Source organism: Phenylobacterium zucineum HLK1 (genome assembly GCF_000017265.1).
In the GTDB taxonomy this organism is placed as follows: domain Bacteria; phylum Pseudomonadota; class Alphaproteobacteria; order Caulobacterales; family Caulobacteraceae; genus Phenylobacterium; species Phenylobacterium zucineum.
In genome coordinates, this window is record NC_011144.1 from 430,604 (window position 1) to 542,143 (window position 111,540).

Annotated in this window: 98 protein-coding genes and 1 tRNA gene (2 of these 99 only partly in view); 65 read left to right on the plus strand and 34 right to left on the minus strand. The window is 72.9% G+C overall.

Annotated elements, in window-relative coordinates; translation table 11 throughout:
- Nucleotides 1-1,895 carry the 3' portion of a threonine--tRNA ligase gene (thrS, locus tag PHZ_RS02290; RefSeq protein ID WP_012520985.1) on the plus strand. It extends 82 nt beyond the left edge of the window, so the window shows 1,895 of its 1,977 coding nt (coding positions 83-1,977); its start codon lies beyond the left edge, outside the window; it ends in the stop codon at nt 1,893-1,895.
- Nucleotides 1,892-2,824, plus strand: coding sequence for a glycosyltransferase family 2 protein (locus PHZ_RS02295; protein ID WP_012520986.1), 933 nt, complete (start codon nt 1,892-1,894; stop codon nt 2,822-2,824). The genes thrS and PHZ_RS02295 overlap by 4 nt, the downstream gene beginning before the upstream one ends.
- Before the next feature lie 132 nt (nt 2,825-2,956).
- On the opposite strand, the gene PHZ_RS02300 is transcribed toward PHZ_RS02295, so the two are convergent.
- Nucleotides 2,957-3,886: a hydroxymethylglutaryl-CoA lyase gene (locus tag PHZ_RS02300; RefSeq protein ID WP_012520987.1), complete on the minus strand. Its 930-nt coding sequence runs from the start codon at nt 3,884-3,886 to the stop codon at nt 2,957-2,959.
- The gene (locus PHZ_RS02305) at nt 3,883-5,565 is read right to left on the minus strand and encodes an ArnT family glycosyltransferase (protein WP_012520988.1); all 1,683 of its coding nucleotides are present in this window, start codon (nt 5,563-5,565) and stop codon (nt 3,883-3,885) included. The genes PHZ_RS02300 and PHZ_RS02305 overlap by 4 nt, the downstream gene beginning before the upstream one ends.
- A gap of 100 nt (nt 5,566-5,665) precedes the next feature.
- Between PHZ_RS02305 and PHZ_RS02310 the strand changes: the two genes are divergently transcribed.
- The gene (locus tag PHZ_RS02310) at nt 5,666-6,391 is read left to right on the plus strand and encodes a glycosyltransferase family 2 protein (RefSeq protein WP_012520989.1); all 726 of its coding nucleotides are present in this window, start codon (nt 5,666-5,668) and stop codon (nt 6,389-6,391) included.
- Nucleotides 6,392-6,513: 122 nt separating this feature from the next.
- Nucleotides 6,514-6,834 carry a helix-turn-helix domain-containing protein gene (locus PHZ_RS02315; protein ID WP_041373024.1) on the plus strand — a complete coding sequence of 107 codons (321 nt, stop codon included), beginning with the start codon at nt 6,514-6,516 and terminating at the stop codon, nt 6,832-6,834.
- Here PHZ_RS02315 and PHZ_RS02320 read toward each other — a convergent pair.
- On the minus strand, nt 6,831-7,154 hold the full coding sequence (locus PHZ_RS02320) for a hypothetical protein (protein ID WP_041373026.1): 324 nt from the start codon (nt 7,152-7,154) through the stop codon (nt 6,831-6,833). The two genes, PHZ_RS02315 and PHZ_RS02320, sit on opposite strands and share 4 nt — an antisense overlap.
- Nucleotides 7,155-7,199: 45 nt before the next feature.
- Nucleotides 7,200-7,856, minus strand: a complete 657-nt coding sequence (gene phaR, locus PHZ_RS02325) for a polyhydroxyalkanoate synthesis repressor PhaR (protein WP_012520992.1) — start codon at nt 7,854-7,856, stop codon at nt 7,200-7,202.
- A gap of 183 nt (nt 7,857-8,039) precedes the next feature.
- On the opposite strand from phaR, the gene PHZ_RS02330 reads away from it, so the two are divergent.
- The 3 genes from PHZ_RS02330 to PHZ_RS02340 are packed head-to-tail and all read left to right on the plus strand — an operon-like array spanning nt 8,040 to nt 10,813.
- Nucleotides 8,040-9,215, plus strand: coding sequence for an acetyl-CoA C-acetyltransferase (locus PHZ_RS02330; RefSeq protein ID WP_012520993.1), 1,176 nt, complete (start codon nt 8,040-8,042; stop codon nt 9,213-9,215).
- A 52-nt stretch (nt 9,216-9,267) separates the two neighbouring features.
- Complete coding sequence (gene phbB, locus PHZ_RS02335; RefSeq protein WP_012520994.1) at nt 9,268-9,993, plus strand: acetoacetyl-CoA reductase; 726 nt, start codon at nt 9,268-9,270, stop codon at nt 9,991-9,993.
- A 55-nt stretch (nt 9,994-10,048) separates the two neighbouring features.
- The gene (locus PHZ_RS02340) at nt 10,049-10,813 is read left to right on the plus strand and encodes a DUF4908 domain-containing protein (RefSeq protein ID WP_012520995.1); all 765 of its coding nucleotides are present in this window, start codon (nt 10,049-10,051) and stop codon (nt 10,811-10,813) included.
- A 249-nt stretch (nt 10,814-11,062) separates the two neighbouring features.
- Here PHZ_RS02340 and gloB read toward each other — a convergent pair whose 3' ends face one another.
- A complete protein-coding gene (gloB, locus tag PHZ_RS02345) occupies nt 11,063-11,788 on the minus strand; it encodes a hydroxyacylglutathione hydrolase (protein WP_012520996.1) in 726 nt (241 codons plus the stop codon).
- Nucleotides 11,789-11,863: 75 nt separating this feature from the next.
- Here gloB and PHZ_RS02350 point away from each other — a divergent pair, with 75 nt between their 5' ends.
- Genes PHZ_RS02350 through PHZ_RS02360 form a run of 3 tightly spaced genes read left to right on the plus strand, consistent with a single transcriptional unit; the run spans nt 11,864 to nt 13,446 of the window.
- Nucleotides 11,864-12,664, plus strand: a complete 801-nt coding sequence (locus PHZ_RS02350) for a class I SAM-dependent methyltransferase (protein WP_012520997.1) — start codon at nt 11,864-11,866, stop codon at nt 12,662-12,664.
- Nucleotides 12,661-13,005 (plus strand): P-II family nitrogen regulator, encoded by a 345-nt coding sequence (locus tag PHZ_RS02355; protein ID WP_012520998.1) that lies wholly within the window; start codon nt 12,661-12,663, stop codon nt 13,003-13,005. Before PHZ_RS02350 ends, PHZ_RS02355 begins: the two co-directional genes overlap by 4 nt.
- A 9-nt stretch (nt 13,006-13,014) precedes the next feature.
- Entirely contained in the window at nt 13,015-13,446 is a 432-nt protein-coding gene (locus tag PHZ_RS02360) for an ester cyclase (RefSeq protein WP_012520999.1), read from the plus strand.
- A 28-nt stretch (nt 13,447-13,474) separates the two neighbouring features.
- On the opposite strand, the gene metW is transcribed toward PHZ_RS02360, so the two are convergent.
- Complete coding sequence (gene metW, locus PHZ_RS02365; protein ID WP_012521000.1) at nt 13,475-14,188, minus strand: methionine biosynthesis protein MetW; 714 nt, start codon at nt 14,186-14,188, stop codon at nt 13,475-13,477.
- Nucleotides 14,185-15,354 carry a homoserine O-acetyltransferase MetX gene (gene metX, locus PHZ_RS02370; RefSeq protein WP_012521001.1) on the minus strand — a complete coding sequence of 390 codons (1,170 nt, stop codon included), beginning with the start codon at nt 15,352-15,354 and terminating at the stop codon, nt 14,185-14,187. Before metX ends, metW begins: the two co-directional genes overlap by 4 nt.
- 93 nt (nt 15,355-15,447) lie before the next feature.
- On the opposite strand from metX, the gene PHZ_RS02375 reads away from it, so the two are divergent.
- The 6 genes from PHZ_RS02375 to PHZ_RS02400 all read left to right on the plus strand — a co-directional run bounded on the left by PHZ_RS02375 (nt 15,448) and on the right by PHZ_RS02400 (nt 20,755).
- Complete coding sequence (locus PHZ_RS02375; RefSeq protein ID WP_012521002.1) at nt 15,448-15,942, plus strand: SixA phosphatase family protein; 495 nt, start codon at nt 15,448-15,450, stop codon at nt 15,940-15,942.
- Entirely contained in the window at nt 15,939-16,280 is a 342-nt protein-coding gene (locus PHZ_RS02380; RefSeq protein WP_012521003.1) for a DUF952 domain-containing protein, read from the plus strand. The genes PHZ_RS02375 and PHZ_RS02380 overlap by 4 nt, the downstream gene beginning before the upstream one ends.
- The gene (locus PHZ_RS02385) at nt 16,277-17,326 is read left to right on the plus strand and encodes a quinone-dependent dihydroorotate dehydrogenase (RefSeq protein ID WP_012521004.1); all 1,050 of its coding nucleotides are present in this window, start codon (nt 16,277-16,279) and stop codon (nt 17,324-17,326) included. The genes PHZ_RS02380 and PHZ_RS02385 overlap by 4 nt, the downstream gene beginning before the upstream one ends.
- A 59-nt stretch (nt 17,327-17,385) precedes the next feature.
- On the plus strand, nt 17,386-18,873 hold the full coding sequence (locus tag PHZ_RS02390; RefSeq protein ID WP_041373803.1) for a sensor histidine kinase: 1,488 nt from the start codon (nt 17,386-17,388) through the stop codon (nt 18,871-18,873).
- A gap of 234 nt (nt 18,874-19,107) precedes the next feature.
- Nucleotides 19,108-19,626 (plus strand): PAS domain-containing protein, encoded by a 519-nt coding sequence (locus PHZ_RS02395; protein ID WP_012521006.1) that lies wholly within the window; start codon nt 19,108-19,110, stop codon nt 19,624-19,626.
- Complete coding sequence (locus tag PHZ_RS02400; protein ID WP_012521007.1) at nt 19,601-20,755, plus strand: methyl-accepting chemotaxis protein; 1,155 nt, start codon at nt 19,601-19,603, stop codon at nt 20,753-20,755. Before PHZ_RS02395 ends, PHZ_RS02400 begins: the two co-directional genes overlap by 26 nt.
- Here PHZ_RS02400 and PHZ_RS02405 read toward each other — a convergent pair.
- Nucleotides 20,752-22,509, minus strand: a complete 1,758-nt coding sequence (locus tag PHZ_RS02405; RefSeq protein ID WP_012521008.1) for a gamma-glutamyltransferase family protein — start codon at nt 22,507-22,509, stop codon at nt 20,752-20,754. The two genes, PHZ_RS02400 and PHZ_RS02405, sit on opposite strands and share 4 nt — an antisense overlap.
- 89 nt (nt 22,510-22,598) lie before the next feature.
- Between PHZ_RS02405 and PHZ_RS02410 the strand changes: the two genes are divergently transcribed.
- A complete protein-coding gene (locus PHZ_RS02410) occupies nt 22,599-23,621 on the plus strand; it encodes a P1 family peptidase (protein ID WP_012521009.1) in 1,023 nt (340 codons plus the stop codon).
- Between the two features lie 46 nt (nt 23,622-23,667).
- The gene (locus PHZ_RS02415) at nt 23,668-24,918 is read left to right on the plus strand and encodes a hypothetical protein (RefSeq protein ID WP_012521010.1); all 1,251 of its coding nucleotides are present in this window, start codon (nt 23,668-23,670) and stop codon (nt 24,916-24,918) included.
- Nucleotides 24,919-24,940: 22 nt separating this feature from the next.
- On the opposite strand, the gene PHZ_RS02420 is transcribed toward PHZ_RS02415, so the two are convergent.
- The gene (locus PHZ_RS02420; protein WP_012521011.1) at nt 24,941-25,669 is read right to left on the minus strand and encodes an FkbM family methyltransferase; all 729 of its coding nucleotides are present in this window, start codon (nt 25,667-25,669) and stop codon (nt 24,941-24,943) included.
- A gap of 153 nt (nt 25,670-25,822) precedes the next feature.
- On the opposite strand from PHZ_RS02420, the gene PHZ_RS02425 reads away from it, so the two are divergent.
- Nucleotides 25,823-25,899: transfer RNA gene (locus PHZ_RS02425), tRNA-Arg, on the plus strand.
- Between the two features lie 96 nt (nt 25,900-25,995).
- On the plus strand, nt 25,996-27,630 hold the full coding sequence (locus tag PHZ_RS02430) for an amidohydrolase family protein (protein WP_236611861.1): 1,635 nt from the start codon (nt 25,996-25,998) through the stop codon (nt 27,628-27,630).
- On the opposite strand, the gene PHZ_RS02435 is transcribed toward PHZ_RS02430, so the two are convergent.
- Together PHZ_RS02435 and PHZ_RS02440 are read right to left on the minus strand one after the other, a co-directional pair.
- Nucleotides 27,627-28,559 carry a glycosyltransferase family 61 protein gene (locus PHZ_RS02435; RefSeq protein WP_236611862.1) on the minus strand — a complete coding sequence of 311 codons (933 nt, stop codon included), beginning with the start codon at nt 28,557-28,559 and terminating at the stop codon, nt 27,627-27,629. The two genes, PHZ_RS02430 and PHZ_RS02435, sit on opposite strands and share 4 nt — an antisense overlap.
- A gap of 146 nt (nt 28,560-28,705) precedes the next feature.
- Nucleotides 28,706-29,668 (minus strand): 1-phosphofructokinase family hexose kinase, encoded by a 963-nt coding sequence (locus PHZ_RS02440; protein WP_012521013.1) that lies wholly within the window; start codon nt 29,666-29,668, stop codon nt 28,706-28,708.
- 147 nt (nt 29,669-29,815) lie between these two features.
- On the opposite strand from PHZ_RS02440, the gene PHZ_RS02445 reads away from it, so the two are divergent.
- The 4 genes from PHZ_RS02445 to PHZ_RS02460 are packed head-to-tail and all read left to right on the plus strand — an operon-like array spanning nt 29,816 to nt 34,594.
- On the plus strand, nt 29,816-30,238 hold the full coding sequence (locus PHZ_RS02445) for a PAS domain-containing protein (protein WP_041373032.1): 423 nt from the start codon (nt 29,816-29,818) through the stop codon (nt 30,236-30,238).
- Between the two features lie 31 nt (nt 30,239-30,269).
- Nucleotides 30,270-31,019: an ABC transporter ATP-binding protein gene (locus PHZ_RS02450; RefSeq protein WP_012521014.1), complete on the plus strand. Its 750-nt coding sequence runs from the start codon at nt 30,270-30,272 to the stop codon at nt 31,017-31,019.
- Complete coding sequence (locus tag PHZ_RS02455; protein ID WP_012521015.1) at nt 31,016-33,385, plus strand: ABC transporter permease; 2,370 nt, start codon at nt 31,016-31,018, stop codon at nt 33,383-33,385. The genes PHZ_RS02450 and PHZ_RS02455 overlap by 4 nt, the downstream gene beginning before the upstream one ends.
- Before the next feature lie 3 nt (nt 33,386-33,388).
- Complete coding sequence (locus PHZ_RS02460) at nt 33,389-34,594, plus strand: efflux RND transporter periplasmic adaptor subunit (protein ID WP_012521016.1); 1,206 nt, start codon at nt 33,389-33,391, stop codon at nt 34,592-34,594.
- Between the two features lie 3 nt (nt 34,595-34,597).
- Here PHZ_RS02460 and PHZ_RS02465 read toward each other — a convergent pair whose 3' ends face one another.
- The gene (locus PHZ_RS02465; protein ID WP_012521017.1) at nt 34,598-35,494 is read right to left on the minus strand and encodes a universal stress protein; all 897 of its coding nucleotides are present in this window, start codon (nt 35,492-35,494) and stop codon (nt 34,598-34,600) included.
- Between the two features lie 109 nt (nt 35,495-35,603).
- On the opposite strand from PHZ_RS02465, the gene PHZ_RS02470 reads away from it, so the two are divergent.
- The 4 genes from PHZ_RS02470 (at nt 35,604) to PHZ_RS02485 (ending at nt 42,230) form a co-directional block, all read left to right on the plus strand.
- Nucleotides 35,604-36,608 carry a sodium:calcium antiporter gene (locus PHZ_RS02470; protein ID WP_012521018.1) on the plus strand — a complete coding sequence of 335 codons (1,005 nt, stop codon included), beginning with the start codon at nt 35,604-35,606 and terminating at the stop codon, nt 36,606-36,608.
- A 76-nt stretch (nt 36,609-36,684) separates the two neighbouring features.
- Complete coding sequence (ppsA, locus tag PHZ_RS02475; RefSeq protein WP_012521019.1) at nt 36,685-39,126, plus strand: phosphoenolpyruvate synthase; 2,442 nt, start codon at nt 36,685-36,687, stop codon at nt 39,124-39,126.
- 239 nt (nt 39,127-39,365) lie between these two features.
- A complete protein-coding gene (locus PHZ_RS02480) occupies nt 39,366-41,912 on the plus strand; it encodes a cation-translocating P-type ATPase (protein WP_148216768.1) in 2,547 nt (848 codons plus the stop codon).
- A 75-nt stretch (nt 41,913-41,987) separates the two neighbouring features.
- Nucleotides 41,988-42,230 carry a hypothetical protein gene (locus tag PHZ_RS02485; RefSeq protein ID WP_041373035.1) on the plus strand — a complete coding sequence of 81 codons (243 nt, stop codon included), beginning with the start codon at nt 41,988-41,990 and terminating at the stop codon, nt 42,228-42,230.
- 6 nt (nt 42,231-42,236) lie between these two features.
- Here the strand turns inward: PHZ_RS02485 and PHZ_RS02490 are convergent, their stop codons facing one another.
- The gene (locus PHZ_RS02490) at nt 42,237-44,906 is read right to left on the minus strand and encodes a bifunctional acetate--CoA ligase family protein/GNAT family N-acetyltransferase (RefSeq protein WP_012521021.1); all 2,670 of its coding nucleotides are present in this window, start codon (nt 44,904-44,906) and stop codon (nt 42,237-42,239) included.
- Between the two features lie 196 nt (nt 44,907-45,102).
- Between PHZ_RS02490 and PHZ_RS02495 the strand changes: the two genes are divergently transcribed.
- From PHZ_RS02495 to PHZ_RS02505, 3 genes are all read left to right on the plus strand, one after another.
- Nucleotides 45,103-45,555 (plus strand): Hsp20/alpha crystallin family protein, encoded by a 453-nt coding sequence (locus tag PHZ_RS02495; RefSeq protein ID WP_012521022.1) that lies wholly within the window; start codon nt 45,103-45,105, stop codon nt 45,553-45,555.
- Nucleotides 45,556-45,628: 73 nt separating this feature from the next.
- Nucleotides 45,629-47,182, plus strand: coding sequence for a thymidine phosphorylase family protein (locus PHZ_RS02500; protein ID WP_083770793.1), 1,554 nt, complete (start codon nt 45,629-45,631; stop codon nt 47,180-47,182).
- Complete coding sequence (locus PHZ_RS02505; protein WP_012521024.1) at nt 47,179-48,093, plus strand: ribose-phosphate diphosphokinase; 915 nt, start codon at nt 47,179-47,181, stop codon at nt 48,091-48,093. The genes PHZ_RS02500 and PHZ_RS02505 overlap by 4 nt, the downstream gene beginning before the upstream one ends.
- Here the strand turns inward: PHZ_RS02505 and hutC are convergent.
- Nucleotides 48,054-48,773: a histidine utilization repressor gene (gene hutC, locus PHZ_RS02510; RefSeq protein ID WP_012521025.1), complete on the minus strand. Its 720-nt coding sequence runs from the start codon at nt 48,771-48,773 to the stop codon at nt 48,054-48,056. The two genes, PHZ_RS02505 and hutC, sit on opposite strands and share 40 nt — an antisense overlap.
- Complete coding sequence (locus PHZ_RS02515) at nt 48,770-50,134, minus strand: formimidoylglutamate deiminase (RefSeq protein ID WP_012521026.1); 1,365 nt, start codon at nt 50,132-50,134, stop codon at nt 48,770-48,772. The genes hutC and PHZ_RS02515 overlap by 4 nt, the downstream gene beginning before the upstream one ends.
- Before the next feature lie 67 nt (nt 50,135-50,201).
- Between PHZ_RS02515 and hutI the strand changes: the two genes are divergently transcribed.
- From hutI to hutU, 4 genes are read left to right on the plus strand one after another with little or no spacing between them, the layout of a single operon-like run.
- Nucleotides 50,202-51,383, plus strand: a complete 1,182-nt coding sequence (hutI, locus tag PHZ_RS02520) for an imidazolonepropionase (RefSeq protein ID WP_012521027.1) — start codon at nt 50,202-50,204, stop codon at nt 51,381-51,383.
- Nucleotides 51,368-52,915, plus strand: coding sequence for a histidine ammonia-lyase (gene hutH / locus PHZ_RS02525; protein ID WP_086004022.1), 1,548 nt, complete (start codon nt 51,368-51,370; stop codon nt 52,913-52,915). The genes hutI and hutH overlap by 16 nt, the downstream gene beginning before the upstream one ends.
- Entirely contained in the window at nt 52,912-53,727 is an 816-nt protein-coding gene (gene hutG, locus PHZ_RS02530; RefSeq protein ID WP_083770795.1) for an N-formylglutamate deformylase, read from the plus strand. The genes hutH and hutG overlap by 4 nt, the downstream gene beginning before the upstream one ends.
- The gene (gene hutU, locus PHZ_RS02535; RefSeq protein ID WP_012521030.1) at nt 53,724-55,391 is read left to right on the plus strand and encodes a urocanate hydratase; all 1,668 of its coding nucleotides are present in this window, start codon (nt 53,724-53,726) and stop codon (nt 55,389-55,391) included. Before hutG ends, hutU begins: the two co-directional genes overlap by 4 nt.
- Before the next feature lie 6 nt (nt 55,392-55,397).
- Here hutU and PHZ_RS02540 read toward each other — a convergent pair whose 3' ends face one another.
- Nucleotides 55,398-57,038, minus strand: coding sequence for a glycosyltransferase family 4 protein (locus PHZ_RS02540; RefSeq protein WP_012521031.1), 1,641 nt, complete (start codon nt 57,036-57,038; stop codon nt 55,398-55,400).
- Between the two features lie 83 nt (nt 57,039-57,121).
- Between PHZ_RS02540 and PHZ_RS02545 the strand changes: the two genes are divergently transcribed.
- The gene (locus tag PHZ_RS02545; RefSeq protein WP_012521032.1) at nt 57,122-57,925 is read left to right on the plus strand and encodes a sialate O-acetylesterase; all 804 of its coding nucleotides are present in this window, start codon (nt 57,122-57,124) and stop codon (nt 57,923-57,925) included.
- A 1-nt stretch (nt 57,926) separates the two neighbouring features.
- Here the strand turns inward: PHZ_RS02545 and PHZ_RS02550 are convergent, their stop codons facing one another.
- A complete protein-coding gene (locus PHZ_RS02550) occupies nt 57,927-59,765 on the minus strand; it encodes a hypothetical protein (RefSeq protein WP_041373037.1) in 1,839 nt (612 codons plus the stop codon).
- A 111-nt stretch (nt 59,766-59,876) separates the two neighbouring features.
- Here PHZ_RS02550 and PHZ_RS02555 point away from each other — a divergent pair, with 111 nt between their 5' ends.
- The 4 genes from PHZ_RS02555 (at nt 59,877) to PHZ_RS02570 (ending at nt 63,763) form a co-directional block, all read left to right on the plus strand.
- Nucleotides 59,877-61,133: a tetratricopeptide repeat protein gene (locus PHZ_RS02555; protein ID WP_012521034.1), complete on the plus strand. Its 1,257-nt coding sequence runs from the start codon at nt 59,877-59,879 to the stop codon at nt 61,131-61,133.
- Entirely contained in the window at nt 61,130-62,794 is a 1,665-nt protein-coding gene (locus tag PHZ_RS02560; RefSeq protein ID WP_148216769.1) for a glycosyltransferase family 4 protein, read from the plus strand. The genes PHZ_RS02555 and PHZ_RS02560 overlap by 4 nt, the downstream gene beginning before the upstream one ends.
- A gap of 78 nt (nt 62,795-62,872) precedes the next feature.
- A complete protein-coding gene (locus PHZ_RS02565; protein WP_012521036.1) occupies nt 62,873-63,244 on the plus strand; it encodes a glycine zipper 2TM domain-containing protein in 372 nt (123 codons plus the stop codon).
- Nucleotides 63,245-63,247: 3 nt separating this feature from the next.
- Nucleotides 63,248-63,763 (plus strand): hypothetical protein, encoded by a 516-nt coding sequence (locus tag PHZ_RS02570; RefSeq protein ID WP_049758108.1) that lies wholly within the window; start codon nt 63,248-63,250, stop codon nt 63,761-63,763.
- 9 nt (nt 63,764-63,772) lie between these two features.
- On the opposite strand, the gene PHZ_RS02575 is transcribed toward PHZ_RS02570, so the two are convergent.
- The 4 genes from PHZ_RS02575 to PHZ_RS02590 are packed head-to-tail and all read right to left on the minus strand — an operon-like array spanning nt 63,773 to nt 68,243.
- A complete protein-coding gene (locus PHZ_RS02575) occupies nt 63,773-64,978 on the minus strand; it encodes a glycosyltransferase family 4 protein (protein WP_012521037.1) in 1,206 nt (401 codons plus the stop codon).
- On the minus strand, nt 64,975-66,624 hold the full coding sequence (locus tag PHZ_RS21435; RefSeq protein WP_049758109.1) for a hypothetical protein: 1,650 nt from the start codon (nt 66,622-66,624) through the stop codon (nt 64,975-64,977). The genes PHZ_RS02575 and PHZ_RS21435 overlap by 4 nt, the downstream gene beginning before the upstream one ends.
- 36 nt (nt 66,625-66,660) lie before the next feature.
- Complete coding sequence (locus PHZ_RS02585; protein WP_012521039.1) at nt 66,661-67,410, minus strand: ABC transporter ATP-binding protein; 750 nt, start codon at nt 67,408-67,410, stop codon at nt 66,661-66,663.
- Entirely contained in the window at nt 67,407-68,243 is an 837-nt protein-coding gene (locus PHZ_RS02590; RefSeq protein WP_012521040.1) for an ABC transporter permease, read from the minus strand. The genes PHZ_RS02585 and PHZ_RS02590 overlap by 4 nt, the downstream gene beginning before the upstream one ends.
- Nucleotides 68,244-68,384: 141 nt before the next feature.
- Between PHZ_RS02590 and PHZ_RS02595 the strand changes: the two genes are divergently transcribed.
- From PHZ_RS02595 to PHZ_RS02605, 3 genes are read left to right on the plus strand one after another with little or no spacing between them, the layout of a single operon-like run.
- A complete protein-coding gene (locus tag PHZ_RS02595) occupies nt 68,385-69,467 on the plus strand; it encodes a glycosyltransferase family 2 protein (protein WP_148216770.1) in 1,083 nt (360 codons plus the stop codon).
- Nucleotides 69,464-69,823 (plus strand): DMT family transporter, encoded by a 360-nt coding sequence (locus PHZ_RS02600; protein WP_049758111.1) that lies wholly within the window; start codon nt 69,464-69,466, stop codon nt 69,821-69,823. Before PHZ_RS02595 ends, PHZ_RS02600 begins: the two co-directional genes overlap by 4 nt.
- A 52-nt stretch (nt 69,824-69,875) precedes the next feature.
- Complete coding sequence (locus tag PHZ_RS02605) at nt 69,876-71,222, plus strand: hypothetical protein (RefSeq protein ID WP_012521042.1); 1,347 nt, start codon at nt 69,876-69,878, stop codon at nt 71,220-71,222.
- On the opposite strand, the gene PHZ_RS02610 is transcribed toward PHZ_RS02605, so the two are convergent.
- Together PHZ_RS02610 and PHZ_RS02615 are read right to left on the minus strand one after the other, a co-directional pair.
- Entirely contained in the window at nt 71,203-71,958 is a 756-nt protein-coding gene (locus tag PHZ_RS02610) for a class I SAM-dependent methyltransferase (protein ID WP_012521043.1), read from the minus strand. The genes PHZ_RS02605 and PHZ_RS02610 overlap by 20 nt on opposite strands.
- Nucleotides 71,955-73,019 carry a sulfotransferase family protein gene (locus PHZ_RS02615; RefSeq protein WP_012521044.1) on the minus strand — a complete coding sequence of 355 codons (1,065 nt, stop codon included), beginning with the start codon at nt 73,017-73,019 and terminating at the stop codon, nt 71,955-71,957. The genes PHZ_RS02610 and PHZ_RS02615 overlap by 4 nt, the downstream gene beginning before the upstream one ends.
- A gap of 114 nt (nt 73,020-73,133) precedes the next feature.
- Between PHZ_RS02615 and PHZ_RS02620 the strand changes: the two genes are divergently transcribed.
- From PHZ_RS02620 to PHZ_RS02635, 4 genes are read left to right on the plus strand one after another with little or no spacing between them, the layout of a single operon-like run.
- Nucleotides 73,134-75,080: a hypothetical protein gene (locus tag PHZ_RS02620; RefSeq protein WP_041373040.1), complete on the plus strand. Its 1,947-nt coding sequence runs from the start codon at nt 73,134-73,136 to the stop codon at nt 75,078-75,080.
- Nucleotides 75,077-76,681, plus strand: coding sequence for a glycosyltransferase family protein (locus PHZ_RS21440; RefSeq protein WP_012521046.1), 1,605 nt, complete (start codon nt 75,077-75,079; stop codon nt 76,679-76,681). Before PHZ_RS02620 ends, PHZ_RS21440 begins: the two co-directional genes overlap by 4 nt.
- A complete protein-coding gene (locus tag PHZ_RS02630; protein WP_012521047.1) occupies nt 76,678-77,703 on the plus strand; it encodes a hypothetical protein in 1,026 nt (341 codons plus the stop codon). Before PHZ_RS21440 ends, PHZ_RS02630 begins: the two co-directional genes overlap by 4 nt.
- Nucleotides 77,700-78,974 (plus strand): hypothetical protein, encoded by a 1,275-nt coding sequence (locus PHZ_RS02635; RefSeq protein ID WP_012521048.1) that lies wholly within the window; start codon nt 77,700-77,702, stop codon nt 78,972-78,974. Before PHZ_RS02630 ends, PHZ_RS02635 begins: the two co-directional genes overlap by 4 nt.
- Here the strand turns inward: PHZ_RS02635 and PHZ_RS02640 are convergent.
- Complete coding sequence (locus PHZ_RS02640) at nt 78,934-79,740, minus strand: DUF6270 domain-containing protein (RefSeq protein ID WP_012521049.1); 807 nt, start codon at nt 79,738-79,740, stop codon at nt 78,934-78,936. The two genes, PHZ_RS02635 and PHZ_RS02640, sit on opposite strands and share 41 nt — an antisense overlap.
- Nucleotides 79,741-79,935: 195 nt before the next feature.
- Here PHZ_RS02640 and PHZ_RS02645 point away from each other — a divergent pair, with 195 nt between their 5' ends.
- The 3 genes from PHZ_RS02645 to PHZ_RS02655 all read left to right on the plus strand — a co-directional run bounded on the left by PHZ_RS02645 (nt 79,936) and on the right by PHZ_RS02655 (nt 85,162).
- Nucleotides 79,936-81,666: a type I secretion system permease/ATPase gene (locus PHZ_RS02645; protein ID WP_012521050.1), complete on the plus strand. Its 1,731-nt coding sequence runs from the start codon at nt 79,936-79,938 to the stop codon at nt 81,664-81,666.
- Complete coding sequence (locus PHZ_RS02650) at nt 81,663-83,039, plus strand: HlyD family type I secretion periplasmic adaptor subunit (RefSeq protein WP_148216771.1); 1,377 nt, start codon at nt 81,663-81,665, stop codon at nt 83,037-83,039. Before PHZ_RS02645 ends, PHZ_RS02650 begins: the two co-directional genes overlap by 4 nt.
- 236 nt (nt 83,040-83,275) lie before the next feature.
- Nucleotides 83,276-85,162, plus strand: a complete 1,887-nt coding sequence (locus PHZ_RS02655) for a calcium-binding protein (protein ID WP_049758112.1) — start codon at nt 83,276-83,278, stop codon at nt 85,160-85,162.
- Between the two features lie 288 nt (nt 85,163-85,450).
- Here the strand turns inward: PHZ_RS02655 and PHZ_RS02660 are convergent, their stop codons facing one another.
- Entirely contained in the window at nt 85,451-86,545 is a 1,095-nt protein-coding gene (locus PHZ_RS02660; RefSeq protein ID WP_012521053.1) for a M23 family metallopeptidase, read from the minus strand.
- Between the two features lie 233 nt (nt 86,546-86,778).
- On the opposite strand from PHZ_RS02660, the gene PHZ_RS02665 reads away from it, so the two are divergent.
- The 7 genes from PHZ_RS02665 (at nt 86,779) to PHZ_RS02695 (ending at nt 93,062) form a co-directional block, all read left to right on the plus strand.
- A complete protein-coding gene (locus tag PHZ_RS02665) occupies nt 86,779-87,414 on the plus strand; it encodes a sulfotransferase family 2 domain-containing protein (RefSeq protein ID WP_012521054.1) in 636 nt (211 codons plus the stop codon).
- Entirely contained in the window at nt 87,404-88,438 is a 1,035-nt protein-coding gene (locus PHZ_RS02670; protein WP_012521055.1) for a radical SAM protein, read from the plus strand. Before PHZ_RS02665 ends, PHZ_RS02670 begins: the two co-directional genes overlap by 11 nt.
- A gap of 89 nt (nt 88,439-88,527) precedes the next feature.
- The gene (rfbF, locus tag PHZ_RS02675) at nt 88,528-89,295 is read left to right on the plus strand and encodes a glucose-1-phosphate cytidylyltransferase (protein WP_012521056.1); all 768 of its coding nucleotides are present in this window, start codon (nt 88,528-88,530) and stop codon (nt 89,293-89,295) included.
- A complete protein-coding gene (rfbG, locus tag PHZ_RS02680) occupies nt 89,283-90,344 on the plus strand; it encodes a CDP-glucose 4,6-dehydratase (RefSeq protein ID WP_012521057.1) in 1,062 nt (353 codons plus the stop codon). The genes rfbF and rfbG overlap by 13 nt, the downstream gene beginning before the upstream one ends.
- Entirely contained in the window at nt 90,341-91,582 is a 1,242-nt protein-coding gene (locus tag PHZ_RS02685) for a class I SAM-dependent methyltransferase (protein ID WP_012521058.1), read from the plus strand. The genes rfbG and PHZ_RS02685 overlap by 4 nt, the downstream gene beginning before the upstream one ends.
- Nucleotides 91,582-92,112 carry a dTDP-4-dehydrorhamnose 3,5-epimerase family protein gene (locus tag PHZ_RS02690; protein WP_012521059.1) on the plus strand — a complete coding sequence of 177 codons (531 nt, stop codon included), beginning with the start codon at nt 91,582-91,584 and terminating at the stop codon, nt 92,110-92,112. The genes PHZ_RS02685 and PHZ_RS02690 overlap by 1 nt, the downstream gene beginning before the upstream one ends.
- Nucleotides 92,109-93,062, plus strand: coding sequence for an NAD-dependent epimerase/dehydratase family protein (locus PHZ_RS02695; protein WP_012521060.1), 954 nt, complete (start codon nt 92,109-92,111; stop codon nt 93,060-93,062). Before PHZ_RS02690 ends, PHZ_RS02695 begins: the two co-directional genes overlap by 4 nt.
- 10 nt (nt 93,063-93,072) lie before the next feature.
- Here PHZ_RS02695 and PHZ_RS02700 read toward each other — a convergent pair whose 3' ends face one another.
- From PHZ_RS02700 to PHZ_RS02710, 3 genes are all read right to left on the minus strand, one after another.
- Entirely contained in the window at nt 93,073-95,358 is a 2,286-nt protein-coding gene (locus PHZ_RS02700; RefSeq protein ID WP_012521061.1) for a tetratricopeptide repeat protein, read from the minus strand.
- 70 nt (nt 95,359-95,428) lie between these two features.
- On the minus strand, nt 95,429-95,713 hold the full coding sequence (locus tag PHZ_RS02705) for a SemiSWEET family sugar transporter (RefSeq protein ID WP_012521062.1): 285 nt from the start codon (nt 95,711-95,713) through the stop codon (nt 95,429-95,431).
- 6 nt (nt 95,714-95,719) lie between these two features.
- On the minus strand, nt 95,720-96,361 hold the full coding sequence (locus tag PHZ_RS02710) for a sensor histidine kinase (protein ID WP_049758113.1): 642 nt from the start codon (nt 96,359-96,361) through the stop codon (nt 95,720-95,722).
- Nucleotides 96,362-96,478: 117 nt separating this feature from the next.
- On the opposite strand from PHZ_RS02710, the gene PHZ_RS02715 reads away from it, so the two are divergent.
- From PHZ_RS02715 to purD, 7 genes are all read left to right on the plus strand, one after another.
- Complete coding sequence (locus tag PHZ_RS02715; RefSeq protein WP_012521064.1) at nt 96,479-97,912, plus strand: sensor histidine kinase; 1,434 nt, start codon at nt 96,479-96,481, stop codon at nt 97,910-97,912.
- 79 nt (nt 97,913-97,991) lie between these two features.
- Nucleotides 97,992-99,440, plus strand: coding sequence for a phosphate ABC transporter permease subunit PstC (pstC, locus tag PHZ_RS02720; RefSeq protein ID WP_012521065.1), 1,449 nt, complete (start codon nt 97,992-97,994; stop codon nt 99,438-99,440).
- Nucleotides 99,433-100,734, plus strand: a complete 1,302-nt coding sequence (gene pstA, locus PHZ_RS02725; protein ID WP_012521066.1) for a phosphate ABC transporter permease PstA — start codon at nt 99,433-99,435, stop codon at nt 100,732-100,734. The genes pstC and pstA overlap by 8 nt, the downstream gene beginning before the upstream one ends.
- 34 nt (nt 100,735-100,768) lie before the next feature.
- The gene (pstB, locus tag PHZ_RS02730) at nt 100,769-101,614 is read left to right on the plus strand and encodes a phosphate ABC transporter ATP-binding protein PstB (protein ID WP_041373825.1); all 846 of its coding nucleotides are present in this window, start codon (nt 100,769-100,771) and stop codon (nt 101,612-101,614) included.
- Between the two features lie 10 nt (nt 101,615-101,624).
- Nucleotides 101,625-102,320: a phosphate signaling complex protein PhoU gene (phoU, locus tag PHZ_RS02735; protein WP_012521068.1), complete on the plus strand. Its 696-nt coding sequence runs from the start codon at nt 101,625-101,627 to the stop codon at nt 102,318-102,320.
- 13 nt (nt 102,321-102,333) lie between these two features.
- Nucleotides 102,334-103,026: a phosphate regulon transcriptional regulator PhoB gene (gene phoB, locus PHZ_RS02740; protein WP_012521069.1), complete on the plus strand. Its 693-nt coding sequence runs from the start codon at nt 102,334-102,336 to the stop codon at nt 103,024-103,026.
- 41 nt (nt 103,027-103,067) lie between these two features.
- Entirely contained in the window at nt 103,068-104,339 is a 1,272-nt protein-coding gene (gene purD / locus PHZ_RS02745) for a phosphoribosylamine--glycine ligase (protein WP_012521070.1), read from the plus strand.
- Here the strand turns inward: purD and PHZ_RS02750 are convergent.
- Entirely contained in the window at nt 104,336-104,782 is a 447-nt protein-coding gene (locus PHZ_RS02750) for an SRPBCC family protein (RefSeq protein ID WP_012521071.1), read from the minus strand. The genes purD and PHZ_RS02750 overlap by 4 nt on opposite strands.
- Nucleotides 104,783-104,898: 116 nt before the next feature.
- Here PHZ_RS02750 and PHZ_RS02755 point away from each other — a divergent pair, with 116 nt between their 5' ends.
- Nucleotides 104,899-105,981 carry a phosphotransferase family protein gene (locus PHZ_RS02755; protein WP_012521072.1) on the plus strand — a complete coding sequence of 361 codons (1,083 nt, stop codon included), beginning with the start codon at nt 104,899-104,901 and terminating at the stop codon, nt 105,979-105,981.
- Here the strand turns inward: PHZ_RS02755 and lpxK are convergent.
- The 5 genes in view from lpxK to PHZ_RS02780 are tightly spaced (at most 32 nt apart) and all read right to left on the minus strand, a layout consistent with a single transcriptional unit that may run on beyond the window.
- The gene (lpxK, locus tag PHZ_RS02760; protein WP_012521073.1) at nt 105,978-106,964 is read right to left on the minus strand and encodes a tetraacyldisaccharide 4'-kinase; all 987 of its coding nucleotides are present in this window, start codon (nt 106,962-106,964) and stop codon (nt 105,978-105,980) included. The genes PHZ_RS02755 and lpxK overlap by 4 nt on opposite strands.
- Nucleotides 106,961-108,223 carry a 3-deoxy-D-manno-octulosonic acid transferase gene (locus PHZ_RS02765; RefSeq protein ID WP_012521074.1) on the minus strand — a complete coding sequence of 421 codons (1,263 nt, stop codon included), beginning with the start codon at nt 108,221-108,223 and terminating at the stop codon, nt 106,961-106,963. The genes lpxK and PHZ_RS02765 overlap by 4 nt, the downstream gene beginning before the upstream one ends.
- Nucleotides 108,220-109,200 (minus strand): cation diffusion facilitator family transporter, encoded by a 981-nt coding sequence (locus PHZ_RS02770; RefSeq protein ID WP_012521075.1) that lies wholly within the window; start codon nt 109,198-109,200, stop codon nt 108,220-108,222. The genes PHZ_RS02765 and PHZ_RS02770 overlap by 4 nt, the downstream gene beginning before the upstream one ends.
- A 32-nt stretch (nt 109,201-109,232) precedes the next feature.
- Nucleotides 109,233-109,949, minus strand: coding sequence for a lysophospholipid acyltransferase family protein (locus PHZ_RS02775; RefSeq protein ID WP_012521076.1), 717 nt, complete (start codon nt 109,947-109,949; stop codon nt 109,233-109,235).
- Nucleotides 109,946-111,540, minus strand: the 3' portion of a protein-coding gene (locus PHZ_RS02780) for an ABC transporter ATP-binding protein (protein WP_041373047.1). Its footprint extends 181 nt past the window's final position; only the last 1,595 of its 1,776 coding nucleotides appear in the window; its start codon lies off the right edge, out of view; the stop codon is at nt 109,946-109,948. Before PHZ_RS02780 ends, PHZ_RS02775 begins: the two co-directional genes overlap by 4 nt.

Consider the following 111,540-nt stretch of genomic DNA (forward strand, 5'->3'; position numbering starts at 1 on the left):
CGAAGAGCCTGGAGAAGAAGGCCATCCTGGTGGAGGTCGACGGCGAACTGCTGGACCTGGAGCGCCCGCTCGAGAAGGGCGGGGCGTTCAAGATCCTGACGCGCGAGGCGCCCGAGGCCCTCGAGACGATCCGCCACGACGTCAGCCACATCCTGGCCGAGGCGGTGCAGGAGCTGTTCCCCGGCACGCAGGTGACGATCGGGCCCGCGATCGAGGACGGCTTCTACTACGACTTCGCCCGCGAGGAGCCGTTCAGCCTGGACGACCTTGCGAAGATCGAGCAGCGGATGAAGGAGATCGTCGACCGCGACGAGCCCATCCGCCGCGAGGAGTGGGACCGTGACGAGGCGATCCGGCACTTCCGCGAGATCGGCGAGGAGTACAAGGCCCAGATCATCGAGGCCATTCCGGCCGGCGAGAAGATCACGGTCTACCGCCAGGGCCAGTGGAAGGACCTGTGCCGCGGCCCGCACCTGCCGTCCACGAGGCACGCCGGCAAGGCGTTCAAGCTGACGAAGCTGGCCGGCGCCTACTGGCGCGGCGACCACCGCAACGCCCAGCTGCAGCGCATCTACGGCACGGCCTGGGCCTCGGAAGCCGACCTCGAGGCCTACATCCAGCGCCTTGAGGAGGCCGAGAAGCGCGACCACCGCAAGCTCGGCCGCCAGATGGACCTCTTCCATATGCAGGAAGAGGGCAAGGGCATGGTGTTCTGGCACGAGAAGGGCCTGACGCTGTGGCGCACGGTGGAAAGCTACGTCCGCCGCCGGCTCGACGAGGCCGGCTACCAGGAGGTGCGCACGCCGCAGGTCCTGGACCGGGTCTTCTGGGAGAAGTCCGGCCACTGGGACAAGTACCGGCCCAACATGTTCGTCTGCGAGACGGAGGAGGGCGAGGAGCTCTCCCTGAAGCCGATGAACTGCCCCGGCCACGTGCAGATCTTCAAGTTCGGCCAGAAGAGCTACCGCGACCTGCCGCTGCGGATGGCCGAGTTCGGCGCCTGCCACCGCTACGAGCCGTCGGGAGCCCTGCACGGGCTGATGCGGGTGCGCGCGTTCACGCAGGACGACGCGCACATCTTCTGCCGCGAGGACCAGATCGAGGAGGAGACGGCGCGGTTCATCGAGCTGGCCAACTCGATCCACGCCGACTTCGGCCTGGAGCGCGACCACATCGCGCTCGCCACGCGTCCGGAGGTGCGGGCCGGCTCGGACGAGTTCTGGGACAAGGCCGAGGCGCAGATGCTGGCGGCGGCCCGCAAGGCCGGCGTCGAGCCGGTGATCGCCGAGGGCGACGGGGCGTTCTACGCGCCGAAGCTGGACTGGGTGCTGAAGGATTCCATCGGCCGGACGTGGACGTGCGGCACGATCCAGCTGGACTACGTCCTGCCCGAGCGCCTGGGCGCGGAATATGTCGCCGAGGATGGATCAAAGCAGCGGCCTGTGATGTTGCACCGGGCGATCTGCGGCTCGCTCGAGCGCTTCATCGGCGTGCTGATCGAGAACTACGCCGGCGCCTTCCCGCTCTGGCTCGCGCCGGTGCAGGTGGTGGTGGCGACGATCACGTCCGACGCCGACGACTACGCCCGCGCGGCCGCGGCCGAGCTGAAGGCGAAGGGCCTGCGCGTGGAACTCGACCTGCGCAACGAGAAGATCAACTACAAGGTCCGCGAGCACAGCCTCGCGAAGGTCCCGGTGATCGCCGTCGTCGGCCGGCGTGAGGCCGAAGAGGGCAAGGTCGCCCTGAGGCGCCTCGGATCCGACGGCCAGCAGATCCTCGCCCTGGGCGAGGCGGCGGAAGCACTTGCCATGGAGGCGTTACCGCCTGATCTTGCGCGCAAGCGCCAGGACGGGGGTGTCCAGGCGGGGTTGGGCGGCGAGAGGGAGGCTGGATGAACGGCATCGCCGCGTCGGTCGTCGCCGCCGAATCCGTCCTGACGACCGAGGCCCTGCGGCCGCGCCGCAGCGTCTCGGTGGTGATGGTGGTCTACATGACCGGCGAGGCCCTGGAGCAGAGCCTGGGCCGCGTCCTGGCCGATCCGCTCGTGGACGAGTTCGTCATCGTGGACAACGGCTCCACCCCGGTGGAGGCCGAGCGGCTGCGCGCGCTGGCCGAGCGCGACGACCGGGTGGTGCTGATCTCGGGCCAGGGCAACGTGGGCTTCGCCCGCGGGGCGAACCTGGGCGCGCGCCGGGCCAGCGGCGACGTGCTGGTGTTCCTCAACCCCGACGCCTTCCTGCAGGCCGGCTGCATCGCCGAGCTGGTGCGCGAGGTCGAGGGCCGGCCCAGCCCCTGCATCGTCGGCGGGCGGGTGCTGAACGCCGACCGCACCGAGCAGCGGGGCGCGCGGCGGGGCGACATCACGCCGGTCAGCGCCTTGCTGTCCCTGTCGGGCCTGTCGCGGGCGATCCCGGCGCTGCGGCGCTTCGAGGTGCACTGGGAGGACGAGGCCGCGCCCGAGGGCGTGGCGGCGATCCCGACCATCTCGGGGGCCTGCTTCTGCATGCGCCGCGAGGATTTCGACGCCGTCGGCGGCTTCGACGAGGGCTATTTCCTGCACGTCGAGGACGTGGACCTGTGCTGGCGCGTGCGCCGGCAGGGCGGCGAGGTGCTGTTCCACCCCAAGGCCGAGGTCGTGCACCTGGGCCACACCAGCCTGGCCAGCCCGCTGAAGGTGGAGTTCCACAAGGGCGTGGGCCTGGCCCGCTATTTCCGCAAGCGCGCGGTGGGGCTGGGCCAGGGCCTGGCCGCCTGGCTGCTGGCGCCGGTGGTGGTGCTCGCGGCCGTGGCGCGGCCGATCATGTGGCGGATGAAGGCTCGGTAGCGCCCCGAAGGCCCTCGGCGGCGGTTCCCTCGCTGCGCTCGGGCCCTCACCCTTGCCCCATCCCTCGCTCCGCTCGGGCCCTCACCCTGCCCTCTCCCTCTCCGCTTCGCGGGGGGAGAGGAGACGGAGAAACTACGCCGCCGCCTCTTCGCGCTTGACCGGGAACGAGCCGGCGCGGGCGAGGGAGCTGGCGGGGGGCTTGCCGAGGAGGCCGGAGACCCAGCGGCCGATCTCGATGAGCTTGTCGAGGTCGTAGCCGGTCTCGAAGCCGCCGCGCTCCAGCATGTAGACGAGGTCTTCCGTGCCGATGTTGCCGGTGGCGTTTGGGGCGAACGGACAGCCGCCCAGGCCGCCGACGCTGGCGTCCAGGATGTCGACCCCGGCCTCGACGCCGGCGTAGGCGTTGGCCAGGCCCGTGTTGCGGGTGTCGTGGAAGTGCAGGCGCAGCGGGATGCGGCCGGCGGCCTTGCGCGCCGCTTCGACCCGGCGGCGGACGGTCCAGGGGTCGGCCACGCCGATGGTGTCGGCCAGGGCGATCTCGGCCACCCGCATGTCGGCGGCGGTCCTGACGATGTCGACGACCCGCTCCTCGGGCACCTCGCCGTCGAAGGGGCAGCCGAAGGCCACCGAGACGGTCACCGTGACCGGCGGATCCTCCAGGCGGCGGGCCTGCATGATCGCGCCCAGGGCGTCGATCTGCTCGGCCACCGAGGCGCCCTGGTTGCGGATGCCGAAGCCGTCCGAGGCGCAGACCACCACGTTGGCCTCGTCGCAGGCGGCGGCGACGCAGCGTTCCCAGCCCTTCTGGTTCAGCACGAGGCCGATGCGCGAGCGGCCGGCCGGCTTGGCGCCCGGCGTGTTCAGGGCGGCCATGATCTCCTCGGCGCCGGCCATCTGCGGCACGCGGCGCGGATTGACGAAGGAGACCACCTCCATGCGGCGGGCGCCGGCGTCCTCGAGCCGGCGGATCATCTCGAGCTTCTGGTCGACCTCGAGCAGGGTCTTCTCGTTCTGCAGCCCGTCGCGGGGCCCGACTTCCACGATCTCGATACGCCGGCTCATGGCCTGACCTCCCGCACCACGGTCTGGGGACTGACATAGACGCCGAGGGTCACCTCGTCGCCCTTGGAATAGTTGAGGCCGCGGATCCGGGCCACCTCGCGGGCGGTGACGCCGCGGGCGGCCAGCGCCTGGCGGAACGCCTCGGCCTCGCGCGCCTCGACGATCGCCGGGCGGTTCTCGGCGATGGCCTGGGCGGCCTCGTCGGCGCCGTGCAGCTCGGTGGGCGTGCCGAGCGCGAACACCAGGCTGGGCTCGGCGTAGCCGGCGACGGCCACCGGCGCCTCGGCTACGCCCTGGCGGGGCAGCAGCCGCTGTTCGGACATCACCCGCTCGAGCCGCGCCGAGACCCACAGCGGCCCCAGGCGGGGCACGAGCCCGGCGGCGAGGGCGGCGTGGCCGAGGACGCCGAGCACCAGGGCGGCCGCCACGCCTCCGCGCGGGGCGCCCTTGATCATCAGATAGCCGCCGACCAGGCCCGCGCCCGAGAGCAGGACCGCGGCGAGGGCCGCGGCCCAGGCGTCGGCGGCGCCGCCGTAGAGGCTGAGCAGGTAGATGACGCCGACGGCGAGGGCGAGGCCCACCACGACCCCGAGGGCCGCGCCCGCCCAGCGCAGCCGGGGACCGATCGGCTGGGCCAGGGCGGCGGCGGCCAGCCAGGCCAGGGCGCCGTAGGCCGGCAGCGGATAGTGCGGCAGCTTGGTGGGGGTCAGCTCGAAGAGCAGCCAGGCGGGGACCAGCCAGGCGATCGCGAACCGCACGCCCGGCTCGGCCCGCCGCGTCCAGGCGACGAAGATGGCGGCCGGCAGCAGCAGGGTGATCGGGAAGGCGAGGATCGGCGTCAGCAGGGCGTGGTAGCCGGGCGGGGCGCCGTGGGTCTCCTGGCCGCCCGCCAGCTTGGGGGCGAGGTCCGCGCCGATGGCCTCGGTCCAGAAGCCGCCGTCGGTGGCGACGGTGACGGCGCCGGCCCAGGGTCCGACGATGACGGCGAAGGCGATCAGGCCCCAGTACCAGCGCAGGCGCGCGATCCAGGCGGGCCGGCGGTCCCAGAGGGCCAGGACGATGAGGGTCAAGGCGACGACCAGCGGCCCCACCGGCCCCTTCACCAGGGCCGAGAGGGCCAGGCCCGCCCAGAACAGCGGCTCGGCGCTCTTCCCGGCCGGCGGCCCGTCGCGGGCGGCGGCGTAGAGCCGCCCGAGAGCGGCGAGCGCCAGGGTCACCGTGCCGGCCAGCATGGCGTCGGTCTTGGCGATGAAGGCCTCGGTCGAGAGCAGGAAGGTGGCGCCCAGCAGGGCGCCGGCGGCGAGCCCCGCCGGCCCGCCGAAGAACGCCGCCGCGCCCCAGGCGCAGGCCGCGGCCGCCAGCATGGCGCCCAGCAGCGAGGGCAGGCGGTAGGCCCAGATCTCGCGCGCCTCGGGGCTGGAGACCAGCTCGACCGAGGCCGCCTGCATCCAGTGGATCCCGACGGGCTTCTTGAAGCGTGGGTCCTCCTGGAAGCGGATGACGACGAAGTCGCCGCTCTCCAGCATCTGGGCGGTGGCCTGGGCGAAGCGCGATTCGTCCCGGTCCAGGGGCGGCACGGCCAGGAGGCCGGGCAGGCCGGCCACGAAGGCGATGAAGGCGGCCGCGGCCGGGCCGCGCCACCCGCGGCTCCAGTCGGCGATCAGGCGCTCGAGGGTCATGGGGCGGTGATAGCACAACCGTCCCGGCGGGGAGGCTTCCTCGCTTCGCTGGACAAGGGGCGATGGTGGCGCCCGGCCCGGGCTCGCGCTAAGGACGGCCATGGCTCCGCGCCCCGACATCTCCGTGGTGGTCCCGGTCTTCGACGAGGAGGGGGCGGCGCCGGCCCTGGCGCGGGAGATCGCCGCCGCCTTCCGGGGGCGCGACTTCGAGATCGTGTTCGTGGACGACGCCAGCCGCGACGGCACCCGCGCGGCCCTGCAGGCGCTGAAGGCCGAGATCCCGCAGCTGAGGCTGGTGGGCCACCGGAAGAACGCCGGCCAGAGCCGGGCCATCCGCACCGGCGTGCTGGCGGCCCGCGGCGAGGTGGTGGTCACCCTGGACGGCGACGGCCAGAACGATCCCGCCGACGGGCCCGCGCTGGTCGACGCCCTGCTGGCCGGACCGCCCGACCTCGCCATGGTCGGCGGCGAGCGGGTCAAGCGCCAGGACAGCCGGGCCAAGAAGATCGCCTCGAAGGTCGGCAACGGGGTGCGCAAGCGGCTGCTGAAGGACACCGCCAACGACACCGGCTGCGGGCTGAAGGCGTTCCGGCGCGAGGCCTTCCTGCGCCTGCCGTACTTCGACCACATGCACCGCTACCTGCCGGCGCTGATGATCCGCGAGGGCTTCCGCTCGGAGTTCCGGCCGGTGAACCACCGCCACCGGCAGACGGGGCGGTCGAAGTACACGAACCTCGGCCGGCTGTGGGCCTCGCTCTCGGACCTTGTGGGCGTGATGTGGCTGCAGTCGCGGGCGCGGATCCCCGGCGGCTTCGACGAGCTCTAGGTGAGGGCGCTGAAGATCAGCGTGACCACGGCCAGGTCGAGGAACTTGAAGGCGAATTGCAGCATGGCCGGGTCCGTGGTCGAAGGGTCCGCGAAGGCCCAAGCAAGACCGGCGCCACGCTGATGGCTCTCTTCTTCGACGCGCGATGGTTCGACGAGCGGCTCTCGGAGCGCGGGCTCTCGCGGGCGGTTCTGGCCGCCGCGGCGGGGATGAGCCCGGCCGAGGTGGACCTCGTCTTCAAGGACCAGAGGGAACTTTCCGCCCGTGAGGTGGCGGTCTTTGCCGAGCTGCTGGGGGAGACCCCGGCGACGGTGGCGGACCGGGCGGGGATCTCGACGCCGATCCCCCAGTCGGAAACCCGGCGCGGCGAGGAACGGCTGGCCGAGCTGGAGCGGCGGGTGGCCGAGCTGGAGGCGCAGGTCGCGCGGCTGCGCGGGGCCTAGACCTCGGTCTTGGCGTTGCGGCCGGCGCGGGCGCGGCGGTCCCTGGAGCCCGACCACTCGACCTTGTTGTAGGCGCCGCGGGCCTGGTCGATGTGCAGCGGGCCGGCGCGCAGGCCGCGCTTCTGGCCGTCCTGGCCCATCAGCTGGGCGGTGAAGACGGCCGCGCCGTCGCGTTCGCCGGAATCGGGCCGCGGCTGGGGCCCGACGACCATCGGCAGGGCGGGCGGGCGCGCCTCGGCGACCTCGTCCTGCGGGTCGTTGTCGGCCTTGATGGCCCGCCCCAGGAGGGTCGTGCGCCGGATGCGTTCAATTCGGGACATCATGCACCTTCGACAGCAAACCCCGCGCCAGACTCGGCCCCCAGTTCACTCCTTGGAGGCGAGCTTGTCGATCTGGGCCTGCATCTCCGCCATCTGCTTGCGAAGCTGTGTAAGCGCCTCGTCGGCCGCAGGTTCCGTCCGGGCGGCCGGGGACGGCTGCGGGGCGGCCGGCGCCGGCTCTTCCGGACGCTGTGCTCCGGGGGGCGCTCCGGTCGGCGTGGCCGCATAGGCGAAGGGCGAGAACATCTTCATCGCCCGGTCGAAGAGCTGCAGGTTCTGGCGGATCTGGTCCTCGTAGGCGACCATCCCCGACGGCGTCCCGAGCTGGGCGAACTGGCTGCGCAGCCGCTCCTGCTGCTGGGCGAAGCTGGCCAGCGACAGCTCGAGGTAGCTCGGCAGGAAGGCCTGCATAGAGTTGCCGTAGAAGCTGATGAGCTGGCGGAGGAACTGGATCGGCAGCAGGGACTGGCCCTGGCTCTTCTCCTCCTCCTCGAAGATGATCTGGGTGAGGACCGTGCGGGTGATGTCCTCGTTGGTCTTGGCGTCGTAGACGACGAAGTCGACGCCCTTCTTCACCATGTCCGCCAGGTGCTCGAGCGTGACGTAGCTGGAGGAGGCGGTGTTGTAGAGCCGCCGGTTGGCGTACTTCTTGATGACGACGCGCTCGCCTTCGGCGCCGCCCGTTTCCTGGGTCTCGGCCATTCCTCGCCCTTATGCGCAGGCCGCGGCGCGCGCGGCCTCGTTCTGCAGCGCAGTATCGCGGATGCGAGCGCATAAGCAAATGACCGAAAGGATTCACAAGCCCGGGGTTGCGGGCCGGCTTCGCCTTGCCGATAGAAGGAGCGGGCCGCACATCACCAGTCAGGAGCCCTCCGGGAGCCCCCCATGAGCGACATCGTCATCGTTTCCGCCGCCCGCACGCCCGTGGGCTCGTTCAACGGCGCCCTTTCGAGCCTGCCGGCCCATGAGCTGGGCAAGCTGGCGATCCAGGCGGCGGTGGAGCGGGCCGGCATCCAGGCCGCCGACGTGGACGAGGTGATCCTCGGCCAGGTGCTGCAGGCGGGCCAGGGCCAGGGCCCGGCGCGGCAGGCGGCGGTGGGCGCGGGCGTGCCGGTGGAGAGCCCGGCGTGGAGCCTGAACCAGCTCTGCGGCTCGGGCCTGCGCGCGGTGGCGCTGGCGGCCCAGCAGATCCAGGACGGCTCGTCGAAGATCGTCGTGGCCGGCGGCCAGGAGAGCATGAGCCAGTCGCCGCACGCGGCGAACCTGCGGGCCGGCCAGAAGATGGGCGAGCTGGCCCTCGTCGACACCATGCTGAAGGACGGCCTGTGGGACGCCTTCCACGGCTACCACATGGGCCAGACGGCCGAGAACATCGCCGGCCGCTGGCAGATCACCCGCGAGGACCAGGACCGGTTCGCGGTGGTCTCGCAGAACCGCGCCGAGGCGGCCCAGAAGGCCGGCAAGTTCAAGGACGAGATCGTCCCCGTGACCATCAAGGGCCGCAAGGGCGACACGGTCGTCAGCGAGGACGAATACATCCGCCACGGGGTGACGTTGGACAGCGTCTCGGGCCTGCGGCCGGCCTTCACCAAGGACGGCTCGGTGACCGCGGCCAACGCCTCGGGAATCAACGACGGCGCGGCGGCCCTGGTGCTGATGAGCGCCGACGAAGCCGCCCGACGCGGCCTGAAGCCCCTGGCGCGGATCGCCTCCTGGGCCCACGCGGGCGTCGATCCCGAGATCATGGGCACTGGCCCGATCCCGGCCAGCACCAAGGCGCTGGAGAAGGCCGGCTGGAAGGTGGCCGACCTCGACCTGGTGGAATCCAACGAGGCGTTCGCCGCCCAATCGCTGTGCGTCGTGCGCGAACTGGGCCTCGACCCGGAAAAGGTCAATGTGAACGGCGGGGCGATCGCTATCGGTCATCCCATCGGCGCCTCGGGCGCGCGGATCCTTACCACCCTGCTGCACGAGATGAAGCGGTCGGGGAAGGCGAAGGGCCTGGCGACCCTGTGCGTCGGCGGCGGCATGGGCGTGGCCATGTGCGTCGAGACGGTGTGAGCGGGAAAGGCCGGCGCCTGAGGCCGGCCGCCGCCGACTAGGGAGGTGTGGAATGGCCCGTGTGGCTCTCGTGACCGGCGGCACGCGCGGCATCGGCCGCGCCATCGTGGAGCGGCTGAAGGCCGACGGGATGAAGGTGGCGGCCGGCTATTCCGGCAACGACGAGGCGGCGGCCGCCTGCGCCCGGGACCTCGGCGTGATGGTCGTGAAGGGCAACGTCGGGGTGTTCGACGACTGCCGGCGAGCCGTCGGGCAGGTCGAGGCCGAGCTGGGCCCGGTGGACGTGCTGGTGAACAACGCCGGCATCACCCGCGACGGCTTCTTCCACAAGATGACCCCCGAGCAGTGGAGCGAGGTCATCCGCGTCAACATGGACTCGCTCTACAACATGACCCGCCAGGTCATCGAGGGGATGCGCGAGCGCGAGTGGGGCCGGATCGTCAACATCAGCTCGATCAACGGCCAGAAGGGCCAGCTGGGCCAGACCAACTACTCGGCGGCCAAGGCCGGCGTGATCGGCTTCACCAAGGCCCTGGCGCTGGAGAACGCCCGCAAGGGGGTGACGGTCAACTGCGTGGCCCCCGGTTACGTGGACACCGAGATGGTGCAGGCGGTGCCGCCCAAGGTGCTGGAGGGAATCATCGCCCAGATCCCGGCGGGCCGGCTCGGCCGGGGCGAGGAGATCGCCGATGCGGTCTCGTTCCTCGCGGGCGAGCGCGCCGGCTACGTCAACGGGTCGACGCTTTCGCTGAATGGCGGCCAGTACCTCGTCGGCTGAGCGCCTCGGGGGCGTCCAAAAAGCGCCCCGATCCCGGAGCATGTGCTGCGGGATCATGACGGGCGAGCCCACGGCGTCCAGGATTGCGGTTCTCGCGGCGCTGCTTGCGGCGCTTGCGGCGGGATTCGCAGGCCCCGCGGCGGCGCAGGAGTCCCTGCGCGAGGGCCTCTTCGGCCGCCACGCCGGCTCGGGCCGCCAGGCGCCGGCCCCGCCGGTGGCCCGCTACGTGGCCGAGGACGGGCGGATGTTCGTCCTGGACCGCACCCAGGGCCGGCCGCTGCTGAAGTTCGAGGACAGCCCCGAGGTCTGGGCGCTGCAGCCGATGCCGGCGCCGCGCGGCGACGTGATCTACAAGAACGACCTCGGCGAGCCCGTGCTGCGCGCCACGCGGCTGGGCGGCCTGACCGTGTTCACCGACGCCCGGCCCCAGGGCACGGCCGCGGCTCTGGCCGGCGACGGCCCGCCCCTGCGGCTGGCCCCCATCGGCCCCCAGGCGCTGCTGGAGCGGCTGGCGCAGGCGAGCCTGCGGGCCAGCCGCGCCGCGCGCCGGACCATCCTGTTCGAGGCCGAGGCGACCCCCGCCTCCTCGGCGCTGATCGCCGATGCGGCGACGGTCACCAGCGTGGCGGTGGTGCGGATGTCGCGCCGCAAGGACGGACGGGCGGTGCTGGCCCAGTTCCGCAAGGTGCTGCTGGTGGAAGGCCGGCGGCCCGCGGCCGAGATCGAGGACGAGGTGCTGACCATCACCGTCGCCCCGGCCCAGGGCCTCGCCGGGCGGCCGTCGTCCGAGCGGATCGTCAAGGTCGCGGCGGAGCGGTAGGGGGAGGCTCTTAATCCTCCCCCGCAGGGGGAGAATTCTTGGAGCCACGAACGAACACGAACGAACACGAACGGGCGGGACGCCCGAGACGGTGCGCGAGCGTCGGCTCTGCGTCGGGACACGAAGCGCACGAAGGACGACTTCGCCGTCGTTCGTGTGGGTTCGTGTTTGTTCGTGGCCGATCTTGCGGCGGGAAGCCCCCTCTGGCCCTTCGGGCCACCTCCCCCTGAGGGGGAGGACTAATGAGGCTCAGCCCTTGAAGCTGTCCTTGGCGGCGCGGACGTCGGCGAAGGCGGCCGCGTTCGCGGCGCGCAGGAAGGGGTTGGTGGCCTTCTCGAGGCCGATGGTGGTGGGCACGGTGGGCTCGCCTCGGGCGCGGGCGGCGAAGACCTCGGTGGCGCGGGCCTTCAGCACGGGATCGTCCCCCAGCGACAGGGCGAAGCGCGCGTTCGCCTCGGTGTATTCGTGGGCGCAGTAGACGCGGGTGTCGTCGGGCAGGGCGGCGAGGCGCGAGAGGCTGGCCCACATCTGTTCCGGCGTGCCCTCGAACAGCCGCCCGCAGCCCAGGGCGAAGAGGGTGTCGCCGACGAAGGCGATCCCGTCCTCGGCGTCGTAGTAGGCGACGTGGCCCAGGGTGTGGCCGCCGCTCTCGATCACCCGGAAGCGGGTCTCGCCCAGCAGCACTTCGTCGCCCCCCTGGACCTCGCGGTCGAGCGGGGCGATGCGGGTGACCTCCTTGGGCCCCACGACCTTGGCCCCGGTGCGGGCCTTGATCTCCTCGTTGCCGCCGGCGTGGTCGGGATGCCAGTGGGTGTTGAGGATCAGCGCCAGGGTCCAGCCCAGGCGGTCCAGCTCGCGCAGGATCGCGCCGGCCTCGGGCGTGTCGACGCAGGCGGCCAGGCCGCTGGCCTCGTCGCGCACGAGGAAGCCGTAGTTGTCGGACAGGCAGGGAAACTGGTGGACGGCGAGGGACATCGCGAGGCTCTCCTGAGAGGCTGCGAACCGGTTTAGGCTGGTCGTGATCCTTCGTCGAGGATAGCCGGGAGTCAGATGCGCAGGGACGTCCTCGAGCTTCGGCGGTTCTACGCCTCGGACCTTGGCGGGGCGGCCAGGACCATGGTCCAGCGCAAGCTGGTGGAGGCCTGGGGCGACGCCCGCGGGCTGGACGTGCTGGCCGTGGGCTACGGCACGCCCTTCGTCGGGACCTTCCGGCCGGCGGCGCGGCGGGTGGCGGCGGCCATGCCCGCCCAGCAGGGCGTGGAGGTCTGGCCCGCGGGCGGCCGGAACCTGGCGACCCTGACGCCCGAGGACGCCCTGCCCTTCGCCAACGCCCTGTTCGACCGGATCCTGGTGGTCCACGCCATCGAGGAGAGCGCCGACCCCGTCGCCCTGCTGCGCGAGGTCTGGCGGGTGCTGGCGCCGTCAGGGCGGGTGATCGTCACCGTCGCCTCGCGCAACGGGATGTGGGCCAACACCGAGAAGACGCCCTTCGGCCACGGCCGCCCCTACAGCCGCGCCCAGCTGGCCGAGCTGCTGCGCGAGGCCGAACTGGAGCCCTCGGGCTGGACCCGGGCGCTCTACGTGCCGCCGGTGGGCTGGATGGCCCGCTGGGCGGAAGGGTTCGAGCAGGCCGGCTCGCGCCTGTGGCCCGGCTTCGCGGGCCTCCTGCTGATGGAGGCGGTGAAACAGACCTTCGCCGTCAAGCCCAAGGGGGCGCGCGCCAAGGCCAAGGCGGTCCGTCCCGTGCTGGCCCCCAGCCCGGCCGGCGCCGGCGTCGCGGGACGGGGCCTTGGCGAAGCCGCCGTGAAGGCCCTAGGCTCGGGACCGGAGATCGGGGAGCCCGGCGCATGAAGCTGATCATCGCGGTCATCAAGCCCAGCCGCCTGGACGCGGTGCTGGACGCGGTCACCGAGGCGGGCGCCTCGGGGCTGACCGTCACCGAGGTGCGCGGCTATGGCCGCCAGCGGGGCAAGACCGAGGTCTACCGGGGCGCCGAGTACGAGGTGAAGCTGCTGCCCAAGGTGAAGCTGGAGATCGCCGTGCCTCAGGACGTCGCCGAGAAGGTGGTCGAGGCGATCAAGGCCTCGGCCAACACCGGGAAGATCGGCGACGGCAAGGTGTTCGTGCTGGACCTGGAGCAGGTGGTCCGGATCCGCACCGGAGAGACCGGCGCCTCGGCGATCGCGGGCTAGGAGGGCGGCATGGAAGACCTGGCCGCCGCCCGCATCCAGGCCGTGCGCGAGCACATGGCGCTGGAGGTCGTCCATGACTGGGACGGGGTGATCGCCACGTTCGAGCGCCCCAGGTACGAGCTGTACGGATCCGGCGCCGTGTTCGACGGCGAGGCGGCGGTCCGCGGCTACTTCGCCGCCTCGCGCGTCCCCTTCCCGGACCAGGGCAACGAGATCATCGCCATCGCCCACGACGGCGACACCGTGCTGGTGGAGTTCTGGCTCACCGGCACCCACCTCGGCCCGCTCCGCCACGCCGGCCGGACGATCGAGCCCACCGGCAAGGCGTTCCGCGTCCGCATGGCTGCGAGCTTCGAGTTCGCCCCGGGCGGGGCGAAGATCGTCTGCGAACGCCCCTACTTCGACCAGGGCGCCGTCGTCCGGGCGCTGGGGCTGGCCTGAAGCCTCCTCCCCTTTCGGGCGAAGGAGGCTACTTCGATTTCTTGCGCCGGGCCTTGGCCTTCGGCGCGGGGTCTGGCCTGGCCAGCTCGACGTCGCCGAACAGGTTCCGGGGGACGGCTTCGGGGGCGCCCTGGGCCCTGCGGCTGAGCAGGAAGAGGGCCGTCTCCGCGCGCCAGTTCTCCACCGGGCGGCGCGGGTCGATCTGGCGGGCGGGCTTGCCTTCGGCGAGGGCGGCGCAGGAATCGATGCGCAGCTCCAGCTCGTCGCACAGCGCGGTGAAGTCGCGCAGGGTGCACAGGTGGATGTTCGGCGTGGACCACCACGGCTCGGGCAGGGCGCCGGTCTCGGGCATCCGGCCGCGCGAGAGCAGCGCCCAGCGGACCTTCCAGTGGCCGAAGTTCGGCACCGAGACCACCGCCTGGTCGGCGATGCGCAGCAGTTCGGAGAGCACGTGCCGGGGCTCGCGCATCTGCTGCAGGGTCTTGGACAGGATCGCGTAGTCGAAGGCCCGCGCCGGGAAGTGGTCGAGGTCGCGGTCGCCGTCGCCCTGCACCACCGCCAGGCCCCGGGCGAGGCAGGCGGCGACGCCCTCGGGACTGATCTCCAGGCCCTGGCCGTCGACGCGCTTCTCGCGGGTCAGCATCTCGAGCAGCTCGCCCTCGCCGCAGCCCACGTCCAGCACCCGCGCGCCGGGACGCACGAGGCGGAGGATCTCGCGGAAGTCCTCGCGCGTGGCGGTCAAGCGAGCCCCCCGTTCAGCCCTCGGGCCTGGGCCTGGGCGGCCAGGAAGCCGCGCAGGGTCTGGTCGAGCTGGGGCTCGTCGAGGAAGAAGGCGTCGTGGCCCTTGTCGCTCTCGATCTCGACGAAGCTGGCGCGGCAGCCGGCGGCGTTCAGCGCGCGGACGACGTCGCGGCTCTCGGCGGTCGGATAGAGCCAGTCGGACGAGAACGACAGCACGCAGAAGCGCACGCCGCGCGCCTTGGCGAAGGCGTTCGCCAGCACCCCGCCGTGCTGGGCGGCGAGGTCGAAATAGTCCAGCGCGCGGGTGATGTAGAGGTAGCTGTTGGCGTCGAAGCGGTCGACGAAGCTGGCCCCCTGGTGGCGCAGGTAGCTTTCGACCTGGAAGTCGGCGTCGAAGCCCCAGGACAGGCCATCGCGCTGCAGCTCGCGGCCGAACTTCCGCTGCAGGGCGGCCTCGGACAGGTAGGTGATGTGCGCGGCCATGCGCGCGACGGCCAGGCCCTTCTCGGGCCGCACGCCGGCCTTCAGGTAGGCGCCGCCGCACCAGTTGGGATCGGCCATGACCGCCTGGCGGCCCACCTCGTGGAAGGCGATGTTCTGGGCCGAGTGGCGGGCCGCGGCGGCGATGCAGACGGCGCTGAACAGCTTCTCGGGATAGTCGGCGGCCCACTGGAGCACCTGCATCCCGCCCATCGAGCCGCCGACGACGGCGAACAGGGTGTCGATGCCGAGCGCCTCGATCAGCATCGCCTGGGCGCGGACCATGTCGGCGATGGTGATGACCGGGAAGGCCAGGCCGTAGGGTTCGTTCGTCTTGGGATCGAGGCTGGCCGGACCGGTGGTGCCCATGCAGCCGCCGACGACGTTGGAGCAGATGATGAAGTAGCGCTCGGGATCGAGCGGCAGGCCCGGGCCGACGACGCGGCTCCACCAGCCGGGCTTGCCGGTCACCGGATGGGTGGAGGCCAGGTGCTGGTCGCCGGTCAGGGCGTGGCAGACGAGGACGGCGTTGGACTTCGTCTCGTTGAGCCGGCCGTAGGTCTTGTAGGCGACCTCCAGCGGCGCCAGCACGGCCCCGCTGTCCAGGCGCAGCGGCTTGCTCGCGGGGAACCGCCAGGTCCCGCCGCCCGTCTCGAAGCCCCCGGTGATCTGGGCCGGCGCGGTCATGGCCGCCTTGGACCGCCCCCCGCTTTAAGTGTCAATGGCTTGCAGCGCCGGCCCGCTCGGCTATGCAGGGCGCCTGCGGGTTAAGGGAGCTCCATGCAGCGGCTGATCCTGTTCCGGCACGGCAAGGCCGAGCCGGACTCCGAGAGCGGCGACGACTTCGACCGCCGGCTGGCGCCGCGCGGCGTGCTGGAATCGGCCGCCATGGGCGCGAGCCTGGCCGACCTGGGGTTCCGGCCGGACGTGGCGCTGGTCTCCACCGCGGCGCGCACGCGCGAGACCTGGGCGGCGGCGCAAGGCAGCTTCCCGGCCTGCGAGGCGCGGTTCGAGGACGGCCTCTACCACGCCGATTCCGGCGCCTTGCGGGCGGCGGCCGAGCAGGCCGGGCGTTCGGCGGGCACGGTCATGCTGGTGGCGCACAATCCGGGGCTCCAGGAGCTGGCCGTCCAGCTCCTTATGGAGGGCTCGGCCCCGCGCGAGCTGGTCCACCAGGCCCAGCGCAAGTTCCCGCCGGGGGCCGCGGCGGTGTTCCTGATCGACATGAACGGCCGGCCCAGCTTCGACGGCCTCTTCTATCCGGACCGCGCGTGAGCCGGGTCTACAAGATCCTGACGCGGGCCGAGTGGGAGGCCGCCCGCGCGGCGGGGCGCTTCGAGGGCTCGGCGGTGGACCGGCAGGACGGCTTCATCCACTTCTCGACCGCCGCCCAGGCGCAGGAGACCGCCCGGCGCCACTTCGCCGGCCAGGCGGACCTCGTGGTGCTGGAGATCGAGGCGGACGACCTGGGCCCCGGCCTGAAGTTCGAGCCCTCGCGGGGCGGCGACCTCTTTCCGCACCTCTACGGGCCGCTCGACGTGGCGCACGTGCGGGCGGTGACGGACGCGCCGCCGGACGCGGACGGCGTTCCGCAGACGGGGCTTTCGGCATGAGCGCGCTGCACGGCCTGGCCACGCGGGCGCTGCGGGGGCTGGACCCGGAGGACGCCCACACCCTCGCCATCCGCGCGCTCCAGGCGGGGCTGGGGCCGGTCGGGGGGGCGGACGATCCGATCCTGGCGACGACGCTGGCCGGCATGGCGCTGCCGAACCCGGTGGGCCTGGCGCCCGGCTTCGACAAGAACGCCCAGGTGTTCGGGCCCATGCTGCGGGCGGGCTTCGGCTTCGTGGAGTGCGGCACGGTCACGCCGAAGCCGCAGGCGGGCAATCCGCGGCCGCGCCTATTCCGCCTGAGCGAGGACCGGGCGGTGATCAACCGCATGGGGTTCAACAACGAGGGCCTGGAGGCCTTCGCCGCCCGCCTGGCGCGGCGGGGCGCGGGCCAGGGCGTGGTGGGCGCCAACATCGGCGCCAACAAGGATTCCGAGGACCGCGCCGCCGACTACGTGGCCTGCCTGAAGCGGCTGTGGGGCCTGGCCTCGTACTTCACGGTGAACATCTCCTCGCCGAACACGCCCGGGCTGCGCGCCCTGCAGACGAAGGCCGCGCTGGAGGACCTGCTGGGCCGCCTGGCCGAGGCGCGCGATTCCCTGCCGCCGGCGGGGCGGGTCCCGATGTTCCTGAAGGTCGCGCCCGACCTGGAGGACGCCGAGGTGGAGGCGATCACCGAGGTGGTGGCCGCCCACGGCCTGTCCGGGATCATCGTCTCGAACACCACCATCGGCCGCCCGGCCCTGCGCTCGCGCTTCCGGGACGAGGCGGGCGGACTGTCCGGCGCGCCGCTGAAGGGGCTGGCCGCCGAGCGGCTGGAACGGTTCGCCGAGGCGGCGCAGGGGCGGCTGACGCTGATCGGGGCCGGGGGGATCGCCTCGGGCGCGGACGCCTATGCGCGGATCCGCGCCGGCGCCTCGGCCGTGCAGCTCTATTCGGCGCTGGTGTTCGAGGGGCCCGGGCTGGCGACCCGGATCAAGCGCGAGCTCGCCCAGCGTCTGCGCGCGGACGGTTTTGCTTCGCTCGGCGACGCGGTGGGCGCAAAATAGCAGAGCTGTCAGGGCCTTGCGTTGCCCTGGCCCTCCGCTCGCATTAACTCGGAAGGATGATGGCGGACGCCCCAGCGCCCAACGAGCCGCCCGCGCGGGACAGACGGCGCCGCCTGTTCTGGCCCGGCGGCCTCTCGGCGCGCCTGCTGGTCCTGACCGTGCTGTTCGCGGCCCTGGGCGGGCTTATCGCCATCCCGCCGGCCCTGGCCGCCTTCGAGCGCCAGTGGCTGCTGGACCGGGTGCGGGCCGCCGAGCTGGCCTCGCTGGCCCCCGAGGTGGCCCCGGACCGGGTGGTGAGCGAACAGCTCAAGACCGAGCTGCTGCGCGGCGCGGGCGTGGAGATCGTGGCCATATCGGTGGACGGGGTCCGCTCGCTGGTGTTCGCGGGGGCGAGGCCCGCCGAGGCGCCCTATCTCGTGGACCTGCGGCCCCGGGCGGCGGCGGGCCTGGGGGTGTTCGCGCCGTTCCGGACGCTGTTCGGGCCCGAGGGGCGGCGGGTGCGGGTGGTGGCCGAGCCGCGGTTCCGCGAGGCCGAGTTCATCGAGTTCGTCGCCACCGACACCGAGCTGAAGCGCGCGCTGGCGGGCTATCTGTGGCGGCTGATCGGCATCGTGGTCTTCGTCTCGACGCTGGCCGGGGTGCTGGTGTTCGTGGCGCTGAACCTGTTCCTCGTGCGGCCGATGCAGCGGATCACCCACGCCATGGAGCGGTTCCGGGCCGACCCCGACGATCCCGCCGCCCGGGTGGAGCTGTCGGGGCGGCGCGACGAGATCGGCCGCGCCGAGGCCGAGCTCGACCGCATGCAGGCCGACCTGCGCGTGGCGCTGAACTCGCGGGCGCGGCTGGCGGCCCTGGGCGAGGCGGTGGCCAAGATCAACCACGACCTGAAGAACATGCTCACCTCGGCCCAGATCGCCTCCGAGCGGCTGGCGGCGCTGCAGGACCCCAAGGTCTCCCAGGCCCTGCCGCGGCTGGAGCGGGCGCTGGACCGGGCGGTGAAACTCGCCTCGGACGTGCTGGCCTACGGCAAGACCCAGGAGGCCGCGCCCGAGCCGCGGAGGGTCGCCCTGGCCGAGGCGGTGGCCGAGGCGGCGCTGGAGGCGCGGCTGTCGGACGAGGGCGTGCGGCTGGTCTCGAAGGTGGAGCGCAGCGCGCAGGTCACGGCCGATCCCGACCAGCTGCACCGGATCCTCGCCAACCTGTTCCGCAACGCCCGCGAGGCGATCGAGCACCAGGAGGGCCGCACGGCGCCCGGCCGGGTGGAGGTTTCGCTGGCGGCGGCGAACGGCGGCTGCCTGGTGCGGGTGGCCGACAACGGGCCGGGGATTCCCGGCCGGGTGCGCGAGCGGCTGTTCCAGCCGTTCGCCGGCTCGGGGCGGCCCGACGGGGCGGGCCTGGGCCTGGCCATCGCCCGCGAGCTGGCGCTGGGCCACGGCGGCGACCTGTCTCTGGCGGCGACGGGCCCCGAGGGCTCGGTCTTCGAGCTGCGCCTGCCCGGCGCCCCGACCAAGGCTCCCGCCCGCCGGCGGACGAAGAGTCCGGCCTGACCCCTGAAGGGCAACGCCGTATGCTGTTCAAGTAATCGGTGTCATTGTATATGTAACGGGTCGCAAATTACGGCGATTCGAATCCCGCATATTCGGGAAACATCAAGTCCGTATAACTACTATATGGAATGAATGTTCTGGCGCGGCCTAGCTTTCGTCCCCATGGACATGGCAGGCCGCCGGGGGGCGTCCGAGAGATCGGGCGAAGGCGTCGAAGCCCCACTTCGCAAGTTCATGCAGACCGTCCAGCCGACGGGGCGTGAGCGTTCGTTCGGCCGCGACGAGATCATCGTCTCGAAAACCGACACCCGGGGCGTGATCACCTACGCCAATCCGGTGTTCCTCCGCCTGGCCGACCTGACCGAGGCCGAGGCGGTGGGGGCGCCGCATGCCGTGATCCGCCATCCGGACATGCCGCGCGGCGTCTTCAAGATGCTGTGGGACCGCGTGCAGGCCGGGCAGGAGGTGTTCGCCTACGTGGTCAACATGGCCCGCAACGGCGACCACTACTGGGTGCTGGCGCACGTGACGCCGACGTTCGACGAGAGCGGCCGGATCTGCGGATACCACTCGAACCGGCGGGCGCCCGACCGGCGCGCGGTCGAGGAGATCCAGGGCCTCTACGCCGAGATGCGGCGGGTGGAAGACGCGGCGGGCGGCAAGGCTTCGGCGGCGGAGAGCTCGGTGGCGGCGCTCACCAACCTGCTGGCGGAACGCGGGGTGACCTATGACGAGTACATCTTCAGCCGCTGACGCGCCCAGCTGCGCGGCCTGCTTCGAAGCCATCGGCCGGGTGCTGCAGCAGGCGGCGAGGGGCGACCTGGAGGGCCGGGTCTCACCCCTGCCCGAGGACGCGGAGGCGAGGGAGGTGGCCGAGGCGCTGAACGCGCTCCTCGACCTGACGGACGCCTATGTGCGCGAGAGCCGCGCGGCGCTCCAGCACGTGGCCGAGGGTGTGTATTACCGACGGGTGATGGAGCAGGGCCTGCTGGGCTCGTTCGGCCAGGCCGCCGGCGTGATCAACCAGGCGATGAAGGCGATGGGCGACAAGGTCGCCGGCGTCGAGGCCCTAAGGGGCAGCCTCCTGCAGATCGCCGACGAGGTGGCCTCGTCCGCGGGCGCGGTGGAGACGTCGGCCCAGGGGCTGGCCGAGCTGGTCGGCCGGGTGCGCCAGAGCGCGGCGGCGATCGACGGCAGCGCCCGCAACACCAACGAGAACGTCTCGGGCGTGGTGGCCGCGACCGAGCAGCTGAGCGCCTCGATCAGCGGCGTGGGCTCGCTGGCGGGCTCGACCTCGCAGGTCTCGCGCGACGTGGTGGACCGCGCCCGGACGACGGCCCAGGCGATGGTCGAGCTGCAGGACGCGTCCGAGCAGATCAACGCCGTGGTGGCGCTGATCCGGGAAGTGGCCAGCCAGACGAACCTACTGTCGCTGAACGCCATGATCGAGGCGACCCGCGCGGGCGACGCCGGACGCGGCTTCGCGGTGGTCGCCGGCGAGGTGAAGGCCCTGGCGCGGCAGACGGGCGAGGCGACGGTCGATATCACCCACCAGATCCAGTCGGTGCAGGAACTGACGCGGCAGGCCAGCGCCGCCATCTCGGGCGTGCAGCCCATCGTCGATCAGCTCGCCAGCATGGCCGAGCAGGTCTCGGTGGCCGTGGAGCAGCAGAGCGAGGCCACCCAGGAGATCTCGGGCCACATCCACCAGGCGGCGGAAGGGGCCCGGGAGGTGGCCGGCGAGATCGGCGAGATCACCGAGGCGATCGGCGGCGCCGATCAGGCCGCCCAGGAGATGTTCGCCGCCGCCCAGATGGTCGCCGGCCAGGCGACGCGGCTGCGCGCCGAACTCGACGGCTACCTGGGCGGATCCGCCCCCTAGGGCGCCCGGGCCACGCCCTCGCGGCGGGGATCGGCGCCGCCGCGCAGGCCCTGGGGCGTGACCTCGACGCCGTGCAGGCCCGAGCCCTCGGCGCCGGGGCTGGGGGTGAGCTTCACGCCGCGGGCGGCCAGACCCTCGCGCAGCTCCGGGGCGAACTTGTCCACCTCGGCGCCATAGAAGGTCCCGGCGGCGATCAGGTTGGGCAGGTCGATGGCCTCCTGCACCGGCAGCTTCCAGTCCAGCACGCCCACGAGGGTCTTCAGGTTGTAGGCGAGGATGGCCGGGCCGCCCGGCGAGCCGACGGCGGCCACGAAGCGGCGGTCGCGGTCCAGCACGATGGCCGGCGCCATGGACGAGCGCGGGCGCTTGCCCGGCGCGACCGCGTTGGCGGCCGGCGCGCCGTCCCTGTCCACCGGCGAGAAGGAGAAGTCGGTGAGCTGGTTGTTCAGGAAGAAGCCGTGGACCATGCGGCCCGAGCCGAAGATGCTCTCCACCGTGGTGGTCATCGAGACCACGTTGCCGGCGCCGTCGACGACGACGAAGTGGGTGGTGCCGGCGGGCTCAAGGGTGCGGTCGGGCGCGCGGGCCTTGGCGCCGCGGGGCGTCCCGGGCTGCGGAGCCTCGGGGCTGGCCGTGGGGCCGATCAGCCGGGCGCGGGCGTCCAGATAGGCGGGCTCCAGCAGCCCCTCGACCGGCACGTCCACGAACGCCGGATCGCCGATGTAGCGGTCGCGGTCGGCGTACATCAGGCGGCTCGCCTGGCTGAACAGGTACCAGCCCTCCACGTCGTTGCGGTGGGCGGCGATGTCGGTGCGCTCGAGCAGGCCCAGGCCCTGCAGCACGGCGGGCCCGCCAGACGGGGCGTTCGGCGTGCAGACGATGTAGACCCGGTAGGGACGGCAGAGGGCGGCGCCCTTTCGCGGCCGGTAGCTCTTCAGGTCATCGAGGCTCAGGGTCCCCGGCAGCGGGCCCTCGCGGACCTTGGCCACGATGGCCTCGGCGATCTCGCCCTCCAGCAGGGCCTTCGGGCCCTCGGCGGCGATCTTGCGGACCGTGGCGGCGTAGGCCGGATTGCGGACGATGTCGCCCTTGGCGATCTTCGTCCCGTCGGGCTTGGTGAAGTAGCGGGCGGCGTCGGCGGTGGCCGCCTGGGCCGAGCGGCCGCTCGCCGCCGCGGCCATGCGGCCGGGGGCGGGGAAGCCCTCGTCGGCCAGGCGTTCGGCGTCGAGGAACAGGCGGTTCCAGGGCAGCCTGCCGTGATCGGCCTGGGCCATGGCGAGCATGGCGACCGCGCCCGGCGCGCCGGTCGAGCGGCCCGACAGGATGGCGGCGGTGCGGCCGAGCGGCTTGCCGTCGGGAACCATGAACATGTCGGGGGTCGCGCCGGCCGGGGCGGTCTCGCGGCCGTCGTAGGCGGTCACCGAGCGGGTGGCGGCGTCGTAGTAGGTGAGGAACGCCCCGCCGCCGAGGCCCGAGCTCTGCGGCTCCACGAGCCCCAGCACCGCCTGGACGGCGACGGCGGCGTCGACGGCCGAGCCGCCCTCGCGCAGCACCCGAAGGCCCGCCTCCACCGCCAGGGGATTGGCCGCGGCGACCATGCCGCCGGGCTGGGCGCCAGGCTGGGCCCCAGGCTGGGCGGCGGGCTGGGCGGCGGGCGCAGGCGCCGGCTGCGGCGCGGGCGGCGCGGCAGGGGTGGCGCAGGCGGCGAGGAGGGCGGAAAGGGCGAGGGGCAGCAGACGCGTCTTGCGGATCACGGACGGGAACACTCCGGCGGCGGGATGGCGGGCGACCATAGCGGCGCCGGGCCGTGGACAACAGCCGCCGGCGCGTGCGAGGTCGCCTCATGGCCGAGATGCGTCCGGGGCCGGGGCCCCGCAACCTGATCACCGACGTGCCGGGCCTGAGTGTCGGGCAGGCGCAGGACGCGCCCGCCCGCACGGGCGTGACCGTCATCCTGCCCGACGACCGCGCGGTCTGCGCCGTGGACGTGCGCGGCGGCGCGCCCGGCACTCGCGAGACGGACGCCCTCGCGCCCGAGAACCTGGTCGAGGCGGTGGACGCCGTCGTGCTGTCGGGGGGCTCGGTCTACGGCCTGGCCGCGGCCGACGGGGTGGTGGCCTGGCTGGGGGCGCAGGGGCGGGGCTACGGGCTCGTGCCCGGCGTGCCGCCCTCGCCCGTCGTGCCGGCGGCGATCCTGTTCGACATGGCCAACGGCGGCGACAAGGCCTGGGGCGAGGCGCCCCCCTATCGCGACCTCGGGCGCGCCGCCGCCTCCGCGGCCGGCCCGGACTTCGCCCTCGGCACGGCGGGCGCGGGGTACGGCGCCATGGCCGGGACGCTGAAGGGCGGCGTGGGCTCGGCCTCGGTGGTCTCGGCGGACGGATTCACGGTGGGCGCGCTGGCGGCGGTCAACTGCTGGGGCTCGGTGACGGCGCCCGGCGGGCGCACGTTCTGGGCCGCGCCCTACGAGCTGGACGGGGAGTTCGGCGGCCTGGGGCCGGCCGGCCTCGTCGCCGGCCCGGACGACTGGGGCCTCGCCAAGCGCCCGCCCCAGGCGCGCAACACGACCATCGCCTGCGTGGCGACCGACGCGGCCCTGACCCCGGCCCAGGCCAAGCGGCTGGCGGTGATGGCCCAGGACGGCCTCGCCCGCGCCATCCGCCCCGTCCATGCGCCGTTCGACGGCGACGTGGTGTTCGCCCTGGCCACCGGCCGGCGGCCGCTCGAGGCGCCGGCGGACTACGTGGTGGCGCGGCTGGGCGCGCTGGCGGCCGACGCCCTGGCGCGCGCCGTCGCCCGCGGCGTGTTCGCGGCCGCCTCATGGTCGGATGCTAAGGTTCCCTGCTGGCGGGACCTTCCGGCCTGACGCGACCGCTGTTAGACGAATCTCGCTGTCCAGGAGTGAGATCGACATGGCTTGCGCATCCAGACTGGCCCTCGCCGCGGGCGTCGCGGTCCTCGGGACCACCGCCTCCGCCCAGACCCAGCAGAAGGTGACCGGCCCGGTCGCCACCTACTGGATGAGCGCCTCGACCCAGACCGGCTTCGGCATGCCCGGCGCCGGCGGCCAGCCGGACCCCTCGGCGATCATGCGCCAGATGATGGGCGGCGGGGGGGCGCAGAAGTCGCTGGTCCTCCAGCTCGGCTCCAGCCAGGCGAGCCCCGCGCCGGCGGCCGACCACCTGCCGCCGCCCGCGCTGCAGGCCGGCGCGCGCCTGCCGCTGCTGACGCCCCGGCAGGTCCCGGCGACCCGGGACGAGGACGAGACGCCCGAGGTCCCGCGCGAGTACCAGAAGCCGCGCGGCAAGATGCTGGTGTTCTGGGGCTGCGGCGAGCGGGCCAGGCCCGGCCAGCCCTACGTCATCGACTTCGCCAAGATGGCCGAGGGCAAGCAGAACCCCGCGGGCCTCTTCAAGGGCCTCGACTACCGGCCGATGCGGCCGCCGGCGCCCGGCCGCAACCGCACCTACGGCGAGTGGCCGAACGAGAAGACCCGCGACCTCGTCCCCTCGGCGGGTTCGCTGGTCGGGGCGCACACCGTCCGCGGCAACTATGCGCCGGAGATCAATTTCACCCTCGGCCGCGAGCAGGACTTCCTCGCCCCGCTGGTGCTGACCACCAACCAGAAGGCGCCCGGCGGCTGGGCGAACCTGGCCTGGAATCCCGTCCCGCAGGCCCGCGCCTACTACGCCAGCGCCATGGGCGGCGACGGCGAGACCCTGGTGATGTGGACCTCGTCCGAAACCCAGGCGGCGGCGTTCTCGAACCCGGACTTCCTCAGCCAGGGCGACATCACCCGCCTGGTCGCGGCCAAGGCGCTGATGGGGCCGCAGACGACGAGCTGCGCCGTGCCCAAGGAGGTGCTGGACGCCGCGCCCCAGGCCATGTTCCAGCTCGCGGCCTACGGCGGCGAGGCCAACTTCGTCCATCCGCCCCGGCCGCAGGACCCCAAGGTCGCCTGGAACCAGGAGTGGGCCGTGAAGGTCCGCTACCGCTCGGCCACGGGCGGGATGCTGGGGACCCCGATGCCGGGCATGGCCGACGCGGAAGACGCGGGCGAGGCGCGCCCGGGCGCGCCGGCGCCGAAGAAGGATCCGAAGGCCGAGCGCCGCCGGGCGATCATGAAGGGCCTCGGCGGGGCGCTGGGCGTGCCGATCCCCTGAAGGTTCTTGAGGGCGCGCCGCCTCAGTAGGCGCGCACGTACCAGTCGTCGACGTTCGACAGCGCCTCGAACTTGCGCCGGTAGCCCTTCGACGAGAGGAAGTCGAAGAGCAGCTGGCGCTTGTCGGAGTGATTGTGCTCGACGGTGATCAGCCGGATCTCCCAGGCGTCCCAGTCGAACGCCTGCAGGATGTCGAGCTCGGAGCCTTCGGTGTCGATCGACAGGTAGTCGATGCGCCGCGGCGCGTTCCAGTGGCGCAGCAGGTCGACCAGCGAGATGGTCTCGACCTCGTAGCGCTGGCCGTCCTTGCGGGTGTGGCCCAGGGAATCGCTGTCGGAATAGGCGTCGATGGTGGCGTGGGCGGCGATGGCCGGCTGGTTGAACACCAGGCGCTCGCCGCTCTTCGTCCAGACGCAGCGGTCGTCCACGAAGCAGGCGCGGTTGTTGCGGATCGCCGGATGCCAGACCCGCGCCGGCTCGGCGACGATGCCGGACCAGCCGAGCTCGGTCTCCAGATACCAGCTGTTGGAGAACTTCACCCCGTCGGCGCCGCCGAACTCGACGAAGAAGCCGTTGCGGCGCCCCTTCAGCTCGTAGGACACCCACAGGTCCTGCAGGAACTGCGACTTCGAAGCCGGCAGGTGGCGCAGGCAGTGACCCAGGAACGCGCGGGCGTCGTCGGCCGGCTGGGCGGTCTGGTCGCGCAGCGCCACCAGCATCTCCACCACCTCTGCGAACGACAGGCTGACCATGACGGCTGGGCTCCCCGGATATTGTCGCCCGGGGCTACCCCGCCCGCCCCCGCGCCACAAGCCGGAGCGGGCGCCATGCGCCGATGCGGCGCGATAATGGGTTGAAAGACGAAAGGCGCCTCGCTAGATAGCGCCCCTCGCCGCAAGGCGTGCGCGCCCGTAGCTCAGCTGGATAGAGCATCAGACTACGAATCTGAGGGTCGGACGTTCGAATCGTTCCGGGCGCGCCATTTCTTCCCCCATCAATTGTCTCTGTGTCTCAGGCCGCGCTGTGCGCGCGGCGGCGGGCTGCTATAGGTCGGCCCGAGGCTTGGGGAGGGGACGAGTTGAAGGCGGCAGGCGGATTCCTGGCGGCGGCGGCCGCGGCCCTGGTGGCGGTCTCGGCGCTGGCGCCGGCGATGGCCGTGGCGCAGACGGCGGGCCCGCCCGCAGAGCTGAAGCCGGCGCCCGACCGGCGGGCGGGAGAGGGGCTGGGTCCCTTCAAGCGCATGGTGATCCGGGGCGCGACGCTGATCGACGGGACCGGCGCCCCGCCGCGCGGGCCTGTGGACATCGTCATCGAGGGCGAGCGGATCGCCGAGGTCCGCCAGGCCGGCTGGCCGGGCCTGGCGCTGGCCAAGGACCGCCCGCCGCGGGAGTTCGACCACGAGATCGACGCCGCGGGGATGTACGTGCTGCCGGGTTTCGTCGACCTGCACGTCCACGGCGGCACGCCGCAGAAGGCGCCGGAGCTGGAGTACGTCTACAAGCTGTGGCTGGCCCACGGGGTGACGACGGTGCGCGGCGTCTCGCTGGCGCCGCACGCCATCGCCGTCTCGGAGAAGGCCAGGGCGGCCCGCGGCGAGATCGTCGCCCCTCGGATCTACAACTACCAGACGCTGGGCTCGGGCTGGTCGCAGGGGCGCATTGACGGCCCGGACAAGGCCCGCGCCTGGGTGCGCTGGGCGGCGAAGAACGGCGTCGACGGCATCAAGTTCTTCGTCCGCGACGACGAGACGCCCGAGGTGGTGCTGGCCGCCCTGGACGAGGCGAAGGCGCAGGGGCTGGGCACGGTGGCGCACATCGCCCAGCCGGGCGTGGCCGAGCTGAACGCCCTGAAGCTGGGAGAGGCGGGCCTGGGGACCGTCACCCACTTCTACGGCCATTCGGAATCGCTGCTGAAGGACCGGCGGCTGCAGGACTATCCGGCGGACTACAACTTCTACGACGAGCAGAAGCGGTTCGGCGTCGCCGCCGAGATCTGGGACGAGATCGTCGAGCCGGGCTCGCCCAAGTGGGTGGAATACCTGGAGGCGCAGAAGGCCGCCGGCGTCACCTTCGATCCCACCTTCAACATCTACGCGGCGTCCCGCGACCTGATGCGGGCCCGCAACGCCGACTGGCACGCCGACTACACCCTGCCCAGCCTGAAGGCCTACTTCGTCTCCACCCGCGACAACCACGGCAGCTACTTCTTCGACTGGACGACGGCCAACGAGGTGGCGTGGAAGCGCTTCTACGACCGCTACTTCCGGCTGGTGAACGACTACAAGAACCTGGGCGGGCGGGTGACGACCGGATCGGACTCCGGGTTCATCTGGAAGCTGTACGGCTTCGCCTACGTCGAGGAGCTGGAGCTGCTGCAGGAGGCGGGCTTCTCGCCGCTGGAGGTGATCCAGGCCGCGACCGTGAACGGCGCCCGGACGCTGGCCGAGGCGAAGGGCGAGCCGATCGGCTTCGGCGTGGTGCGGCCCGGCCTGTCGGCCGACCTGGTGATCGTCCCCGAGAACCCGCTGCAGAACTTCAAGACGCTGTACGGCACCGGCCACCAGCGGCTCTCGGCCGACAACCGCGTCGAGACCGTGGGCGGGGTGAGGTGGACGGTGGTCCGCGGCGTCGCCTACGACGCGCCGGCGATCCTGGCCGACGTGAAGGCGATGGTGGAGCGGGCGAAGGCGGCGCAGGCCGGGGGCGCGCGCTAGTCCTTCAGGAGCGGGTTCAGGATCTCGGGCGGGACGAAGTAGTCCGAGTGGATCGGCTGCAACTCGTCGTACTTGGCGATCGGACAGAATATCTCCTCGACCTCGACGCCGCACGCGCGGCCCAGGAGGTTCCAGATGGGCCCTTCCCGGCAGGTCTCGGGGTAGAAGACCGCGACCCTCGTCCTGCGCCGCACGAACAGCAGGTTGGAAAGCCATGCGCCGGTCGGGCCGATGATGTGGCTGGCGGTGCTGAACATCCGCACCTGCTGGTTCAGGCTGTAGTCCTCGGGCGCCATCACGGTGTAGCCGGCGGCGACGGCGCGCCGCTCAACCTCGTCGAAGTTGACGATGCTGCGCCCGTCGCGCTTGCGGCGGATCAGGAGCTTGCGCGGGGGGTGCTGGCGCGGGTCGGACCAGGTGGGACGCAGGCCTTCACGCAATGCGGCGATGTTCTCGGCGTTGCAGTAGGGCGGGGTGATCCCCCCGTCCAGCCGCTCGGCCGAGTAAAAGCTGGATCGCGGCAGGATCACCTGCTCGCTCAACACCGCGTCCCCGCCCGCCCGGAGCTGGATGATCGACATGCGCCGCTCGCGCATCAAGAACGACAGCGCCAGCGCCATGTTCGGGTGCAGCAGCCCCGAGACCAGCATCGTCTCCGGCTCCAGGACGCCTTCCCGCATCAGCGCGTAGACGCTGGGCAGGCACTCGATCATGAAGTGGAAGTAGTTGAAGGGAAACAGCAGGTTCAGCGCCAGCACCGGACCCGGCACGTGCGCCATGATCCGCGGCCTCCCGTTCATCTCGAAGGAGATGTCCTCACCCTCGCCCACGCGCTTGATCACGCCGGTCTGCTCTTCGGGCACCAGGGTGCTCTGCGGCCGGAACGGGAGCGTCGTGAAGGCCGTCTCGAGGTCCCGCGTGAACGCCATGGACGCGAACTTGATGAGCACGCCGGGCCCCACGACGTGGTGTGACTGATCCGGAAGTCCGATGATACGCAAACGTGCCGTCCTCGCGCTGGCGGGTGGGCACGAAGACTCCACCTGACGGCGAGTCGTCAAGCGCCGGGGCGCCGCTAGGCCCGCAGCGCGGCCCGGTCGTCGACGCGCTCGACGGTCACTTGCGGGAGCAGGCGGCGCACGTCGCGGGCGCCGGCGAGCTGGGTGCCCTGGGCCAGCAGGGCGGCCGACCCGCCCGCCATGGCGAAGGCGAATGCCTCGCGCAGGGTCAGCTTGGAGGCGAGGCCCCAGACCATGGCGCCCAGGAAGCTGTCGCCGGCGCCGACGCTGCTGACCGGCCTCACCGGCAGGGCGGGGGCGCGCCAGGCGTCCTGGGCGGTGACGAGCAGCGCGCCCTCGTGGCCGAGGGTGAGGGCCACGGCGGCCGTGCGGCCCCGCGCGATCAGGGACCGACAGGCGGCGATGCGGCTCGCCTCGTCCTCCAGCGGCGCGCCGGTGAGTTCGCGCAGCTCGCGCAGGTTGGGCTTGATAAGGAAGACGCGTTCGGAAAGCGCCGCCTGCAGCGGCGGGCCCGAGGTGTCCAGGGCGAAGCGGACGCCCCAGCTCTCCACGATCTCGGCCACCCGCGCGTAGAGGTCGTCGGGGGCGCCGGGCGGCAGGCTGCCGCTGGCGCAGACGAAGTCGGGCTTGGCCTCGAGCCCCGCCAGCGCCTTCAGGCAGGCCATCCATTCGACCCCGTGCAGATGGGGCCCCGGCATGATGAAGCGGTACTGGGCGCCCGAGGACTCGTCGAGCACGGTGACGTCCTCGCGGGTCTCGCCCGAGACCGGCACGGGCAGGCTTCCCACCCCTTCGGCCTCGACGAGGCGCTCCAGCATCTGGCCGGTGAGGCCGCCCGAGGGGAAGATCGCCAGCGTGCGCGCGCCCAGGCGGTGGGCGACGCGGGCGACGTTGATCCCCCCGCCGCCGGGATCGCGCCGGCCGGCGCCGCAGCGGAGCTTGCGGTCGGGCTCGACCCGCGGCGTCGAGGTCGAGACATCCAGGGCGGGGTTGAGCGTCAGGGTGACGACGACGGGCATCGGCGGGCCTCCTCGAGCCTGGAGGCTGGCCCGGGCCCCGCCTGCCCGCCTTGAGCCACGTCAAGGGTTGAAACCGGCGGTTGACGGGCGTCAAGGCGGCCGGCCCGCCCCGCGCCGATGCTGCGGCCGAACCGTGGATCCAGACCGATGAAGCCGATGAAGCACCCCTACGCCGTCCCCGGCCGCCTGCCCGCCGACCTGGAGCGGGTCTACGCCTATTGGAAAGGCCTGCTGCGCGGCTCGGCCCAGATTCCCTTCTGGGACGACGCCCGGCTCACCGACCTGCCGGACCTCGCCGGCCGTCTGTTCCTGGTGGATGCGTTCCAGCGGCCCGAGCGCTTCCGCTTCGGGACGGTGGGCGAGGACCTGCCGGCGGATCTGTCGGGCCTGTTCCTCGACGAGGTGGAGCCGCCCACGCCATTCGAGTTCCTCCTGTCGCAGGCCAGCGCTACGGTGGAGGCCCAGGCGCCCACCTACGTACGGGCCGAGGACGGCTATGCGCGGCTGCTGCTGCCCATGTGGGGCGACGGACGGATCTCGATGCTGCTGGGGGCGGTCGATCCCGGCTGAGGCGGCGCCGTCCGCCCGCGGGGGCTGAGTCATGGCCAGGCGCCCGTCCGCTCCCGCCCCGGAGGCGCCCCCCGACGCCGGTCCGGCCATCGAGCTGCGGGGGCTCGCCAAGGTCTACCGGACCGGGGCGGGCGACGTGCACGCCCTGCGCGGCGTCGACCTGTCGATCCGCCGCGGCGAGATCCTGGTCCTGTTGGGGCCCTCGGGATCGGGCAAGTCCACCCTGCTCAACATCCTGGGCGGGCTGGACCGGGCGAGTTCGGGCCGCGCCCGCTTCCATGACCTGGAGCTGACCACCGCCAGCGAGGCCCAGCTGACCCGCTACCGGCGCGCCTCGGTGGGCTTCATCTTCCAGTTCTTCAACCTCGTGCCGAGCCTGACCGCGCGGGAGAACGTGGCCCTGATCACCGAGATCGCGGCCGATCCGATGACGCCGGAGGAGGCCCTGGCGCGGGTGGGGCTTGGCGACCGGATGGACCACTTCCCGGCCCAGCTCTCGGGCGGCCAGCAGCAGCGGGTCGCCGTGGCCCGGGCGATCGCCAAGCGGCCCGAGCTGCTGCTCTGCGACGAGCCGACCGGCTCGCTGGATTCCGAGAGCGGCGTCCAGGTCCTCGAGGCGATCGCCGAGGTGACCCAGGCGGTGGGGGCCACCACCCTGATCGTCTCCCACAACACCGACATCGCCGCCATGGCCGACCGCATCATCCGCTTCCGCGACGGCCGGATCACCGAGGTGGAGGTCAACGCGCGCAAGGTCGCGCCGCGGGAGATGAGCTGGTGAGGCCGGCGCCGCTCGACCGCAAGCTGCTGCGTGATCTCGTGCGGCTGCGCTGGCAGGTGCTGGCCATCGCGCTGCTGATCGCCTGCGGGGTGTCGGTGGCGGTGATGGCCTTCTCGGCCCAGCAGGCGCTGGCGGACGCCCAGGCGGGGTTCTACGCCGAGACGCGCTTCGGGGACGTGTTCGCCCAGGCCAGGCGCGCCCCGCTCTCCCGGGCGCGGGAGCTGACGCGGATCGACGGGGTGACGGTGGCCGACGCGCGGATCGTCGAGGCCGGGCTGATGGACGTTCCCGGCCTGTCGCGGCCGGCGGTGGCGCGGGTCGTCTCGCTGCCCGAGGACGAGGCCCGGGCGCTCAACCAGATCCGCCTCGTGCGCGGGCGCATGCCGGACCCGGCCAGCCGCGACGAGGTGGTGGCGCTGAAGACGTTCATGGACGCCGCCGGCGTCAAGCTGGGCGACCGGCTGACGACGGTGCTGGAGGGCCGCGCGTTCAGCTTCACCATCGTGGGGGCGGCGCTGTCGCCCGAGTACGTCTATGTGCCGGCGCCGCAGTCCTTCATGCCCGACGACGCCCACCAGGGCGTGTTCTGGGCTCCCCGGGCGACGGTCGAGCGCGCCGCGGGGATGACCGGGGCGTTCAACGCGGTCTCGCTGAAGCTCGCGCCGGGCGCGTCCCTGCCGCGCGTGCTGCAGGACGTGGACCGGATCCTGGCGCCCTACGGCGGGCTGGCGGCCCGCGGCCGGGAGGACCAGCCCTCGCACGCCTTCCTCGAGGCCGAGCTGAAGGAGCTGTCCACCTCGGCCTCGATCCTGCCGCCGGTGTTCCTGGCCATCGCCGCGGCCCTGGTGCACCTCGTCGTCTCGCGCATGGTGGACGCCGAGCGCGAGCAGATCGGCCTGCTGAAGGCCTTCGGTTACCGGGACGGCGAGGCGGCGCAGCCCTACCTGAAGACCGCCGCGGCGATCGGCCTGGTGGGCGCGCTGGGCGGGGGGCTGATCGGGGCGCTGCTGGGGGCGGCCATCGTCGACCTCTACCGGGAGTACTTCCGCTTCCCGGACCTCGCCGGGCGCTTCCACTGGCCGGCCTTCCTGATCGCCAGCACGGTGGCGGTGGGCGCGACGCTGGCGGGCTCGGTCTCGGCCGTGCGGCGGGCCGCGGCCCTGTCGCCGGCGGTGGCGATGCAGCCGCTGCGCCCGGCGGTCTACCGCAGGGGCCTGCTGGACCGGCTGACGCCCGGCCGCGCTATCGACGAGGCCAGCCGGATGATCGTCCGCAACCTGGAACGCTTCCCGGTGCGCGCGGGGCTGGCGGTGGCGGGGCTCGCGGCCAGCCTCGCCCTGCTCGTCGGCGTGCAGTTCATGTTCGACAGCTTCGACCGCCTCATCGACCAGGCCTACTACCGCATCCAGCGCTGGAGCGAGTCGGTGGGCTTCATCGAGGGGCGCAGCGTGGCGGCGGCGGCCGAGCTGGGACGCCTGCCGGGAGTCTACGCCGTCGAGCCGGTGCGGGGCGCGGCCGCCCGGCTGAAGGCCAACGGGCGCCAGGAGCTGACGCAGGTGGTGGGGCTGGACCCGGGCCCGGCGCTGCAGCGGCCGCTGGACGCCGAGGGCCGGCCGCTCCCCCTGAAGGGGCGCGGCGTCGTCATCAGCGAGGCCCTGGCCCGGCGGCTGGCGCTGGCGCCCGGCGACATGGTGCGGATCGAGATCGTCGAGGGGCGGGGCGGCGCCGGCAGCGTTCCGGTGACCGCCCTGGCGCGCGACTACAGCGGCTTCACCGCCTATGTGGACCGGCGCGAGCTCAACCGGCTGATCGGGGAGGGCGACGTGATCACCGGCGCGAACCTGCTGGTCGCGGGCGACCGGCGGCCGGCCTTCTACGCGGCCATCGAGCGGACGCCGCAGATCGTCGGCTCTTCTTCGCGGGACGACACGGTGACCGCCTTCCGGCAGGTGATGATCGAGGCGTTCCGCACCACCATGGTCTTCTACGTGGGCTTCGCGGCGGCGATCGCCTTCGGCGTGGCCTACAACACGAGCCGGATCGCGCTGTCCGAACGCGCGCGGGACCTGGCGACGCTGCGGGTCCTCGGCTTCGGCGAGGCCGAATGCGCCTACATCCTGATGGGCGAGCTGGCGATCCTGGCGCTCGCCGCCGTCCCGGTGGGGATCCTGGGCGGCAACGCGCTGGCCGAGGGCCTGGCGGTCGCCTATTCGCGCGAGGAGGTGCGCCTGCCCCCCGTGATCACCCTGCCCAGCTACGGCGCGGCGCTCGCGGCCTATTTCGGCGCCGTCGTACTGGCGGGCGTGCTGGTGGCGCGGCGGGTCTGGGAGTTCGATCTCGTGGCCGTCCTGAAGACGAGGGAGTAGCCGGTGGCGCGCATCAAGTGGGCGAGATGGGGCCTGGGCGGGGCGGTGGCCGCGGCCGTGGCGGCGACGGCGGGCCTGCTGCTCGCGCCGCGACCGGTCCCGGCGGACGTCGAGCCGGTGCGGACCGGCCCCATCGCCGAAAGCGTCTCGGACCAGGGCTATGCGCGGGTGCGCGAGGCCTATGTGGTGGCCGCGCCCGTCTCGGGCCGGCTGGAGCGCCTGCCGCTGAAGGTGGGCGACCGGGTGAGCGCAGGCCAGACGGTGGTCGCCCGCATCCGTCCGGCCGCCGCCGACCTGCTCGACCCGCGCTCGCGCGCCCAGGCGCAGGCGAGCGTCGCCGCGGCCCAGGCGGCGGTGGGCGCGGCCCAGGCGCAGCGCGACCGGCTGGCGGCCGAGGCGCGGCGCGCGGACGTCGACCTTCAGCGGCTGCGGACCCTGGCGCAGAGCGGCTTTGCGGCCAAGCAGGCGCTGGACAGCGCCGAGGCCGAGGCCCGCTCCGCCAACGCCGCGGTCCGGGCCGCCGCCGCCGAGCTCACGGTGCGCCGGGCCGAGCTGGCCGCCGCGCGGGCGGCGCTGATGGGGCCTGACGCGGACGGGGCGAACATCGTGCCCGTGACAGCGCCGGCGTCGGGCTACGTCACCCGCCTGCTGCAGGAGAGCGAGCGGACGGTGGCGATGGGCACGCCGCTGATCGAGGTGGGCGACCAGACGGGGCTGGAGGCGGCGATCGAGTTCCTGACCCAGGATGCGGTGCGCGTCCGCGAGGGCATGCCGGCCGAGATCTACGACTGGGGCGGGGAGGGGACGATTCCCGCCATCGTCCGCCGCGTCGAGCCGCAGGGCTTCACCAAGATCTCGGCCCTTGGCGTCGAGGAGCAGCGGGTGCTGGTGCTGCTGCAGTTCGCCGGCGAGCCGGGGAAGTGGACGCGCCTGGGGCCCGGCTACCGCGTCTGGGGACGGGTGTTCCTGCGCCGCGAGGCCAAGGCGGTGAAGGCGCCGCTGGGGGCTCTCGTTCGCGCCGACGGCGGCTGGGCCGTGTTCCGGGTCGAGGGCGGCCGGGCGCGGCTGACCCGCGTGGAGGCCGGCGCCATGACCGACCGCGAGGCCGAGATCCGCAAGGGCCTCGCCGCCGGGGACCGCGTGGTGGTGTTCCCCTCGGACAAGGTGCGGGACGGCGCGCGGATCAAGGTCCGCAAGTCCGCCGGCTGACGGTCAGGCCGTCTGCGTCCTCGAAGGGGCGGCCCGGGCCACCGACCGTTCCGGGACCACCAGCACGTCGCAGGCCGCCGCCATCAGCAGCCGGCCCGCCACGTCGGGCGCCAGGCGTTCCAGCAGGCCGCCGCGCGCGTGGGCGCCCAGCACCATCAGGTCGGGCGCATGGTCGCGCAGGAACCGGTCGATCCGCTCATCGGGGCCCCCGTACTCGACGCGCGGAGTGATGTTCAGCGGGCGACCGGCTTCCGCCTGCACCCGCTCGACGAAGGCCTGCTGGTCCTCCAGCGCCATCGCCCGCATCTCCGCGTCGTGCTCGCTCTCGCTGAGGAAGCCGGTGAACGGCACCCGGTAGGCGTGGAGCAGGGTGAAGGCCGCCTCCGGGAACATGGCGGCGGCGCGGACCAGCGCCTGCTCGGCGGCGGGGGAAAAGTCGCTGGGGACCAGCACCTGGCCGTAGGGTCCGCGCGTCCGGCGCTTGACGACGAGGAAGGGCGCGCAGGCCTCGCGCACCAGGGCCTCGACCGTGCGGCCCGGCCGCATGCGGCCGAGGATCTCGTTGCGGGCCACGCCGACCACGATCAGGTCGGGCTTCAGGCGGCGGGCGGCCTCGCAGATCACCGCGTCGGGCCGGCCGGCGACCACCTCCACCTGTCGGCGCACCGGACGCTCGCCGATGGCGTCGGCAAGCTCGGCCTCCGCCTCGGCGCGGGCCGCCGCCCCGACCGCAGCGGCGGTCGCGGCGTCGGCCTCGACGGCGGTGACCACGTGGAGCGTCGCGTCCCAGGCCTCGGCCAGGGCGCAGGCCCGGTCCAGCGCGCGGTCGCACCTTGCGCTGAGGTCGGTGGCGAGCAGGATGCGTCCGCCGCCGGCGTTCGCAGGGTCGGATGGGGCCATGGGTCGTCCTCCTGGCGGATATCAGGGCGCGCCAGCCGTTCGACGGCATTGACGGACCTCAACGCGCGACCGCGGCGGCCGGCCCACCTTACCATCGGGAGGGCCGCGCTTGATCTTCGCCTGGACGCAGTTCCTGCTGCTCGGCGCCGTGGTCGGCGTCGCCGGCTACTGGCTGTCGCGCTTCGGCGACGTGATCGCCGAGCGGACCGGCCTGTCCGGCAGCTGGGTCGGCCTCGTGCTGATGGCCACGGTCACCTCCCTGCCCGAGCTGGTCACGGGGGTGACGGCGGTGCGGGTCGAGCACGCGCCGGACCTGGCGGTCGGCAATGTGATCGGCGCCTGCATGTTCAACCTGCTGCTGCTGAGCCTCGTGGACCTGTTTTACCGGCCCGCCTGCATGTTCAGCCGCGCCTCGCAGGGCCACGCGCTGTCCACCGGCTATGGCGCGGTGCTGCTGGGACTGGTGGGCCTCAACATCCTTGCCCCGGCGCCGCTGCCCTGGGTCCCGATCAGCTTCGCGAGCCTGCTGATCGTGCCGCTCTACGCCCTGGCCCTGCGCACCATCTTCACCTTCGAGCGCCGCCAGCTGCTGGAGCCGGCCGAGCCGTCGGTGATCCGCTACCCGGGGGTCACGCTCCGGCGGGCGATCCTCGGCTACGCGGGGGCGGCCGCGGCGGTGCTGGCCGCGGGCTTCCAGCTGCCGCGCGCCGCGCTCGAGCTGGCGGGGGCGATGGGCTGGAGCGACAGCCTGGTCGGCACCCTGCTGCTGGCGACGGCGACGGCCATGCCCGAGCTGATGGTCACGCTGTCGGCGGTGCGGATCGGCGTCCTCGACATGGCGGTCGCCAACCTGCTCGGCAGCAACCTGTTCAACATGCTGGTGCTGGCCATCGACGACCTCGCCTACCCGGGCGGGCCGCTGCTCTCGAGCGTGGACCGGGGGCATGCGGTGAGCGTCCTGACGGCGCTGGTGATGAACGGCGTCGTCACCGCCGGCCTGATCTACCGGCCGAACGGGCGTCCCGGCGGCGCGCTGAGCTGGGCCAGCCTGGCCCTGGTCGCGGCCTACGTCCTGAACGCCTGGCTGCTGTTCAGCGGAACGCGGCCGACCTGATCCCGATTGACCTCACTCAAGGCGCGCGCCGGCCGCGCGCCTAGGTTGCTCCCCTCGCACCTTGCGGAGCGGACCCATGGCGCCTGCCCACTACATCCGACCCTTCGACACCCTGGCCCTTGGGGACGTGCCCCTGGTGGGCGGCAAGACCGCCTCGCTGGGCGAGCTGCAGCAGCTGCTGAAGGGGGCGAAGGTCGCCGTGCCCGAGGGGTTCGCGATCACCGCCCAGGCGTACCGGGACGCGCTGACCGGGGCCGGCGCCTGGGAGCCGCTGCGGGCGCTGCTGGAAGGACTGGACGTCGAGGACGTGGCCGAGCTGGCGCGCCGGGCGGCCGAGGCCCGGCGGATCGTCTACGAGGCGACAGGCGGCGAGGACCTGCGCCGCCAGATCGTCGAGGGCTTCCGTGAGCTGAAGCGGGCGGTGGGGGCCGACATCAGCGTGGCGGTGCGCAGCTCGGCCACCGCCGAGGACCTGCCGACAGCCAGCTTCGCCGGCCAGCACGAGAGCTTCCTGCACGTGCGCGACGAGGCCGCGCTGATCGAGGCGTGCCGCCGCTGCTTCGCGTCGCTGTTCACCGACCGGGCGGTGGTCTACCGGACCCACAACGGCTTCGACCACCTGAAGGTCGCGCTCTCCATCGCGGTGATGCGGATGGTCCGTTCCGACCGGGCGGCCAGCGGGGTGACCTTCACCCTGGACACCGAGAGCGGGTTCCGGGACGTGGTGTTCGTCACCGGCGCCTACGGCCTGGGCGAGAACGTGGTGCAGGGCCTCGTCGACCCGGACGAGTTCTACGTCCACAAGCCGACGTTCCGGCAGGGCTACCGCGCGGTGCTGAAGCGCAGCCTGGGGGCCAAGCAGACCCGCATCGTCTGGGACCGCAGGGCCGGCGGCGCGGCGCTGAAGACCTTGCCGGTCGGCAGGGCCGAGCGCGGCCGCTACTGCCTGACCGACGCCGAGGTCATGGACCTGACCGACGTGGCGATCCGCATCGAGGACCACTACTCCAAGCGCGCCGGGCGGCCGACGCCGATGGACATCGAGTGGGCCAAGGACGCGGTGGACGGGCGGCTCTACGTCGTCCAGGCGCGGCCCGAGACCGTGGCCTCGCAGCGCGGCCAGACCCTGGAGACCTTCCGCCTGACCGGCTCGGGACCCGTGCTCGCGACCGGCAAGGCGGTGGGCGAGCGGATCGCCTCGGGACGGGTGCGGGTGATCCGCGGCCCCGCGGACCTGCGGGCGTTCCAGGAAGGCGAGGTGCTGGTGGCGCCCGCGACCAGCCCAGACTGGGAGCCGGTGATGAAGCGCGCGGCGGCCGTGGTCACCGACCGCGGCGGGCGCACCTGCCACGCCGCCATCGTCGCCCGGGAGCTGGGCCTGCCGGCGGTGGTGGGGGCGGGGGACGCCACGGCGCGGCTGGGGGACGGCGGCCTCGTCACCGTCTCCTGCGCCGAGGGCGAGACCGGCCGGGTCTACCAGGGGCGGGTCCCGTTCGAGGTGACGCGGCTGGACCTGGCCTCGCTGGCGACGCCCGTCACGGAGGTGATGCTGAACCTGGCGCATCCCGAGCTGGCCTTCCGGTTCGCCCAGCTGCCCTCGGCGGGCGTGGGCCTGGCCAGGCTGGAGTTCGTGATCGGCGAGCAGATCCGGCTGCACCCGATGGCGGCGGCGCATCCGGACCGGGTGACCTCGGCCCGGCAACGGGCGCAGATCGCCCGGCTGTCGCGCGGCTTTCCCTCGCCGCGGGCCTATTTCGTCGAGCGGCTGGTGGAGGGCGCGGGCGTGATCGCGGCCGCCTTCCACCCGCGGCCGGTGATCGTCCGGCTGTCGGACTTCAAGACCAACGAGTACGCCCGCCTGACCGGCGGGGCCGACTTCGAGCCCCGCGAGGAGAACCCGATGCTGGGGTTCCGGGGCGCCTCCCGCTACGCCCATCCGCTCTACGCCGACGGCTTCGCCCTGGAGTGCGAGGCCCTGGCGCGGGTGCGGCGGGACCTCGGCCTGAAGAACCTGAAGGTGATGATCCCCTTCTGCCGGCGGGTGGAGGAGGCCCGGCGCGTGCTGGACGCCATGGCCGCCAACGGCCTGAAGCGCGGCGAGGACGGGCTGGAGGTCTATGTGATGTGCGAGATCCCCAACAACGTCATCCAGATCGACGCCTTCGCCGAGCTGTTCGACGGGTTCTCGATCGGCTCAAACGACCTGACCCAGCTCGTGCTGGGCGTGGACCGCGACTCCGAGACGGTGGCCTTCGACTTCGACGAGCGCGACCCGGGCGTGCTGGAGATGCTGCGCCAGGCGGTGACCGGGGCGCACCGCAACGGCCGGCACGTGGGCATCTGCGGCGAGGCGCCGGCGACCTATCCCGAGGTCGCGGCGTTTCTCGCCGGCGTCGGCATCGACTCCATCAGCGTCAATCCGCAGAGCCTGCCGCGCACGCTGGCCGCGGTGCGCGAGGCGGAAGCCGCGGCCGCCAAGGCGCCGGCCCGGGAGCTGTCGAAGATCGGCGGTGTTTGAGCCGGATCAAACCGGCCCCGGCGCCGGCCGTGGTAGACGTCGGATCGTTCCGGTGTGGCTTTGCGGCTCGGCCGGAACGGGGCCAGCGGCCAAACGGCCAGGGCCCACCGCGTCCAAAGCCCCGACACGAGGACGGCGGCGGCGGATTGAGCAACTCGGACCGGGTCTCCCGCCCGTGCAGGAGGCCCGGTCGCGGCCCTCCGGCGCTCGGCTTCCCCGATCCCCCAGGCTAGGGTCGTATGGCGATGCCTCCTGACGACCTGACGCCGTCCCGCCTGACGGGCCTCAGCGAGGCCGAGGCGGCGCGCAGGCTCGCCCTGCACGGTCCGAACCGGGTGTCGGAGCGCCGCACGCGGCGGCTGCCGCAGATCGTCCTGGACGCCCTGCGCGAGCCCATGTTCCTGCTGCTGTTCGGCGCGGTGGGCCTCTATTTCGCGGTCGGCGACTTCGCCGAGGCGGCCTTCCTCTTCCTCGGCGCGGTGGCGACCATCGGCCTGGGGGTCGCCCAGGAGGCCCGCAGCGAACGGGCGCTGGCGGCGCTGGCCCGCCTGGCCGAGCCCACCGCGCGGGTGATCCGCGACGGCGCCGAGCGGCGCATCCCCGCCGCCCAGCTCGTTCCCGGCGACGTGTTCCTGGTGGCGGAAGGCGGCCGGGCCCCCGCCGACGCCGTGCTGCTGTCGGGCGACGTGCTGTCGGTGGACGAGTCGGTGCTGACCGGCGAGGCCGCGACGGTGCTGAAGCGGCCCGACCCGCACCTGGCGGCGGATCGCGCGCCGGACCCGCCGGGCGCGTCCGACAGCCCCTGGCTCTACGCCGGGTCGCTGGTGGCGCGCGGCCAGGGGGTCGCGCGCGTGGCCGCGACCGGCAAGGCGACCCGGATCGGCGCCATCGGCGCATCGCTCTCGGCCCTCACCGAAGGGCCCACCCCGCTGCAGCGCGCGACCCGGCGGGTGGTGCGCCAGCTGGGCCTGTTCGCCTTCGCCGTCGCGGGGTCGGTGCTGCTGATCTACGGGCTCGGCCGCGACGACTGGATGGCGGGCGCCCTGGCCAGCCTGACGATCGGCATCGCGCTGATCCCCGAGGAATTCCCCATGGTGCTGGCGGTGTTCCTGGCCCTCGGCGGATGGCGCCTGGCGCAGAAGAACGTGCTGGTGCGCCGCTCGGCCGCCATCGAGACCCTGGGGGCGATCAGCGTGCTGGCGGTGGACAAGACCGGCACGCTCACCCGCAACCACATGACCGTCGCCTCCGTCTGGCGCCGGAGCCGGGAATGGGACTGCGCCGAAGGGGCGCCCGGCGATCCCGAGCCGAAGGCGCTGATCGAGGCCGCGCTCCTGGCCTCGGCGGTGCGGCCGCTCGACCCCATGGACCGGGCGCTGCACGAGCTCGCCGGACCGGGAGCGCTGGGCGAGCGGGTCCCGCTGCGTTCGTTCCCGCTGCGGCCGGACCGGCTGGCGTTCATCCAGGCCTGGCCGGACGGCGACGCCGTGATCTTCGCGGCCAAGGGCGCGCCCGAGGCGGTGTTCGACCTGTGCCGGCTGCACGGCGCGGCGCGGGCCGGGCTGGAGGCGGTCGTCGCCGACCTCGCGCGGCGGGGCCTGCGGGTGCTGGGCGTCGCCACGGCGCGGCGGGCGCACGACCATCACGCCGACCCGGGCGACGAGGCCTACGCCTTCCAGGGACTGGTCGCCTTCGAGGATCCGGTGCGCGAGGAGGTGCCGCCGGCCCTGGCCGCGGCCCAGGCCGCCGGCGTGCGGGTGGTGATGATCACCGGCGACTATCCGGCCACCGCCCTGGCGATCGCCCGTCGCGCGGGGATCGGACGTGCGGGCGGGGCGCTGACCGGCGCCGACATCGCCGCCATGGACGATGCGAGCCTGCGCGAGGCGGTCCGCGGGACCGACGTGTTCGCGCGCATCAGCCCGGACCAGAAGCTGCGCCTGGTCGAGGCGCTGCGCGCCGGCGGCGAGCTGGTCGGCATGTTCGGCGACGGGGTGAACGACGCCCCGGCCCTCGAGGCGGCCCACGTCGGCGTGGCCATGGGCGAGCGGGGGACCGATGTCGCGCGTGAGGCCGCCGACCTCGTGCTGCTGGACGACCGCTTCGTCTCGATCGTGTCCGGGATCGGGGAAGGCCGGCGCATCTTCGCAAACCTGCGCTTCGCCCTGGCCTACCTGGTGGCCGTGCACGTGCCGATGGCGGGCCTGGCCCTGCTGCCGCCGCTGCTGGGCCTGGGGCCGGTGCTGTTCCCGATGCAGGTGGTGCTGCTGGAGTTGGTGATCGACCCGGTCTGCGCCCTGGTGTTCGAGAGCCGGCCGGCCTCGCGCACCTCGATGCGCCGGCCGCCGCGCGATCCGGGCGAGCCGCTGTTCGGGGGCCGGCGGCTGCTGACGGCGGCGGTCCAGGGTCTGGTGGTGCTGGCCGTGGTGTTCGGTCTGCACCTGCTGCTGCTGGAGCAGGGCGTTCCCGAGGCCCAGGCGCGGGCGACGGCGCTGATCGGCCTCGTGGCCGCCAACCTCGGCATGGCGGGCGTGCTCAGCGCCGGGGCGGCCGGCGCCGATGCGCGGCGCCAGCGGCCCGCCTTCGGCCTGATCGTCCTCTTCGCCGGCGGCATGCTGGCGGCCAGCGTCTGGTTCCCGTCCTTCGCGGCTCTGTTCCAGGCCGAGCCGCCCGGCCTGCTCGCCGCCTTCACGGCGGCCGCGGCCGGCCTCGCGGCCGGGCTGGGGGTCGGGGTCGCCGCCCTGCTGCAGGAGGGCCGCTTCGTCCGCCGCCGGGCGGCTCCGTAGGACTACCTAGGGGGACGTCCCGAATGGCGCGGGTCCCGCCGGCGGAGTTAGCTCGGGGCAACAAGGAGCTGACAAATGTCCCTCGCGCTGCACGCCCAACCCGCCCTGGTCGCCAAGGCCGCCGCCGGCAAGGACGCCGCCGACACCTACCTGGTCATGGGCCCGCTGGGCCAGGCGGACTGGGTGGCCGACCCCGAGGCCGCCACCGCCTTCGCTTCCATGCGCGAGGCCACCCGCGCGGCCCTGCGGCTGCCGGCCGCGCTGCGGGCCTTCGGCCTGCCGCGCGAGCCCGAGGTGGCGCTGCGCCGGGCCCACTGAGGCCGCTCACACCGTCTCGGCCGGGCTCCACACGACGCGCACCCGGCCAAGATCGCTCTCGTCCGTCCGGGTGCGGAAGCCGAAGGCCTCGGCCATGCTCCGCATCCGGTGGTTCTCGCGGGCGACGTCGCCCCACACCTCGCCGAGCCCGCGGGCGTCGGCGTAGTCCAGCACCTCCTTCAGCAGCATCCGCCCCAGGCCCCGGTCCTGGTGGTCGCTGCGGACCATCAGGGCGTATTCGCCGCTGCCGCCCTCGGGATCCTCCACCAGCCGGCCGACGCCCAGGATCTCGCCGTTCTCGGCCTCGGCGACGAAGGCCATGTGCCGGTCGTAGTCGATCTGGGTCAGGCGCAGGGCGAGGTCCGGCGTCAGGCGCCGCATCCCCCCGAAGAAGCGCATGTGCACGTCCTCGTCCGTGCTGCGGTCCACCATGTCCACCAGGCGCTCGGCGTCGGCCGGGCGGATGGGGCGCACGCACAGGGAAAGGTCGCCCAGCTTCACCTGGTGGGTCAGGTGGGCGGGGTAGGGCAGGATCGCGGGCCGGGGCGTCGACAGGTCCGGCCGGCGCACGGCGATGCGCGCGTCCAGGGCGATGGCCCCGCTCTCGTCGCAGAGCACCGGATTGAGGTCGAGCTCGACGATCTCGGGCACGTCGGTGGAGAGCCGCCCGAGCGCCACCAGCAGCTTCGCCAGGGCGGCGAGATCGGCGGGGGGGCGGTCGCGGAAGCCCGCCAGGAGACGCGAGATGCGGGTCGTCCCGATCATCTCCCGCGCCAGGGCCTCGTTCAGAGGCGGGAAGCCCAGCGCCCGGTCGGCCAGGACCTCCACCGCGACGCCGCCCGCGCCGACCATCACGAGGGGGCCGAACACCGGATCCTGCACGATGCCCGCCAGGATCTCCTGGGCCTTTGGACGGACGACCATCGGCTGGAGCATGAAGCCCTCGACGTGGGCGTCGGGACGCAGCCGCGCCACGTTGGCCAACATGTCGCCGGCGGCCCGCTCCACCGGCCCGCGGCCTTCGAGGTCCAGCCGCACGCCGCCGACATCGGATTTGTGGGGGATGTCGCGGGACAGGATCTTCAGCGCCACCGGCCCGCCCAGCGCCTCCGCCGCCTCTCCGGCCTGGGTCGGATCGCGGACGATGCGGGTCTCCAGGATCGGGACGCCGTAGGCCCGCAGCACGGCCTGGATCTCCAGCGGCGCCAGCGAGCTGCGGCCCTCGGCGAGGACGCCCTCGACCACGGCGCGGGCCGCGGCCATGTCGCCGGCCCCCTCGCTGCCGTCCGGGGCGTGCAGCAGGCGCTCGCGGGCGTGGCCGCAGTCGCGCTTGAGGGCGAAGGCGCGGACGGCGGCCTCGGGCGTCTCGTAGGTGGGCAGGCCCTCGGCGGTGAAGCGGGCCCGCGCCTGGGCGACGGAGGCGCCGCCCAGCCAGGCGGTCAGCACCGGCTTGGGCGCCCAGCCGCGCGGGGTCGCGGCGATGACCGCCTCGGCGGCCTCGGTGCTGTCGGTGACCGCGGTCGGGCAGTTGATCGCCAGGATGGCGTCCACCTCGGGCGCGGCGGCCAGGATGGACACGGCCTCGCCGTAGAGCTGGGCGGGTGTGTCGCCCAGGATGTCGACGGGATTGCGCCGCGACCAGTTCGCCGGGGCGACCCGGCCGAGCGCCTCGATCGTCTGCGGCGAGAGCTCGGCGAGGGGCGCGCCTTCGCGCTCCAGCGCATCCACCGCCAGGACGCCCGCGCCGCCGCCATTGGTGACGATGGCCAGCCGCTCGACGCTGCGGGGGTGGCCGCGGGCGAAGGTCTCGGCGGCCTCCAGGAAGTCGCTCAGTTCGGCGACCTGCAGCAGGCCCGCGCGGCGGAAGGCGGCGGCGTAGACGGCGTCGGCCCCCGCGAGCGCGCCGGTGTGCGAGAACGCCGCCTTGGCGCCGGCCGCGCCCCGGCCGCCCTTGATCACCACCACCGGCTTCGAGCGGGCCGCGAACCGGGCGGCGCTCATGAACTTCCGCGCCTCCCGCAGGCCCTCGAGGTAGAGCAGGATCGCCTTGGTCTCGGGATCGCGTCCCAGGTGGTCCAGCATGTCGGCGACGTCGACGTCGAGGGCGTTGCCCAGGGTGACCACGTGCGAGAAGCCGACGCCGTGCGCCGGGGCCCAGTCGAGCAGGGCCGAGGCCACGGCCCCCGACTGGGCGACCAGGGCGACGCCGCCGGGCGGCGCCGAGCCGCGGGCGAAGCTGGCGTTGATCCCCCGCCGCGGCGACATGAATCCAAGGCAGTTGGGGCCGACGATCCGCAGCAGGTGCGGACGGGCCGCGTCGAGCAGCGCCTGGCGCAGCCGCGCCGTCGCCTCGTCCTGGGCCTCGAAGCCCGCGCTGATCACCACCGCCGCCCGGCAGCCCCGAGCGCCCAGGTCGCTGACGAGCCCCGGCAGGGTCGGCGCGGGCGTGGCGATCACCGCCAGGTCCGGCGCGTGGGGCAGGTCGGCGACCGACCGGAAGGCGGTCTCGCCCAGGATCGTCTTGCCCTTCGGATTGACGAACATCAGCGGGCCGGGGAAGCCGCCGGCCTTCAGGTTGCGGGCTACGACGTCGCCGACGGAGCCGGGACGGTCGCTGGCCCCGATCAGGGCGATCGCCCGGGGGCGGAAGAGGGAGTCGAAATTGCGGGTGGTCATCGGCGGCGGGAATGCGCTCTGGCGTCCGAAGGCTCCTTGATAACCCGCAATCCGCGGCCTGACCGTCGCATTTTCTGGCCGTCGCATTTTCTGGCCGCCGCGTTTTGATGAAGCTCAAGGCGCCGCCCGCCGGCGGCCGGCCTACTCGGCGAGCCGGTCCCTGGAGCAGGCCGGCCCTGAGAGACAGGATCCGCCCATGAACATCCCGACCCCCTCCAAGACGGCCGCGTCCGTGCGGTCGCCCTTCCAGCCCTTCCAGCGCGAGCTGAGCCGCTTCTTCGACGAGCTCGAGTCCGGCTGGGAGGCGTTCACCGATTTCCGCCTCGCGCCCAGCATGGACGTCGCCGAGACCAAGGAAGGCATGGAGATCAGCCTCGAGCTGCCCGGCCTGTCCCGCGAGGACGTGAAGATCTCGATGGACGGCGACCTGCTCACCGTCAGCGGCGAGAAGAAGGCCGAGCGCGAGGAGAAGGACCGCCGCTACCGCCTGGTGGAGCGCAGCTACGGCGAATTCTCCCGTTCGGTGCGCCTGCCGCGCAGCATCGATCCGGCCACCATCACCGCCGCCATGGCCGACGGCGTGCTAAGGATCACCGGAACCAAGCGTCCCGACGCGGCGACCAAGACGATCGAGATCCAGGCCTCCTGAGCAGGCGGCGTGGACGGAGCGCCTCGGCCCGCCGGTTCCGCCGGGGCGCTCCGAACACTTCAGGGAGCGACCCATGCCCGACGATCCGCGGCCTGCGGCCCCTCCCGTCCGTGAGCCGGAAGCCCGCCTGGGCCCCGCCGCGCCGCTGACCGCGCGGCCGGTGGCCCTCAACACCTTCCGCGAGAACGTGGTGATCCTGCCGCGGTCGAGCCCGGCCGTGCGGCCGGAGCGGCTGGCGGGCGTGCGCAAGGTCGAGGTGCGGGCCGGCGAGGTGACCATCCTCGCCACGCCGATGATCTCGGAGGACGGCCTGCTGCAGCCTGGCGAGCTGGGCCTGCCGCAACCGGCGTTCCGGCGCCTGGGCGTGCGGCCCGGCGATCCGGTGCACGTCGCGCCCGCCCGCTCGCCGCGCACCCTCGAGGCGGTCCGGGCGAAGATCGCCGGCGCCAGCCTGACGCCGGACGACTACGAGGCCATCACCGGGGACCTGGCGGCGCACCGCTGGTCCGACATGGAGATCGCCGCCTTCCTCGTGGCCTGCGCCGCGTTCATGACGCCGGAGGAGGTGCTGTCGCTGACCAAAGCGATGGTGACAGCCGGCCGGCGGCTGAGCTGGAACCGCGACCTGGTGGTGGACAAGCACTGCATCGGCGGCATCCCCGGCAACCGCACGACGCTGATCGTCACGCCCATCGTGGCGGCGCACGGCCTGACCATGCCCAAGACCTCGTCGCGGGCCATCACCTCGCCCGCGGGGACCGCCGACACCATGGAGGTCTTCGCCCGGGTCGACCTCAGCGAGGCCGAGATGCGGCAGGTGGTGGAGACCTGCGGGGCCTGCGTCTCGTGGGGCGGGCGGGTGAACCTGTCCCCCGCCGACGACGTGCTGATCTCGGTGGAGCGCCCGCTGTCCATCGACACGCCCGAGCAGATGGTCGCCTCGATCGTCTCGAAGAAGCTGGCGGCGGGCTCGACCCACCTCGTGCTCGACGTGCCGGTCGGTCCCACGGCCAAGGTCCGCGACAGGCGCCAGGCGCTGCGGCTGAAGAAGCTGTTCGAATACGTCGCCGACGGGACCGGGCTGTCCATCGAGGTGCTGCTGACCGACGCTATCGAGCCGATCGGCCGCGGCGTCGGCCCGGTGCTGGAGGCGCGCGACGTCACCGCCGTGCTGGAGAACCGCGCCGACGCGCCCGAGGACCTGAGGGAGAAGTCGATCCGGCTGGCCGGCCGGGTGCTGGAGGTGGATCCCGCCCTGCGCGGCGGGGCCGGCGAGCGCCGGGCGCGCGAGCTGCTGGAGAGCGGGGCGGCGGCCGAGAAGATGGCCCAGATCTGCGAAGCCCAGGGCGCCTCGCCGCTGAAGAACGCCACCGGCGACCTGATCCACGAGGTGCGGGCGGCCGGCTCGGGCCGGGTGGCCGCCATCGACTGCCTGCGGATCGCCACCATCGCCCGGCTGGCGGGCGCCCCGACGGATCCCGGCGCGGGGCTGGAGCTGCTGCGCAAGACCGGCGAGACGGTGCGCACGGGCGAGCCGCTCTACCGGATCTACGGCTCGGAGATCTCGGACTTCGGCTTCGCCTGCGAGGCCACGGGCGAGGACCCCGGCGTGCGGATCGAATCATGAGGCTCGTCGTCCACGCCTTCGCCGACGAGGAGGCGCCGGCCAGCCGCCTGGCCGCGGCCCTGGGCGTCCCTCTCAGGCTGGTGGACGTCCACGCCTTCCCGGACGGCGAGACGCTGCCGAGGGTGCCCGAGACGGCGCCCACGGTGATCGTCTACCGCTCGCTGGACCGGCCGAACCCCAAGCTCATGCCGCTGATGCTGGCGTGCGACGCCTGGCGGCGCGCGGGCGCCCAGCGGCTGGTGCTGGTCGCGCCCTACCTCTGCTACATGCGCCAGGACACCGTCTTCGAGCCGGGGCAGTCGCTGAGCCGCGACGTCATCGGGGCGCTGCTGGGCGCGCGCTTCGACCGGATCGTCACCGTCAATCCGCACCTGCACCGCACCAGCGACCTGTCGGCCGTGTTCGGCTGCGACGCCGACGCGCTGTCGGCGGCCGAGGACCTCGCCCGCACCCTCGGCGGGGACGGCGAGCCGGTCGTGGTCGGACCCGACGTGGAGTCCGCGCCCTGGGCCGCGGACGTGGCGGGGTTCCTGGGCGCGCCCAGCCTGACGCTGGCCAAGCGCCGGCGGGGCGATCGGGAGGTGGAGCTCAGCGTGCCCGATCCGGCGATGGTGGCCGGCCGCCGGGCGATCCTGGTGGACGACATCTGCTCGTCGGGCGCGACCCTGGCCCTTGCGGCCCGGCGGCTCGTCGCCGCCGGCGCGGCCTCGGTGGAGATCGCCGTGACCCACGCGCTGTTCGAGCCGTCGGCCGACGCCCGGCTGCGGGCGGCCGGTGTGCAGCGGATCGTCTCGACGGACTCCTGTCCCCATCCCACCAACGCCGTGGCCCTGGCGCCGCTGCTGGCCGTCGCCCTGGCGGGCGAGGGCGCTCAGCCGCGCGAGGGCGTGAAGCGGGCGATCAGGTCGTAGGCCTCCCCCGGGAAGGTCAGCCGCACGTCCGTGATCCGGTCGGCGCCGCGCCAGGTGCGGCGCTCGAGCACCAGGCAGGCGGTCCCGGCGGGGATGGCCAGCGCCTTGGCTACGGTCCGGCCGGCGTTCCGGGCGCTGATGCGGTGCTCGGCCTCGGTCCAGGGCACGTGCGACAGCAGCCAACCGCCGGGCGGGGTTCCGGCGAAATCCACGAGGCGGGCCTCGGGCGCGGCGGTCAGGTTGACCACCCGCTCCTCCAGGGCGAACGGCCGGCCGGCCGCCCGGTGCAGGCAGCGCAGGGCCAGGACAGGGTCGCCGGGGCCGAGGTCCAGGGCTTCGGCCTCGGCCTCCTTCGCGCCGCGCGCCGTCCGCGACAGCAGCTCGTAGCCGTAGGTCTCGCCGCGCCCGGTCACCTCGGCGGCGATGTCGGGGATGTCGAGCACGGCGGAATGGATCTTCGGCCGCGCGACGAACGTGCCGGCGCGGCGGCGGCGCACGATCAGGCCGGCGTCGGCGAGGGGCCCCAGGGCCTTGTTCACCGTCATGCGCGAGCAGCCGTACTCGGCCATCAGCTCGTGCTCGGCGGGGATTCGGCGCCCCGGCGGCCAGGCGCCCGAGAGGATCTTCTCCTGCACGTCGGCGCGGATGCGCCGGTGCAGGGTGGCGTCCAGGCGGCTCATCCGGCGATCCGCGCCAGGACCTCGCGGTACCGCGCCTCGATCGCGCCGCGGCAGACGTGCCGCCCCTCCGACACCACCAGCCGGCCGCGGCGCCAGACGGCGGCCACCGGGTTGTCGCGGCAGGCGAAGATCCAGCCGTCCAGCAGCGCCTCCCCCGTCCGGCCCGCCAGCGAGGGGTGGGAGAGGTCCAGGGCGACGATGTCGGCCGCCGCGCCTTCGCGCAGACCCGCCTCGACCCCCAGGGCGCGTGCGCCGCCGGCCAGGGTGGCGTCGAACAGGGCGGCGCCGGTCGAGCGGCCAGGGCCGGGCGCGGCGACGTTGCGGCTGCGCGTGACGAGCCGCTGGGCGTACTCCAGGCCGCGCAGCTCGGCGGCGGCGTCGATCAGCACGTTGGAGTCGGTGCCGACCCCGAACGATCCGCCCGCGGCGAGATAGTCGCGAGCCGGGAAGACGCCGTCGCCCAGGTTGGCCTCGGTCACCGGGCACAGGCCGGCGACCGCGCCGCTGGCGGCCAGGGCGCGGGTCTCGTCGGCGGTCATGTGGGTGGCGTGGACCAGGCACCAGCGGGCGTCCACCGGGGCGTTGGCGAGCAGCCATTCCACCGGCCGCGCGCCGGACCAGGCGAGGCAGTCCTCGACCTCCTTAACCTGCTCGGCGGCGTGGATGTGGACCGGCCCGTCGCCCAGCCGGGCCACCACGGCCAGTTCATCCGGCGTCACCGCGCGCAGGCTGTGGGGGGCGACGCCGACGAGCGCGTCCGAGAGGCCGGCGACCGCCGCCCGGCTCGCCTCGACCAGACGGGCGAAGCCGTCGAGATCGTGGATGAAGCGCCGCTGGCCCGGCGCGGGCGGCGCGCCGCCGAAGTTCGCGTGGGCGTAGAACACCGGCAGCAGCGTCAGGCCGATTCCCGTCGCCTGGGCGGCGGCCGCGATGCCCTGGGCCATCTCGGCGGGATCGGCGTAGGGGCGGCCCTCGGGGTCGTTGTGCAGGTAGTGGAACTCGCCCACGCGGGTGAAGCCCGTCTCCAGCATCTCGGCGTAGGCGAGCTCGGCGATCGCCTGGCTGTCCTGCGGCGTCAGCCGGTCGACGAACAGGTACATGGCCTCGCGCCAGGTCCAGAAGTTGTCGCCGGCGGGGCCGGCCACCTCGGCCATGCCGGCCATGCCGCGCTGGAAGGCGTGGCTGTGGAGGTTGCACAGGCCGGGCAGGGCGGCGCCGTGGGCTTCGTCGTCGGGCCCCTGGGGGACGTCCCGCTCCACGGCGGCGATGCGGCATCCATCCAGCGACAGGCGGACCCGGCGGGCCCAGCCGCCCGGCAGCAGCGCCTGTTCAAACCACAGCGAGCGGGCCTTCGCGATCACTGGACACCCTTCCTGCCTTGGCCATAATGTCTATACATATTCGCGGCCGCAGGCGAGAGGGAGGACGATGAGGGTCTGGCGGAACGCCCGGCTGGCGACGCTCGATCCGCGCCTGCCGGGCCTGGGGATCGTGGAGGACGGCGCCGTCGCGGCCGACGGCGAGCGGATCGTCTATGTCGGCCCGGCCGCCGACGCGCCGGACGGCGAGACGGTCGACTGCGAAGGCCGCTGGATCACGCCGGGCCTCATCGACTGCCACACCCACCTCGTCTACGCGGGCGACCGGGCGCACGAGTTCGAGCTGAGGCTGGCCGGCGCCACCTACGAGGAGATCGCCAGGGCCGGCGGCGGCATCGCCTCGACCGTCGCCGCGACCCGGGCCGCGACGGAAGCCGAGCTGACGGCGGCGGCGCGGCCGCGCCTGGAGTCCCTGGTCGCCGAGGGCGTGACGACGGTCGAGATCAAGTCCGGCTACGGCCTCTCGACGGCCGGGGAGCTCAAGCAGCTGCGCGCGGCGCGGGCGCTCGGAGATGCGGCCACGATCGTCACCAGCTTCCTGGGCGCGCACGCGGTTCCCAGCGAGTACGCGGGCGATCCCGACGCCTACATCGACCTGGTCTGCGAGGAGATGATCCCTGCCGTGGCGGCCGAGGGCCTCGCCGACGCCGTGGACGCCTTCTGCGAGGGGATCGGCTTCGCCCCGGCCCAGACCGAGCGGGTTTTCCAGGCGGCCAAGCGCCACGGCCTGCCGGTGAAGCTGCACGCCGAACAGCTGTCGAACCTCAACGGGGCGGCGCTGGCGGCGCGCTACGGGGCGATCTCGGCCGACCACCTGGAGCACCTGGACGAGGCCGGCGTCGCCGCCATGGCCAAGGCCGGGACCGCCGCCGTGCTGCTGCCGGGGGCGTTCTACTTCCTGCGCGACGAACGGCTGCCGCCGATCGGCCTGCTGCGCGCCGCCGCCGTGCCGATGGCGGTGGCCACCGACTGCAACCCCGGCACCTCGCCGCTGACCTCGCTGCTGCTGGCGATGAACATGGCCGCGACCCTGTTCCGGCTGACGGTCGACGAGTGCCTGGCCGGCGTCACCCGCAACGCCGCCCGCGCGCTGGGCCTGCAGGACAGCCTCGGCGTGCTGGCGGCGGGCAAGCGCTGCGATCTCGCCATCTGGGACGTCGAGCGGCCCGCCGAGCTCGTCTACCGCATGGGATTCAATCCGCTGCACGCCCGCGTCTGGAGGGGCCGTTGACCGACATCGTCCTGGAGCCCGGCGCTGCGCCGCTGTCCGTCTGGCGCGAGATCTGGCGCGGGGCGGGGGTGCGCCTCGATCCCGCCGCCCACGCCGTGGTGGCGCAGAGCGCCGAGGCGGTGACGCGCATCCTGGCCAGGGGCGAGCCGGTCTACGGGATCAACACCGGCTTCGGGAAGCTGGCGACCGTCCGCATCGAGGACGCCGACCTCGCCACCCTGCAGAGGAACCTGGTGCTGAGCCATGCGGCCGGGGTGGGCGAGGCCTCGCCGCGCGCCGTCGTGCGGCTGATGATGGCTCTGAAGCTGGCGAGCCTGGCCCAGGGCGCCTCGGGCGTGCGGCCAGTCACGGTCCAGCTGCTGGAGCGGATGATCGCGCAGGACCTGATCCCCGTGGTGCCGGGGCAGGGGTCGGTGGGCGCCTCGGGCGACCTCGCGCCACTCGCCCACATGGCCGCGGCGATGCTGGGGGTGGGCGAGATCGAGACCGCCGGCCAGCGCCTGCCGGCGGGCGAGGCGCTGGCGGCCGCCGGGCTCGCGCCGCTGGCCCTGGGGCCCAAGGAGGGCTTGGCGTTGCTGAACGGCACCCAGTTCTCGACGGCCAATGCGCTGGCCGGCCTGTTCGAGGCCGAGCGGCTGTTCCGCTCGGCCCTGGTGACGGGAGCCCTCTCCACCGAAGCGGCGAAGGGGTCGGACACACCGTTCGACGCCCGCATCCACGCCCTGCGCCGCCAGCCGGGCCAGGTCGAGGCGGCGCGGGCGCTGCGGGAGCTGATGGCGGGCTCTGCGATCCGCGCCTCGCACCTGAAGGACGACGAGCGGGTGCAGGATCCCTACTGCCTGCGCTGCCAGCCGCAGGTGATGGGCGCGGCGCTGGACGTGCTGCGCCAGGCCGCGGCGACGCTGGGCTTCGAGGCCAACGGCGTCTCGGACAATCCGCTGATCTTCGCCGGCGACACGAACAATGGCGAGGACGAGGCGCTGTCGGGCGGCAACTTCCACGCCGAGCCGGTGGCCTTCGCGGCCGACATGATCGCCCTGGCGGTCTGCGAGATCGGCTCCATCGCCGAGCGGCGGATCGCCATGCTGGTGGACCCGGCGCTCTCGGGCCTGCCGGCGTTCCTGACGCCCAAGCCGGGGCTGAACTCGGGCTTCATGATCCCGCAGGTGACCGCCGCCGCCTTGGTCTCGGAGAACAAGCAGCTCGCCCACCCCGCCAGCGTCGATTCCATCCCGACCAGCGCCAACCAGGAGGACCACGTCTCCATGGCCGCGCACGGCGCCCGCCGCCTGCTCGCCATGACTGCCAACCTGGAAGGGGTGGTGGCCATCGAGCTGCTGGCGGCCGCGCAGGGCTGCGACTTCCACGCGCCGCTGACGTCGAGCGAGGCCCTGGAGCGGGTCCGCGCGCGCCTGCGGCGGGACGTGCCCTCGCTGGACCACGACCGGCACTTCGCCCCCGACATCGCCGCGGCCCAGGCGATCGTGCGAGCCGGCGAGCTCGCCTTCCCCGACCTGCCGGGCGTCGCCTGATGGACTGGCTGCAGGTCGTCCGGGGCGAGGCCCCGCTGGTGGTGAGCTTTCCGCATACGGGCACGGACATTCCGGCGGATATCGAGGGGCGGCTCGTCTCGCCCTGGCTGGCCCGCAAGGACGCCGACTGGTGGATCGAGCGGCTCTACGACTTCGCCCCCGCCCTCGGGGCGACGACGGTGCGCACGGCGATCTCCCGCACCGTGATCGACGTGAACCGCGACCCTTCCGGGGCCTCGCTCTATCCCGGCCAGGCCACGACCGAGCTGTGCCCGACGACCACCTTCGACGGCGAGCCGCTGTACCGCGAGGGTCAGGCGCCGGACGCGGCCGAGATCGCCCGGCGGCGGGCGGCCTGGTTCGACCCCTATCACGCCGCCCTGCAGGCCGAGCTGAAGCGGCTCCTGGAACGGCATCACAGGGTGGTGCTGTACGAAGCCCATTCGATCCGCTCGCACGTCCCGCGCCTCTTCGAGGGCGAGCTGCCCAACTTCAACATCGGCACGAACTCGGGCCGCAGCTGCGACGTCACGCTGACGGCCGCGGTGGAGGAGGCCTGCGACGCCTCCGGCTTCAGCCGCGTGACGGACGGCCGGTTCAAGGGCGGCTGGACCACCCGCCGCTACGGGCGGCCCGACGACGGGGTGCATGCGATCCAGATGGAGCTGGCCTGCCGCGGCTACATGGACGAGCCGGCGGGGCCGCCTACCCCGCAGACCTGGCCCACCCCCTACGATCCCGACCGCGCCGAATACATGCGCGGCGCGCTCTCCCACGTCCTCAAGGCCTGCCTGGACTTCACACGCCCATGACCCGACACGACCCGAACCGCGTCATCCGCCCGCCGGTGGGACCCGAGCTGACCTGCCGGAGCTGGCTGACCGAGGCGCCGCTCCGCATGCTGATGAACAACCTGCATCCGGATGTGGCCGAGAACCCCGCCGAGCTGGTGGTCTACGGCGGCGTCGGCCGGGCGGCGCGCGACTGGGAGAGCTACGACCGCATCGTGGAGACCCTGCGCCGGCTGGGCGACGACGAGACGCTGCTGGTCCAGTCCGGCAAGCCGGTGGGCGTCTTCCGCACCCACGCCGACGCCCCGCGCGTGCTGATCGCCAACTCCAACCTCGTGCCGAAGTGGGCGACCTGGGAGCACTTCAACGAACTCGATCGCAAGGGCCTGGCCATGTACGGCCAGATGACGGCCGGATCGTGGATCTACATCGGCACCCAGGGGATCGTTCAGGGCACCTACGAGACCTTCGTCGAGATGGGCCGCCAGCACTACGGCGGCGACCTCTCGGGCCGCTGGCTGCTGACCGCAGGCCTGGGCGGCATGGGCGGCGCCCAGCCCCTGGCGGCGGTGATGGCGGGCGCCTCGTGCCTGGCGATCGAGTGCCAGCCCAGCCGGATCGAGATGCGCCTGCGCACCGGCTACCTCGACCATGCGGCGCAGACGCTGGACGAGGCGCTGGAGATCATCGAGCGGTCCTGCCGGGAGAAGCGGCCGGTCTCGGTCGGCCTGGTCGGCAACGCCTGCGAGGTGCTGCCGCAGATCCTGGAGCGCGGCGTCCTGCCCGATCTGCTGACCGACCAGACCTCGGCCCACGACCCGGTGAACGGCTACCTGCCGAAGGGCTGGAGCCTGGAGCGCTGGGCCGCCATGCGCGAGCAGGCGCCGGACCAGGTGGAGGAGGCGGCCCGCGCCTCGATGGCCGAGCACGTCCAGGCGATGCTGGCGTTCCGCAAGGCGGGCGTGCCGACCGTCGACTACGGCAACAACATCCGTCAGGTGGCGAAGGACGCGGGGGTCACCGACGCGTTCGATTTCCCGGGCTTCGTGCCGGCCTACATCCGCCCGCTGTTCTGCCGCGGGATCGGGCCGTTCCGCTGGGCCGCGCTCTCGGGCGACCCGGACGACATCTTCAGGACCGACGCGAAGGTTAAGGAGCTGATCCCCGACAACCCGCACCTGCACAACTGGCTCGACATGGCCGGCGAGCGGATCAGGTTCCAGGGCCTGCCGGCGCGGATCTGCTGGGTCGGGCTGGGCGACCGGCACCGGCTGGGCCTGGCGTTCAACGAGATGGTGGCGAAGGGCGAGCTGAAGGCGCCGGTGGTGATCGGCCGCGACCACCTCGATTCGGGCTCGGTGGCCTCGCCCAACCGCGAGACCGAGGCCATGCGCGACGGCTCGGACGCGGTGTCGGACTGGCCGCTGCTGAACGCCCTGCTGAACACCGCCTCGGGGGCGACCTGGGTCAGCCTGCACCATGGCGGCGGGGTCGGCATGGGCTACTCCCAGCACGCTGGCATGGTGATCGTCTGCGACGGGACCGAAGCGGCGGCCCGGCGGATCGAGCGCGTGCTGTGGAACGACCCGGCCAGCGGCGTCATGCGCCACGCCGACGCCGGCTACGACATCGCGCTGTCGGTGGCTCGCGAGAAGGGGCTGGACCTGCCGGGCATCCTGGGCTGACCGCGCTCAGGCGGTCTGCACCAGGTTCATCTTCAGGAACCGGCCCACGACCTCGACCATGAGGCTGGGCTGCAGTGTCGTGGCGACAGAGAGCTCAGCGATGCTCGCCTCTCCCTCGGCCAGGCGGGCGAAGGCGGCGCGCACGATGTCCGGGGCGACCTTCCAGTGCGGGAAGACGGGGTGTCCTTCCAGCGCCAGGTAGGCGTCGGCCGAGCCGCCGGGCGCGAGCGCCACGCGGGTGTCGGGGCCGATCCTGGCGGTGGGGAAACCGGCGAAGACGCGGAAGGGGTCGGGCTGGCCGGGGGCGTTGCGCGGGGCGCGGGCCCAGTAGTCCGGCGCGGCGGCGGCCTCCCGCGTGCGGATCGCGTCGAGCTCGTCCCACAGCTCCTGATAGCGGCGGTAGACGTGCGACCAGTCGTAGGTCGAGCGCACGCGCTCGCGGCCCGCCTCGCCCATGCGCCGCCGAAGGTCGGGGTCGTCGATGAGGCGGCCCAGCCGATCGACCAGCTGCGGGAAGTCGACCGACACCGTCAGGCAGGTGCGGAACAGCATGAAGTCGTAGTTCAGCTCGCCGGACTCGTAGGCCTTGGCGATATGGTCCCCGTGGCCCGCGTCGGGCGCATAGGTGGCGATCCGGAAGCCGTCCTCGCCGTCGCGCACGGTGTCGCGGTAACCATCCCAGTCGCTGACCAGCACCGGGACGCCCGAGGCCATGGCCTCCAGCGGCGTGATGCCGAAGGTCTCCTGGATGTTGTCCGAGAGCGAGACGAAGAGGTCGGCGGCCCGCCATGCGGCCCGGTAGCGCTCGAAGTCCTTGCCGTTGATGAAGAGGGCGCGCACGTCGGGGCAGAAGTCGCGCGCCGAGGTGGTGTAGGCCGTCTCCACCGCCTCGTTGGGGAACTGGCCCGCCTGGACGAGCACGATCTTGCGCCCGGTCGTCTCGTACACCGCCTGCAGCGCCCGCAGCATCTGGTAGGGGTGGGCCTTGGCGTGGAACACCAGCCGGCCGGCGAAGAGCACCGCCACCTCGTCGTCGGCCAGCCCCAGCAGCGACCGGGCGGCGGCCCTGTCGGCCTCGCTGAACTCGAAGTCGCGGGCGTGGACCCCCAGCGGGATGACCGGCAGCAGGGGCCGGGGCGCGCGGACCTCCCGCCCGAAGCGCCAGGCGAAGTATTCCTCGCCCGCGCCGATCGCCTGCTCCAGCACCGAGACCGCCGCCCGCGAGGTGCAGATGATCGCGTCCCACGGCGCCAGCGCCGCCGCGGGCAGGGCCGCGAAGGCCGTCATCGGCGGCCCCGAAAGCGTGTGCGTGAGGCCGCAGAGGCTGTAGCTCGCCGGGCCGGCGCGGAGCCGGAACTCGGCCATCGGGGCAAGCTGTCCGTCCGGCCGGAACAGGACCCGCCGCTCGGCCATCGTCGCCAGATCGTTGCGGGCGATCCACTCGGTGCGGCCGGCCGGATCGAACTCCAGCACCGTGCGCCGGAAATCCTGGGCCGCGTTCCCGTAGGGCGAATAGCCCCAGATCGGCCGTCCGGCGTGGGCGGCGACGGCGGCGCGCAGGAAGCCGTTGCCGGCGGCCTGGCGGCCCATCAGCTTGGGCCCGTCCAGGCGATAGGCGTCGGATTCGAAGAGGATGGCGGCGTCCATGGGGGCGGCGGACTAGCATGGCGGCGGGCGCGCCCCAAGGCCCCGCGATTGCCCGCCCGGGCGCGTTCCGCTAGGCCCGGTCCATGGCCAAGACGTCGTTCCTGCACGCCGCCGTCGCAACGATCCTGCTGCTGGCCGCGGGCTGCGCCAGGGCGGGCGGGGACGAGCCGGCCGCGATCGTGGTCGTGGCGGGCCAGTCGAACGCCCTGGGCTATGGCCTCACGGCCGCGGACCTGCCCCCTTCGCTGGCGAGCCCAGACCCGGACGTGAGGATCTGGGACGGCGCCCGCTTCCAGCCGATGGCGGCCGGCCGCAACACGGGCTTCGGGCCGCAGCCGGGGGCCTGGGGACCGGAGGCCGGGTTCGCCCGCGCCTGGCGCGCGGCCCATCCGGACGCCCCGCTCCATGTGGTGAAGTTCGCCCGCGGCTCGACCCCCTTGGCGGCGAGCCCGGGGCGGGACTGGTCGCCGGGCACGCAGGAGCTGTTCGCCGCGGCGACCACCGAGATTGAGGAAGCCAAGGCCGCGCTGGCGGTGAACGGGGGCCCGGCCCGGGTCGTCGCGATCCTGTGGGTGCAGGGGGAGGCAGACGCCGTCGACCCCGCCAAGGCCGCCGCCTACGGGCCCAACCTGGCCGGGCTGATCCAGGCGATCCGTCGGGACTGGTCGTCCGAGGCGCCGATCGTCGTCGGTCAGACCGGACCGGGCCTGCCGTACGCCAAGGCGGTGCGGGCCGGCCAGGCTGCGGTCGCCTCGCCCGAGGGCCGGGTCGCCGTCGTGGACACCGGCCCGCTTCCGCGCCAGGCCGACGGACTGCACATCGCCGCCGAGGGGCAGGCGCGCCTGGGCGCGGCGATGGCCGAAGCCGCCCAGCGCCTGTCGCGGTAGGCTACCCCGCCGCCCAATCCTTCGGCCGGATCACCCTGCGGTCCGCGGCTGCCACCTCGTCGTGGTGGCGATAGGCCCACCAGACGGCGTCCACGACCTCGGAGCGCAGCGGCGTGGTGGCGTCGCCGAACATCAGCCGGTCGATGTCGAGGTCCAGCGCCTGGCGGCCGAGCGCCACGCGGACGGCGTCGTCGTCGATCACCTTCAGCGCCGCGGCCACGTAGGCGTCCTCGTCCCGGGCGATCAGCCACTCCGGCATGCCGAGGCGGCGCAGCAGCATGGCGTCGGTCCGCCCATGCGGCTCGGGACACTCCATGGCCACGACCGGCAGTCCCTGGCGCAGCGAATCGATGACGCTGTGCAGGCCGCCGAACGGGAAGGGACTGAGGTTCAGGTCGCAGGCGGACAGGAGCTCAAGGTAGCGGTTGTAGGCCATGAGGCCGTGGACCTGCGCCCCCGGCAGCGCACGCTCCAGGGTCTGGCGGATGGCCTGCAGCTCGGAGCCGCCCACATTGGGGAAGACGTGGAACTCGAGCTCGCGGCCGGCCGCGGCGCGGATCCGCGCCAGCAGCGCGATGAAGCCGGGGTTGAGCTTGAGGAGGTTGCTGGGCAGGGCCACCCGCAGCGGCCGCGCGGTCTCGCGGATGTCGGGCGGCACGGGCGTGTAGTGCGGCGAGCGTTCGAACACGAGCGACTCGTCCGGCAGCAGCAGCAGCCGCTCGCCGAACAGGGCGGGGTCCGAGACGTAGCCTTCCTCGGTCAGGTAGTAGTCGATCGCCGGGCAGAACGTGGACGCCGAGTGGCCCAGCGCCGTCATCTGGATCGGGGCGAAGCGCAGGTTGGCCAGCAGCGGTCCCCAGTGCCGCATTCCCACGCTGGGCCAGAAGACGATGTCCGGTTCGGCCTCGGTCATCCGCCGGGCGATCTCGCCCAGGTGCGCGCCGCCGCCGGCCCGGCGGAAGGTGTGGACCTCGTCGAACAGCGGCCGGACCGCGGGGTCGGCCTCGGTGTCCTCGGTCACCAGGACGAGCTCGAACCGCTCGCGCAGCTGGCGCAGGTACTGGCCGAAGTAGCGGAACTGCACGTGGTTGGAGTGCATGATCTCGGCCGCCACCAGCATCCGCGGCCGGTCCTTCAGCGTGCGGACGGCCGGGAGCGCCGGCGCCTGGATCCGGATGCGGCCGGCCAGGTCGACCAGCGTGCGGTTGAGCACGGCCTTGAGGGCGTGCTTGCGCGGGTGGCTGGCGTAGCTGCACAGCATCCAGGCGGTGCTGAGGGCGACCAGGTGGTTCAGCGTCGGCGGCAACGGCGCGGGCCGCAGCGCCTCGGCGCGGTCGAGGAAGGCCTCCCGCCGCTCGGCGCCCAGGGCCGAGACCACCGGCTTGGACCCCACCAGGCTGATGTAGGCGGTCTGGGCCAGCTCGGGCGGGAGGGTCAGGAGGTCGTCGGGACCGAACTCCACGTCGGAATCGAGGGTGAGCAGCAGGCAGGCCTTCGCCAGCCGCTGCGGATCCACCGCCCCCGCGGCCGGCGTCCCGCCCCGCGGCTGCAGGCCCATGGCGCGGAGCACATGGTCGAGCGAGCCCAGCGGGCTGGCGCGGACGAGGGTCTCCAGCTCCTGGCGGAAGAGCAGGGCCTGCTGGAACTGGTCGACGGTGGGCGGGGCCGCCGGATCGGCGATGATCGTGGCCAGCGCCGTCGCCAGGCGCGCCGCCTCCGCGGGCGTGGATGGCGCGCCGGATTGGAGCAGCGCCCGGAGCGCGTCCACCGCCTTGGCCCAGCGGTCCGGCTCCCGATTGAAGGCCGCCCGCTCGAGACCCGCCAGATCGATCACGCCCACGCCCCCTCCGGTGGCCCCGGAAGGAGCCTCGGCGGCGGGTTTAAAGGGGTGCGGCGGCCAGGCCAAGCCGCACGCCTTGGGGCTTTTCCGGAACTCCTCTAGACCTGGGGCATGCGATCGGGAGCACACGAAGGACAGCGCGCGACCGTCGGGCCGGCGTCCGATCCGGCGGCGCTCAGGCGGCTGTTCGACCAGGCGGTCCAACGGCACCAGGCCGGCGACCACGCGGCGGCCGGCAGGCTCTACGAGGCCGTGCTCGCCGGCGGGCCGGACCGGGGGCTGCGCGCCGACGTGCTGGCCAACCTGGCCTCGATCCTGCGCAACCAGGACCGGTTCGCCGAGGCGGAGGCCGCGCTGCGGGACTGCCTGCGGCTGTCGCCGGACCACCTGTCGGGCCTGGCGAACCTCGCCAACCTGCTGATCGTCGCCCAGCGCTACGAGGAGGCGCGGGCCTGCATCGCCCGCTCGCTCGCCCTCGCGCCGGACGACCGCCTGCACCGCTACCGGCTGGGCCTGGCCTGGCTGGGCGAGGGCGACTACGCCGCGGGCCTGCCGCTGTACGAGCTGCGCGACGACCGGGCGCGGACGCCCCTGCGGTCCATGTCCACGCCGGAGTGGGACGGCGGCCCGCTGGAGGGCCGTTCGGTCTTCATCTGGCGCGAGCAGGGCTACGGCGACGAGCTGCAGATGGCCCGCTTCATCCCGGCGCTGAAGGCCGCCGGCGCCGGGCGGGTGATGGTGGCGCCCACGCGGGCGCTGGTGCGCCTGTTCGGGACGCTGGAGGGCGTGGACGAGGTGCTGGAGATGACCGGGCGGGTGGCCGCGCCGCCGCACGACGTCTGGGCCCTGCCGTTCTCGCTGCCGCACCGGCTGGGCGTCACCCTCGAAACCCTGCCGGCCGCGCCGTACCTTCGCGCGCCCGAGGCGGCGCGGGCGGCGTGGAAGGGCTTCGCGCCGGAGGGCGGGGTGGGCTTCGTCTGGCACGGCAACCCCGCGCAGCCGGTGGAACGCTACCGCGGCCTGCCCTCGCCCGAGCTGCTGCAGCCGCTGGCCGAGCACGTGCGGCTGATCGACCTGCAGGAGCCGCGCGGCGATTTCGCGGACACCGCGGCCATCCTCGAGCAACTGGACCTCGTGATCACCACCGACACCGCCATGGCGCACCTGGCGGGGGCGCTCGGGCGGCCGTGCTGGGTGATGCTGCCGGCCGTCGGCTGCGACTGGCGCTGGCTGCGGCGGCGGCCGGATTCCCCCTGGTACCCGTCGCTTCGCCTGTGGCGGCAGGAGACGCCGGGCGACTGGGCCCCGGTGATCGCGGCCATGAAGCAGGAGCTGGCGTCGAACGGTCCGCCGGGACGGCGTCCTTGAGCCGGCTGTCGGTCTTCCACCCCTCGGGCGCGCTGGGTCTGGGCGCCAACCCGTTCGGCAAGGACGTGGCCAACCTCCAGCTCATCCGGGCGCTGGCCCAGTCGGGCGGGTTCGAGCAGCTGGACATCCTCAGCGCCCGGCCGCCGAGCGAAGCCGATCTCGCCGCCGGCCTGATCCAGGACTCCGGCTCGCAGACCCGCCTGGCTTCGGGCTGGCTGCTGAACACCGGCTTGCCCGCCGCATCGGGCGCCCTTCTGCGCGGGCAGCCCTACCTCAGCGAACTCGCCTGGCTGCGCCGCAGGGCCTGCGGCGACCGGGGGTACAGCCTGCTGGGCCTGGCCCACACCCTGGCCCCGCCGGCGGTGCGCGAGCTGATCGCCGCCAGCCTGTCGGCGCCGGTGCATCCCTGGGACGCGGTGATCTGCACCTCGCCCAGCGTGCAGGACGGCCTGGCCCGCATGTTCGCCGAGCTGGGCGAGCATCTGGCCGAGCGGACCGGCGGCAAGCCGCCCGCGCCGCCCGCCCTGCCCATCGTGCCGCTCGGCGTCGAGGCCGAGGCCTTCCGGCGCACGGCCGACCGTCCGGACGCCCGCGGCCGGGTCCGGGCCGAGCTGGGCCTGACGGGCGACGACGTGCTCGTGCTCTGGGTCGGGCGGCTGTCGTTCTTCGAGAAGGCCTTCCCGCAGCCCATGTTCCGCGCCGTGCAGCAGGCGGCGGCCATGACGGGAGCGAAGGTCGCCTTCGCCATGGCGGGCTGGTTCCCGCGGGAGGCCGACCGGGCGCACTACGCCCAGGCCGCGGCGGCCTATGCGCCGGACGTGGACGTGCGGTTCGAGGACGGCAACGACCGCGCGCGGCTGGGCGACCTGTGGGCCGCCGCCGACGTGTTCCTGTCGCTGGTGGACAACATCCAGGAGACCTTCGGCATTACCCCGCTCGAGGCGATGGCCGCCGGCCTGCCGGTGGTGGCCAGCGACTGGGACGGCTACCGGTTCACGGTGCGCCACGGCGAGGAGGGGTTCCTGATCCCGACCCTGGGCGGCCCCGAGAGCGGCGGCCTGGGCGGGACCATCGCGGCCCGCCACGTCTTCGGCCTCGACAGCTACCAGACCTATGTCGGGGCGTTGGCGCAGCACACGGCGGTCCACATCGGCCGTTGCGCCGAGGCGCTCGCGGCGCTGATCCGTTCGCCCGACCTGCGCCGCAGGATGGGGGAGGCGGGGCGCGCCCGCGTGCGGACCGCCTTCGACTGGCCGGTGGTGGCCGGGCAGTACCGCGAACTGGTGGACGAGCTGTCCGCCATCCGCGCCGCCGCCGCGGATCCGCCCGCAGGCCGGCAGTCTGACCCGGTGCGGGGGGACCCCTTCCGCGACTTCGCCCACTTCGCCACCGACACGCTCACGCTCGACACCCGGCTGGCCGCCGGCCTCGGGGTGACGGCCCAGGACGTGCTGGGGACCGAGGCGGTCGCGCTCGACGGGGCCTATGGGGCGCTGCGCGCGCCGGTGCAGGCCTGCGCGCAGGTGCTGGACCTCCTGGCCGGCGGGCGGGCGATGACGGTGCGCGAGATCCTGCTGGCCTTCCCGGCCGACGAGCGCCGCCGGACCGAGCTGGCGCTGGGGTGGATGGCCAAGCACGGCTTCGTCGACTGGCTGACGTAACGGCGGCATCCGATCGCGCGGACGCACGTTCTTCCCCGTCGAGCCTCGCGCAGGAGGCTGCACGCAGAGGAGAACGACATGCGGATCGGCATGATCGCAGGCGCCGCGCTCGCCGTGGCCGCCCTGCCCGCCGCCAGCGAGGCGGCCTGTCCCAAGCGCACCACCGGCACCGTGGTGGGCGCCGTGGCCGGGGGGCTGCTGGGCAATGTGGTGGCCGGTCGCGGCGACCGCACGGAAGGCACGCTGCTCGGCGCGGCCGTGGGCGGCGTCGCGGGCAACCAGCTCACCAAGTGCAAGCGCCCCGCCCCGCGTCCGCAGGCGGCGAGCCGCAGCTACCGCCAGGCCTCCTACGCGCCGGCGCCGCGCCGTGCGACCTGCCGGTACGAGAACCGCGCCTATTACGACCAGTACGGCCAGGTGGTGTACGCCCCGGCCCGCGTCTGCGGGTGACGCATGCGCAAGGTCCTGATCCTGACGGCCGTCGCGGCCGCTGCGTCCGGCCTGGCGGCCTGCCAGGAGGGCGGCCAGGGGCGGTCCCGCGCCGCCGCCGGCGACGCTGACGGCCTGTGCAAGCCCTTCGCCGCGCCCGGCCAGGCGGCGGCGCCCGGCGGCCTCGACCAGGGCGGCGCGGCGGTGGACGACTGCCTGCACCGCTGGGGCTACACCCTCGCCCGGTCCACGGACGAGGCCGGGGCTGTCGCCCAGGCGGCGCTCGCGGCCTGCTCCGCGCCCCTGGCCCGCTGGAACCAGCAGACGCTCAGCCAGGCGGCCGGCGGCGGCCCGCCGATGGAGGCGCCCAGCCTGCTGACCGGCGAGCCGACCAATCCCATCGCCGAGCACAACAGCTTCGCCGAGGGCAGGGCGCTGTTCTACGTGGTGCAGGCGCGCGCCGGGAAGTGCGACCCGCCGCGCGAGACGGCGCCGGCCCAGACGCCCGCCGCCGGCGCGGCCAACAGCCCCGACCGCTAGATCCGGCCGCTAGCCCGCCGCCGCGGCCTTCACCGCGGCCTGGACCTCGGCCGGCAGGGTCGCGAGCCAGGCCGCGGGCGACAGCCGCTCGGCCACGCGCCGGCGACCCGCCTCGGCGAGGCGGGCGCCCAGGGCGGGGTCGGCCCGCAGCCGGCGCAGGCCCTCGGCCGCCGCCTCGATGTCGGGCTCGGCCCACGCCTGGCCGCGGTAGATGCCCTGAGGGTCGGCGACCGGCGTCGGGGTCCACGGGACCATCAGGCCGCAGGACTCGTCCATGAAGTCGAGGTTCCCAGTCGCGGCCGTGGCGAGGGCGGGGGTGCCCAGCGCCATGGCCTCGGCCATGGTCAGGCCGAACCCCTCGGCGCGGTGCAGCGAGATCAGCACGTCGGCGCCGGCGATCAGCCGCTTCACCTGGGCGTAGGGCCAGACGGCGTCGACGATGCGCACAGTGGGGCCGGCCAGCCGGCGCAGAGCCGCCAGGGCCGCGGGATGGGCGCCGCCGTTCTGGGTCTTGATCACCAGCTCGCAGGCCGGGTCCTCGCCGAAGGCGCGGCGGAAGGCGGCGATCGCGCCTTCGGGGTTCTTCCTGGCCGCCGAGGAGTTGAAGTCGAACAGGGTGACGGCCTGGAACGCCGCCGCGCGCGGCGCGGGCGCGACGCCCTCGTAGTCCTCCAGGAACAGCGGGTGGGGCACGACCCGGACGGGCGGACGCACGCCCTCGAAGGCGCCGGCCGTATAGCGGCTGGGGGCCCAGATCTCGTCCACGAGCCTGGCGTCGGCCAGCCAGTCGGCGGGCGCGCGCGGCAGCTCCCAGGCCCAGTAGCCGTAGCGGCGCCCCAGCACCCGGCGCGGGCCGAGCGAGGCCAGGGCGCCGACCAGCTCGGGGGCGTTCAGGTGGAAGATCCAAAGGCCGGGCGTGGGCCTGTCGAGGCGCGCCCCGCCATCGAGGCCGGCGCCGACGCTGACCGTCTCCACGGGCGCGCCCACCGCCTCGAAGGCGCGCCGGGCCAGCCGAGCCGAGGCGGCGATGCCGTGGGCGCCGTCGAACAGGCCGACCAGGCGGATCGGCAGCGCTCCGGCGTTGTCGAGGGGCGCCGGACGTCCCGCCGCGTGGACGTAGGTCCGCAGGCCCTGGCGCACGGCCGGGCCCGCCAGGCGCCGCAGCGGTTCGGGCAGCGCCCGCCGCCAGAGGCCCTGCAGGGCGCGGACGCTCATCGCCGCAGGCTGGCGCGCGCCAGCCGCGTCAGGGGATGGGCCAGGACGTCGGCGGGCAGGCTGTCGACCGGCGCGCCGTACTCGGCCAGCCCCCCGGCGAGCAGCCAGCGCAGGAAGCGGAACCGGCCGAGCGGGCGGTCCAGCGGATAGAGCCGCTGCACGTCGGGCCGCGCGTCCCAGATCTCGCGGAACAGGCGCACGAACGGGCGGGGCAGGCCCTCGGCGCGCGCCAGGTGCGGCGCCTGCAGCGGCGCCTTCAGGCGCTCGGGCCAGCCGGCGGCATGCGGGACTCCGAAGGCGGCGAAGAGCGTCCGGCGCAGTTCGGAGGGTCGGGCCTCCGTCTCCGAGAGCTCGGCCGCCCGGGCCATGATCCAGGGCTCGGCCAGCAGGCGGTCGAACTCATGGTCGGGCAGGGCGTCCATCTCGAAGCGGCCGGCGATCGCCTCGGGGCCGATCCACCAGGCGGTGAGCTCGTCGTTGCTGTAGCGCTGGGCGGGCTCTGTCGGACCTTTGAGCTTCCGCGCCGCGTCGGCCGACGGTCGGTCGGCGCCCAGGGCCTCGGCGTTGGGGACGAACCACCAGGGGAAGGCGGCCGCCGGGCGCTCGCGCGCGATCGCGGCCTGGACGCGGGTGAGGCCGGGCGCGGCGGGGGCCTCGGCGTCCATCCAGGCCTCGGTGGCGGGACCGAGCCCGTCCGGGAAGGTCTCGCCCGCCCGGGCGGCGGCCAGGGCGGCCCTGCGCATGGCCGGCGTGACCCGGCGGCCCGAGGCGAACCGGTCGAAGCCGTAGCCGCGCGCCTTGGCCTGCGCATGCCCGTTGGCGTTCAACGCGCGAGCGTAGTCGGCGAGCAGGGCCGCCAGGGGCGAGCCGCGCGCCACGCGGAACCGGGTCTGGTGCTTGGAAAGGTCGAGCGGGCGGGCCGGGTCGAAGCCTGAGAAGTGGAAGAAGACGAGGGGCTCGCCGTCGACGGTCCAGCCGTCGGCGCCGCGGGCGAGCGTGCGGCCCTCCAGGTTCCAGTAGGCGAGGTTGAGGCCTGGATGGGTGAGGATGGCGGCGCCCGGCACGAACTCCGGCGCCCGGTCCATGTGCTTCTGGTCGGTGAAGACGCCGCCCTCGAGGTCCACCCGGCAGTCGAAGCGGCACTGCTCGGCCCACCAGTCCAGCAGGGCGTCCACCTGCCGATCGCGCCGCGCCGACAGGAAGCCGAGGTTGTAGGTTCCCGATCTGGCCAGGTCCTCGTTCGTGGGGCTGCCCGGCGTCGTGAGCGGCCGGACGGTGTGCGGCGTCAGGCAGAGCGGCGTGCGCGCCAGGGCCTCGCGCACCGGCGCCAGCGGCCGGAAGACCCAGATGTCGGGGTCGAGGTAGGTGACGCTGTCCACGCCGTCCCAGGCCAGCATCGTGCGGAAGACGAACGGCTTCACCGCCGTGTTCAGCTCGAGCGCCTCGTAGTAGACGCTCATGTCCCGCACCGGCGCGCCGAGGTCGGCGGCCTCGATCACCTCGGCCACGCCGGCCAGCTCGGGGATCGGCCCGTCGGCCGCCACCACGACCCGGCGCGCGGACGGCTCCGCCTGGCGAAGGCTCTGCATCAGGCTCGCCGCCTGGGCCGCGTAGTTCCGCGACACGATGGTGAAGATGACGTCCACGCCCGACTTCCTGGGCCCTGCCTAACAGGCCGACCGTCAGGCGGCCAGAAGCTCGTCCAGCTTGCGGATGTCGGTGACCTCGGAGGCGACGCCGCCCTCGAGCCGCATGACTTTGTTGCAGTAGAGCCGCAGGAGGTCGACGTCGTGGGTCGCCAGGACCAGGATCCCCGCGCGCTCGACCAGGCCCAGCAGGCGCTTGTGCGCCAGCTTCTGGAAGTCGGCGTCGCCGACGGCGATCCACTCGTCCATCAGCAGCACGTCGCACTCGACGGCGGTGGCGGTGGCGAAGGCGAGACGAGCCTGCATGCCCGCCGAATAGGTCTTCACCGGCATGGCGAGGAAGGGCCCGAGCCCCGTGAACTCGGCGATCTCGGGCAGCCGCGCCTCGATCTCCTTGGCGGAGAGGCCGGCGATCCGGCCGCGCAGCCGGATGTTGTCGTAGCCGGTGGCCGACAGGTCGATGCCCAGCGACAGGTCCAGCAGGGCGGCGATGCGGCCGTGGACGTCGATGGTGCCCTCGTCGGGCTCGTAGGCGCCCGAGAGCGCCCGCAGCAGGGTGGTCTTGCCCGAGCCGTTGTGGCCGATCAGGCCCAGGCGGTCGCCCGCCTTCAGCTCGAGGTTCAGGTCCTGCAGGGCGGTGACGTCGGTCGAGCCGAAGTGGCGGCCGAGCTTGCCGCCGACCGCCACCCGGGCCAGCGACTTCTTCAGCGACTTGGCGTCGACGCCGTAGACGGGGAAGCGGATCGTCAGCCCCGTGCAGGTGATCGAGACGGGAGGCTGGCTCATAGGTAGTGCACGATCCGGCGGCGGGTGCGGGCGAAGAGGGCGAAGGTCAGGATCCAGCCGCCCGCCGCCATGGCCACCAGGACCACGTAGGTGGTCGGCGAGACCGCGTCGCCGAGCAGCGGCGCGCGGATCGCGTCGAGCAGGTGGAAGAAGGGGTTGAAGTGCAGCACCGCCATGTGCTCGCTCGAGAAGCGGTTCGGCGTCCAGAACACCGGCGTCATGAAGATCGCGAACTGCATGATCGAGACGACGATCTGCGGGATGTCGCGGAAGCGGGCCGAGGCGATCCCCGCCAGCATGCTGATCCAGCTGACGTTCAGCACCATCAGCAGGACGCCGAGCAGGGCCACGAGCGGCTTCGCCACGCCCCAGTAGTCGTAATAGGTCAGGACCGCGACGACGATCACCAGGTGGTGCGCCAGGCTGATCAGGTTCCGCAGGACCGTGCGCCAGACGAAGGTGAACATCGGCAGGCTGGTCTGCGAGAGCATGCCCTTGGCCTGGACGAAGGTCTCGCAGCCCTCGTTGATGATGCCGGCCATGGCCCCGAAGAAGACGATGCCGAGCGCCACGAAGGGCAGGAACTCGCTGATCGGGATCTTGAAGAGATTGGCGTAGAGGAAGCCGATCCCGAGGACCATCAGGCCCATCGAGAGCGTGATCCAGAAGGGGCCGAGGATCGACCCGCGGTAGCGCGAGACGATGTCGTGCCAGGCGAGCGACCAGGCCAGGCCCAGGCGCTGGCCCGAGCCCTTGAGGTCGCGGAACGCCATCTGGAGCTGGAACAGGCCGCCGCGCTGGCCGGTCCGCAGCATGTGGGCAGCCGTCTGCATGATACTCCCGACGCGAAGGCGCCGGAGGTATCAGGCGGCCGGGGGCGGCGCAAGGCGAGGGACCGGCGCCGCTTTGCCAGTCCGGGCGCTTCCGTGCTAGCCGGGCCGGCCGAAGGGCCGAGCCAGCATGACCTCGCCACGATGACCTCAATCGACAAGATCGCCCGCGACCCGCAGCATCCGCCCCTGGAGTCGCATCTGGCGGCGCTGGCGCCGCCGTCGCGCCTGGCGCTCGAGGACGCCGGCGTGTGGCTGGTGATCCCCTGCTTCAAGGTCCGCGCCCACATCCTGAACGTCATCGCCAAGGCGCCGTCCTGGATCGAGGGGATCGTCTGCGTGGACGACGCCTGCCCGGACCGCTCGGGCGAGCTGATCGAGGCCGAGGCGAAGGACCCGCGCGTCGTGGTCGTGCGCCTGCCGCAGAACCAGGGCGTCGGCGGCGCCACCCTGGCCGGCTACGGCGAGGCGGCGCGCCGGGGCGGCCGGGTGCTGGTGAAGGTGGACGGCGACGACCAGATGGACCTGGAGCACGCCGCCCATCTGGTGGCTCCGATCCTCCTCGGCGAGGCGGACTACGCCAAGGGCAATCGCTTCACCTCCATCAGCCACCTGAAGACCATGCCGGCGGTGCGGGTGTTCGGGAACGCGGTGCTGAGCTTCGCGGCCAAGCTGTCCACCGGCTACTGGAACATCTTCGATCCCACCAACGGCTACACGGCCATCGAGGCCAACGTGGCCCGGCTGGTGATGGAGAAGCGGGTCTCACGGCGGTTCTTCTTCGAGACCGACCTGCTCTACCACCTGGGCACCCTGCGGGCGGTGGTGCGCGACGTGCCGATGCCGGCGCGCTACGCCGACGAGGTCAGCAACATCCGCATCGGCCGGATCGTCGGGCCCTTCGCGCTGAAGCACCTGCGCAACTTCGTCCAGCGGGTGCTGGGCCAGTATTTCGTCCGCGACTTCAACGCCGCCAGCCTGGAGCTGGTGTTCGGGATCTTCTCGATCCTGTTCGGCCTCGGATACGGCCTGAGCTACCTCGCCAACCGCGATCCGGGGCAGATCGCCTCGGCCGGCGTGGTGATGATGGCCGCCCTGCCGATCATCCTGGGCGCCCAGCTGCTGCTGCAGGCGATGAACTTCGACGTGCTGAACGTGCCGAGCCGCCCGATCCACCCCTTCCTGCGGGCGGTGGAGAGGATGCAGGCCGGGAAGGCGCCGGCGTGACCCCGCGCGAGATGCTGCTGTGCGCCGGCTTCTCGCTGGCCCTGCCGGTGGGCCAGGCGATGTTCAAGTGGGCGGCGGTCCACCACGGCCGGCAGAGCGGGACGCTGGTCGCCAAGCTCGCCGGCAACTGGCCGCTGATGACGGCGCTGGCCTGGTACGGGCTGACGGCGATCTTCTGGTTCTACATCCTGACCCGGGTGCCGCTGTCGAAGGCCTATCCCTTCGCTCTGGCCGGCACCGGGCTCATCCCGGTGGTGGCCTGGCTGCTGTTCAAGGAGCCGCTGGGCTGGCGGATGGCGGCGGGATACGTCCTGATGCTGGCCGGGCTGGCGGTGATTCAGAGCCAGTCGGCCTGAGGCTCGAACCGCTCGTGGGGGGACGATGAACGAGGCGAGGAGCCTGCGCGGGATGGCGCCGGCGATCCTGTGGTTCCTGGCGCTGGCCGGCGGCTACGCCCTGATCCTGGGGCTGAACTATCCCGGCCACATGTCGGTGGACACCATCATCTCGCTGGCCGAGGGGCGGAGCGGGGTGCGCCGGGTGTTCGGGCCGCCGCTGTTCAGCTCGTTCCTGGGCTTCTTCGACCGCATCGTCACCGGCTCGGGCGCCTATGTCGTCGCCGCCGCGCTGGTGCTGGTCGGGGCCTGGGCCGGGCTGCCGTCGCTGCGCCGCAGGGTGGCCTGGATCGCGCCCCTCGTCCTGGCGGCCGCCTTCGCCGCCCCGCAGGTGGCGATCTACCAGGGGATCGTCTGGAAGGACGTGCTGTTCGCCAACTTCGCGATCGCCGGCTTCGTGGCGCTGGCGCACGCCTGCCGCCGCTGGGACGCGGCGCGGCCCCGCCTGGCGCTCCTGGCCCTGGCCTTCCTTCTGATGGCGGTGGCCACGCTGCTGCGCCAGAACGGGGCCCTGATCGTCGTGCTGTGCGCCGCCGTCCTGGCCTGGACCGCCCGGGGCGAAGGTTGGCGCCGTGCGCTGGCCTGGGCCGCGGCGGGGTTCGTCGTCCCGCTCGTGCTGGCGGCCGGCATCAACGCCGTCACGCCGGTGAAGGACCCGCCGGGCAAGAACCGCAACGTCGGGCTGCGGCTGCTGCAGGGCTACGACATCGCCGGCGCCCTGGCCGACGATCCGGACCGGCCGCTGCGGGCGCTGGAGGCCGACAATCTCGCCGCCGCCGCCTCGCTCAGGGTCGAGGCGCCCAAGTACTATTCGCCCGAGCGGATCGACGCCCTGCTGGGCTCGAAGACCCTGGGCAAGGCCCTCGTCAGCTACGAGACGCCGACCATCGGCAGGCAGTGGGTCCAGACGCTCACGGAGGATCCGCTCGGCTACCTGGAGCGCCGCTGGGACGTGTACCGCTGGGTGTTCCTGACGCCCGACATCGACAGGTGCCTGCCGGTGCATGTGGGGGTCGCCGGGCCGCCGCAGCTGATGGACGAGCTGGGCATCGCGCCCCGCGCCGACCGCGACGACAACCGGCTGTGGAACTACGTCACCTGGTGGCTCGACACCCCGGGCCTGTCGCATCCGGTGTTCGCGGCCGTGGCCGCCCTGGTCGCCGCTTTCCTGCTGGTGCGCAGGGAGGCGGCCGACGTGGCGATGGCGGGGCTGATGCTGTCGGCCCTGGGCTTCGCGGCGAGCTTCTTCGTGATCTCGCTCGCCTGCGACTACCGCTATCTCTACTTCCTGGACCTGACGGCCATCACGGGCCTCGTCTACGTGGCCCTGGATCCGCGGCTCAGGAGCCGAAACGCCTGAGCCAGGCGTCCGCCACCTCCGCGCGCGGCCGCGAAGCCTCGATGAAGCGGTAGAGCGACAGCTGCCGGCCGAGGCCGAAGCTGCGGACCTGCACGTCCTCGAACACCGCCCGGACCAGCGCCTCGATCTCGGCGGCGTCGTTGACGTGCTCGTGGGCCATGAGCAGGCCGTAGTCGAGCCCGTGGCGCAGCCGGAACTCCAGTCCGGTGGTCAGCGACCAGCCCAGCCTCCAGAGGAAGCCGCCCTCGCTGGGGATGGCCGCGCGGAAGCCGCCGCCCGGCGCGAGCAGCTGCGCCGAGCGGGCCAGCACGAGCGGCAGGTCGCAGATGTGCTCCAGCGCCGCGATGCTGGTGATCCGGTCGTAGCGGCGGCCTGCGGGAACGTCCGCGATGTCGGCGAACACGTCCCGCACCCGCGGCAGGCGCGGCGAGCCGCGGTAGAGCTCGGCGAAGGGCTCGACGATGTCGTAGGCCGCGCCCTCGGGCTCGAACGGCAGCTGGTTGAGGTTGCCGGCGCCCAGCTCCAGCGTGGGCTTCGCCCGGTCCCGCACGTCGGCCGCGACCTGCCGGTGCATCCATTGCTCGAGCCGCTGGGACAGCGAGGCGGCCGTGCTCTCGCCGGCGCGGTTCTCGGCGTACTGGCGGGCGTAGATCTCCTGCAGCCGCGGCGGCAGCGGCGGGCGGGCCTTCGGGAAGCGCTGCAGCCGCGCCTCGACGTCGCCGGGCCGCGGGCTCACGACTTGGGGTCCTCGCCGGCGAGCGCGGCGTCGAGCTCGGCCTCGACGGCAGCCAGGGCGTTCCGCGCGCGCCAGCCGGCCTCGAGGTCCGGTTGCTGGCGGGTGAGGACGTCCTCCAGGTGCTCGGCCCGGCGCCGGGCCTCGATCAGGCCCGTGCGGGCGACGTCGAGGTCGCGAGCGGCGGGGGAGACCAGCGGTCCCATCTCGGCGGCCCGGCGGCCCATCTCGGCGGCGGCCTCGTCCAGGATCCGGCGCGCCGGCCGCGCGTCGCGGGCGGCGGCCTCGAACCAGTCCAGCACCCGGGCCGCCAGATCCCCGCTCCAGCCGAGGCCGGAAAGGTCGCCCCCGCCGGCGTTGTGGCGCAGGTCGGGGCTCAGCGCCTGGTCGATCCGGCGCGCGGCCTTCTCGTCGAGCTTGGGCAGGGGCGCGCCGTGCGCCGCCTCGATGCGCGCCACCTGGCCGCGCCAGTCGGCGAGCAGGGCGTCATAGGCCACGAAGCCCCGGGGCAGGTCGCGGGTGTAGGCCTCGGCCGCCAGCATGTAGGCGGTCCAGACCAGCACCGACTTCTCGGGCGGGAAGCCGTCCCGCCGCTGCAGCGAGCCGGCGACGGCCAGCGGATGGCGCACGGGGATGACGCATCGCGCGCCGACGCCCTGCCGCTCCAGCACCTTGCGCCAGAACGGCAGCAGCACGGTGACCCGCGGATCCTTCATCAGCGGGTGGCGGACGCGGCCGTACTCCTCGGCGAACAGGGCGCGGGCCCGCTCGCTCCAGAGGGCCTCGTCGTCGGCGGCCAGCGGGCGGAAGGGAAAGGCGAAGCCGTCGTCCCAGGCCGAACCCGCGGCGCGCAGGCGCTCGTCGTTCAGGATGGCGATCTTCCAGGGCTCGAAATAGCCCTGCTGGTTGTACTCGTCGCCCGGCATGACGTTGGCGGGCAGCCTGGCCCCGGCCAGCGACAGCAGCTGGGTCACCGCCGAGGTGCCCGAGCGGTGCATGCCCAGCACGAGGTAGGCGGTCCGCTCGCCGCCGGTCCTGCTTCCCGATGCTTCGCCGCCCGTCATGCCCCCTCGCCCTTACGGGCGCCCGGCCGAGGCTGCAAGTTCCGGCGGCGGTTGATCGGCACGCCCTTCTGTTGCACACCAGCCCGCCGCCGCCGCTTCAGGAACCTGCGCCCGATGGCCGTCCCGGCCCAAGTTGACGAAGTCCACAGGGTTGTCTCCACGGCGTTCGACGCGGCCTTCCACCGGGCGGTCTATCCCGATCTGGCCGATCCCTCCCAGGACCCGCTGAAGCACTACGTGCTCACCGGCTGGCGCGAGGGGCGCGACCCGGCGCCCTGGTTCTCCACCGAGGCCTATCTGGAGGCCCATCCCGACGTGGCCCGGTCGGGCGCCGAGCCCTTCTTCCATTTCCTCACGCGGGGCCGAGCGGAAGGGCGCGAGGTCCGCGCCTCCGCTCACGCCGAGGCGTGGCTGACGGGGACGCTCGGGGCCCCGGCGCCGTGGAGCCTGGAGGCGCTGCTCGCCACGGCGCCGAAGGCGCGTCCGCGGCCGGTGTTCAACGCCACCGCCGACCGCGCCGTCGTCGAGCCGGAGTTCGACGCCGAGTGGTACCTGGCCCACAACCCCGACATCGCCGCGGCGGGGACCGACCCGCTGCACCACTTCCTGATCACCGGCTGGCGCGAGGGGCGCGATCCCAGCCCCCGCTTCTCGGTGCGCGACTACCTCGAGCTCTATCCGGACGTCGCCCAGGCCGAGGTGAACCCCTTCGCCCACTACCTGACCGCCGGCCGCGCCGAGGGCCGGATCGGCCGTCACGAGCTCGGGTTCCGCTACGACGTCATCGCCCGCCAGACCCCGGTGGAAGCCCGGCTGGAGGCGGCGATCCGGGCGTCCGCCGCGGCGCGGACCGGGGCCGCCGAGGCCCTCGCGCGGGCGATCGCCGACACCGGCGCCCGGCTCGCCGACCTGCACGTGACCTTCAGCCACGACGACCCGACCGCGAGCATCGGCGGCATGCAGCTCTGCCTGCGGCGCGAGGGCGCCCGCTTCGCCGCGCTCGGCGTGGACCACCTGCACCTGCATCCGGCCAAGCCCTGGCCGATGGTGCGGGCGGCAGGCGAGCCGGGGCCGCTCGGCGTGCTGCTGAACGGCCGGCGGCTGGGCGTCTATTCCGCCGCCGCGGTGGCGGAGGCCCTGGGCCGGGCGGGCGGGCGCGGCAGGGGGCGGCGCAGCTTCGCGATCCACAGCCTGCTGGGCCACGATCCCGACGAGACGGCGGCCCTGCTCCGCGGCCTCGGCATGACCCGGGGCTTCTTCTGGCTGCATGACTTCGCGAGCCTGTGCGCGGGCTATCACCTGCTGCGCAACGACGTGGAGGACTGCGCGGCCCCGCCGCCGGACAGCGCCGCCTGCGGCATCTGCGCCTACGGTCCCTGGCGCGGCCGGCACCTGGCGGCGCACCGGCGGCTGTTCGAGGCCCTGGAGATCACCGTCGTCGCCCCCTCCGAGACGACGCTGGCGTTCTGGCGCGCCGGCTGGGACCACCCGGTGGCGGGCGAGGTCGTCCTGCCGCACGCGCGCCTCGTGGACCGCGGCCCCGCCCCGCCGGCGCGCAAGTCGGGGCCGTTCCGCGTGGCCTACCTGGGCATGCCGACCCCGCTGAAGGGCTGGCCGATCTTCCGCGAACTGGCGCAGCGGTTCGAGGGCGACCGCCGCTACGCCTTCACCCACCTGGGCGGCCAGGCCGATCCCGCCGCTCCGGCGACCTTCCGGCGGGCCGTGGCCAGCGAGGACGATCCGCACGCCATGCACGCGGCGCTGGAGGCCGTGCAGCCCGACGCCGCCCTCGTCTGGCCGCTTTGCCGCGAGACGTTCTCGTTCACCGCCTACGAGGCGGCGGCCGCCGGCGCTGCGGTGATCACCGGGCCCGACAGCGGCAATGTCGCCGCCTTCGTGGCCGAGACCGGCCTCGGCCGGGTCCTGCAGAGCGAGGCGGCGCTGATGGAGGCGTTCGAGTCGGGTTCGATCCGCACGCTCGCCCGCCGCCGGCGCGAGGCGCGGCTGTACGATCTCAGCTTCAGCGGCATGACCGCCGACCTTGTGGAGGCCATGGCGTGAGGTCCCTCGTTCCCGCCGCGCTGAAGCTGCGCCTGCTGTCCGGATTCAAGCGCTTCGACCCCGACCGGGCCGTCGTGGCGGCCGAGTTCGACGCCGCCTGGTACCTGCAGGCCTATCCCGACATCGCCAAGGCCCGGGTGGACCCCCTGGCTCACTTCATGGCCTTCGGCTGGAAGGAAGGGCGCGATCCGAACCCCCGGTTCTCGGTCCGCGAGTACCTGAACGAATATCCGGAGGTGGCGCGGACGGGCGTCAATCCGTTCGTGCATTTCCTGAAGTCGGGTGGGGAGGGCAGCCGCGCGCCGCGTCCGGACCTGGGCTTCCGCTATGACGTGATCGCGCGGCTGGTCCCCGTCGAGGACCGCCTCGCCCAGGCGGCGCGCGCCTCGGACGCGGTCCGGCCGGGGGCGGGGCTCGCCGGCGCCCTGGGCCAGATCGGCCGCCGACCGCTGCACGTCACCTTCAGCCACGACGACTACACGGCCAATGTCGGCGGGGTGCAGCTCGCCTTGCAGCGCGAGGCCGCGGGCGTGGCGGCGCAGGGCCGCGACCACCTGCACCTGCACCCGGCGACGCCCTGGCCGATGCTCCGGACGGACGAGCCCGCCGCGCTGGGCGTGGTCTGGAACGGCCAGGCGCTGGGCGCCTTCGCCGCCGAAGCGGTCGCCGAAGCCCTGCGCGCGGCGGCTCCCGCCCGCCCCGGCGAGCGCAGCTTCGCCATTCACAGCCTGCTCGGTCATTCCGTCGACGAGGTCTTAGCGATCCTGGCGGCGGCGGGGCTGTCCGAAGGCTTCTTCTGGCTGCACGACTTCGCGAGCCTGTGCGCGGGCTACCACCTGCTGCGCAACGACGTGGAGGATTGCGCGGCCCCGCCGCCGGACAGCGCCGCCTGCGGCATCTGCTTGTACGGTCCCTGGCGCGGCCGGCACCTGTCCGAGCACGAGCGGCTGTTCCGGCGCCTGAAGCTCACCGTGGTCGCTCCCTCGCAACCGACGCTCGACCTGTGGCGGGCGTCCTGGGACTTCCCGGTCGCCGGAACCCTCGTCCATCCTCACGCCCGCCTTCGCTCCCGCGGGGCCGCGCCGGCTCCGCCCGCGGGGCGGCCGTTCCGCCTCGCCTACGCCGGCCTACCGGCGGCCCACAAGGGCTGGCCGGTGTTCCGCGACCTGGCGCTGAGGCTGGCCGACGACCCGCGCTACGAGTTCCTGCATCTGGGCCTGCGCAGCACGCCCGGACTGCCGGTCCGGTTCGTCGAGGTCGCGGCGGGCCCCGAGAACCCGCGCGCCATGCAGCAGGCGCTGGAGGCCGCCGAGGCCGACGCGGTGCTGGTCTGGCCGCTCTGCCGCGAGACGTTCTCGTTCGTCGCCTACGAGGCCGTGGCCGCCGGCTGCGCCGTCATCACCGGGCCCGACAGCGGCAACGTCGCCGCCTTCGTCCGCGACGGAGGTCATGGCGCGGTGCTGGACGAGGCCGCCCTCGCCGAGGCTTTCGAGAGTGGCGAGGTCCTGAAGCTGGGGCGGGCCACGCGGCGGCCGGCCCTCTACGACCTGGACTTCGGCGCGCTCACCGCCGACCTGCTCCCCGAGGGGACCCCCGCATGAAAGTGCTCGTCTATTCCAGCTTCACGTTCTCGTACCTGAACCGGGCGCGGGTGCTCTACCAGACCCTGCGGCGGTTCCATCCCGACTGGGAGCTGGTGGCCCTGATCACCGACCGGCCGCCCGAGGGTTTCGCCTTCGATCCCGCCGCCGAGCCGTTCGACCGGGTGGTCTGGGCCGAGGATCTGGGCATCCCCGATTTCCAGGGCTGGCTCTTCAAGCACGACGTGGTCGAGGTCTGCACGGCGGTGAAGGGTCCCTTCATCCACCAGGCCTGCAGCTCGGGCGCCGACGCGGTCATCTACCTCGATCCCGACACCGCCCTGCTGGGCTCGCTGGACCCGCTGGTGGAGTGGCTCCAGGACCACGACATCCTGCTGACGCCGCACCTGATCGATCCGAACGACGACCTCACCGCGATCCTCGACAACGACCTGTCGGCCTCGCGCACGGGCATCTTCAACCTGGGCTTCGTGGCGATCCGGACGACCGGCGAAGGCGCGCGCTTCGCCAAGTGGTGGAACGACCGGCTGCTGTCGTTCTGCTACGACGACATGCCCAACGGCCTGTTCGTGGACCAGCGCTGGTGCGACCACGTCCCGGCCCTGTTCGACAAGGTGAAGGTGATCCGCGATCCCGGCTACAACGTCGCCAGCTGGAACCTCAGCACGCGGACCGTGGCGGTGGAGAAGGACGGCCGGATCACCGTCAACGGCGCGCCGCTGCGCTTCTGGCACTTCACCAAGCTGGGGCCGCTGGGCGACACCATGACCAAGCGCTACGCGGGGCGGAACTTCCCCGTCTACGAGATCTGGGCGTGGTACAAGCGGCTGGTGGCCGAGGCGACCGACGCGGCGATCCCCGAGCGCTGGTGGGCCTACGGCGCCTATGACGATGGCGCGCCGATCGAGAAGGCCGAGCGGGTCCTGTACCGCCAGCGGGGCGACCTGCAGGCCGCCTATCCGAACCCCTTCGCCGCCGGACCCGGCAGCTTCCGCGAATGGCTCCAGACGGAGGGCGCATGAGCCTGGCGCCCAACATGGCGCGGCGCCGGCGCCGGTCCGGCGCGGCGGCGGTCGAGGCGCAGCAGGCCGCGCCGCCGCCTGCGGATGCGGACGTCTTCCGGGTGGTCGACAAGGCGCGCGAGGTCGCCCGGCGACTGGCCGACGTGCGCCGCAGCGCCCACGAGGCCCAGGTCCGCGAGGCCCTGGCCCGCTCCGAGCTCTCGCTCGCCCTCAACGAGTCGCTCGTGGCGAGGGCAGACCTCGCCGCCCGCCTGCGGGACGCCGCCCTGGCCGCCCATGTGGAGGCCCGCCGCGGCCGCGCGGGCGGGCGCCGTCGCAATCGGCTGAGCAAGCTGCTCGACCGGGCGCTGGTCCGGCTTGGCTCGGTGGGCCAGGCGCTGGTGATCGCCCGCAGCGGGACGTGGCGGGGGACCGGCCGGGCGCTGCACGACCTGCGTCACATGGCCGCCTACGCCCGGCGCGGCGGAGATCCCGCGGTCTCGCCCCTGACGCCGCTGTTCGACCAGGCCTGGTACCTGGCGGCGCATCCGGACGTCGGCGGCGGCCGCGCGGCGCCGCTCGTCCACTACCTGACCTCCGGCAGCGCCGAGGGCCGGTCGCCGCATCCGCTGTTCGACGAGGCGTGGTACCGGCGCGAGAACGCCCACGAGCTGGCGGCGACGGGCATGACTGCGCTGGAGCACTACGTCCGGCGCGGCGCGGCCCTGGGCCGCAGCCCGCATCCGGCCTTCGACGTGGCCCACTACCTGGCGCAGGGGCCGGCGCTGGCGCCCGACGAGGGCCCGGCCGAGCACTATCTGCGGGAGGGCTGCGCCCAGGGGCTCTCGCCGCATCCGCTGTTCGATCCGGCCTGGTACATGCATCGCGCGGGCAGTTCGGCGCAGGGCGTCCCGCCCCTGGTCCACTACCTGACCGAGGGCTGGCGGAGCGGAGTTCCGCCTCACCCCCTGTTCGATCCGAAGTGGTACCTCGCTCAGAACCCGGACGTGGCGGAGGCCGGCCTGGAGCCGCTCGCCCACTTCCTGTCCGGCGGCGCGGCCGAGGGACGCAGCCACAGCCCCTGGTTCGACCCGGCGCACTACCTCGCCCAGCGCGGCGAGGCGCTGGCGCCCGGCGTCGCCCCGGTCGTCGACTATCTGCAGGGCGGCGCCTGGCAGGTCAGCGAAGCCCGCCCTGGGTTCCCGTCGGCCGCCTATCTCGCGGCCCGGCCCGGTCTGGTGCGCGAAGGGGTCACGCCGCTGGAACACTGGGCGCGGCTGGGCGGGCGCTAGCCGGCGCGGGGACCCCGAGAGGCTCCAGCTGGCGCCAGATCTCGGCGTAGTACTCGGGCACGAAATGATAGGGGCTGAGCCCCCAGTGATGGCCGGGATCGGCGAGCCGCAGGGCGCCCGCGTCGAGCCGAGCCATCGGCGGCATGACCTCGACAAAGCGCGCCTCGTAGGCGGCGAGCAGGGCGTTGTGCTCGGCGATGTCGACGGGCTGGCCGTCGAGCAGGGCGGCGCCTTCGAGCGGCCGCACGCCCTGCGGCGTGCGCTGGGCGTGCGCCCAGCGGGAGACGTGCAGGATCAGGGTCGCCTCGCGCAGCGGCGTGCCGCGCACGATGGCCGCGATCTCGGCGGCGGCCTCATGCCACAGCCGGCTGCAGGCGGCGGAAAGCCGCGGGATCGGCCGGCGCGCCCGGAAGGCCTTCTGCTCCAGGTAGCCGCTGACCTCCAGCTCCCAGGTGTGGGAGACGATCGCATCGCCGACCGAGATCAGGTCGAACCGCTCGTCGATGAGGTCGAAGATCAGGTGCGTGGGCCGGAAGGCCATCAGGCGCTCCAGGGCGGTCTTGCGCAGGTCGGCCAGGAGGGCGTTGTGCTGGTGGAGCCGCAACGGCGCCGGCGGCTCGCGCGCCGGGCGAAAACCGGCGACGGGCGGCGAGACCAGGCCGGGCAGGCTCGTTCGCGACACATAGGCGAGGGTTTCGGCGCCGCCGCCACGAATCGGCCACAGATCCCGGGTGATGCAGCTCCCTACGATCGCGACTCTCGGCATCCAGCCCCCCGGGCGGCCTGCCGGGCCGCGCCATTGACAATAAACCGGCGGCTCCGCATCTAGCCGCCCGCTTCGGAATTCCGGCCAGGATTCCGGGCGAGGCTGGACGAACGGCAATTCCGCATCCGCGTTCACCCTTTTCGGGTCAGAATGGTTTATCTGGCCGCAAGGCATGACGGAACAGCTCGGCGTCCCATGAAATTCCTGACGTTCCTCGCGAACCAGCCGGACAACGTGCTCACGCGGTCGCTGAGCGACTTCAAACGGGTGGCGGTCTGGGCGTTCAGCTTCAGCCTGGTCTCGAACCTGCTCTACATGGCGCTGCCGCTCTACACCTTCCAGGTGTACGGCCGGGTGCTGGTCAGCCACAGCCAGGCGACGCTCTGGATGCTGACCATCGTGACGCTGTTCGTGTTCGTGATCTCCAGCGTCATCGACGATCTGCGCGCTCGGATCCTGATCAACTACGGCGTGGCCCTGGACCAGCGGGTCTCGGGCCGGGTGTTCGCCAGCCTGTTCGACGCCGCCGTCCGCGGCGAGCCCGGCGCGCGCGCCCAGGCGCTGCGCGACCTCGACCAGTTCCGCCAGACCCTGACCGGCGTCGGCGCGGCGGCGCTGTTCGACGCGCCCTGGATCCCGGTGTTCCTGGTCGTGCTGTTCATCATCGATCCGCTCGTGGGCACGATCACGCTCGTGGGCGCGCTGATCCTGCTCGGCCTCGCCATCGCCCAGACCCGGGCCATGCAGCGGCCGCTCCAGGAGGCTCAGGATTCGGCCTTCAAGAGCTACGGCTTCACCGAGGCGGCCCTGCGCAACGGCGAGGTCGTCCGCGCCATGGGCATGCTGCCGACGCTGGGCGCGGCCTGGGCGCGGCACCGCGCGGTGACCATCGAGGCCGGCGCCACGTCGGCCGAGTACTCGAACTTCTACACCGACATCATCAAGTCCGTGCGCCTGGGCATCCAGGTGCTGATCATCGCCGTGGGCGCCTATCTGATCATCGAAGGCAAGATCCACATGGGCATGCTGTTCGCCAACATGATCCTGGCGAGCCGCGCCCTGCAGCCGATCGAGAAGATCGTCGCGACGTGGGAGCCCCTCAACAACATGGTCCGGGCGCACGAGCGCCTGCAGAACCTGCTCTCCAAGGCCGAGCCGCCGCCGCCCGCCACCAGCCTGCCGCGCCCGGCGGGCAAGCTCTCGGTGGAGGGGGTCAACTTCGCCCCGCCCGGCGCCCCCAAGCTGGTGCTGGCCGGCGTGAGCTTCTCGGTGGAGCCGGGCGAGGTGCTCGGCGTCATCGGCCCCTCGGGGGCCGGCAAGTCGACGCTGGCCCGCCTGCTGGTCGGCATCTGGCGCCCGCTGCAGGGCGTGGTGCGCCTCGACGGCGCCGACGTCTTCGCCTGGGACCGGGCGGACTTCGGCCGCTACGTCGGCTACCTGCCGCAGGACACCGAACTGTTCGCCGGCACCATCCGCGACAACATCGCCAGGTTCCGCGCCGACATCACCGATGAGGAAGTGGTGCAGGCCGCGCGCCTGGCCGGGGTGCACGAGCTGATCCTGCGCATGGCCAAGGGCTACGACACCGAGATCGGCGAGGGCGGCGCGGTGCTGTCCGTCGGCCAGCGGCAGCGCGTGGGCCTCGCCCGCGCCATGCTGGGCGCCCCGGCCTTCGTCGTGCTCGACGAGCCGAACGCGAATCTCGACGCCGAGGGCGAGGACGCGCTGGTGCGGGCGATCGACACCATGAAGGCGGCCGGCTCGACGGTGGTCATCATCTCGCACCGGCCGGCCGTGTTCCGCTCGGCCGACAAGATCGTGATGCTGCGCGAGGGCCGGGTCGAGATGTTCGGCCCGCGCGACCAGGTGATGGCGCGGCTCGTGAAGCCGGCGGCCGACGTCCGCGCCGTGGAGGGCGGTCGATGAAGCTGGACCTGACGACCACCAAGCCTTCGTTCGTCGCCCCCGCGTTCGACGGCGACGACAAGGGGCCGATGGACCCCGCGCTCGAGAAGCGCCTCCGCCGCCCGATGATCCTGGGGGCGGGGGTGATCGGGGCGTTCGTGATCGGCCTGGGCGCCTGGGCCTCGGTCACGCCGCTCAGCACCGGCATCACCGCGCCGGCCGAGGTGCGGGTCGAGAGCAATCGCAAGACCCTGCGGGGCAGCCGCCAGGGCGGCGTGGTGAAGCAGATCCTGGTGCGCGAGGGCCAGCACGTCCGCGCCCAGCAGCCGCTGCTGATCTTCAACGACGTCGAGGCGCGCGCCGCCGTCGACGTCTTCCAGAACCAGTACGACGTGATGCTGGCCCAGAACGCGCGGTACTCCGCCGAGGCGACGGGGCGCTCGTCCCTGACCTTCCCGGCCGAGCTCACCAGCCGGGCGGCCGACCCGCGGGTCGCCACCCTGATCCGCGACCAGGAGTTCCTGTTCGCCACGCGCCTGCAGCTGTTCCAGAGCCAGTCGGCCGTGCTCGGCCAGCGGATCGAGCAGCTCGAGACCCAGATCCAGGGCCTGCAGGCGCAGGTCGCCTCGATCGACGAGCAGCGCCGGCTGACCGAGGAGGAGCTCTCGGGCTACCGGACGCTGAACGAAAAGGGCTATGCGCCCAAGACGCTGATCCTGCGCTACGAGCGCTCGCTCGCCGAGCTGGGCGGCCGCCGGGGGCAGCTCGCCGCCGAGATCGCGCGCATCCGCCAGCAGATGGGCGAGACCCGCCTGCAGCTGGTCTCGCTGCGCGAGGAGCGCCAGAGCCAGGCCGCCGAAGGCCTGCGGGAGAGCCAGTCGCGGATGGCCGACGTGGTGCCGCGCCTGACGACCGCCAAGCAGGACCTGGCCGCGACGGTGATCCGCGCGCCGGTCGACGGCTACGTCTTCAACCTCACCCAGTTCACCGTCGGCGGCGTCGTCGGCTCGGGCGAGGTGCTGATGGACATCGTGCCGGCCACGACGCCGCTCACGGTCAGCGCGATGGTGCGGCCCGAGGACGTGGACCAGGTGCACATCGGCATGGACGCGCGGGTCCGCCTCACCGGCCTCAATTCGCGCTTCAACGAAGACCTCGACGCCAAGGTGGCGGTGATCTCGGCCGACCGGCTCACCGACGAGCAGAAGGGCCTGTCGTTCTACCGCGTCGACCTGCGAATCGACCCCCGCGAGCTGTCGAAGCTGAAGAAGGGCGTCGAGCTGACGCCCGGCATGCCCGCCAGCGCCCTGATCGTGACCGGCGAACGGACGGTGATGGGATACCTGATTTCGCCGATTACGGACGTCATGCGGGACGCCTTCCGCGAGGAGTAGGGGCGCCGATGCAACACCCTCCGCACGTCGGGAAACGGCGCCTTTTTGGTGTTGCCTAATTGGCAGGGTTCCGATACGTCTCGGCTTGGGCTCGTCTAACCTACGCCGCAGCCGTGCTATGGCGCTTGGGGTAATGGACCGCCGGGATTGCCCCATCGGGGATGGGGGTCAGGCGTTCCGGGGGTCCGTGTGACACAGACTGGAGAGACTTAATGGCTAGCTATATTTGGGAAACTATGACGCAGGCGAACGCTGACGCGTTCACCTCGAACGACGTCATCGTCTTCACCACCGCGGGTGCGACTGGTGCGGCGACCGTCGTGCAATTCGTTCCGGCCACGGCGACCACGCCGGCGTCGGTCAGCATCTCGTTCGGCGGCAAGTCGCTGAGCTTCGATGCGGCTGACGTGCAAGGCCGCACCAACCTGGCCGTCTACCCGGACGGCTCGGTCCTGTACGTGGGCTCGACGGGCCCCGACAACGGCGCGACCTCGGGCGGCGAAAACTCCGACGGCATGTACGGCGGCAACGGCAACGACACCCTGGGCGGCGGCAACGGCGCGGACCTGCTGCACGGCAACCTCGGCGACGACTCGCTGAACGGCGGCGGCGGCGCTGACTCCATCTACGGCGGTCAGGGCGACGATGACATCGTCATGGGCGCCGGCGGCTTCTTCGGCCACGGCAACCTGGGCGACGACAGCCTCGACGGCTCGGCCGGCAGCGCCACGACCGTCCAGTGGCTGTACGGCGGTCAGGGCAACGACACCGTCGTCGGCGGCGCGGGCGCTGACCTGCTGTTCGGCAACATGGGCAACGACAGCATCGGCGGCGGCGGCGGCAACGACCAGATCTTCGGTGAAGACGGCAACGACACCGTCACCGCCAACGGCGGGACCGTGGTTGTCTCCGGCGGCAACGGCGCCGACAGCATCACCGCTACTGGCGCGGCCGTGAACCTGCAGGGCAACATCGGCGACGACACCCTCGTCGCGACCGGCGCCGGCAACGACATCCTCGTCGGCGGTCAGGGCAACGACATCCTGACGGCCAGCACCGGCGGCAACGAGTACCTGAACGGCAACCTGGGCGATGATACGCTCACGGGCGGTTCGGGCAACGATCAGCTGTACGGTGAGGCTGGCGCTGACAGCCTCGTGGGCGGCGACGGCAACAACACGCTCATCGGCGGCGACGGCTCCGACTCGATCACCGGTGGCACCGGCAACGACAGCGTCAGCGGCGGCAACGGCTCGGACGTGATCGTGGCTGGCGACGGCGTGAACACCATCGACGCTGGCGAAGGCAACAACTCGATCACCGCCGGCTCCGGCAGCGACGTGATCACGGCCGGTGCGGGCAACGACACCGTCGTCGCCAACAACGGCAACAACTCGGTCTCGGTCGGCGACGGCGCCAACTCCGTCACGGCCGGCACGGGCAACGACACCATCACGTCGGGCTCGGGCAACGACACGATCGACGCCGGCAACGGCAACAACGTGATCTCCGCCGGCGACGGCGCCAACTCGATCACGGCCGGCACGGGCAACGACAACATCACGTCGGGCTCGGGCAACGACACCATCCTCTCGGGGACGGGCGCTGACACCATCGACGCTGGCGACGGCGCGAACTCGATCACCGCTGACGCCGGCAACGACGTCATCACGACCGGTTCGGGCGCGGACGTCATCCTCGGCGGCGACGGCAACGACGTGATCAACTCCGGCGCTGGCAACGACGTCATCACCGGCGGCCTGGGCAAGGACGTCATCACCGGCGGCGCCGGCGCTGACACCTTCATCTTCGGCAACGGCGACTCGGGCGTCACGGCCGGCGGCATCGACCAGATCCGCGACTGGGAAGCCACCGACCGCCTCGACTTCGCGGGCGCCGCGGCGACCGGCACCACCTACGTCGAAACCTCGGCGGCCGACTACGACGCCGCCAAGACGACGGCGGACGGCCTGATCGGCACCGGCATCGACTACGTCGCGGTGCAGGTCGGTTCGGACGTGGTGATCTTCACCGACAGCGCCGGCAACAACGGCACTGCGGAAGACGCCGTGGTCCTGGTGGGCCGCACGCTGGCCGACATCGACAGCTCGAACATCGTCTAAGCGACGATCGAGCTGAGTGCTTCTGGGGGCCGCCTTCGGGCGGCCCCCTTTTTATTGGCTGCTCGCCGGCGACGCGCGCGGCCGCGAACCCCCTTGCCGGGGGCGAGAGCCAGCTGAAATGTGCGGGATGTGGATAAAGATCGGGCGGCGGATCTTTCGACCCGCCGCCCGATCAAAGCGACACAGCCATGGAGAGCTAGGCTGACACAGAAGTTTAGCCGAAAGCTCGACCGCGCGAAAGGGATTCCCGGATCACGTGTCGGTTAACTTGGCCATAATGTCCGCTGCTCAGAGCCGCATCGAGACGCTGCGCTCCAGCGCGACCCGTCCTTCCCGATAGACTCGCATCCGCGCCGTGTAGGCGCCCGCCGGCCAGCCGTCCGCGGGCCGCTTCTTGCCCGCGTAGGCCATGTACTGGGCCTTGTCGCGGTCGAGCGGCGGCTGCCGGCCGCGGGCGAGCTCCGCGCCTCCCGGCCCGGTAAGGCTGATCTCCACCTCGTCCCCACCGCGAAGACCAATGCCGCGGCCGTAGGCGACGATGTAGGGAGAGCTCCGGGTGGGGGCGGCGATCGCGCCATCCTCGATGTTCCCCATGGCCACAGGTCCCGCGGCGAACCCCAGGTTCAGCACCGCGCCGGCCATGTAGGGCGTCTGCGTCACGACCTCCGCGCTCCACAGGGGCCTGCTCGGGCCGGCCCCGGTTCCAGTCCCGGCGTTGCACCCGTCACCCGCGCCCGGCGCCCAGGGATCGGTCACCCGCCCATCGTGGTGCACCTGGAAGTGCAGGTGCGGGAACTCCGTCGCCCCGGAGAGGCCCACCAGACCCAGGGGCTGGCCCGCAGCGACCGTGTCCCCGACCTTCACGCGCAGGCTGCCGCGCGCCAGGTGGCAGTACTGGGTCTCCCAGCCGCCGCCGTGGTCGATCACGACGCCGTTGCCGCACTCGCGCCCGTCGACCGGCGGGGCGCCGTCCTGGCGGATGGAGACGTCGTCCACGCCGTCCCGCAGCCGTGCGACCCGTCCCGGCGCAGCCGCCAGCACCGCGACGCCCCGCCGCTGGGCGGCCATGTCGGGGATACGGAAATCGACGCCCTTGTGCCCGTCGTAGGTCCGCCGGCCGCAGCGGTAGTCGCGCACGCCCGGTCCCGGGTCGCGGTCGACGTAGTGCTGCACCTCGCAGGTCCGGCCGGGCGTGCAGGCGATCGGCAGCCCGAACCGCGGGCCCTGGCCCGGGATGGCGGTCTGAGCGGGGACGGCGTTCCGCTCGGCGGCGGCGCTCTGGCCCGAGGCGGCGCTCTGGCCCGCCCCACCGCCTGACGCGTCACTGGCGGCCGGCGTACAGGCGACGACCAGGCCGGCGGCGGCAAGTGGCGCTAGGCGCATGTGTGACCTCCCTGAAGTGACGGCCGGGCAGCGTTGGTCGCAGCCCCGGCCAAAATGTGACACGGGCTGGCCCCCAGCGCGCCCGATGATGCTAGAACGGGCCCGCCGGGACGCCTGGGGCGGGCGACTCGGACCGACTGGACCTTCTCCGCAAGACCGATGATCCCGCACCTGCCGCACCCGCCACACGCCGCCCGACGCCGCCTTCCGCGTCCCGCCAGGAACCCCGCCCGATGATGGCGCTCTCGCACCGCTTCCTCTTCGTCCACATCCCGAAGACCGGCGGCAATTCGGTGCAGAACATCCTGCGCGCCTATTCCGAGGACGAGATCGTCTGCCGCGAGCCCTACCAGGACGGCGTGGAGCGGTTCGAGCTGCTCAATCCGACCTACGGCTTCTCGAAGCACAGCCCCCTGTGGGAGTACCGCGCCAAGCTGCCGCCCGAGACCTACGCCTCGCTGTTCAAGTTCGCCTGCGTGCGCAATCCGTGGGAGCGGGCGGTGTCCTACTACTTCTCGCCCCACCGCCAGGTCTCGACGTTCACGCGGGAGGCGTTCGTGGAGTTCCTGCCGACGATCCCGCCGATGATCCAGCACCTGCGCGAGACGCCGGACCAGCCCGCGGCTGGCATCCCGGGCAACTTCGACTATCTGATGCGCTTCGAGACGTTGCAGCGGGACTTCGACGTGGTCTGCGATCAGCTGGGAATTCCCCGCCAGGCGCTGCCGACGCGCAACAAGTCGGCCCGCGGCCGGGTCGAGGACTACTACGACCGCGGCACGACCGAGCTGGTCCGCGAGCTGTTCGCCGACGACATCGCGCTGTTCGGCTACGACATCCCCTGGGCAGGAGCCGAGCATGTTCTTTAAGCCGCTGGGCCGCCAGGCCGCCAAGCCCGCCCAAGCCCCCCTCGGGGCGCCTGCCGCCGCGCCGCCTGTCGAGCAGGCGACGATCAACGTGCGCTTCTTCACCGACTATCCGGTGTGCAACTACAAGTGCCCCTACTGCGTGGCCGGCCACGGACCGCCCGAGGGCCGCGGGCCGAGCCCCTGGGACGAGGACCGCTACCTCCAGATCATCGACAACATCTGCAAGCTGCCGTTCCCCATCAACATCCGCATCGGGGTGGGCGGCGAGTTCTTCATCTCGAAGGTGCTGGTGGAGGGCGCGCGGCGCCTGGGCGCCTCGGAAAACGTCCGCGTCCTGAACCTTATCACCAACCTCAGCTTCCACCCAAAGCAGTACGCCCGGATCCTGGCTGGAATCCCCAAGGAGAAGGTGGCGCTGGTGGCCAGCTACCACCCCACCGAGATCAAGAACGAGGACGCCTGGATCGCCGCGGCCCAGGAGCTGGGCACCTACTACGACCTGACGACCATGAGCGTCGCCTACCCGCCCTCGCTGCACAAGCTGCCGGAGGTGAAGGCCAAGTTCGAGGCCGCGGGCGTCGACCACTTCGTGCAGCCGTTCATCGGCGAGTACGAGGGCAAGACCTATCCCCAGGAGTACACCGAGGAGGAGCGGGCGATCATCCGCCAGGTGATCTACTCCCGCCACGACTGGGAGTTCCTGCTCAACCTGAAGCGTCCGGGCATGTGCAACGCCGGCTTCAAGTACCTGTTCGTCGATCCCGAGGGGAAGGTGTTCCAGTGCGGCGGAGCCCAGCACCTGAAGCCGCTGGGGGACCTGACCCAGTCGACCGAGATCACCTTCCATTCCGGTCCGCGGCCGTGCCCGGTGTCGGTCTGCCAGTGCGACACCGAGAACATCAACACCAAGGTGTTCGAGGACCACTACGCCTACCTCGACAAGAACCAGCACCGGTTCGCCTACCGCTTCGCCGAGGAGGCCAAGGAGGCGCCGTGGATGGACGAGTGGACGGTGGCTTACTAGCCGCCCGCGCGTGGGGCCGCTAAGAGGTCACGACTGCGCCCAGGGACGTGCTTGGGGCGCTACGGGGGCGGCGCGAAGGGTGCCTTGAGATGAAGACGGTGATCCTGGCCGGCGGCCTCGGCACGCGGATTTCGGAAGAAAGCCACCTGAAGCCCAAGCCGATGATCGAGATCGGCGGCCGGCCCATCCTGTGGCACATCATGAAGCTGTACTCGCACCACGGCTTCAACGACTTCATCGTCTGCCTGGGCTACAAGGGCTATGTGGTGAAGGAGTACTTCGCCAACTACGTGCTCCATCACGCCGACATCACGGTCGACCTGGACAAGGGCGCCATCGAGTATCACGCGACCAACCACGAACCCTGGCGGGTGACGCTGGTGGAGACCGGCGCCGAGACCATGACCGGCGGACGGCTGAAGCGGGTGGCGCGCTATCTCGATCCCGGCGAGCCGTTCTTCTTCACCTACGGCGACGGCCTTGCCGACGTGGACCTGAAGGCCCTGGCGGCCTTCCACCGCGGGCACGGCAAGGCGGCGACGATCACCGCCGTCGCCCCGCCCGGGCGCTACGGCGCCCTGGAGATCGAGGCCGGGCAGGTCCAGCGTTTCACCGAGAAGCCCCCGGGCGACAACGGCCTGATCAACGGCGGCTTCTTCGTCCTGCAGCCCGAGGTGATCTCGCGCATCGCCGGCGACGCCACCACCTGGGAGAACGAGCCGCTGGAGGGCCTGGCCCGCGACGGGGAACTGATGGCCTACCGCCACGACGGCTTCTGGGCGGCGATGGACACCCTGCGCGACAAGAACCACCTGGAGGCGCTCTGGGCTTCGGGCGAGGCGCCGTGGCGCCGGTGAACCGCGACTTCTGGGCCGGCAAGCGGGTCCTGCTGACCGGCCACACGGGCTTCAAAGGCTCCTGGGCGGCGATCTGGCTGACCGCCATGGGCGTCGAGGTGACGGGCGTGGCCCTGCCGCCGGACCAGCAGCCCAGCCTGTTCGAGCTGGCCGGCGTCGGCGGCCTTGTCCGCTCCCGGCTGGTCGACCTGCGCAATCCGCACGCCATCGCCGGCGCCCTGGGCGAGCGCAAGTTCGACCTCGTGCTGCACATGGCGGCCCAGGCGATCGTCCGCACGGCGATCGAGGATCCCGTCGGGGCTTTCGCCAGCAACGTCATGGGGACGGCCCACCTCCTGCAGGCGCTGCGCAGCGAGGAGGAGCTGAAGGCCGTCCTCGTGGTCACCTCGGACAAGGTCTACGCCAACGCCGAAACCGGCCGCGCCTTCCGCGAAGAGGACCCGCTGGGCGGCAAGGACCCCTATTCGGCGTCCAAGGCGGCGGCCGAGATCGTCGTGAAGAGCTTCGCCCAGAGCTATTTCGAGACCCAGGGCGTGCCCGTCGGAACGGCGCGCGGCGGTAACGTCATCGGCGGCGGGGACTTCTCGCGCGACCGTCTGATGGCCGACATCGTCCGTGCGGCCGAGGCGGGCGAGCCCGTAGTGCTGCGCCACCCGGAGGCGACGCGCCCCTGGCAGCACGTGCTGGACTGTCTGGCCGGCTATTTCCGCCACCTGGAGGCCCTGGCGACCGATCCGCAGGCCCCCAGGGCGCTGAACTTCGGGCCGCGGCCCGGCGGGCCCACCGTCACCGTCGGCGAGCTGGCCGGCGCCGCCGTCGAGGCTCTCGGCGCCAAGCCCTGGCGGCACGTGCGCGATCCCTTCTCGCTGGAAGCGAAGTCGCTGGCGATCGACGCCACCCTGGCGAAGGCGGCGATCGGCTTCGAAAGCCGGCTCGATGCGCCCGAGGCCGTGGCGCTGACCATGGAGTGGCACCGCCGGCGCGCCGCCGGCGAACCTGCCCTCGCCTTGTGCCGGGAGCAGATCGCGGCCTACGAAGCCCGCCCATGACCGCAACGCCCGCCTGCCGCTTCTGCCGCGCCCCGCTCACCCAGACCTTCCTGGACCTGGGTCTCCAGCCGCTGGCCAACAGCTATCTCACCCGCGAGCAGCTGGAGGCCGGGACCGAGGGGACCTATCCGCTGCACACCCGCGTCTGCGGTCGGTGCTTCCTGGTGCAGGCGGACGACGTGGTGCCCGCCGAGGCGATCTTCGACGCCGAGTACGCCTACTTCTCCTCGTACTCGGCCGGCTGGGTGGCGCACGCCAGGCGCTACGCCGAGGCGATGGCCGAGCGATTCGGTCTGGGCCCGGAGTCGCTGGTGATCGAGGTGGCCAGCAACGACGGCTACCTGCTGCAGCACTTCGTGGCGATGGACGTGCCGGTGCTGGGGATCGAGCCCACCGCCAACACCGCCGAGGCCGCCCGGGCGAAGGGCGTGCGCACCGAGACCGTCTTCTTCAACGAGCAGACCGCGCAGGCGCTGGCGGCCCGCGGCGACCGCGCCGACCTCATGGCGGCCAACAACGTCCTGGCCCACGTGCCGGACATCAATGGCTTCGTGGCCGGCTTCCGGCACGTGCTGAAGCCCGAAGGCGTGCTGACGTTCGAGTTTCCCCACCTCCTGAACCTGATCGAGCAGGTGCAGTTCGACACCATCTACCACGAGCACTTCAGCTACCTGTCGCTGCTGGCGGTGGAGCAGGTGCTGGCGGCGCACGACCTGATGGCGTTCGACGTGGAGCGCCTGCCGACCCACGGAGGCTCGCTGCGGCTCTACTGCGCGCTGCGCTCCTCGGGTCACGCGGAGACCGACGCCCTGCGGGCGCTGCGGGCCGACGAGGCGGCCGCGGGCCTCGGCCGGATCGAGACCTACGCCGGCTTCACGCCCAGGGTGGAGGCGGTGCGCGAGAGCTTCCGCGCCTTCCTCGAGCAGGCCCGCTGGGACGGCAAGGAGATCGCCGCCTACGGCGCGGCCGCCAAGGGCAACACCTTCCTGAACTACTGCGGAGCCACGGCGTCGGACATCGTCTGCGCCTTCGACGCCAACCCGGCCAAGCAGGGCCGCTACCTGCCCGGCAGCCACGTGCCGATCCTGGCCCCCGACAAGGTCGCCGAGGTGCGGCCCGACTACGTCCTGATCCTGCCCTGGAACCTGAAGGACGAGATCATGGGCCAGCTGGCCTTCATCCGGGACTGGGGCGGCCGCTTCGTGGTCGCCTCGCCCCGGACCCAGGTCCTGGACTGATGCGCTTCGAGGCCACCGCCATCCCGGGCGTGGTCCGCGTCGAGGCCGAGCCGCGCGCCGACGAGCGGGGCGGCTTCGCCCGCCTGCACTGTCCGGAAGAATTCGCAGCCGCCGGCGTCCCGTTCGTCCCGGCCCAGACCAGCCTGTCGCGCAACCCGCACGCGGGCACGTTGCGCGGCCTGCACTACCAGCCCGCGCCCCACGGAGAGGTGAAGCTGGTGCGCGTCGTGCGCGGCCGGGTCTTCGACGTGGCGGTGGACCTGCGCGCCGACAGTCCGACCCATCGCCGGTGGACCGCAGTCGAGCTCTGCGCCGAGACCATGACCGCCCTCCTGATCCCCGAAGGGGTGGCGCACGGCTTCCTGACGCTGGAGCCCGACACCGACGTGCTCTACCAGATCGCCCCCGCCTACCGGCCCGGGCGCGAGGCGGGCGTCCGCTGGGACGATCCGGCGTTCGGCATCGACTGGCCCGCCGTCCCGGCGCTGATCTCGGACCGCGACCGGACCTACCCCGACTACCGGGCATGACCACGGTCGTCCTCACCGGCGCGAGCTCGTTCACGGGCCTCTGGATCGCCCAGGCGCTGGCGGACGAGGGCTTTTTGGTGGTGGCGCCGCTGCGCCGCGCGGCCGGCGACTACGCGGGCCTGCGCGCCAGGCGGGTGGAGCGCCTCGCCGCCTGCGCCGAGCGGGTGTTCGAGGCGCCGGTGGAGTCGGACGCCTTCCGGGCCCTCCTGGCGCAGGCGCGGCCCACGATCCTCGCCCACCACGCCGCGGACATACCCGGCTACCGCAGCCCGGACTACGATCCGCAGGCGGGCTTCGCGCGCAACATGGCCGGCGTGCCGGAGGCCATCGCCGCCTTCGCCGCGGCCGGCGGCCGCGCCCTGCTGGCGACCGGCACCTATTTCGAGACGGGCGAGGGCGGCGGCGAGGCGGCGGCCAGCCCCTATGGCCTCTCCAAGGCCCTGACCAACGCGGCCCAGCGCGAGCTGGCGCACGCCGCCGGGCTGGCGTTCGGCAAGTTCGTGATCCCCTCGCCGTTCGGCCCGCACGAGGAGGGGCGGATCGTCTGGTCCCTGTTCCAGGCCTGGACCGAGGGCCGGGCGGCCGAGATCCGGACCCCCGCCTACGTCCGTGACCACCTGCCGGTCCCGCTGCTGGCCCGGGCCTATGCCGCGGCCGTGCGGGCGATGCTTGAGGCGGCGCCGGGCGCGGACCTGGCGTTCCGCCCCTCTGGATTCGTGGAGCCGGTCGGCGCCTTCGCCCGGCGCGTGGCCGCCGAGGTGCGCGCCCGCACCGGCATGGCCTGCGAGGTCGTCGAGCACCCCCAGACCGAGTTTCCCGAGCCGCGCACGCGGGCCAACAGCGAGCCCGCACCCTTCGCGGCGGGGGAGGAGGCGGCGTTCTGGGACGCTTGCGTGGCCTATTACGACGAGATCCGCGCCGCGGGCCTGCTGCACGCCACGGCCGCTTAGACGGTGCGTTCTAGGCCCGCGCCTGGGCGACCGCCTTGGCTACCGCCTCGAAGAAGTCCGTCGCCCACGGCTTCGTCCGGCCCAGCGGGCTGGCCTGCATGCGCGCACGCAGGGTGCGGCGCAGCTCGCCGATGCGGGCCGGATCGGCGGCCAGGGCGCAGGCGGTCTCCTCGTATCCGGCCACCGTCTCGGCGCAGAGGTCGCCCAGGCCGATGTTGTTCAGCACCGAGTAGCTGAGCCGCTCGTAGAGGGCCTCGCCCACCAGGCTGACCACCGGCGCCCCCATCCAGAGGGATTCGCAGGTCGTGGTGCCGCCCGTCTGGGGGAAGGTGTCCAGCGACATGTCGAGGCGGTTGTAGTGCGGCAGGTGCTGGCCGCGGACGGGCTCGAAGAGGATGCGCTCGGGCGCCACGCCTTCGGCGGCGAAGGCGGCGGTCATGTGCCGGCGGAAGCTCTCCGAGCCGCCCTCTGGACGGATGAACAGGAAGCGGGAGTTCGGCGTGCGAGCCAGGATCCGGCCCCAGGTCCGCAGCACGTCGGGATTGTACTTGTAGGGGTTGTTCGCCGTGCCGAAGGTCACGAAGCCGTTCCGCTCGACCGGCGCGGTCGTCTCCACCGCCGGCTCGTCCCGGTAGACCCCCTCGGCCAGGGCGTACCAGCAGTCGGGCAGCAGCAGCGGCTTCTCGATCAGGAGCGCCGGATCGGCGGGCTGCATGAAGGGGTCGAGGACGAGGAAGTCGATGGTCGAGAGCCCGGCGGAGTTGGCGTATCCCAGCCAGCTCGCGGCCAGCGGCGCGGGCTTGTAGGCCATCACCTCCAGCTTGTTCATGTGGGTCGAGCCGCCCAGCTCGATGAGGATGTCCAGCTGGTCGTCGGCGATCATCTGGGCCGCGTCGCGGTCGCTGATGTTCGGCCGCCAGCGGAAGGCGTCGACCAGGGATTCGATCATCTTCTGGGCCCGGTCGGCCTCGCCCTGCTTGTACGAGTAGCAATAGACCTCGAAGCGCTCGCGGTCGTAGTGCTGGAACAGCGGCATGGCGAAGAAGCCCACGGGGTGGGCCCGCAGGTCCGACGACATGAAGCCGATCCGCAGCTTCGTCCGGCCGGCGGGGGCCGCCTGGGTCGTGACCGGCTCGCGCGCGGCCAGGGCCTCCACGCGCTGGCCCCACTGGCGGTGGAACTCGACCAGGTCGCGGCGGTCCTGGGGGGTGCGCACGCGGGCCGCCAGGTTCATGAAGCCGCTGTGCAGGCCGGCGCCCGCGAAGGCCCGGCCGAGGTCCGACAGCGAGCCCAGGGCGTCGACGGCCGCATGGTCGCCGACCCGCAGGAAGATCTCGGCCGCGATCTTCTTCTGCAGCCCGCTGAGGGTCCGCGGCAGGGCCGCGCGGCGGAGCACCTGATAGGCCTCCTCGATGTGCGCGGCCTCGTCCCCGTAGCGTGAGCGCTGGAGGCTTTCGGCGAGGGCGAACAGATTGTCCAGGTCGTCGGGCTGCAGCTCCAGGGCCCGCCGCAGGTGGCGGTTGGCCCGCTCGCGGTCGGTGTCGGCGTAGAGCCCGCCCAGCTCGCGGTGCGCCCAGGCCTGGCGCTCGTCGGCCTCCAGCGCCTTGGCGAGCACGGCCTCGGCCTCGGCGACGCGGCCCTCGCGGCGGAGCAGGATGACCGGCCCCTGCCGGAACTTGGGCTCGGTCGGGAACAGCTCGGCCGCGCGCGCCATCGTCTCGACGGCCTCGTCGTTGCGGCGCAGCTCCATCAGCAGGCCGGCCAGGTCCAGCCAGGTGTTCGGATTGGTCCGCTCCAGCAGGATTGCCTGCCGGAACCTGGCGAGCGCGGGATCGTGGCGTCCCTGGCGCAGGAGGGCGCGGCCGAGCAGGCGGTGGTGCTCGGCCTTCTTCGGCTCCAGGCGCACGAGCTGCAGCAGCACCGCTTCGGCGGCGGCGGGGTCGTCGCGGTCCAGATGGACATTGGCGAGGTTGGACATCGCCGAGGTGTTCTTGGGCTGCAGGCGCAGCACGGCGGCCAGCGCCGCCGCCGCCTCGGCCGGCCGCCCCAGCCGGCGGAGCAGCACGCCGTGCAGGTTCATGAGGTCGGCGGCGCGCGGATGCCGCTCGAGCCCCTGGCGCGCCCAGCGCTCGGCCTCGTCGTAGCGGCCGGCGCGGTAAAGCTGGATCGCCAGGGTGTGGTAGACGCCCAGCGGCTGGTCCGGGGCGTCGTTGAGCAGGGCCGTGAGATGTCCGACGGCCTCGGCCGCACGCCCGCCGTTCAGGGCCGCCTGCGCCGCCGCCAGCCGCTGGTCCATTCGCCGCTTCCGTCCGCTCCGGCCCGAGCGTGGGCCCGGGGGAGGACTTACGGCCCGGCGCCGCGCGTGGCTAGGCCCTGACGTCCCCCGTGCGCGAGAACCGCCACTTCAGCGCCAGGATGGTGGCCGACATGGTGAGGCAGACCACATTGGAGCCGATCACCGGCCAGCTGCCGATCAGCGCCCCGTAGATGATCCAGAGGGTGAAGCCGGTCACCGTGACCACGTACATCCGAAGCGACACCGAGGAGGCGTCCCGCTCGCGCCAGATCTTCACGATCTGGGGGGCGAAGCTGGTCATGGAGCACAGGGCCGCCCCCGTACCGACCAGGTTGGCGACGTTCGATCCGTCCATGTCTCGCTAAGGCTCCGCCCGATCCACGGGCACGCTAACGGCGATCCGCGTCCCCGGTTGCGCCGGGGTGACCTGCAGCGGCGCGCGGAGCTGCTGGGCCATGAGCTGGATGATCGTCCGGCCGAAGCCGTCCGCCGCCGCCTCGGGGGCGCCCGCGCCGTCGTCGGCGACGGCGAGCTCCAGCCCCTCGGGCGCCTTGCGGAGCGACAGCGAGACCCGGCCGCGCCGCCCATCGGGAAAGGCGTGGGCGAGGGCGTTCACCAGGGCCTCGTTCGCGATCAGCGCCAGCGGGGCCGCGACCCGGGCGGGCGCGTCGGCGGCTTCCAGGTCCATGGCGATCTCGATGTCCTCCCGCCCCGCGCCGGCGGCCAGGTCGCTGGCGAGCTCGCGCAGCAGGCCCGAGAGCTCGACCCGTTCGGCGCCGCCTTCGCGACGGATGTGGCGGTGGGCGAGGCTGACCGCAGCGATGCGCTGCTGCACCGCCCGCAACGCCTGCCGGGCGGCTTCGTCCCGGGTCCGGCGCCCTTGCAGGAGCACCAGCGAGCCGATCAGCTGCAGGTTGTTCTTGATCCGGTGGTCGGTTTCCCGCTGGAGCTCGGCCTGTTCGGCGAGGGCGTCGCGCAGGGATTCGATCTCAGTCTCAGACATGGGAACTCCGTGCGCCGCGACGGCGGCTTTGGCTGATAACGCGCGAGGCGCAGCTAGGCTGTCATGGCCGTGACACACGCTTGCGGATGCTGAAGAGTCCTTCCACGGAGATTCGCCTTGCCGCTTCTGCAGCCGCCTTCGCCGCTGGCGCCGCCGCGCAGGCGCGAAAGCCCCTTCTGGCCCATCGTGGCGGCCGGGGCGGCGGGGCTCGTGGCGATCGGCGCCCTGGCGGCCCTGCAGCGGGTCGACGCCGCGGGCGCCGTCGCGGCGCTGATCTTCGTGGCGGCCGCCACCGCGCTGGTGCTGATCCAGGCCGACCGCCGGGCCGAAGCCGACGCCGAGGCCCTGGCTCCCGAGCGCGACCGGGCCTCGGGCGAGGCGCCGCCGTACGCCGCGCTCATCAACGCCCTGCCGGATCCCATCCTGGTGGTCTCGGCGGCCGAGCCCGACGACCTGACCGGTCGCCGGTACGTCTTCGCCAACAGCGCCGCGCGCACCCTGTTCCGCATCGAGCGGAGCGAGGGCGTGCTGGTCAGCGTGTTGCGCGATCCCCAGCTGCTGGAGACGGTGGACGAGGCGCTGTTCGCCGCCCGCGACGGCGAGTCGGTCTACGAGACGGGCGGCGTCCAGTCGCGCGTGCTCCGCGCCATCGTCCGCCCCATGGGCCTGTCGCTGGACGGCTCGCACCTGGCGCTGGTGTCGTTCCGGGACGAGACCGAGCTGCGGCAGGTGGAGCGGACCCGGGCCGATTTCCTGGCCAACGCCAGCCACGAGCTGCGCACGCCCCTGGCGTCCCTCTCGGGGTTCATCGAGACCCTCCGCGGCCACGCCCGCAGCGACCCGGGGGCGCAGGAGCGGTTCCTGACCATCATGCAGGCCCAGGCCGAGCGGATGCGCCGGCTGATCGACGACCTGATGTCGCTGAGCCGCATCGAGCTGAACGAGCATATCGCCCCGAGCCAGGCCGTGGAGCTGGCGGACGCCGTCGCCGACGTGATGGACGCCGTCGGGCCCATCGCCCGTGAGAAGGGCGTGAAGCTGGAGGTTTCGGGCCCGCCCGCGGACGCCGCGCCGGTCACGGGCGACCGTGACCAGATCGTCCAGGTGATCCAGAACCTCGTGGACAACGCCCTGAAATACTCCGCGCCGGGCGGGACGGTGCGCGTGGCCATCGAGGCCGGCCGGACCGCCGAGGCCGCCGCCGCCGGCGTGCGTCCCGAGGCCTCGCGCCTGTCGCTGCTGACGCCCGACCACACCGGCGAGACCTACGGCGTCGTCCGCGTGACCGACCAGGGCCCGGGAATCGCGCGCGAGCACCTGCCGCGCCTCACCGAGCGGTTCTACCGGGTCGAGGGGCAGAAGAGCGGCGAGCGTCTCGGGACCGGCCTTGGTCTCGCGATCGTGAAGCACATCGTCAACCGGCACCGGGGCGGCTTGGCGGTGGAAAGCGCCCTCGGCGCGGGCACGACGTTCACCGCCTATCTGCCGGAACGGGTCGCCGCGGCGGCGCCCGCGGCCGGGGACCGTCGTGAAACTGTCATCAAAATGTAGCAATGGGGCAGCGCGGCGCGGGCAGTCTCGCCCACGCTGAACCGGCAAGCGCCGTGGCGCGGCTTTGTAAGAGCGATCCATGATCACCTGGGCCGTCCTGGCGGCGCTCGTCCTGTTCTCGGCCGTCACCTACGTGCTCGGCCGCCGCAAGCTCACCGCCCAAGCCGCTGGCCAGGGTCCGGGCGCGCGGGCGCATTCCCGGCCGGGCTACCACGGCGCCTACGTCATGCTGTGGGTCGCCGCCCCGGCTGCGGCGGTGCTGCTGCTGCACGCCGCCTTCGGACCGCGGGTCTCCGCCGCCATGGTCGAGGCCGAGGCTCCCGCCGCCGTGCAGGCGCTGGAGCCCCAGGCGCGGGCGGTGTTCTTCCACGACGCCCTGGCGATCGGGCGCGGCTACGCCCCCAGCGAGACCCTCTATGCGCCCGACGTGCGCGAGGCGCTCGAGGCCGAGGCGCGCGAGGCCGCCCGGACCGACATGACCCTGCGCGGCGCGGCCGTGGGCCTGGCCCTGATCCTCGCCGTCGGCGGCTTCCTCTTCGCCTACCGCCGCGTGCGGCCCGAGTTCCGGGCCCGCGAGCGGGTGGAGGGCTGGACCTCGGCCCTGCTGGTGGCCTGCTCGGTGGCCGCCGTCCTGACGACCGTGGGCATCGTCGCGTCGCTGGCGTTCGAGAGCGTCCGCTTCTTCCAGGCCGTGCCGCCGCTGCAGTTCCTGTTCGGGACCGAGTGGGATCCGCAGATCGCCATGCGCTCGGACCAGTACGCCACGTCCGGGGCGTTTGGCGCGGTGCCGCTGTTCGTGGGCACCTTCCTGATCATGATCATCGCCATGACCGTGGCCGCGCCGATCGGCCTGCTCTCGGCGATCTACCTGGCGGAATACGCGAGCCGGCCCACCCGGGCGATCGTCAAGCCGATGCTGGAGATCCTCGCGGGCGTGCCCACGGTGGTCTACGGCTTCTTCGCGGCGCTGACGGTCGGGCCCCTGTTCCGCGGCTTCTTCAACGGCCTGGGCGCGCAGCTCGTGGGCGGGCCGCTGCACGACCTCGGCGTCTATCTCACCCAGGTGCAGAACCAGATGGCGCTGGTGGCCGGCGCGGTCATGGGGATCATGCTGATCCCCTTCGTCTCCTCGCTCTCGGACGACATCATCAACGCCGTGCCCCAGTCGCTGCGCGACGGCAGCCTGGCCATGGGGGCGACCCCGTCCGAGACGATCAAGAAGGTGGTCATGCCGGCCGCCCTGCCGGGCATCATGGGCGCCCTGCTGCTGGCGGTCTCGCGGGCCATCGGCGAGACGATGATCGTGACCATGGCCGCGGGGCTCCAGGCCCGGATGACCCTGAACCCGCTCGACACGGTCACGACGGTCACGGTGCAGATCGTCACCCTGCTCACGGGCGACCAGGAATTCGACAGCCCCAAGACGCTGTCGGCCTTCGGCCTCGGCCTGACGCTCTTCGTCATCACGCTGATCCTGAACGTCATCGCGCTCCGGATCGTGCAGAGGTACCGGGAACAGTATGACTGACGCGGCCCTTCCGAAGGCGGGTCCGACGCCCGCCGACCTGCGCGCGGCGGTGGCCGCCCGGCTGAAGGCCAGGCGGGCCCGCGAGGCGCGCTTCCGCTGGTACGGACGCCTGGCGATCATCGCGGCGCTGTCGTTCCTGGCCGTGCTGCTGGGCCGGATCGTGACCCAGGGCTACACGGCCTTCCTCGACTACCGGATCAGCGTGCCGGTCTATGTGGACCCCGCCCGGGTGGACCCCGCCGATCCGATGGGCGCCAACTATGACCTGCTGGTGGCCGACGCCGTGCTGGCCAGGCTGGGCGAGCAGGACGATGCGCGCGGCACGCTGTCGGGCAAGGCGATGCAGCTGCTGTCCACCGACCTGGGCTTCCAGCTGCTGGACAAGGTCCGGGCCGATCCCGGGGTCGTGGGCCAGACGGTGACCGTCGAGGGCTCCGTCCGCGCCGATGCGGGGCTCTACTACAAGGGCGCGGTCGACGCCGAGCTGGCCCAGGAAGATCGCAAGCTGGACGACCAGCAGATCGCCTGGCTCGACCGGCTGCAGGACCAGGGCCTGGTCTCCTCGGGCTTCAACACCGGCTTCCTGACCCGCTCGGACTCCACCGAGCCCGAACAGGCCGGCGTCCTCGGCGCCGTGGTCGGCTCGGCCATGATGCTGCTGGTCACCGCCCTGCTGTCGGTGCCGATCGGCGTGCTGGCGGCGGTCTATCTCGAGGAATTCTCGCCCAAGAACCGCTGGACCAGCGTCATCGAGGTGAACATCAACAACCTCGCCGCGGTCCCGTCGATCGTCTACGGCCTGCTCGGCCTGGCGGTATTCATCAACTGGCTGGCGGTCCCGCGCTCCTCGCCGCTGGTCGGCGGGCTGGTGCTCGCTTTGATGAGCCTGCCGACGGTGATCATCGCGACCCGCTCGGCGCTGAAGGCGGTGCCGCCCTCGATCCGCGAGGCGGCCCTGGGGGTCGGCGCATCCAAGACCCAGACGGTGTTCCACCACGTCCTGCCGCTGGCCATGCCCGGGGTGATGACCGGCTCGATCCTGTCGCTGGCCCACGCCCTGGGCGAGACCGCGCCGCTGCTGATGGTGGGCATGGTCTCGTTCGTGCCCGGCGTGCCGGCCGGCTTCACCGACGCGGCCACCGTGCTGCCGGTGCAGGTGTTCATCTGGGAGAACGCGTCCGAGCGCGCGTTCCACGAACGGACGGCGGCGGCGATCATCGTCCTGCTCGTCTTCATGATCGTCATGAACCTCGTCGCCATCGTGCTGCGGCGCCGGTTCGAGCGGCGCTGGTGACATGATCCGGCAGCGTCCCATCGAGAGGCCCCCCATGCTTTCCAAGCCCGACGAGCCGCAGGCCGCCAACGCCGGCCCGGTGCACATCGAGCTGCGGCCCCAGGCCCAGCACGCCGTCGACGCCCCCGCCAAGCTGCGGGCCCGCGACGTCAGCGTCTTCTACGGCGACAAGCAGGCGCTGTTCGACGTCTCGCTCGACGTCCCCGAGCGGGCCGTGACCGCCCTGATCGGCCCGTCCGGCTGCGGCAAGTCGACCTTCCTGCGCTGCATCAACCGGATGAACGACACCATCCCGACGGCGAAGGTCTCGGGCCGGATCGAGCTGGACGGCGAGGACGTCAACGACCGCAGCATCGACCCCGTCCTGCTGCGCGCCCGCGTCGGCATGGTCTTCCAGAAGCCGAACCCCTTCCCGAAGAGCATCTTCGAGAACGTGGCCTACGGGCCGCGCATCCACGGCATCGCCACGGGCAAGCGCGAGCTGGAGCACGTGGTCGAGACCTCGCTGAAGCGGGCCGGGCTCTGGAACGAGGTCGCCGACCGGCTGCACCAGCCGGGCACCAGCCTCTCGGGCGGCCAGCAGCAGCGCCTGGTGATCGCCCGCGCCATCGCCGTGAACCCCGAGGTGATCCTCATGGACGAGCCCTGCTCGGCGCTCGACCCCATCGCCACGGCGCGGGTCGAGGAGCTGATCGACGAGCTGCGCGAGGAGTACTGCATCGTCATCGTGACCCACTCGATGGCCCAGGCCGCGCGGGTCTCGCAGAAGACCGCCTTCTTCCACCTGGGCAAGCTGATCGAAGCCGGGAACACCGACGAGATCTTCACCAACCCGCGGGACTCCCGCACCCAGGACTACATCACCGGCCGGTTCGGCTGAGGGCCATCCCATGAACGAACACATCGTCAAGTCGTACGAGGAAGAGCTCAACGCCCTCACCGCCGAGACCACGCGGATGGGCGGACTGGCCGAGGCGGCCGTCGCCGACTGCCTGCTGGCGGTGGTCAAGCGCGACCAGGAGCTGGCCACCGCGGTCGTCGCGCGGGACGAGCGGCTGGACGTGGCCGAGCGCGACATCGAGCGGCGGGCGATCCGCCTGATCGCCCTGCGCCAGCCCATGGCCAACGACCTGCGCAAGACGGTCGCGGCGATGAAGATCGCCAACAACCTCGAGCGCATCGGCGACCTGGCCAAGAACATCGCCAAGCGCACCCTGGTGATCATCGAGGAGGAGCCGATGACCCCGCTCACCCGCTCGATCGAGCGGATGGGCAAGCTGGTGCTGAACCGGCTCACCTCGGTCCTCGACGCCTACAGCCGCTCGGACATGGAGCGGGCCATGGCCGTCTGGTCCCAGGACGACGAGGTGGACGAGCACTACAACAGCCTCTTCCGCGAGCTGCTGACCTACATGATGGGCGATCCGCGGACGATCACCGCCTGCACGCACATGCTGTTCGCGGCCAAGAACCTCGAGCGGATCGGCGACCACGCCACCAACATCGCCGAGCTCATCCACTACGAGATCACGGGCGAGGAGATGATCTCCCAGGCCCGGCCGAAGACCGATCCACTGGAAGCCTGACGGGGGCCGCTAAGTGACGACGCCACGCATACTGATCGTCGAGGACGAGGACTCGCTCGCGACGCTGCTTCAGTACAACCTCGAGAAGGAGGGCTACGAGGTCGCCGCCGCCGGCGACGGCGAGGAGGCCCTGCTGCAGGTGCAGGAGCGCCTGCCCGACCTCATCGTGCTGGACTGGATGCTGCCCAAGGTGTCGGGCATCGAGGTGTGCCGGCGGCTGCGTCAGCGTCCCGAGAGCCGCAACGTGCCGATCATCATGCTGACGGCGCGGGGCGAGGAGACCGACCGCATCCGCGGCCTGGACACCGGCGCCGACGACTATGTGGTCAAGCCCTTCGCCATGAGCGAGCTGGCGGCCCGCATCCGCGCGGTGCTGCGCCGGCTGCGCCCGGGCCTGGCCGAGGACCGCGTCCGCTGCGGCGACATCATCATCGACCGGGTCGCCCACCGCGTGAAGCGGAACGGCGCGGAGGTGCACCTGGGCCCCACCGAGTTCCGGCTGCTGGACCACTTCATGCAGCATCCCGGGCGGGTGTTCTCGCGCGAGCAGCTGCTGGACGCCGTCTGGGGGTCGGACGTCTATGTCGAGGCCCGGACCGTCGACGTGCACATCGGGCGCCTGCGCAAGGCCCTGAACGCGGCGGACGCGGGCGACCCGATCCGCACGGTCCGCTCGGCCGGCTACTCGCTGGACGTCGACGCCTGAGCGCTTGACCGGAGGGCGGCGGACCGCCAAAGCCGCCGTCCATGAACATCCTGCTGGTTGGCTCGGGCGGCCGCGAACACGCGCTCGCCTGGAAGATCGCGGCCTCGCCGCTGGTGAAGCGCCTGGTGGCCGCGCCGGGCAATCCCGGCATGGCCGAGCAGTGCGAGCTGCGCGCCGTGGGGCCCACCGACGTGCCGGCCCTGGTGGCGCTGGCCAAGGAGATCGCCGCCGACCTCGTGGTGATCGGCCCGGAATCGTCCGTGGATGCGGGCCTCGCCGACCAGCTGCAGGCCGAGGGGATCCCCTGCTTCGGTCCGACGGCGGGCGCGGGGCAGCTGGAGTCCTCCAAGGCCTTCACCAAGGCCTTCGCCGACCGCTACGGCCTGCCCACCGCCGCCTACCGCGTCTGCGAGAGCGCCGAGGCGGCCCGCGCGGCGCTGGAGCTGTTCGAGCCGCCCTATGTGATCAAGGCCGACGGCCTGGCGGCCGGCAAGGGCGTCACCGTGGCCCAGGACCGCGGCGAGGCCGAGGCCGCCATCGACGACGCCTTCGGCGGCCGCTTCGGCGCGGCCGGAGCCCGCGTGGTGGTCGAGGAGTTCCTGGAGGGCGAGATCGGCTCGCTGTTCGCCCTGTGCGACGGCGAAGCCTCCATGCTGTTCGGCTGGGCCCAGGACCACAAGCGCGTCTTCGACGGCGAGCAGGGACCGAACACGGGCGGGATGGGCACCTATTCCCCTGCGCCGGTCTTCACGCCCGAGCTGGTGGAGCAGGTCCGCACGCGGCTGGTGGAGCCCGCTTTCGCCGGCATCGCCGCCGACGGCTCGCCCTACCGCGGGGTGCTGTTCGTCGAGCTGATGGCCACGAAGCACGGGCCCAAGCTGGTGGAGTTCAACGTCCGCTTCGGCGATCCCGAGTGCCAGGTGCTGATGCTGCGGCTGGAGAGCGACCTCGTGCCGTACCTGGTCGCCTGCGCGAACGGGACGCTCGGGGACATGCCCCCGCCCGTCTGGCGCGACGAGGCGGCGGTCTGCGTGGTCATCGCGGCCAAGGGCTATCCGGGCACGCCCGCCGCCGGCGGCGAGATCCGTGGGCTCGACCAGGACCTCGGCGACGACGTGGTGGTCTTCCATGCGGGGACGAAGCGCGACGCCGACGGAACGCTGCGGGCGGCCGGCGGCCGCGTGCTCAACGTCTGCGCGCGGGGGGCGGACCTGCGGACGGCGCGCGACCGCGCCTATGCGGCCATCGAGCGGATCGAGTTCGCCGACGGCTTCTGCCGCAGCGACATCGGCTGGCGCGCCCTGGGCCGCTAGCCTTCCGCCAGCGTCTTCAGGGCCGGCAGCGCCTCGTTGGCCCAGGCCTCGCCGATCGCCAGCATGGCGAGCTCGACCTCGGCGGGCTCCAGCTCGGCCTCGAAGGCATCCCAGCCCGAGTGCGTCAGCCGCACATGGACCCCGCCCGGGATGGGCGTCAGGGCGATGGCGACGTCGGTGGGCGGCCGGCCAGGGTAGGTCCAGCTGAAGCGCAGCCGCCGCCGCGGGTCCAGCACCTCGAGCCGGCAGGGGATGGCGTCGGTCAGGTCGCCGGCCTCCCGCCGCCGCCGGCTGGGCTGCATGACGAAGGTGTGGCCGACCCGCGGCCGGAAGCCGAAGCCACCCATCCAGCGCCAGACCAGGGCGGTGTCGGTCATCACCCGCCAGACCGCCTCGGGGCTCGCCGCGATCTCGATGACGGTCTCGATGTCGTCGCTGTCCATGCGCCGGCCTGCCAAGCCGCTTCCTGACCTCAGGTCAAGCCCGCCCATCTCGCCTTGCCCCGCCGCCGCCGCCCTCGCTAAATAGGGTTCAAACAACTGTACGAAGGGGAAGCGCCATGGCCGTCACCGCCGACGTCGCCGCCGAGCAGGAGCGGGAGAAGGCCAACACCGGCACCGAGGCCGTCCCCGAGGCCCAGCGCTTCGACCAGGCTTCGCTGGAGCGCTGGCTGGAGGCCAACGTCGAGGGCTACGCCGGCCCGCTGGAGGTCCGCAAGTTCAAGGGCGGCCAGTCGAATCCGACCTATCAGCTCATCACGCCCTCACAGAAGTACGTCCTGCGCCGCAAGCCGCCGGGCAAGCTGCTGCCCTCGGCCCACGCCGTGGACCGGGAGTACCGGGTGATCTCGGCGCTGTACCCGACGGGCTTCCCGGTCGCGCGCACCTACGGCCTGTGCCAGGACGATTCCGTCATCGGCACCTGGTTCTACGTGATGGATTGCGTCGAGGGACGGGTGCTCTGGGACCAGACCCTGCCGGCCTATTCCCCGGCCGAGCGCACCGCCATCTTCCGCGCCAAGATCAAGACCCTCGCCGACCTGCACAACACCGACTACGTCAAGATCGGCCTGGAGAACTACGGCAAGCCCGGCAACTACATGGCCCGGCAGGTCGACCGCTGGACCAAGCAGTACAAGGCCTCGGAGGACCGCCACATCGAGGAGATGGAGCGGCTGATCGAGTGGCTGCCGCGCACTGTGCCGAACCAGGAGCGGACCTCGATCGTCCACGGCGACTACCGCCTCGACAACATGATCTTCCATCCGACCGAGCCGCGCGTGGCGGCGGTGCTGGACTGGGAGCTGTCGACCCTGGGCGAGCCGCTGGCCGACTTCACCTACCTGCTGATGAACTGGGTGAACGGCACGATCTCGCAGCTGCCCGACCTGAAGGCGCACGGCATCCCGACCATCGAGGAGGCGGTGGACTACTACTGCGAGCTGACCGGCCGCGACGGCCTGCCCGACCTCAACTGGTTCTTCTCGTACAACACCTTCCGTCTGGCCGGCATCGTCCAGGGCATCCTCGGGCGGGTGCGCGACGGCACCGCCAACCACCCGGACGCGGCCAGCATGGGCCCGCGGGTCCTGGCGCTGGCCCAGACCAGCTGGGAGTTCGCGAAGAAGGCCGGCGCCGGCTAGAGGCCGCCCACCACGGCGTCCAAGGCCGCCTCGTCCTGGAAGACGGCCCGGACCGGCCAGGGCCGCACCCGCTCGCGCCAGGCGGGGGGCAGGCGGATCCAGTCCTTCTCGGTGGTGAGGAGGCCGGCGCCGTCCTGGGCCGCGCGATCCGCCAGCAGGGCGAGCGCAGCGGCGTCGTAGGCGTAGTGGTCCGGGAAGGGGGCGAACTCCACCAGCTCGCAGCCGGCCGCCTTCAGGGCGCGCTCGAACTTCCACGGCTTGCCGATGCCGGCGAAGGCGACCTGCGGTCCGACCGGCGGCGGCCCCTCGGGCTCGAGCCGGGCGATCAGCACCGGGACCTTCGACAGCACGCGGACCAGCTCGGGATCGGGCGCCGCGAGATCGGCGGGCAGCAGGATGACCGCGGCGTCCGCCCGCGCCAGCCCCGCCGCGAGCGGCTCGCGCATGGGCCCGGCGGGAAACACCCGCCCGTCCCCGAAGGGCCACTCGCCGTTCCGCGTCTCGCCGTCCACGACCACCAGCGACAGGGCCTTCTTCACGGAGGGGTTCTGGTGGCCGTCGTCCATCACCACCACGCGGGCGCCCGCGGCGGCCGCGGCCCGCGCGCCGGCCAGACGGTCGCGGGAGACCCAGACGGGCAGGTCGCGGGCCAGCATCAGGGGCTCGTCGCCCACCTCGCCGCTGGCGTGGACGGCGGGATCGACCCGCACCGGACCCGCCAGCGAGCCGCCGTAGCCGCGCGACAGGACGTGTCCGCCGAGCCGGCGGGCGATCTCGCGCACGACCGGGGTCTTGCCCGCGCCGCCCATGGTCAGGTTGCCCACGCAGATCACCGGCGCGCCCGCGTCCAGCGGCCGGGCGCGGGCGATCCGCCGGGCCGTCACGCCGGCCCAGGCCCAGGACAGCGGCGTGAGCAGCGCCCGGGTCATCGGCATGGAGCGCCGGTCGCGCTCGTACCACCAGCGGGGGGTCGCCAGTTTCATGCGGGCAGCAGGGGATCGAGGACGGCGAAGGCGGCGTCGAGCTGGGCGCCCTGCCGCTCGGCGTAGGCGAGGGCGGCCCGTCCCAGGGCTTCGCGGGTCGGGGTCTCGCGGGTCGGGGCGGCGCCCAGCAGGCGGCGGAGCTCGGCCTGAAGGGCGTCCGGGCCGGTCAGGACGATGGCCGCGCCGGCGTCCGACATCTCGGCGTAGAGGTCGGCGGCGTTGAACACGTGCGGCCCGGTGAGGATCGCGCAGCCCAGGCGGGCGGGCTCCAGCGGATTGTGCCCGCCGATTCCCGGCCGGAAGCTGCCGCCCATCACCACCACATCGGCCAGGCGGAAGAAGAGGCCGAGTTCGCCCAGGGTGTCGGCCACGTAGAGCGCGTCGTCCGGCTTCGGAAGCTCGCCCGCCCCGCGGCGCGGCGCGGCGAGTTCGGCCGCCAGGGCGCCGCCCCGCTCGGGATGGCGCGGGGCGATGATCGTCAGGGCGTCGGGCGCGGCGGCGCGGACGGCCGCGGCGAGGATCGGCTCCTCGCCCGGATGGGTGCTGGCCGCCAGGACCACCGGGCGTCCGGCGAGGAGCCCCCGCAGGCGCTCCAGCTCGGCCGCGTCGCAGGGCAGGGGATCGCCTGCGCGCTTCAGGTTCAGGTGCGGGCCGGTCCGGGCCCCGAGGCGGGCGAGGCGAGCGGCGGTGGCGTCGTCCTGCGGCAGGACGGCGTCGAAGGCGCCGAGCAGCGCCCGCGCCGAGGCGGGGGCGCGGGCCCAGCCGGCGGCGCTGGCCTCGGTCATCCGCGCCGAGGCGAGGGCGAGGCGCACGCCGCGCTCCTTCGCCGCCAGGATCAGGTTCGGCCACAGCTCGCTCTCGACCAGCACGGCGAGGCCCGGACGCCAGTGATCGAGGAAGCGGGCGACCGCGCCCGGAGCGTCGACGGGGGCGAACTGGTGGATCACGCCCGGGGGCAGGCGCCGCGCCAGCACCTGGGCCGAGGTGACCGTGCCCGAGGTGACGAGGACGGTGAGATCCGGCCGCCGCCGCCTCAGCGCCGCGACCAGCGGCAGCAGCGAGGCGCTCTCGCCCACGCTGACGCCGTGCAGCCACACGAGCGGACCCGGGGGACGGGGAGCCGCCGCCCGGCCGAGGCGCTCGGCGAGCCGGGCGGGGTCTTCCTTGCCGCGCCGGGCGCGGGCCTGCAGGACCTGCGGCGCCAGCGGCTCGAGCAGGCGGGTCGCCGCGCCGTAGAGCGCGAGGGGGAGGGGTTTCACACCACCTCGGCGGGGGCCAGCCGGCAGGCGTGAGCGCCGTCGGTCTCCACCTGCAGGGTGGCGTGGCCGATGCGGAAGCGGCGCTCCAGGCCCTCGCAGGCGTCGTGCAGGAAGCGGTCCGGATCGGCGTTGCCCGGCCGCAGGACGTGGGCGGTGAGGGCGGTCTCGGTGGTGCTCATGGCCCAGATGTGCAGGTCGTGGACGCCCTCGACGCCGGGCAGGGCCTCCAGCCAGCGGCGGACCTCGTCCACGTTGATGCCCCGGGGGGCGGCGTCCAGCGCCAGGTCCATGGAATCGCGCAGGAGGCCCCAGGTGCCCAGGACAATCACCGCCGCGATGGTCAGGCCGAGCAGCGGGTCGATCCAGAGCAGGCCGGTGCGGGCCATGGCGAAGGCCCCGACCACCACGGCCAGCGACACGGCGGCGTCGGCCGCCATGTGCAGGAAGGCGCCGCGGACGTTCAGGTCGTCGTGGCTGCCCCGCAGGAAGAGCGCCGCGGTGACCCCGTTGATCAACACCCCCAGGCCAGCGACCAGCATGACGATGTCGGAATCCACCCCGGCCGGCTCGCGCAGCCTGTGCGCCGCCTCGGAGACAATGGCGCCGACCGCCACCAGGAGCAGCACGGCGTTGGCGAGGGACGCGAGGATGGTCGCCTTGCGCAGGCCGTAGGTGCGTCGGCCCGAGGGCGCGCGCTTGGCCAGCACCGCGGCGCCCCAGGCCAGCAGCAGGGACAGGACGTCGGAAAGATTGTGGCCCGCGTCGGCCAGGAGGGCCAGCGAGCCCGTCCAGAGCCCCGCGGCCACCTCGGCGGCGACAAAGCCGGTGTTGAGGACCACGCCGATCGCGAAGGCCCAGCCCATGTCCTTGGGCGCGTGGTGATGATGGTGGCCGTGGCCGTGCGAATGGCCGTGACCGTGAGCGTGGTCATGCCCATGGTCGTCATGGTGGTCGGAGTGCGCGTGGGCCTTGGCCATCGGAGCCTATGTCTCGCGAACCGGGCGAAGGATCAATGCGGCGCGGGCGCCCGCCCCACCAGGGCCTCGGCCCGGCGGGTGGCGGCGGACAGGCGCGCGGACCAGTTCTCGATCAGCGCGGCGATCTCGGCCTCGCCGGCGTCGGGGGGCACGTGCAGCGGCCCCTCCCAGACGACGGCGCCGCGGCCGAACGGGGCGGCGAACATCACCCTGTCCCAGGTGTCCTCGAGCTGCCAGGCGGGATTGGCGGCGATCCCCATCAGGAACACCGGCTGGCCCGAACGGCGGGCGATCTGCAGCGCGCCCGCCTGGATCACCTCGTTGGGGCCGCGCGGTCCGTCGGGCGTGACCACGAGGGCGCCGCCGCCCGCCACCCATGTCGTGGCCTCGCGGATGGCGGCGACGGCCTGCCGGGCCTTGGCCGAGTCGCCCTTCTTGGCCGAGGAGACCCGGATCGCGGGAAATCCCGACATCGACAGCGCCTGGGCGATGAATTCCCCGTCGGCCGAGGGGGAGACGAGGCAGCGGGTCCGCTTGCGCCACCACTGCGGCGCGGTGGCCAGGCACAGCGGGATGCGGCCGTGCCAGAAGAGGGCGATCGCCCCCGTCTCCTGGTCGGACAGCACCGGCTCGACGCAGGCGACGTTCTCGTGCCGCCAGCGCACGGTGCGCAGCACGATGCGCAGATAGGTCCCCAGCACCCAGCCGAGGAAGGCCTGGACGCCGTCGCTCCGGAGCAGCTTCTTCAAGCGGCGGGCTCCGCCTCCAGGTGCTGGCTGCGGGCCAGCCGGGCGTAGAGGCCGCGCTTCCTGACCAGGGCGTCGTGGTCGCCCGTCTCCACGATGCGGCCCTTGTCCACGACATAGATCCGGTCCGCGCCGCGCACGGTGGAGAGGCGGTGGGCGATCAGGATGGTGGTGCGGCCGGCCATCAGGCGCTTCAGCGCCTCCTGCACCTGGGCCTCGCTTTCGGTGTCGAGGGCGCTGGTGGCCTCGTCCAGCAGCAGGATCGGGGCGTCCTTCAGGAAGGCGCGGGCGATGGCGATGCGCTGGCGCTGGCCGCCCGACAGGCGCGCGCCGGCCTCGCCCACGTGGGTCTCGTAGCCTTCCGGGAGGGCCATGATGAAGTCGTGGGCAGCGGCGGCGCGGGCGGCGGCCTCGACCTCCTCCGCCGTGGCGCCCGGCCGGGCGTAGCAGATGTTGGCGCGGATCGAATCGTCGAACAGGAACGGCTCCTGGGTGACCAGGGCCACCTGGTCGCGCAGCGAGGCCAGGGTCACCTCGCGCAGGTCGTGGCCGTCGATCAGCACCCGCCCGGCGGTGGGGTCGTAGAAGCGCGGGATCAGGTTGAGGATGGTTGTCTTGCCCCCGCCCGACGGGCCGACCAGAGCCACGGTCTCGCCGCGACGGACCTCGAAGTCCACGCCGGACAGGGTGGGCGCGCCCTCGCGTCCGTAGCTGAAGCCGACGTTGTCGAAGCGGATGGTGGCCTCGCCCCGGGGCAGGGGCTTGGCGCCCGGCTTCTCCTGCACCTCGGGCTCGACGTCGAGGGCCGAGAACAGCCGCCGCGCGGCCGACATCCCCTCGGCGAAGACGGTCTGCAGGTTGGCGAGCTGGCGCAGCGACTGCGAGGCCACGCCAAGCGCGGCGATGAAGGCCACGAACGCGCCCACGGTCATGCCGCCCTGCTGCGCGCGCCAGCCGGCGTAGGCGATCACCGCGGCGGTGATCAGGGTCATGAGCAGCTCGGTGGTGGGCGCGGCCCGGGCGCGGGCGTTCGCGCCCTTGGTCAGGTGCCGCTGGCGGCGGCGGACGACCTCGGCGACGCGCGCCTCCTCGTAGGCCTCGCGGTTCTCGAGCTTGACCACCCGCACCCCGTCCAGGCTTTCCATGATGGCGGTCGAGAGGGCCGAGGTCTCGGCCATCGCGCCCTTGGCGGCCTTGGTGGTGCGCTTGGCGAAGCGGCGCATGATCCAGGTGGCGGCCGGCAGGGCCACCACCAGCAGGATCGACAGCGTACGGTCGTTGGAGACCATCACCGAGATGGCCCCGATCACGATCAGCAGGTGCTGGGTGTAGTTGATGACGCCCGCCGTCGCCGCCTCGCGGATCAGGCCGGCGTCGTAGAGCACCGAGGAGACGTAGGCGCCCGAGTGCTGGCTGCGCAGGTGCGACAGGTCGGCCCGAACCAGCTTGCCGAAGAGCTGCACCTGGATGTCGCCCACCACGGCGTTGCCGATGCGGTTCACGAGCGTGGCCTGCACCACCTGGGCGATCGCCCGGGCGATGGCGTAGGCGGCGATGGTCAGCGGCAGGGCGACGAGCGCGCCCGGCTTGTGGT

What these genes read in the sequence shown, in the direction of transcription:
- PHZ_RS02295 (WP_012520986.1), top strand. Translation starts at nt 1,892, where the DNA reads ATGAACGGCATCGCCGCGTCGGTCGTCGCCGCCGAATCCGTCCTGACG.
- PHZ_RS02300 (WP_012520987.1), bottom strand. Translation starts at nt 3,886, where the DNA reads ATGAGCCGGCGTATCGAGATCGTGGAAGTCGGGCCCCGCGACGGGCTG.
- PHZ_RS02305 (WP_012520988.1), bottom strand. Translation starts at nt 5,565, where the DNA reads ATGACCCTCGAGCGCCTGATCGCCGACTGGAGCCGCGGGTGGCGCGGC.
- PHZ_RS02310 (WP_012520989.1), top strand. Translation starts at nt 5,666, where the DNA reads ATGGCTCCGCGCCCCGACATCTCCGTGGTGGTCCCGGTCTTCGACGAG.
- PHZ_RS02315 (WP_041373024.1), top strand. Translation starts at nt 6,514, where the DNA reads ATGGCTCTCTTCTTCGACGCGCGATGGTTCGACGAGCGGCTCTCGGAG.
- PHZ_RS02320 (WP_041373026.1), bottom strand. Translation starts at nt 7,154, where the DNA reads ATGTCCCGAATTGAACGCATCCGGCGCACGACCCTCCTGGGGCGGGCC.
- phaR (WP_012520992.1), bottom strand. Translation starts at nt 7,856, where the DNA reads ATGGCCGAGACCCAGGAAACGGGCGGCGCCGAAGGCGAGCGCGTCGTC.
- PHZ_RS02330 (WP_012520993.1), top strand. Translation starts at nt 8,040, where the DNA reads ATGAGCGACATCGTCATCGTTTCCGCCGCCCGCACGCCCGTGGGCTCG.
- phbB (WP_012520994.1), top strand. Translation starts at nt 9,268, where the DNA reads ATGGCCCGTGTGGCTCTCGTGACCGGCGGCACGCGCGGCATCGGCCGC.
- PHZ_RS02340 (WP_012520995.1), top strand. Translation starts at nt 10,049, where the DNA reads ATGACGGGCGAGCCCACGGCGTCCAGGATTGCGGTTCTCGCGGCGCTG.
- gloB (WP_012520996.1), bottom strand. Translation starts at nt 11,788, where the DNA reads ATGTCCCTCGCCGTCCACCAGTTTCCCTGCCTGTCCGACAACTACGGC.
- PHZ_RS02350 (WP_012520997.1), top strand. Translation starts at nt 11,864, where the DNA reads ATGCGCAGGGACGTCCTCGAGCTTCGGCGGTTCTACGCCTCGGACCTT.
- PHZ_RS02355 (WP_012520998.1), top strand. Translation starts at nt 12,661, where the DNA reads ATGAAGCTGATCATCGCGGTCATCAAGCCCAGCCGCCTGGACGCGGTG.
- PHZ_RS02360 (WP_012520999.1), top strand. Translation starts at nt 13,015, where the DNA reads ATGGAAGACCTGGCCGCCGCCCGCATCCAGGCCGTGCGCGAGCACATG.
- metX (WP_012521001.1), bottom strand. Translation starts at nt 15,354, where the DNA reads ATGACCGCGCCGGCCCAGATCACCGGGGGCTTCGAGACGGGCGGCGGG.
- PHZ_RS02375 (WP_012521002.1), top strand. Translation starts at nt 15,448, where the DNA reads ATGCAGCGGCTGATCCTGTTCCGGCACGGCAAGGCCGAGCCGGACTCC.
- PHZ_RS02385 (WP_012521004.1), top strand. Translation starts at nt 16,277, where the DNA reads ATGAGCGCGCTGCACGGCCTGGCCACGCGGGCGCTGCGGGGGCTGGAC.
- PHZ_RS02390 (WP_041373803.1), top strand. Translation starts at nt 17,386, where the DNA reads ATGGCGGACGCCCCAGCGCCCAACGAGCCGCCCGCGCGGGACAGACGG.
- PHZ_RS02395 (WP_012521006.1), top strand. Translation starts at nt 19,108, where the DNA reads ATGCAGACCGTCCAGCCGACGGGGCGTGAGCGTTCGTTCGGCCGCGAC.
- PHZ_RS02400 (WP_012521007.1), top strand. Translation starts at nt 19,601, where the DNA reads ATGACGAGTACATCTTCAGCCGCTGACGCGCCCAGCTGCGCGGCCTGC.
- PHZ_RS02410 (WP_012521009.1), top strand. Translation starts at nt 22,599, where the DNA reads ATGGCCGAGATGCGTCCGGGGCCGGGGCCCCGCAACCTGATCACCGAC.
- PHZ_RS02415 (WP_012521010.1), top strand. Translation starts at nt 23,668, where the DNA reads ATGGCTTGCGCATCCAGACTGGCCCTCGCCGCGGGCGTCGCGGTCCTC.
- PHZ_RS02420 (WP_012521011.1), bottom strand. Translation starts at nt 25,669, where the DNA reads ATGGTCAGCCTGTCGTTCGCAGAGGTGGTGGAGATGCTGGTGGCGCTG.
- PHZ_RS02435 (WP_236611862.1), bottom strand. Translation starts at nt 28,559, where the DNA reads ATGGCGTTCACGCGGGACCTCGAGACGGCCTTCACGACGCTCCCGTTC.
- PHZ_RS02440 (WP_012521013.1), bottom strand. Translation starts at nt 29,668, where the DNA reads ATGCCCGTCGTCGTCACCCTGACGCTCAACCCCGCCCTGGATGTCTCG.
- PHZ_RS02445 (WP_041373032.1), top strand. Translation starts at nt 29,816, where the DNA reads ATGAAGCCGATGAAGCACCCCTACGCCGTCCCCGGCCGCCTGCCCGCC.
- PHZ_RS02450 (WP_012521014.1), top strand. Translation starts at nt 30,270, where the DNA reads ATGGCCAGGCGCCCGTCCGCTCCCGCCCCGGAGGCGCCCCCCGACGCC.
- PHZ_RS02465 (WP_012521017.1), bottom strand. Translation starts at nt 35,494, where the DNA reads ATGGCCCCATCCGACCCTGCGAACGCCGGCGGCGGACGCATCCTGCTC.
- ppsA (WP_012521019.1), top strand. Translation starts at nt 36,685, where the DNA reads ATGGCGCCTGCCCACTACATCCGACCCTTCGACACCCTGGCCCTTGGG.
- PHZ_RS02480 (WP_148216768.1), top strand. Translation starts at nt 39,366, where the DNA reads ATGGCGATGCCTCCTGACGACCTGACGCCGTCCCGCCTGACGGGCCTC.
- PHZ_RS02485 (WP_041373035.1), top strand. Translation starts at nt 41,988, where the DNA reads ATGTCCCTCGCGCTGCACGCCCAACCCGCCCTGGTCGCCAAGGCCGCC.
- PHZ_RS02490 (WP_012521021.1), bottom strand. Translation starts at nt 44,906, where the DNA reads ATGACCACCCGCAATTTCGACTCCCTCTTCCGCCCCCGGGCGATCGCC.
- PHZ_RS02495 (WP_012521022.1), top strand. Translation starts at nt 45,103, where the DNA reads ATGAACATCCCGACCCCCTCCAAGACGGCCGCGTCCGTGCGGTCGCCC.
- PHZ_RS02500 (WP_083770793.1), top strand. Translation starts at nt 45,629, where the DNA reads ATGCCCGACGATCCGCGGCCTGCGGCCCCTCCCGTCCGTGAGCCGGAA.
- PHZ_RS02505 (WP_012521024.1), top strand. Translation starts at nt 47,179, where the DNA reads ATGAGGCTCGTCGTCCACGCCTTCGCCGACGAGGAGGCGCCGGCCAGC.
- hutC (WP_012521025.1), bottom strand. Translation starts at nt 48,773, where the DNA reads ATGAGCCGCCTGGACGCCACCCTGCACCGGCGCATCCGCGCCGACGTG.
- hutI (WP_012521027.1), top strand. Translation starts at nt 50,202, where the DNA reads ATGAGGGTCTGGCGGAACGCCCGGCTGGCGACGCTCGATCCGCGCCTG.
- hutU (WP_012521030.1), top strand. Translation starts at nt 53,724, where the DNA reads ATGACCCGACACGACCCGAACCGCGTCATCCGCCCGCCGGTGGGACCC.
- PHZ_RS02540 (WP_012521031.1), bottom strand. Translation starts at nt 57,038, where the DNA reads ATGGACGCCGCCATCCTCTTCGAATCCGACGCCTATCGCCTGGACGGG.
- PHZ_RS02545 (WP_012521032.1), top strand. Translation starts at nt 57,122, where the DNA reads ATGGCCAAGACGTCGTTCCTGCACGCCGCCGTCGCAACGATCCTGCTG.
- PHZ_RS02555 (WP_012521034.1), top strand. Translation starts at nt 59,877, where the DNA reads ATGCGATCGGGAGCACACGAAGGACAGCGCGCGACCGTCGGGCCGGCG.
- PHZ_RS02565 (WP_012521036.1), top strand. Translation starts at nt 62,873, where the DNA reads ATGCGGATCGGCATGATCGCAGGCGCCGCGCTCGCCGTGGCCGCCCTG.
- PHZ_RS02570 (WP_049758108.1), top strand. Translation starts at nt 63,248, where the DNA reads ATGCGCAAGGTCCTGATCCTGACGGCCGTCGCGGCCGCTGCGTCCGGC.
- PHZ_RS02575 (WP_012521037.1), bottom strand. Translation starts at nt 64,978, where the DNA reads ATGAGCGTCCGCGCCCTGCAGGGCCTCTGGCGGCGGGCGCTGCCCGAA.
- PHZ_RS02585 (WP_012521039.1), bottom strand. Translation starts at nt 67,410, where the DNA reads ATGAGCCAGCCTCCCGTCTCGATCACCTGCACGGGGCTGACGATCCGC.
- PHZ_RS02590 (WP_012521040.1), bottom strand. Translation starts at nt 68,243, where the DNA reads ATGCAGACGGCTGCCCACATGCTGCGGACCGGCCAGCGCGGCGGCCTG.
- PHZ_RS02595 (WP_148216770.1), top strand. Translation starts at nt 68,385, where the DNA reads ATGACCTCAATCGACAAGATCGCCCGCGACCCGCAGCATCCGCCCCTG.
- PHZ_RS02605 (WP_012521042.1), top strand. Translation starts at nt 69,876, where the DNA reads ATGGCGCCGGCGATCCTGTGGTTCCTGGCGCTGGCCGGCGGCTACGCC.
- PHZ_RS02615 (WP_012521044.1), bottom strand. Translation starts at nt 73,019, where the DNA reads ATGACGGGCGGCGAAGCATCGGGAAGCAGGACCGGCGGCGAGCGGACC.
- PHZ_RS02620 (WP_041373040.1), top strand. Translation starts at nt 73,134, where the DNA reads ATGGCCGTCCCGGCCCAAGTTGACGAAGTCCACAGGGTTGTCTCCACG.
- PHZ_RS02630 (WP_012521047.1), top strand. Translation starts at nt 76,678, where the DNA reads ATGAAAGTGCTCGTCTATTCCAGCTTCACGTTCTCGTACCTGAACCGG.
- PHZ_RS02635 (WP_012521048.1), top strand. Translation starts at nt 77,700, where the DNA reads ATGAGCCTGGCGCCCAACATGGCGCGGCGCCGGCGCCGGTCCGGCGCG.
- PHZ_RS02640 (WP_012521049.1), bottom strand. Translation starts at nt 79,740, where the DNA reads ATGCCGAGAGTCGCGATCGTAGGGAGCTGCATCACCCGGGATCTGTGG.
- PHZ_RS02645 (WP_012521050.1), top strand. Translation starts at nt 79,936, where the DNA reads ATGAAATTCCTGACGTTCCTCGCGAACCAGCCGGACAACGTGCTCACG.
- PHZ_RS02650 (WP_148216771.1), top strand. Translation starts at nt 81,663, where the DNA reads ATGAAGCTGGACCTGACGACCACCAAGCCTTCGTTCGTCGCCCCCGCG.
- PHZ_RS02655 (WP_049758112.1), top strand. Translation starts at nt 83,276, where the DNA reads ATGACGCAGGCGAACGCTGACGCGTTCACCTCGAACGACGTCATCGTC.
- PHZ_RS02660 (WP_012521053.1), bottom strand. Translation starts at nt 86,545, where the DNA reads ATGCGCCTAGCGCCACTTGCCGCCGCCGGCCTGGTCGTCGCCTGTACG.
- PHZ_RS02665 (WP_012521054.1), top strand. Translation starts at nt 86,779, where the DNA reads ATGATGGCGCTCTCGCACCGCTTCCTCTTCGTCCACATCCCGAAGACC.
- PHZ_RS02670 (WP_012521055.1), top strand. Translation starts at nt 87,404, where the DNA reads ATGTTCTTTAAGCCGCTGGGCCGCCAGGCCGCCAAGCCCGCCCAAGCC.
- rfbF (WP_012521056.1), top strand. Translation starts at nt 88,528, where the DNA reads ATGAAGACGGTGATCCTGGCCGGCGGCCTCGGCACGCGGATTTCGGAA.
- PHZ_RS02685 (WP_012521058.1), top strand. Translation starts at nt 90,341, where the DNA reads ATGACCGCAACGCCCGCCTGCCGCTTCTGCCGCGCCCCGCTCACCCAG.
- PHZ_RS02690 (WP_012521059.1), top strand. Translation starts at nt 91,582, where the DNA reads ATGCGCTTCGAGGCCACCGCCATCCCGGGCGTGGTCCGCGTCGAGGCC.
- PHZ_RS02695 (WP_012521060.1), top strand. Translation starts at nt 92,109, where the DNA reads ATGACCACGGTCGTCCTCACCGGCGCGAGCTCGTTCACGGGCCTCTGG.
- PHZ_RS02700 (WP_012521061.1), bottom strand. Translation starts at nt 95,358, where the DNA reads ATGGACCAGCGGCTGGCGGCGGCGCAGGCGGCCCTGAACGGCGGGCGT.
- PHZ_RS02705 (WP_012521062.1), bottom strand. Translation starts at nt 95,713, where the DNA reads ATGGACGGATCGAACGTCGCCAACCTGGTCGGTACGGGGGCGGCCCTG.
- PHZ_RS02710 (WP_049758113.1), bottom strand. Translation starts at nt 96,361, where the DNA reads ATGTCTGAGACTGAGATCGAATCCCTGCGCGACGCCCTCGCCGAACAG.
- pstC (WP_012521065.1), top strand. Translation starts at nt 97,992, where the DNA reads ATGATCACCTGGGCCGTCCTGGCGGCGCTCGTCCTGTTCTCGGCCGTC.
- pstA (WP_012521066.1), top strand. Translation starts at nt 99,433, where the DNA reads ATGACTGACGCGGCCCTTCCGAAGGCGGGTCCGACGCCCGCCGACCTG.
- pstB (WP_041373825.1), top strand. Translation starts at nt 100,769, where the DNA reads ATGCTTTCCAAGCCCGACGAGCCGCAGGCCGCCAACGCCGGCCCGGTG.
- phoU (WP_012521068.1), top strand. Translation starts at nt 101,625, where the DNA reads ATGAACGAACACATCGTCAAGTCGTACGAGGAAGAGCTCAACGCCCTC.
- purD (WP_012521070.1), top strand. Translation starts at nt 103,068, where the DNA reads ATGAACATCCTGCTGGTTGGCTCGGGCGGCCGCGAACACGCGCTCGCC.
- PHZ_RS02750 (WP_012521071.1), bottom strand. Translation starts at nt 104,782, where the DNA reads ATGGACAGCGACGACATCGAGACCGTCATCGAGATCGCGGCGAGCCCC.
- PHZ_RS02755 (WP_012521072.1), top strand. Translation starts at nt 104,899, where the DNA reads ATGGCCGTCACCGCCGACGTCGCCGCCGAGCAGGAGCGGGAGAAGGCC.
- lpxK (WP_012521073.1), bottom strand. Translation starts at nt 106,964, where the DNA reads ATGAAACTGGCGACCCCCCGCTGGTGGTACGAGCGCGACCGGCGCTCC.
- PHZ_RS02770 (WP_012521075.1), bottom strand. Translation starts at nt 109,200, where the DNA reads ATGGCCAAGGCCCACGCGCACTCCGACCACCATGACGACCATGGGCAT.